Source organism: Mycetohabitans sp. B46 (genome assembly GCF_037389205.1).
Taxonomy (GTDB): domain Bacteria; phylum Pseudomonadota; class Gammaproteobacteria; order Burkholderiales; family Burkholderiaceae; genus Mycetohabitans.
The window spans coordinates 1-115,343 of the sequence record NZ_JADBGL010000005.1; the positions used below are offsets into that span (position 1 = coordinate 1).

A 115,343-nucleotide genomic window follows, 5' to 3' on the forward strand; every position below is an offset into this window, starting at 1 on the left:
CCAAGCAGTTGCTGTCCTACACGGGTATGGATGCGCCTTCGCTGCTTGGCCACGTGTGGCCGGATGCATTGGTTCATCCTGAGGATCTCGAGCGTACCGTACAGCGTTGGGCCGACGCTTTGCGCGATAGCAGCGATTACGATGTCGAACATCGGCTGCGGGCCGCCGACGGCGCATGGCGCTGGTTCAAGACCCGGGCCGCGCTGTACCGCTGCTGGAGGTGGCGGCCGGGGAGCAAGTGGTTTGGCACGTCAACCGACATCGACGATCAGAAGCTAGCTGCGCAGGAGCGTGAGCATTTGCTCGCAAACGAGCGGCAGGCTCGCTCGGAAGCGGAGCGGGCATCCAGGCTCAAGGACGAGTTCGTCGCCACGCTGTCGCACGAACTGCGCACGCCGCTGAATGCCATCGTCGGATGGGCCCAGTTGCTGCTGCGTGACGGCCGATCCCGCTCGCGTCGAGAAGGGCTTGCAGGTGATCCACCGCAATGCGCGGCTGCAATCGCAGATGATCGACGATCTGCTAGACATGTCGCGCATCATGGCCGGCAAGGTGCGGCTCAATGTGCAGCGCGTCGAACTGGTCGATGTGATCACCGACGTGATCGCGACCGTGCAGCTAGCAGCCGACGCGAAGGAGCTTCGCGTCATGCCGGTGCTCGGCGCGCCGGCAGTGGTCAATGGTGATCCCGCTCGGTTGCAGCAGATCATTTGGAATCTGCTGACCAATGCGATCAAGTTCACGCCCCGGCGTGGAAGGGTGGCGGTCACACTGACCAGCGGCGACGGCGAGGCGCGACTGGTCGTCAGCGATACCGGCTGCGGTATCCGCGAAGCATTCCTGCCGCACGTATTTGAGCGTTTCCGACAGGAGGACGCGAGTACCACACGCCAGTTTGGCGGCCTGGGGCTGGGCTTGTCGATCGTTAAGGAATTGGTCGAGATGCATGGGGGCCATATCACCGCGGCCAGTGACGGCGAGCAGCGCGGCGCGACATTTACGGTGACGCTACCCACGGTGACGACCGGCGCTGACACGCGCCGCGGCGCAGTGGCACCGATCAGCGCGCAGCCGGATACGGTGCTACCGCGCCTGGACGGTGTTCATGTGCTAGTGGTCGAAGATGAAGCCGATGCTCGCGAACTCGTGCACCGCGTGCTCGAGGAGCGCGGCGCGCAGGTGAGCGCGGTGGCGTCTGTGCGCGATGCGTGGCAGGTCTTCGACGACGGCACGCCCGATGTCGTCATCAGCGATTTGGGCATGCCGGAGGAAGACGGCTTCGCATTTATCGCCCAGTTGCGCGAGCGCGAGGCGGCACGAGGCGGGATGACGCCGGCCGCGGCATTGTCCGGCCGGGTCCGCGGCGATGATCGCCGGCGCGCACTGATGGCCGGCTTTCAGACGCACTTAGCCAAGCCCGTCGATCCGGCCGATCTGCTGTTGGCGATCGCATCGCTGGTTGGCCGCGCGCCGCCGGCGGGCCGCGCGTAGCCGACGCTGCCTGCGTATCAGCTATCAGGCTCGATGCGGGTGCCGAGCGCGGCCAGGCATGGCGGCAGAGCCATGCCGGCGCCCCGGAGCCATTAGCGGCACCGACGCCTATGTTGGAACAGCGCCGATGCCTATGTCGGCAACTTGATGACGCTCGCATCCTTGCGGATAAGGAACGATGCGCCCACCATCTGCTTGCATTGGTATGCCAATCCCCTAAGCTCATGCGCCACGTCGGACGATTCGTTGCGCGTGCGTTCCGCATCGACGACCATCTGGTCCAGTTCACGATTCAACTGTTTGACGATGCTTGTTTGCTCGGGAGGGGGTGCGACGCCCGCTTCGGCCTGTACCAGATTATCATGGACGATGCCTAGCGCCTTGCGCAGTGGCGCAAGCGCTTGCGCATCGACGACCGGTACGGGCTGGGTGCCCCATCCGGCGGCCCCCACGATTCCAGCCGTGCGGGCCGGCGACTGTGACAGCGTCATCATTAGCGGCGCAGACGCGGTGATCTGTGCCGTCAACGCGTGCACCCGCACCAGCAAATCGTTCAACTCAGCGACATAGCGTTGCGCGGACTTCGGTTCGAGCAACATGCGCTGCAATGCCTGCCCGACGTTGGCGAATGCAATATGCACATTCTTACGCGCGAGCCGGTAACGGATGTCGCTGTCGATCGCCGACGCGGCTGCGCTGGCCGCCGACGTCGATTGCACGGTTGCGCTGGAAACCAGTGCGCTGGTCTCCTTACTCTTGCCCTTCTTGTCCGCGGGCGCGGCCGGATCCGATGGGGGTGGCTTAACCTGGTCCGTTGCACTGCCGGCTGCGGTCCGCGATTTGCCCGCATACCAGCAGATTTCCAGGTATTGCCGGGTGGCGCTGAGCAAGCCGTTGACGAGTTTGCCCATCAGCCGGTATTCCCAGTAGGGAAACAGGTGGCTCGCGGCGATTGCAATCGCACAGCCTAGCACCGTATCGATCGCGCGTTCGCCGATGATGCGCAGGCTACCGGGTGCCAGCATGTGGAACATCAACAGGACATATGACGACGTGAATACGACGCTGGCCGTGTAGTTGAACAGCAGCAGGCTGTAGCTCATCACCATGCTGGCGAACATGACAGCCAGCAGCAGCGGCGGCTCCTTCACAGATAGAATCAGCGCAATGCTCGCCGCGCAGCCGATCGTGGTACCGATGATCCGCTGCGTATTGCGTTGCTTGGTGAGCGAGTAGCCAGGCTTCAGGATGATGATGGTCGTCATCACAATCCAGTACGCATTGGTGAGCGGCAGCAGGCGGCCGAGCCACAAGCCGATCGCCACCGCAACGGTGACGCGCAACGCGTGCCGGAAACTCGGCGAAGACATGGTCAGATTCGAGAAGATCTGCATCCACGGCACGCGTCGACTCGACAGGAAGCGCGACAGCGCTTGGTCGATTCGCATCTCCGTGTCTTGCGCGCTGATATCCACGCGCGTGTTGCGGTGCATGCGCTCGATCAGTCGCTGTGCGCTCCAGACGCGCCGGAATGCCGACACGATCGTCGAGTACGCCTCCGGATGGGTGGTCGGCAAGGCCTTCTTGCGCATCAACTCGATCTCGTACTCGATCGCGCGCAGCTCCGCTTTCGCGTTGATCCGCTGTGCCGACGGGCGATCCTGTAGCACGGCCAGCCCGACGTCCTCCAGGTCGGTCGCGGCCTTCTCGATCAGATCGCGAAAAAATATCATCAAGTCCGAGCCACCGAAGGTCGCGCGGATCATCGCGTGATCGACGTGTGCACCGACAAACAGTTCGTGCAGGTCGACCGTATTGATGAACAAATTGAACAACATCGTGCGGTGCGCGTCGAGCTGCCCGCTGCGCAGCTTCGGCAAGTTGCGCAGGACGATGTCGCGTGCCGCCTCTTGCCGATCCACGGCCAACACCTGCTTGTCCACCAGTTGCCTGTTGCACTCATCCAGATCATGCGCCGGATCGTAGAAACGGGCGCGCGCGCGTAAGTAGTCGGCGCACGCGAACACACTTTCGGCGATCGCCTGTTGCTCGATCCGGTGGATTTGCCAGCGTGACACGAACGTCGACCAGTACGTGTACCAGATTCCGCCGGCCAGGATCCAACCGGCATTGGCCAGTGCCTGGAGCGGCGTAAAGCGCTCCTCCAGCGTCACCACCATCATGAACAGCGTCGCGAAGCTGATCTGCGGCCACTTGTTCCCGTAGACGACGATCAAGGACAGCACGAAAGTCAACGGTACGACCGTCAGCCACAGCGATAGCGGGTGAGCGGTCGCGATGCCGGTGGCCAGCGCCGAGAAGAACCCGATTATGCTGCACGCGAGCATCTCGTTGTGCTTGTACTTCAGGGGCCCGGGCATATCGACCACGCATGCGCCCAGTGCGCCGGTCGAAATCGTGAAGCCAAGCTCCCGATTGTGAAAGACGACGAGCAACACCACTGCCGGCAGCGAGATGCCGGTCGCGATCCGAAGCCCACCGTAGAAATACTGACTGTATAGGAATTTCTTGATTTCGATCGAGTATCGCATCGACGCTTGGGTGGGCACACAATGCTGCGAGTCTAGCGCACTTCACCGATGTTTTTCGCACCCGCCGGAAGTCATGCGCGTGTGTACCATCACATTTTTCCGTGGGGCGCCGGCGGCCAGGCGTCCGGCCCGCAGCCCGATAACGTACCGGGACAGCGTAGCGCCGCGGGCCCGTCGCGCACAATAGGCCGAACGGCCGGGTTCGCGTGCGGCGGGCGCTTTGTTATGCTTGGGTCTTTCACTGACGACGGGGCGACCATGTGGCCGTCACGCGTCGCGATCTTCATCCGCCGCTTCATGCTTGAACTGTTTTACTCGAACCGCTATGAGACGCTTGCCGCGGCGCTGTTGGGCGACCTCGCGCGCATCGGTGGCGACCTGTGGCGGCCGCAGCCGATCATCGTGCCGAATACTGCGGTGCGCCGACGGCTCGAACTAGACTATGCCGATCGGTTTGGCCTGTGCGCGAATGTCGAATTTTGCTATCTTGCGCAGTGGCTATGGGCACAGATCGCGCGCGTCGACGCCATCGACGTGCCGCGCGAATCGCCGTTCGCGCCGGAGCGGCTCGCATGGCGGCTTTACCGGCGGCTTGCGCAGCGTGACACGGTGCGCGATGGCGACGGCCAGGTGTCCTCGACACGACTGGACGCGTACCTGTCGGCGGCGGATCCTGCGATGACGTTCGATCTGGCGCGTCGCATCGCCTGCGTTTTCGATCATTATCTGACGTATCGTCCGCATTGGCTTGCCCAGTGGCTGGCAGGCGAGTCGATTTTCGCGCCGCGCCACCAGCCGGGCGGCGCGCCACGGTTGGCCGGCGCGACGCCGATACAGCGCGCCGATGAGGCCTGGCAAGCACAATTGTGGCGCGACGTGCTGGACGAACTGGCCGGCGGGCACGATGCTGGCGCCGAGGCGCCCGAACGGATGTCGCCGCCCGCGTACCGGTTTCTATCAATCGCATCGCAATTGGATCTGGACGACATCGCGCGCGCGGACTGGCCGGCGCAGGTCAGCGTATTCGCGTTGCCGACGATGCCACCACTGCATGTGCAGTTGCTGCGCGAGTTGTCGCGCTGGATCGACGTGCGGATCTATGCACTCAATCCATGCCGCGAGTATTGGTTCGACATCGTTACGCAACGACATGCCGACGCGCTGGATGCGGCGGGGCAACTCGACTATCAGACGGTCGGGCACCCACTGCTGGCCGAGTGGGGACGGCAGACACAAGCGCAACTCGCGTTGCTTCATGAGCATACCGAGGGTGCGGTGGCGGGTGAGAGCAGCGAATTCGTCGAGGCCCCGGCGTGCAGCTGGCTCGCTGTCGTGCAAAATGCGATCCTGTCGCTCGAGCATCCGGTGTCGCCGTCGCCACCGCCTGCGCGCGACGGCATCGAGGTTCACGTCTGTCACAGCCTGGCGCGGCAGTTCGAAGTGCTCCATGACCGGCTGCTGGCCGAATTCGATGCGGATCCGAGTTTGACGCCAGCCGACGTACTGATCGCGGTGCCCGACCTGATTGCTGCCGCGCCGATCGTGGACGCGGTGTTCGGTGCGATGCCGCCGAGCGACCCGCGCCGCATTCCGTATCGCGTCACTGGCTTGCCGCCATCCCAAGCCAATCCGCTCGCGCGCACGCTGCTGGACTGGTTGGCCCTGGCGGAGCGTGACGTCAACGCTTCCGCGCTGGTCGAATGGCTACGCGTGGATGCGATTGCGGCACGCTATGACATCGATCCGGTAGCGCTGGACACCGTGCAAGGGTGGTTGGCGCACGCCGGTGCGCGCCGTTCGTTTGCGCCGCGTGAGCAGCGCGATCTTGACGCGCCCCGCGCTCGCCATACGTTTGCTGATGCTTTGACGCGGCTGTTTCTTGGCTACGCGATGCCGGACGATGCACTGCCTGTCGGCGACTGGTTGCCGGTGGCGGCATCCACCGGCGCCGACGCCATGCTGCTTGGGCGGCTTGCGCAATTCGTCGACGAGCTTGATGCATTCGCGCTTGCGTGCGCGACACCGCATACGGTTGCGCAGTGGCGTAATGTGCTACTCGCCGCGCTTGAGCAGTTCTTCGATGCCCGCGGCCCGGATGCTGATTCATTGAGCGAGCTGCGCGACGCACTCGATGCGCTCTTCGTACAAATCGAAGCCGGTGCGCCGCATACACCGTTGCATGCGGCGGTGTTGCGTACGGCGTTATTGTCCGTGCTCGACGATCCGGCGCGCGGTGGGGTTCCGTCTGGCGCGGTGACCATATCGCCGCTGTCCAGCCTGCGAGGCGTGCCGTTCCGTGTCGTTTGCATGGCGGGTATCGACGATGGCGTGTTGCCCACGCGCGCGCGTGCGGATGAGTTCGACTTGATGGCCGCGTTTGCGCAACCCGGCGACCGGCAACGTCGCGATGACGAGCGCAACTTGTTCCTGGACCTCATGTTGGCCGCACGCGATACTTTGCTACTCAGCTATACCGGCCGCAATATCCGCGACAATGCCGAGTTGCCGCCATCGGCGCTGGTGGCCGAGCTGCTTGATCACCTTGCGTCGTTGAAGGCGGGCGAAGATGCGAGCCTCGACGAAATTGCACTGGCGCGGCGCAGTTTTGTCACGGAGCATCCGTTGCAGCCGTTCGCGCTGCCGTATTTTTCGATGCAGGGCCCGTTGTTGACCTACGATGCGGATCGCGCGCAAGTGGCCGCGGCGCTTGCCGATCCAACACGGCGAATGGAGGCGGACGCCATGCCGCCGTTTTTTAGCGTCGCGCTGCCTCCCGATAGGCGTGAGACGATCGAGTTGGATGAATTGACGCGATTCTGGCGTCATCCGCAACGCGCGCTGCTGCGCGAACGACTGGGTATCGTGCTGCATCGTGCGCAGGCCCCATTGCCCGACACCGAGCCGTATGAGTTCGACTATGCGGGGCGCGATGCGCTCGCCGGGCGCTTGCTGCCGTTGCTGGTGGAGTCATCGGCATACGCCGAGCGGGCCCATGAAATCGCGCGTGCGATCCCCGAATTGCCAGGCGGCGCAACCGGACGTGCGATACACGAGCGTGAGGTAGTGGCGTTGAGCAAGCTGGCCGAGCACATCCGGGGGCAGGTTGGCACCGGACTCGAACCGGTCGAATTTTCGATCCACGTTACCCCGCGCTGGCCTGAGCGGCTGGAGTCCGTATCGACGTTACTGGACCGGGTGCCGGCGTGGCGCGGGACGGTGCTGTTGCCGACGGTGTTGACCGGCGTGCTGGACGGTGTGACACGTGATGAATTGGTACTCTACCGCTATGCCAGGCCGACCGCTCGTGATTACCTCGATGCGTGGCTGCGCCATTTGTGCTGGTGTGCCGCACGTCCGCACGCCTCTCGCCAGACGCTGTGGATCGGCGATGACGAGCGCTTCGTGCTCACGACGCCACGGGACCCGCACGCGTACCTGGGTGAGCTGCTTGCGCTGTATCGTGCCGGGTTACGCGCGCCGTTGCGTTTCTTTCCGAAAAGCGCTTGGTTACTCGTGTCGCAAAGCGAGTCCGCAGCCCGCAACGCGTGGTCGAACGAACGTACGGGCGGCGAGATCGATGATCCAGCGATCCAGCTCGCGTTGCGCGGCACGCCGATGACATTGGACGATACCTTTGTCGCCATTGCTAGGACGGTGTTCGAACCGCTGCTCGCGCACCTGCAGCCGGCGGAGGATGCCTGATGAACTCCGACGTGCTTGAGCTTGACGTCTTCGCGTGCGCGCTCGATGGCGTGACGCAGATCGAGGCCTCCGCCGGCACCGGCAAGACTTGGAATATCTGTGCGCTCTATCTACGCCTGTTGCTCGAAAAGGACTTGCAAGCGGATCAGATCCTAGTCGTGACCTTTACGAAAGCGGCCACTGCGGAGCTGCACGAGCGAATCCGGGCGCGTCTGATGCAACTCGAGCAGGCGCTCGCGCATGGCGCCGCGCTGGACGACCCGTTCGTGACTGGGTTAATCGGGCGGATCGTCAATGGCGACGTGCCGGAAACGGCCACGCAGCGTGCGCTGAAGCGAATCCGGCGCGCGTTGCATGGTTTCGATCAGGCTGCAATTCATACAATTCATGCGTTCTGCCAACGTGCGTTGCAAGAAGCGCCGTTTGCGGCTGCGATGCCGTTCGCGCTCGAGACCGAAGCCGACGACACCACGCTGCGCTTCGATGTCGCCGCGCAGTTCTGGCGCGAGCGCGTTGAACCGGAAGCGGCACGCACGCCGGGATTCGCACACTGGCTCGTTGCGCAAGGCGCTGGACCCACTGTGCTGCAGGCGCTGCTCGCGCAACGTCTGAAAAAGCCATTGGCCGAACTCGTATGGACCGACCCAACGTGTGATGCGACGGTCGATACGGCGATCGATCATTTTGGCCGCGCCGAGAACCTATGGCGCGCCGAGCGAGAGCAGATCGCGCAGCGGCTCGCCGACTGTGCCACCCAGTTGAACCGACGCACGCACAAGCCGGCTCAAGTGCAAGCCGCGCTGGCGGCGTGGGAGCGATTTTTTGTGCGCGGCGACCGCTATGCGCCGGTTCCGAAGGACGCGTTGAAGTTGACTTCGTCGTCGCTGACCGCTGCCACCAAGGTCCAATGCCAGCCGCCGGCACACCCGTTCTTCGACTGCGCGGACGCGTTGGTGGCCGCGCTCCGTGAAGAGCAAGCGATGCATTTGCGTCGTTGGTTTGCGCTGGTGCGCGAGTGGCTGCGTGTCGGGCCCTTGAGCGTTGCTGAACGCAAGCGCACCGCGCGGATCATGTCGTTTGATGACCTGCTGGCCAATTTGTATCATGCGCTGCATGCGCACCCTTGGCTCGCCGATGCGTTGCGTGAGCGCTATCCTGCAGTGCTGATCGATGAGTTCCAGGACACGGACCCGCTGCAGTTCGCAATCTTTAACCAAATTTTTGCGCCGAAGGGCCCCTTGTTCCTCGTTGGCGACCCGAAGCAGGCGATCTACAGTTTTCGCGCCGCCGATTTGCATACGTACCTGGACGCGCGTGCCCATGCCAGCGCCCGCTACACGTTGGCCGTCAATCAACGGTCCGATCCTGCACTGATCGCTGCGTGCAATCAGTTGTTCGGTGCCAACCCGCGTGCTTTTGTGCTCGATGGGCTCGACTACCACCCGGTGCGCGCCGCCATGAGGTCGCGACCGGCATTTGCCGACCGGCACGACCCGCTCGGCGCAAGCGATGGCAGGGGGGCGGCCCTGAGAGTATGGTGGCTGCCGGACCACGCGCCACTGAGCAAGCGGGATGCCGAGCGCGCAGCCGCTGAGGCGTGTGCGGCAGAGATCGCACGGCTCATGCGCGACGCGCGGGCGGGCGATGCGACGATTGGCACCGAGCCGCTCGCTCCGGCGAATATCGCCGTGCTCGTGCAAGCGCATCGGCAGGGTATGTTGATGAAACGGGTATTGCGCGGATGGGGCATTGGCAGCGTGGAGCTTGCCCAAGCCTCGGTGTTCGCATCAATCGACGCGGAGCAATTCGAACGCCTCCTGTTGGCGATCGACACGCCGGGGGACCTACGACGCTTGCGAGCGGCATTGGCCACGGACTGGATCGGTTTGGACGCGGCGGCATTATGGTCCATCGAGCAAGGTGAGCCAGCCGCTGCCGCGGCTGGCCGATGCGAGCCGGTGCCATCGGAGCTGGACTCGGCATCGTGGGTGGAGCGGTTTGCGGGCTATCGGTTGCTTTGGCACGAGCGCGGCTTTGCGCCGATGTGGCGCATCGTGATGCGCGAACTGCGCATTGCGCAGCGCCTGGCGAGTGCAGACGACGGTGAACGCCGGCTCACCGACGTGAATCACCTGGCCGAACTGATCCAGGCTCGCGACAGCGAACATCCCGGTATTGCGCCAACGCTATGCTGGCTGAGTGCGCAGCGTGCGAATCCCGGCGTCGGCGACGAGACGCAATTGCGGCTCGAATCAGACCGAAATCTGGTCCAGATTGTGACGATCCACAAGTCCAAGGGACTGGAGTACCCCGTGGTGTTCTGCCCGTTCCTGACCAACGGTGCATTGCGTGCCGGGCCCCCGTCCGCTGCGTTGCCGGCGGCGCGCGAGTACCATCGTGAGGATGGACTTGCCGTGCTGCACTTCGGCTGCGATGGCGACGAGGCGCAGCGCATCGATCGAGGCGTGATGCGTGAACAGGCGGCCGAGCGTGCTCGCCTGATCTATGTCGCGCTCACGCGTGCCGTGTATCGGTGCTATCTCGTGGCGGGGATCTACACGAGCGGCGCCTATGCATCGACGAAGGAGGCGCGTCAAAGTGTGCTGAACTGGCTCGTTGCCGGCGGATCGATACATTTCGACGCATGGTTGGATGCGCCACCTGAGACTGCCGCGTTGGCGGCATGCTGGCGCGCGTTGCCGGGCGACGACGAGGGCGTCGTCGTCGTGCCGCTACCGACCGTGGTCCGACGTGATCCGTTGCCTCCACCTGATGCGTCGCACACGTGGACGTGCACGCACGCGTGCCGGCGCGCCGTCTCTTCGACGCCTGGCGGATCGCGAGTTTCAGCTCGCTCGCCTCAACGCGACAACGGTCGTTACCGGATATCGACGATGTGTTGCACGCGCGACCTGATCACGACGACGATGTCGCTCAGGCCGATGCGCAGGCGATTGCAGCAGACTTAGAACCGATGCCAACTAGTGCGCCGCCCGAGCTGCGTGACGACGACATCCTGCATTTCCCCCGGGGGCCGGCCGCGGGCGACTGTTTGCATCGGCTGTTGGAGCTTGCGGATCTGCGCGATCCTTCGAGCTGGCCGACTGCCATCTTGCAGGCGCTGACCGAGCAGCCGGTGAGTTCGCGCGAGTTGAGCACGGAGCGGCTCAGTGCGATGATGACGCGCCTGTTGCGGGATCTTGCGCATACTCCGCTCGAAGCGGACTTCATGCTTGGCGAGTTGGATCCATCGCGTCGGTTGACCGAACTCGAATTTGTCTTTCCGGTTGCGTCACTCGATATGCGCCGGTTTGCGACAATGCTAGAGGCGCACGGCATCGCCGGCATGGTCCTCGACGATGGCGTATTGCACGGGTATCTAAAGGGGTTTATCGATGCCGTGGTCGAGTTCCGCGGCCGATTTTGGATTATCGACTGGAAATCGAACTATCTTGGCAACTCGTCGCACGCGTATCGCGCGCATGCGCTATCAGCCGCGATGGATGCCCATGCATACCGGTTGCAGGCGCTGATCTATACGATTGCGCTGCACCGATATCTGCAGGCGCGCCTGCCGAATTACGACTATGACACTCATTTCGGTGCAAGCCTGTATCTATTTTTGCGAGGCGTGCGGCCGGATTGGCCTGGTGCCGGCATCGAACGATTCAGGCCGACGCGCGCCGCCGTCGATGCGTTCGACGCACTGTTTTCAGCGGGGGGCGGCCATGCTTGATTTCAGTGGGCGCGGAGCATGCCTGGCTTGGGTGGAGGGCCGTGATGACTGACATCATATTGGCCCAGGGGTTCTCGCGCCGGATCGGTGCGCTTGCGCAAAGCTTGGGGGCAGCCGCCGGCGATGTACGCGTCGCTGCGGCCGCCGCCGCGATGGTTAGCGCGGCCATTGCAAACGGACATGTCTGCATCGAGCTGGCAGTGCTTGCGCGGCAACTCGGGCAGCCGTCCGACACAGTCCGCGCGTCACTGCTTGCAAGCGGCGTTGCCACGCGCATCGATGACGACGAGCCGGCGCCCCGTTTGCCGCTGGTGATCGACCTCGATGACCGACTGTATCTCGCACGCTATTACGAATTCGAGCGTGGGCTTGCCAATGCACTGAACGTGCACGCGCGGGCGGAATTGGATGATGCGTCGTTCGATGACGCGCAGCGGTGGCGTAACGTACTGACCCGCTATTTTGGCGAGGCGAGCGGCAGTGACCTCGACTGGCAGCGCGTCGCGGCGGCTGTTGCCTTGTCCGGGCAACTGACGATTGTTAGCGGTGGACCAGGCACGGGTAAGACGACCACGGTCGTCGGCGTGCTGGCCTGTTTGCTCGATGCCAAACCGGATCTGCGCATCGCGCTGGCGGCGCCCACTGGCAAGGCAGCACAGCGCATGCTGGAGGCATTGGCGTCGCGCGCCGATCGGTTGGCTCACGATATCGCCGCCAAGCTGCCGACCGCGTCGTATACGCTGCATCGATTGCTGGGTAGTACACCGGACAGGGGTTTTCGCCATCATCGGCGCAATCCTTTGCCGTATGATGTCATCGTCGTTGACGAAGCTTCGATGATCGACGTCGCGCTGGCAAGCCGGTTGGTGGACGCTGTCGCACCGCGTGCCCGATTGATCCTGCTGGGTGACAAGGATCAATTGGCTGCAGTCGACGCGGGGGCGGTGTTCGCCGAACTGAGTGCGCATCCCTGCTATGTTGGACAACGTGCCGAGCGTATCGCGCAGGCGCTTGGCTGCACGGTCGATACATTGCGCAACGCGCTCGCTGCGCATGTTCGCGGTGGCTTGCCCCAATGTGAGTACGCTGATCCGCTATCGGACGGGGCGGGTTATCGCGCGTTGTTCGATACCTCAGCGCCTGCACAGCGCGATCTGTTCGCCGACGACAATCTGCCAGATGGAGCGGCGGATATTGTCGAGCCAGCGTCGAACGACATGGCACGTGCGGCCGACGGTGCACAGCCCGCTGCGCTTGCCAATTGCGTCGTGTGGTTGCAGACCAACTATCGGTTCGGCCTTGATTCCCCGATTGGACAGCTCTCCAGTGCCATCCGCGACGGTTTGCCTGAGAACGCGCTCGGTGTGCTCGACGCGGCAGACGATCGCGCGCCCGCCTACTTCATCGATGACGGCGGGCCGGCACTTGGACACGCGGCACGCGAATACATCGCGCGGGGTTTCGCACGCTATGCCAATCTGCTGGCTGGGATGCTGCAGCGGCACGAGCCGCAGGCCGGCGCACTGTTCGATGCGCTCAATGCATTCCGTGTGCTGTGCGCGGTTCGCGCCGGCCCGCATGGCGTCGAGGCGTTGAACGAGTGGATCAGCGCTGAGCTGCGTCGGGTCGCCCGCTTGCCGCTCGCACCGGCCGCCCGGTGGTTCGCCGGCCGTCCGGTCATCGTCACGCGCAACGACTATGCACTCGGCCTATTCAATGGCGACATCGGCATCGCGCTGCCGGCCGGCGACGGCGCGCTGCGGGTGGTTTTCGAACAGCGTGCCGGGCAGCGCCGGAGCGTGTCACCCGCGATGCTGCCGTCGCACGATACGGCATTCGCGCTTACGGTCCACAAGTCACAGGGTTCGGAATTCGAACGGGCTGCGTTGGTGTTGCCGCCTACGTTCAGCCGGGCGTTGTCGCGAGAGTTGATTTACACGGCTGTGACCCGCGCGCGGGCCCAAATCACGATTATCGGCACGCGCGCGGTGCTGGCACAGGCCATTGGCACGCCGACCCGCCGCGATACTGGGCTGTCGGCGCGGTTACGATACGCTGCGGCGCGTGCACGGTGCGAAATCGCCTTGTCACGGTAAAGTTGCGAGCTTGTTGCGCCGTTGTGCTTAGTCGATCACCGGCCGTCTACCGGCCTTGACTTCGCCACGGCGTGTCTTCGCGTCGAGCCTGCGCCTCCGCGACGCCAGCGTTGGCTGGGTTGCCCGGCGGGGCCGACGGGGGGTATTGGCGCGTTCGATTAGCTCGTGCAGCCGTGCGAGTGCTTCGGCACGGTTCAACTCCTGTGTCCGATAGGATTGCGCCTTGATGACGATGATTCCGTCGCGCGTAATGCGGTTGTCATTCAGTGCGAGCAAGCGCATCTTGACCCTTTCGGGCAGCGATGAAGATCGAATCGAAAACCGTAAATGGATCGCACTGGATACCTTATTGACGTTTTGCCCGCCTGCGCCTTGTGCTCGCACTGCCGTCATGGTGATTTCGTGGTCGGGAATGACAAGTTTGTGCATGGTTCAGTGTCTGCCCGTACCAGCCCCAGCCAGTGCAGCCGGTATCGCATCATGGACGCCGGTTTGAATCGCCCGCGTTAGCCACTCATCGGGGGTAATTGCGTCGGCGCCGACGTTGCGGTGTACCAGGGCCTCATAGCCAATGATACGCGTAGGCGTCATCGACATGACCGGCTGGAATACCGAGCGTAGCGTCAGCTCGCCGTATTGGGCGATCCAGCTCGGCGCGCCGCCATGGATACTGCGCGGATCGGGTTGCAACAGTAAGTTGACGCCATGCGCGCGCAGCGGGTGAGTCGGCGCCGCACCGGCTCCGTCGGGCGCAATCGTCACTATCCCGGTGTGTGTCATGCCGCTACGTCGCATCATGTTCTTCGAAGCCTTGCCATGTTGAATAGTATCGCGCTAACAACCGCGACGCTCCGCCACTGCCGGTAGAAACCTTGTCGCGAGTTTGCATGGGGCGTGCGGCGTGGGATCTGTCGCCACGGCTCTTGTTCCAGCAGCCGGATGTCAGTCCGCTTTTCGCTTTGCTCGCGCATATCTCGCGCGTAATGCTGGCTGCCTGATGGACGACCCGCATTTTGCCTGATGGACGACCCGCATTTCTTTGGGTCGCAGCATCATGAATGCCTAGTTCGATCAGTAGGATTTTTGGATTCTCGAACTGCTGCAGCAGGACGCCCGTATTTTGCATGCTGAGGTCGGACGGCGCATTCATCTGAGCTAGCCGGCTGTATCCGAGCGAATTCGCTGGCTCGGGGCCAGTAGCGTGATTGCCGGATAACGCATGCAAGTCTCAAACGACGCGTCCCCAAACGCGTCCTTCGAAACGGTGCCCCATTTCAGCAGTGGGCCGCGCGCAGCCGCAATAGGGTCTTGCCGCGGATTGGCGAGCCTGCGCCAGGCGTTACGATGTCTGCGCGCGTAACCGCTTAATGAAGCCGGCGGCGAGCGCGGTGCCGATCAGCACGACCCCGCATCCCTCGAGCATCCGCATCGACACGGATTCCGCGAGGAACAGCGCGCCCCACAGAATACCGAACACCGGTACCACGAACGTCACCGTCATCGCGCGGGCCGGGCCGGCCGTGGCCAGCAAATGGAAGTAGAGGCTGTGCGCGATCCCCGTGCACGCGACGCCGAGCGCCAGCACCGCGAGCCACGCATGCGTCGAGATCGGGGCGGCAGGCCAGCACCACGCGGCCAGCGGCAGCAGGGCGATGGACGCGCCAACCATGCTGCCGCCCGCCACGGTTAACGAGTCCACGCCGGACAGGTACTGTTTGGTGTAGTTCGCCGCCACACCGTATAGTGCCGTGGCACCGAGCGCCGCGCCTGCGGCGAGTGTTGTGGTGGCCGCCGGTACCGGCGTGCCGTTCGCGCCTACCGGCGCCGTGATCTGATCCCAAACCAGTAGTACCACGCCCGCGAAGCCGAGCGCGAGCCCGGCGGTGCGCATGCCGCTGAGCCGGTCACCGAGCCAAACGAATGCGATCAGGGCGCCCCACAATGGCGTCGTCGCGTTAATCACCGAAGCTAATCCGGCCGACAGCGTGAGTGCGGCATAGGCAACCAGGCAAAATGGCGCGGCTGAATTCAATACGCCGACGACGAACAATGGCCACCATTTGCGGCGCGCGCCATGCCACGCGCCGGACAAACCCTTTTGTGCCACCAGCAGCGCGACCAGGAACACCGCGCCGATCGACACACGTAGTGCCATCAGCGGTGCGACGCCGAATTCGGTTACCCCGATCCGAATGAAGAGAAACGAGGCGCCCCACAGTGCGGCAAGCACAAGGAGATGAAAAAGGTTGCGGGCTGTCATAGGCAGAATCAAAAAAAACGCCTATTACTCTAAACCCTGGCGGCCGCGCTGGGAATAGTGTTCCAATCGTTATTGCAGCACTTCGCTTATGGTGGAGGGGTTTTGCCCTGGGGCAAGGCAATGGATTTGCGTGGACTGTAGCGTGGAGAAGGGCGCAGTCAGCCCGCGCGGCCGTGGCGCGGCCGAATGCTTGGCCCATAGAGTCGCGACGAGCAGAGCAAGCCATCCGGTGGTGAAGTGCGTAGCGGGACAACAAGGGGCGCCGCGCGCCCGGCGCGACGTCGGGCGGGCACGTCGAAGGCTTACTTGCCGACCTGGTTGCCGATGATGCCGCCGACGGCTGCGCCGCCCAGCGTCGACAGCGCGTTGCCGCCGACTGCCGCCCCAGCGACGCCACCTACGCCCGCGCCGATCGCGGTGTTGCGCTGGCGCGTGGTCATCCCGTCACACGCCGCCAGGCTCGCCAGCAGCGCGGTGGCGAGCGCCGCGGCGCCGATACGCTTGACCGAATTCATGATCGTGACTCCTCGTTGTGTTGATTGCCGACCCAATTCGATAGTACGCGATCGATACGTTTCAAGATGTTGCGGTTTTGTAGGCAATTCGTCGCTTTTGTAAGCCAATGTTACTTTACTGTTTCTGGTAGATCTCGGCGCCTGACTGCTTGAACTCGATCGCCTTGACTTCCATGCCCTTGCGCAGCGCCTCCACTTCGCCCACACCTTGCTTCTCGGCAAACTCGCGCACGTCCTGCGTGATCTTCATCGAACAGAAATGGGGGCCGCACATCGAGCAAAAGTGGGCAACTTTTGCGGAATCCTTCGGCAGGGTCTCGTCGTGGAATTCGCGCGCCTTATCAGGGTCGAGTCCGAGGTTGAACTGATCCTCCCAACGGAACTCGAAGCGGGCTTTCGACAACGCGTTGTCACGCATTTGCGCGCCGGGATGCCCCTTCGCAAGGTCGGCAGCGTGCGCGGCAAGCTTGTACGTGATGATGCCTTCCTTGACATCGTCTTTGTTCGGCAACCCCAGGTGTTCCTTCGGCGTCACGTAGCACAGCATCGCGGTGCCGAACCAGCCGATCATCGCCGCACCGATGCCCGAGGTGATATGGTCGTATCCCGGTGCGATGTCGGTGGTCAACGGCCCGAGCGTATAAAACGGCGCCTCGTTGCACCATTCCAATTGCAAGTCCATGTTTTCTTGGATCAACTGCATCGGCACGTGCCCCGGGCCTTCGATCATCGTCTGCACATCGTGCTTCCACGCAATCTGTGTCAACTCGCCCAGCGTTTTGAGTTCGGCGAGCTGCGCCTCGTCGTTGGCATCGTAGACCGAGCCCGGCCGCAACCCGTCGCCTAGTGAGAAGCTCACGTCGTACGCCTTCATGATCTCGCAAATGTCTTCAAAATGTTCGTACAGAAAGCTCTCGCGGTGATGGGCAAGACACCACTTGGCCATGATCGAGCCACCGCGCGAGACAATCCCCGTCATGCGGTTCGCCGTCATCGGTACATAGCGCAGCAGCACGCCGGCATGAATCGTGAAATAGTCGACGCCTTGCTCGGCCTGCTCGATCAGCGTGTCGCGGAAGATTTCCCAGGTCAGTTCCTCCGCCTTGCCGTGGACTTTTTCCAGTGCCTGGTAGATTGGCACAGTACCGATCGGCACCGGGCTGTTGCGAATGATCCACTCGCGCGTCTCGTGGATGTTCTTGCCGGTGGACAAGTCCATTACGGTATCGCCGCCCCAGCGGATCGCCCACGTCATCTTGTCGACTTCCTCGCCGATCGATGACGTAACAGCGGAATTGCCGATGTTTGCATTGATCTTCACCAGGAAGTTGCGGCCGATGATCATCGGCTCGGATTCGGGATGATTGATGTTGGCCGGAATGATCGCGCGACCGCGCGCGACTTCATCACGCACAAATTCAGGGGTGATTTCGCGGGCCTGGGCGCCACTGAATGCCGCCGCGCCGAATGCGTTGCCACGGTGCTGCCGGCCGATCAGTTCGGCCAGCTTGGCGCCCTGTGGTCCGCTGTTGCGCAGACTTTCCAGATATTCATGGCGACGCTGGTTTTCGCGAATCGCAATGAACTCCATTTCCGGCGTGATGATGCCGCGGCGAGCGTAGTGCATTTGGGTCACGTTGGCGCCGGCTTTGGCCCGCCGCGGCGCGCGATGCAGGCCAGGAAAGCGTAGGGGCGCGGTGCCCGGGTCGGCCGCGCGGGCCTGGCCGTACTGGCTCGAAAGCCCTTCCAGTCGCTCAGTATCGTCGCGCTCCTCGATCCAAGTCTCGCGCAGCGCGGGCAGGCCGGCACGGATGTCGATTTTGGCGTCGGGGTCGGTATAGGGACCGGACGTGTCATAGACCGTGATTGGCGGGTTTTTCTCACCACCGAAGCCGGTCGGCGTGTCCGCCTGGCTGATTTCGCGCATCGGAACCCGTAGGTCGGGCCGGGAGCCGGTCACATAAATTTTGCGGGAATTCGGCAGCGGTGCGACTGCGGCATCATCCACGCGTGCGGACTCGGACAGAAACTTGGGATTGGCAACCATCGAATGTCTCCTGTGGGCAAAGGCAACGGGACACGGGAGACCGGAGAAGCGGTGGAGCGGGGTGGATTGCGGCGACATCGTTGATCGACCCCGGACGCTTCCCTGCGCTGGCATTACCCAGATCAGGTTCAAAGGGTGTTTCTCACCCGCTTGGCGATGGTGCGCAAGCAGGACCCCCGCGTAGCAAGTTCAAGATACACTGGTTCAGGGGCGTTTGGCAACCGCTGTCCGGTGAGCCGGCGGTGAGCGCGCATGTCGAGCGCGCTATTCAGCGTACTGCCGATAAGCAACAGACATCCCGGTCGATTATCCCTGTCGATTTAACGAGATACCGCCTGGGACGATCGGGTCCACGCTGCCACGTGCGCGCTGGCGGAAGTCAGCCGCCTACTCGAGCGCGTGCCAACGCCCGCCTTCTAGCCTCGTGTGCACGCATCCCATGGTCCGCAGTTTTTCAAGGTCGCCGACCCATTCCAGCGATTTCAGTATCCAGCGGTTCCAGTCAATTGGGGTAAGGCTTACTCATTGCATGAAAGAAAGTGGCGGCTTCGCTGGTCTGAGCACCCTACATCGGTGCGTCGTACCACCGTTCGGTAAATGGTTCTAAGCCCTTGATTTTAGGAAGACGACGGATTATCGGACAGCGCGATGCCGGGGTCGGAGGTGACAAATCTGGCATGTCTTTTGCTATAATGGCACTCGTTGCCGAATCCCGGCGCTTGCTATGGAGGTCGCGATCATGTTGAAGTGGGCGTTATTCTTTGCGATTGTCGCCATCATCGCCGGATTGCTTGGATTCAGCGGTATTGCCACGGGCGCGGCCGCGATTGCGAAGTTTCTGTTCTTCATCTTCGTTGTCCTGTGCGTGGTGTGCCTGCTGATCGGTGTGTTTGTCGCGAGGAAGATGATCTAGCCGCTATACGCGAACGACGAGCGTATCATGCGCGTAGATAAAGGGCCGCGATGCTGCGCGACGCAGCCGTGTTTCTGCTTGCCGCGGCTGTGATGACCTGCGCATCGAGGTTGGCCGGCTTGGCCATGCGTGGCGCGCGGACCGAGCAAAATCTTGTTTTATGTTTTTGATGTCATGTCCGTCGTCAGTTTGTTGATCGACGGGATGAGGGCATGACGGTCACTTAGGGAGGTTGCAATGACAGACACCTTTAGACTCGACCTGGAGACAATCCGCGAGCGCGCTCGCCAGCACATGGACGAGGGCCCCGTGACGTCGACCTACAGCGCGGATCGCGACACGATCCTAAAGCTGCTTAATGACGCGTTGGCCACGGAGCTAGTCTGCACGCTGCGCTACAAGCGGCACTATTTCATGGCAAAAGGGATCAACTCGGAAGCGGTGGCCGACGAGTTCGCGCAGCATGCGGCCGAGGAGCAGCAGCATGCGGATCAGTTGGCGCAGCGCATCGTGCAGTTGGGCGGGTCGCCCGATTTTGCGCCGGCCGGGCTGGCCAGCCGCTCGCACTCCGAGTATGTGGAAGGCGAGACGCTGACCGAGATGATTCGAGAGAACCTGGTTGCGGAGCGCATCGCGATCGACACCTACCGCGAGATCGTCAAGTACATTGGCGACAAGGACCCGACCACGCGTCGTATTTTCGAGGAAATCCTGGCGGTCGAAGAGGAGCACGCGGACGATATGGCTGACTTGCTCGCGGAGCGCGACTAACGCACTGGCCGCTTCATGCGGCCGGCGCACGTCGCTGTCCGCCGCGCCAATGGACCATGGCGGCCAGCGCGGTGGACAGTCCGAAAACAAGTTCAACGCCGAGCTAACCCTGCTGGTGACACGCCGGCGAGCCCAGCGCCCAATCGCCTGCACCGCTAATGAAAGAGCTGACTTTATGGCGGTATTGGCGCGGTTGCGCGCGTTGGGCCACAGCGTGTCGATCCCCGATTGATTCGAGACCTGGACCGTTTACGCGCCGACGTCCAGCATGATCACATTCAGCACGAGCCCGATCAAGCTCGAAGGCGACAACCTGAAGATCACGAACGATGCCGCAACAAGCCCGATCGCCACGGTCAGGCTTGCTCGCAGGTAAGCGACGCGGCCGCCGCCCACGGTCCAGCCCGTGAGCACGTCGCCACCGCTAGCGTCGCCGAGCAGGATGGCGACCTGCGCCGTCATATCCACCCATAGCGTACGATCCGAATTCAGCACGTCGAATAACGCGTTGAAGCATACCGCGTTGTTAATCTTCTCTGGCGAGGGCCGGAGCGCGCACAGCTGCCTATAATAAAGCTTGTTAGGATGGCAAAATATAGTGAAAAACGCGAGTTGATCGGGCCGGATCCGGACCACATTGGCTTCGAGACCTGAGCTTTGACCGTCATCGTCGACAGAGGTCGGCCAGCTTCACCCATTCCGTCACGAACAGTTTGATGCGTTGGCCGCACAGGCGCGATCAATGTTTTTAGATGGCGACTGCACGAGCCGCATTGTCTTGCCAACCACTATCTATGTCTGTCGGTATTGCATTTGTAATGATGCGCAGCGGTGACGGTGTGCGCGGCTGTTGGCCAATTTAGGTGGATAACCCGGCTGCGTGCATCACAACGCGCAACACACCAGCGACAACGGCCAGCGTGGCGACGCTAGCCGTCCACAGCGCGATCAGCCAAGCTAGTCGCGTAGCCCAGGTCGGCACGCGGTTTCTAGGAGGAGATTTTTGCATTAATGGTAGTGCTCGCCGGGGTGTACCTTGCCTCGGAACACATAGTATGACCATGTTGTGTAGCCGAGGATGAACGGGATGATGAACAGCGTGCCGAGCAGGGTAAAGCCCTGACTCTGCAACGGGCCGGCCGCGTCCCAGATCGACAGCGACGGTGGCACGATATTCGGCCAGATGCTGATTGCCAGCCCGGTGTAGCCCAGGAACATTAGCGCCAGCGAGCACAGGAATGGACCGGCGTGTGGCGCGTGGTTCAGCGAGCGTTGGAGAGCATAAACGCAAAGCAGCACCAGCAACGGGACGGAGCAGAACCAAAGCAGGTTAGGCAGGGTAAACCAGCGCTGGGCGATGTGTGGATGGGCGATCGGCGTCCAGATGCTGACGATCGCGATCGCAGCGAGCACGAGCCATGCGAGTCGCCGCGCCACGCCGATCATCGTACGTTGCAACGCATGTTCGGTTTTCATAATCAGCCATGTCGCGCCCAGCAACGCATAGATCACGACCACGCCGAGCCCGCAAAAAAGCGCAAACGGCTTGACCCAATCGAGGGCGCCGCCAGCGAATGCATCGCCATCGACCTTCACGCCGTCGATATACGCACCCAGCGCTACGCCCTGGAAGAACGACGCGAGCAACGAGCCGGCCATGAATGCGATATCCCAGATGGGGCGCTCGCGATCGTTGGCCTTGAAACGGAACTCGAATGCCACGCCACGAAAGATCAGGCCGAGCAACATAAAAATCAGCGGCAGATACAACGCGCTCAGCAAAATCGCATAGGCTTGTGGAAATGCGGCCAGCAGCCCGGCGCCGCCGAGTACCAGCCAGGTCTCATTGCCGTCCCAAACCGGCGCGACGCTGTTCATCATCAAGTCACGCTCCGCGCGGTTGGAAACGAAGGGAAAGAGTAGGCCGATACCCAGATCGAATCCATCTGTCACGACATACATCATCACGCCGGCAAAGATGATCACGGCCCAGACCAGTGAAATGTCGAAACCCATCGTCGTTATCTCCCGGCGTCGCCCGTCTTGGCCGTTCGATGCTCATCCTCGTACGCGGCGGACAGTGGTCGCGCCGGGGTGTGCCGCTGTCCCGGGCCGCCCGTGGGTGGCCCGGCATCGGGTTGCGGCCGGGGGCCCTGACGGATTAGCCGCAGGATATAGGCCAGCCCCGCCCCGAACACGAAACAATATGACACCACGAACAGCACCACCGACAGCAGTATTTCCGGCGCTGGATGCGGCGTCACCGCGTCGGTGGTTCGCAGCAGGCCATACACGACCCAAGGCTGCCGACCAATTTCCGTGGTCAGCCAACCTGCGAGCACGGCGGCCAGCCCGGCCGGCCCCATCACCAACGTGCAGCGCAGGAATGCCCGACAGTGGTATAGGCGTGCGCGGCGGCGCAAGAACAGGCTCCATGCGCCCAGCGCAATCATCAACAGTCCGAGGACAACCATCGCGCGAAAGGTCCAGAACACCACGGTCGAATTCGGCCGCTCGTCTGGGGGAAACGCCTTCAAGCCTTGGAATTGCTTGTCCCAGCTATGCGTCAGAATCAGGCTCCCCAAGTGCGGGATCTCGAGCGCATAACGGGTCTGCTCACGTTGCATGTCGGGCCAGCCGAAGACGATCAGCGGCACGGCTTCGTTGCCACGGTTCTCCCAGTGACCCTCGATGGCAGCCAGCTTGGCGGGCTGATGCTCCAGCGTGTTGAGCCCGTGTGCGTCGCCCACCACGGCCTGGATTGGCGCGACGATCAATATCATGCCCATCGCCATTGATAGCATCTTGCGGATTGCCGCATTGTCGTGGCCGCGCAGTAAGTGCCAGGCGGCCGATGCGGCCACGAACAACGCAGTGGCCAGAAACGCGGCCAGACTCATGTGCACGAGGCGGTACGGGAACGACGGATTGGCGATGACTTGTAACCAGTGGACTGGCACGACGCGCCCGTCGATGATCTGATACCCCTGCGGGGTTTGCATCCAGCTGTTCGAGGCCAGGATCCATGTCGTTGAAATCAGTGTCCCGATGGCGACCATGATGGTTGACAGGAAATGCAATCCCGGTCCGACCTTATTCCAGCCGAACAGCATGACGCCGAGGAATCCCGCTTCGAGGAAGAACGCGGTGAGTACCTCGTAGGCGAGCAGCGGGCCGGTCACGCCGCCGGCAAAGCGCGAAAAACCCGCCCAGTTGGTGCCGAACTGATAAGCCATGACGATGCCCGACACCACGCCCATGCCGAAGTTGACGGCAAAGACCTTGACCCAGAATTGATACAGGTCGCGGTAGACGGTGTTGCGCGTGCGCAGCCAGCATCCTTCGAGCACGGCCAGATAGCTCGCCAGGCCAATCGTGATGGTGGGAAAGAGAATATGGAAAGCGATCGTAAAAGCAAACTGAAAGCGCGCCAAATCTAGCGCGGACAAGCCTGACATGCGGGTTCCTCCATCGCGGCAACGACGTCCGCGGTTGGACGCCGCGTCTTCGCTTAGCAGATCTCGTGCCCGCGTCCCGCGATCGACATCGCTAAGCAGCGCGAGTATCCGATCAGGCATCGCGTTCCGTCAATGCGATCAACGATGCCCTACGCCGAATGACCTCTGCAATGCGCCCGGCTATGGTTTGCGCGGTGTCTTCGACGCGGACTTTCCGGGTTCGCTGGCTTCATTATTCGGCGAACTGCTCCAACGCCAACTTCACGACACTGCATCGCAGCGCGATAGTCGGGGGATGCAGGCGCTGCATTGAATGGTCAAAGCGATCCAAGAATTTTCATGGATTAGGAATACGAAGGATAGTGGGATATCCCAGAAGGGGCCATCAATCGAGCACACTTTTGAGCCAACGGCACTAATTTATGTGATTGAGCGGCCACTTTTTAACCCTATCCGCCTGAATGCCTCCACAATTCTGGCATGCATTCTATGCTTATAAGCAGGCGGTCCAGCCGCGTACCACTTCTAGTGGACGCCGGGTCACCCGGGCCAGTTCCGGCGCCACGCAACGCAAGTCTGTCTCAATGGCGAGTCGCTGCATGGCCAATGCTATCCGGTCGATGCCAGTTTGAAAAAGCCGGCACGCGTCACATCAAAGGATAGGGCGATGGCCTTCGGTGGCAAGGAGACACGCGATGAGCAAACTAAACAAGATAAACAAGACGATTCGCGTGGCTACTGACGTCGGTGGCACTTTCACCGACCTGGTGTACTTTGAGGTTGATCCGGGTACGGGCCGGCAATCGGTACGGACTGCCAAGTCGGACACGACGCCGCCTGACTATGAGCAGGGCATCCTCGACGTATTAAAAAAGGCCGATGTGGATTTGAGCGCTGTCACCTTCCTCGCACACGGCACCACCGTAGTAATCAACGCGCTGACCGAGCGTCGTGGCGTCAAGACGGGGCTTATTACGACGCAGGGCTTTGGCGACACGCTGGAAATTGCGCGTGCCAACCGGCCTGATTTCTTCAATCTAAGTTGGGTTAAGCCCGCGCCGTTCGTACCGCGCTACCTGCGTCGTGAAATACCGGGGCGCCTGCGTGTCGATGGCAGCGAGCGTGAGCCGCTAAATTTATCTGGCCTGCCCATCATCGTCGACACATTTCGCGCCGAAGGGGTGGAAGCAGTTGCGATCTGCCTGCTGCATGCGTATGCTAATCCGACGCACGAGCAAGCGGTGCTGGCCGAAGTGCGTCGGCTCTGGCCGCAGGCGTCGGCGGTGGCATCGCACCAGATCACACGCGAGTGGCGAGAATACGAGCGCTCCAGTACCGTGGTACTGTCCGCCTATGTGCAGCCAATTGCCGCACGCTATCTGCAGCGACTCGAAGACGGATTGCGATCGAATGGCTATCAGGCACCGCTTTACGTGATGCAATCGAACTGCGGTGTCGACACCGTAGCTCACGCCCGCGAAATCCCGATTACGATGGTGGAGTCGGGGCCGGCCAGCGGCTTCTGGGGGGCGGCCGAACTGGGCCGTCTAATCGGCGAGCCCAATGTGCTTGCACTCGATATCGGCGGTACCACGGCCAAGTGCTCGCTGATTAAGGATGGGCAGATTTGCATTAAAACGGACTACTGGATCGAGCGCGACCAAACGCATGCCGGCTATCCAATTATGGTACCCGTGGTCGATTTGGTCGAGATCGGCAATGGTGGCGGCTCGATCGCGTGGATCGACGAATTTGACAAGTTGCATGTTGGCCCGCAATCGGCCGGTGCATTGCCTGGCCCCGCAGCCTACGGTCGCGGTGGCACCAACGTGACCACCACTGATGCGAATCTGATCCTGAACCGCATCAATAAGGATTATTTCTGCGGCGGTACGTTCGTTGCCGACATGAACGCCGTGGCTCGGGCCATGGCGCCACTGACCGAGCGGCTACGGCTGTCGCCGCAGGAGATCGCGCGCGGCATTATCCGGATCGCCAACGACAACATGGTGAATGCGCTGAAGTTGGTGTCGCTCAGCCGGGGCCATGATCCGCGTGACTTCACGCTGCTTGCCTTCGGTGGCGGCGGCGCAATGCATGCCGTTGCGCTCGCGCAGGAACTAGGTGTGAAAAAGGTGGTGATTCCGCGTGGCGCGTCTGTCTTTTCCGCGTGGGGCATGACGATGTCCGACCTGCGTCGCGACTGCTTCGTCAATCGCCTCTTTGAGATGGATCGTTCGGATGCGGCGCTCGGTGCGCAAGCGCTGCTCGAGCAGCTGTCGCATGATGCAACGGCACAGTACGCGACCGAGGGCATCGGTGCCGACGCGATCGAACTGGCCCTGTACTGCAAGATCCGCTACCAGAACCAGGAGCATGCGGTCGAGGTGCCGCTGCGGCAAGGTGAGCGCGTCGCCACGCACTGGGCCGATATCGCTGCCCGCTTTCACGCCAGTTACGAGCAGCAGTACACCTATCGGTTGGACGCCCCGCTGGAGATCGTCGGCTTTCATATCGTCGCCGTGGCAGAAATCGGCAAGCTCAACCTGGCCGAGCTGCCAGTCACCGGCGCCACTGTCCAGACTGCGGCAAAAGGCCGTCGTACCGTCGACTATGCGCTCGAAGGGCGGCACGAAGCGATCGTCTACGATGCGGAACGCCTCGAGCCCGGCATGCGCTTTGCCGGTCCGGCGATGATCGAGGACCCCGGCACGACCATCGTGGTCCACCCAAACAACGCCGTGAGCGTGGACCACTTTGGCAACCTTCACGTCACCGTTTCCGTGTGAGCCATCGTCATGAGCCACAGCGACAAGACCGATATCTTCACGCTCGACATTATCCAGAATGCACTGCAAGCCATCGCCGACGAGATGTTCACCGCGATGCGCAAGACCGCAATGAGCCCGATTATCTACGAGGTGCTCGACATGGGGACTGGCATCACCGATGCGCAAGGCAATATCGCCAGCTCCGGCGCCGGTATCCCCGCCTTTGTCGGCGTGCTGGACAAGGCGGTGCGCCGCGTTTTGGTCGAGCACGACCAGCCGGACGACATCAAGCCGGGTGACATCTTCATCACCAACGACCCGTACTCGGGCGGCGTGACGCATCTGAACGATGTCGTGCTGTCGATGCCGGTTTTCGTTGGCGACGACATCGTCGCGTGGACAGCCAATATTGCTCACTGGAACGATGTTGGCGGCATGGTCCCGGGATCGTTCTCCACCGATGCAACCGAGATCTTCCAGGAAGGGCTGCGCCTGGCCGCGGTAAAACTGGTCTCACGCGGCAAGCCGGTGCGTCCCGTGATGCAAATTCTGCGCTATAACACGCGCATGCCCGACTTCATGGAAGGTGATCTTTGGGCGGGCATCGCTGCCGTGCGCAGCGGTGCGACACGCTTGATCGAACTGACCCAGAAGTACGGTAAAGCAACGTTTCTGCAGGCAATGCAAGACTTCATGAACCACGGTGAAAAAGTCTCGTTGAGAGGACTGCGCCACACGCCGAAAGGGCGCTTCGAACTGGCCGAACCTCAGGACGACGGCAAGGTGTACAAAGTAGTCGTTGAAATCGGCGACAACGGAATGATCGTCGACTTGCGCGACAACCCGGAGCAGGTTCAGGGACCGGGCAACCTCAGCCACGACGGCACGGTGGTGGCCGCTCAGATGGCATTCAAGTCGATCACCGAGCCAAACGGCAGCGCCAACGGCGGCACCTTCCGGCCGCTGAAGGTCGTGACACGGCCTGGTTCGCTGTTTGATGCGCGCAGCCCCGCGGCGGAAGGGTTTTACTTTGAAAACCTGATCCGGGTGCATGATCTGATTCTACGCTGTCTTGCGCCGCATCTGCCCGACCGCATCCCCGCTGGCAGTTTCTCGTCGGTGTGCGCCACCGTGATTGGCGGCCCCCATCCGGAAACCGCGCGCATTTTCACGCTGGTCGAGCCCGAGATCGGCGGGTGGGGTGCAAAGCGGGATCGCGACGGCAACAGCGCGATGTTCTCCGCAATGCATGGCGAGACATACAATTGCCCGGCCGAGATCTGCGAGGCGCGCTATGGCGTCTATGTCGAGCGCATGGAACTGAACGACGAACCAGGGGGATACGGGCAATATCGCGGCGGCCGCGGCATCCGGCTCGATTATCGGATCCGCTCCGATGGCAGCGTCCTGACCTGCGGATATACGCGCGCCAAAGTGCCACCGTGGGGCCAGGCGAACGGGCGTGACGGTTCACTCAATTACGTCGAGGTGGTGCACGCCGACGGCCGCAGCGAGCGCTACGCCATGGCCAGCGGTGTCAAGCTCGATCGCGGCGATGTGGTCCGCGTGCGTACGGGCTCAGGCGGCGGATACGGTGATCCGTCGATGCGCGATCCCGATGCGGTTCACGACGACATCCGAAATGGCTATATTTCTGTCGAGTTGGCACGCGAAGTCTATCGTCGTTAACTGCCGCCAGTCTGCGCTTGCGGTTTGCGGGTGGATCCTAGAAAGTCCATGTGTGCGCTGCGGCATATCGAGCCCGACACTTCGCAAGTGGCTACGCCGCTGCTGAGATGCCGGAAAGGAAGGACTTTGCTCTCTTAAAGCCGTCGCCCTCTCAACGGCCCGAACTGGAAGGTCTCTGAGGCGGATCAAGCAAAAATTTCTGCCCAACCCGCGGAAAAGACGCCGAAGAATTGAACCGTGCGCTGCCGGTGGCGTGCAATTTGCTTCTCGATCGCGCCTTTGGTCGAGCTATGATGGGATTAGAATTCGTTCAAGTCAGTGAGTTACGAATGCTCAACCTTGCCATTGAGGTGTGGCGAGCGTGGTGGGATCGGTCGGAATTTGATGCAGTCGCTCGTTAGGCACCGCTGCACTGATTCGGCGAAGAGCCCGCTGCCCCGGCCTGTTTGGATACGCTAGATTGGAAACGGCATTTCCTCGATGACGAAATCAAGAAAAAGCAACGTTTTATGTGCATTTATGCATAAATAGACGGCTAGTACGCAGAAGTGAAAAAATCGAATCGGACATTCGTAGGTTTTCATAACGCCACATCCGTAGATGCTACTAACGCGAGGGCGACCTCAGCGCAGCGCTGACGTTCTTCAACCAGCTTCGGGAGCGCGCGCAACCTTACGCCGACGGCTTTCTGGCGCGCGCATTCTGCGGCTGAGTAGCGTCCGCAGGAAGCGACTATGCGGGGCGCTCGGCGATATGTTTTAAATTACCTGAACCTTGCATTCAGTTTTAAGCTATGTCAGGATGTTCATCATGCAATAACTCATTGCAGGTGTGAAATCGTAGTTTGGTAGTCTGCCGCATTGGCGAGTAAAAAACCTTGCTGATCTGCCTTGGAAACCTCGCGCCCGCGTAGGTCACAAATTGGGAGCAGTCCTTTGAGTACGCACCAAATTGCGGTTTTCCTGGGGCCCTCTTGCCCCCTTGACGAAGCCAGAACCCACCTGGCCGGCGCCGATTACTTTCCTCCTGCCGCGCGCGGCTCCTTTTACGACATTATCAATGACGGTTATCAAATCATTGTCCTAATTGATGGATTCTTTTACGGAAAACTATCAGTGTGGCATAAGGAGATGCTCTACGCCCTCGACTCCGGCATCGTCGTCATTGGGGCATCAAGCATGGGCGCGCTAAGAGCGGCCGAGCTTCAAGGCACCGGGATCATTGGAGCGGGCACGATCTTCGGCTGGTATCGCGACGGACTGATTGATGGCGACGACGAAGTCGCCCTGCTACACGAAAGCACTCAGGACAACTACACTGGGTTGACGATCCCGCTCGTTAATCTGCGCTGGCAACTCATGCGTGCCGTGGAGGATGGCCTGATTGACTCGCGCAGCGAAGCATTGATCATCGATCGTGCCAAGCAGATGTGCTTTACGGAAAGAACCCTCGAAGGAATACTCGAGCCGTTGCGGGACGTGATCGATATCGGGGCCGTCAAGACTACGCTTTCTAACGGAGCCGACCTCAAGAAAAGCGACGCCATTCTCGCGCTTAAGTTGGCCGCTGAGCACGGGTCATCAGCGGGCGCCCCGTCTCCGCTCAGGCTGCGTGAATATGAATATGTCCACATGAACCTCGGGATCGAGTATTACACGAGCGAGCGGCTGACATCGATTAAGGCAAAAGGCAGTGCCGGCGCGATACCCCTCGCCGAATATTTAGGCAGGATAGAGGTGGATCAGATCGGCTACCGTGACCTGGTCAGGGCACGCGTCTACCAGCGGCTGATCGTGGGATGGGCCAGGGAACTGCATCTCGACGTCGGGAACGAGGACGATATCGGCCTCGGCGCGTCGCCGTGGAACGTACAGGTGCTCGATCTTGAGCACCGGCGCGCGACCGGCCTGACACTGATCGATATTGCTCGGGAAAGCCGCGATGCCGAATTCAGTCGCCGCATCCAGCAGCGTTTTTGCCGTGCCGCCGGCGCCAGGCAGGTCATTGCTGACATCGACAAGCGGTTGGCGGCGCAGGCCCAGGATGCGCCTATCCCATGGCGCCGCATGGTGGATCTCACCGGGGAGCTTGTCTACACGATGTGTTGCCTGGGCCTCGAAAAGAGCATCGGCCCCGCGCCGCAGGAAGTGCAGCCGTGCGGCGCGCGATGGGAGGACGATGCCATCCTGACCGATGCCGAGCGCATCATGGCGTATGCCGAATGGATCTATCAGGTCGGTCCGCGCCTGTTTGGCTATGTCCTCGACCCCGCGCGCGAAGTACTGCTGGCCCATCAATATCTGAATTGCCTGGATCGGCTCGACAGGAGAGCATCATGACTTTTAGTCCCGCCACATCGCACGAATATGCGCAGGGAACGCAGCGCGTTTGCGCGCCCGAAGAAACGCTGCGCAGGATCCAGCCCGTTCTCGCCCGCTGCGGCATTACGCGCGTGCTGGACGTCACCCAACTCGACCGCATCGGCATCCCAACCTATAACGCAATCCGGCCCAACGGCATCATCCTGAGTATTTCTAACGGCAAGGGATGGTCCAGCGCCGCGGCGGCTGTCTCGGCAATCATGGAATCGATTGAGGTTGAGCATTCCGAGTACCCAGACACCTCGAGCTGGCGCCTGGCCACGAGCGCGACGGCCCTGCGCACGGAAGGTCTTGACCCGGTCGATCCGACCACGCTGATCCGTGACTGCTTGTGGCCCAAAGATGAATATGGCGGACTTTACTATACGCCAAAACTCATGCTGGACTGGGTCGAGGCGGACGAACTGATCAGCGGGAACAAGGTGATGATTCCAGCAAGCACAATCTACGCCGTCCCGCCGTTCCTACAATATTTCACTAGCAACGGCCTGGCCAGCGGCAATACCTATGCGGAGGCGGTCCTTCATGCCATTTGTGAGATCGTCGAACGTGACGCGATTGCCAAGCTCATGGGCAGAACCAAGGATTCCCCGCCGTCGCCCTTGCGCCCGATCCGCCTGGATAGCTTGCCGGGGCATCTCGTCAAGCTGGCCGAACTGATCACCTCGGGTGGAATCGAGCTGTTCCTGTTGAGCATGCCGAGCGCGATCGACATTTACACATTCTGGACGATCTTTTACTGTCCCGGCGAGCCGGCATTCATCCTGAGCACGTCCGGCGGCTATGGCACTCACCCCGATCCGGTGATCGCCGCATCCAGGGCGCTGACCGAGGCGGCTCAGGCACGCTTGGCCCATATCCATGGCGCGCGCGAGGACCTGGGAATCGATCACGTCAACCGACAACTGTCCGCGTCGGAGCTGGAGCAACGATCGGCCCTGCAGGTACGAAGCTTCGACAAGTTCCGAACCATGCCAGCCTGGAGCTGGGACGAGATGTTGCAGGTCTATCCCCACCGTTGCAAGGGCCGGGACATCCAGGGCAGTCTCGATCAGGTGTTGGAGATGCTGGCTGGGGCGGGCAGCGACAAGGTCTATGTTCATGACCTGACCAAGCCTGATCTCGACCTTGCCGTGACCCGCGTCTTCATTCCCGGCATGAAGATCTGCGCAAGCATGCTGTAAAGCCGGGTGCCGGCCCGACGAAGCTGTGTAAGCGGGCCGGCTTGGCAGCCCGTTCGATCACCGAGGAGAATGTGGATGTCGCCCGTCGCCGAGAGCCCCAGTGAAACACCGTTTGGAGAATTGTTGCGGTTAGCCGAACTGCATCCGGCCTGGAGCTTGCTGCAGGTGATTGAATTGCTCGATCGTGAGCGCTGGGATATCGAAACACTTACGCCCGCGCAGCGCGCACTCTACGAGCGGATCAATGCACGCGCCGCGCTGGCCCGGTTGCACGGGTCGGTCGACGACTTCCAGTCCGGCCACGCTCTCGACGCGCCGGCCCGATCGCCGCAGTGGCTGGCGACCGGCCGTCACCTGTGCGTCAGCGGCCTGCTCGATGCGCAGACGCGCGCGCGCCTGGTCGCGCAATGTGACGCGACACTAAGCGTGCCGGGGACGCCACCGATCAGGCTGTTCAGCCACCCGGATTGCATGAACCAGGCCGAGCTTCGGTCGATCGCGAGCGCGGTGCTGGCGGCGCTGCCTGATCCACTGCCGCCAGGGACCCGCCCGACCATTCTCAAACGGCGGACCATCCTTCGCCGCACGTTCCCGCCGAGCAGACTGCCATCGCAGCCTGGCAATGCCAACAACCAGTTCTGGCACCAGGACAGCAACGCCCAGTTCAATGACTCCCCCATGCTGACGCTGTGGATTCCGCTGCAGGACCACGCTGGCGTGACCAGGCCAGGCCTGCAGATCAGCGATGCTCCGGTCGCCAATTTTTCGATCTTCCACGGCGACTCATCGCGTGACATCGGTCCCATGCTGGCACAAATGTTTCCCGCATCGCGGATTGTCTCTCCGCAGGTGGCGGCCGGCGAGTGTCTTATCTTCAACGGCCTGACTTTCCACCGGACCCTCGCCACTCCGGCGATGGCGGAGCATCGCGATGCCCTGTTGATCCGCGTGCTCGACCAGCGAACCGCGCATCAGTTTCCGGTCGCCGATCATGACCAGGATCTGCTGTCCCTTGCATGAGCTTACCGTCCATGTGGTGGGCACCGGCGCGGTCGGCCTGGCCTATGGCTACCTGCTGACTGAGCGTGGGCATCGCGTCTTCCATTCCAGCCTGCGCGGCCGGGTAACTCCGGCATTGCCGCTCAGCCTGCAGACCGGCACGGGCACGACGCATGGATGCTACACGCCCCGGTATTGGCACAACACACCGCAGGCATCGATACCGCATGTGCAGATCTTCGCCGTGCACGGCGCCCAGCTCGCGCCAGCGTTGCAGCTTTGCGGTGGCGCGCTGGCGCCACAGGCATGTCACCTCGTGTTCTGCAGTAACCCGGACGCTGTCGAGGCCGCGTGGCGACGGGTGGCGGCCGACAGCTACACACTCGTTTATCCATTGCTGTCGGCGGAGCATTGCGGTGACCAGGGGCTGCGCATCATCACAAATGGCGAAGTAGAAATCACTCCGCCACAGGGCAAGTCCATTGGCGAGCGGTTAGCGCTGAAAGCGCTGCTGGAGCACATGGGATTGACGGTATCGGGCGACGTGCAGCTGTCCCGCTTCCGAGCCCGTTACCTACAGACCGCCGCAATTTATATTGTCCTGCTCGCCGTCAGCGTCGGAGCCATCGACCACGCCCAAGTCGATGGCGCGCTGCTGTCCACCATCCACGACGAGCTGGCGGCGATGGCCGAGCGGCGCGACGGGGCACGCGTTGCCGACGTTCCCGGCCAGGCCCGCCATTTCGCTTCACTGGCTGCACTGATTGCCGCAGGAGAGCGCGACGGTGCGATGCTGGGCGCCACCCTCGAATACCTGGTCCGTGACGGCCGCCGCAAGCTGACCGCGCATCTGGCTGCCATTACACCGGCATGGGATGACCATCTCGCGGCGCGGCCGGCGACGGCGAGCCAGCGCCTGATTTCCGCTGTCCTCGCCCTGTGCGACCATGAGAGCGAACGCGGACTATCAACCAATGGACGTGCCATCTAATTATCGGTCTGCCGATCGCCGCTTCCAGTGATCACTCTGATATGATTGTTGATGTTGCCGAACAGTCGTGATTACCCGGGACCGCCAACGTCATGCGTGGCGGGTTGCCATGTTGTCAAAACTGGAGGAGCCGAGATTGAATACCGTTACTGTCATTGTGCCTCCATCGATGCGCAAGTTCCTGGGCGGTCGCACACGTGTGCCTGTACAGGCCGAAACGGTACGAGGAGCGCTTGACGCGCTGGCTGGCGGGTCGGACACGCTGCGCGGTCATTTGTTCGATCAGACCAACGCCATCAATCGTTTCGTGCGGGTGTTTGTCAACGGCCGGCAGATCCATTCGAGCGCCGAGGAACCGGTGAGCGATGGAGCCGAGGTGACGATCCTGGTTGCGCTGGCGGGAGGCTGACATGGCGCTACAACAACAACGCCTGGCGCAACTGAAGGCCGAGATTACCGAGATCGATCCGCGTGAAGTGGCGCAACGCCTGGCTGCCGGTGCGATCCTGCTCGATATTCGTGATACTGACGAATGGGCGCAAGGCACGCCGGTCGCCGCCGTCCGTGTGGGCCGCTCCTTTCTCGAGCAGCAGATCGAGGGGGTGGTCGCCGATCCCGACACAGCGCTAATGATCCTATGCGGCAGTGGCGTGCGCTCGCTGTTCGTGGCCGATGCCCTGAAAAGGCTCGGCTACCGGTCGGTGGCCTCGGTCGCGGGCGGGTTCCAGGCATGGACTGAGTGTGACCTACCGGTCGAACGCCCAAAAATCCTCAGCGCCACCGAGCGGGAACGCTATGCACGTCACCTACGCATACCCGAAGTCGGGGAAGCCGGTCAGGCCAAGCTGCTGGCGCGGCGGGTAGCGCTGGTCGGCGCCGGGGGGCTGGGTTCACCGATTGCCTATTATCTTGCCGCAGCGGGCGTAGGCACGCTCGGACTGATCGATGACGACCGCATCGAACGCAGCAACCTGCAGCGGCAAATCCTCCATACCGATGCGCGCGTCGGCCAATCGAAGGCTCGCTCGGCAGCTGAAACGCTGACGAGCTTTAATCCAGATGTGGCGCTGGTCCTGCATGAGGTACGGCTGGACAGCGCGAACGCCGAGGCCATACTGGCCGATTATGATCTTGTCATCGATGGTAGCGACAACATCGCCACGCGCTATGTCGTCAACGATGCCTGCGTGAAGCACGGTATCCCCATGATTTACGGGGCGATCTTTCGTTTTGAAGGCCAGGTATCGGCATTCCATCCGGCCGGGCCAAACGGTGGGCCGTGCTATCGCTGCCTGTTCCCCGAGCCGCCGCCACCCGACTTGACTCCCTCGTGCGCCGAAGCCGGCGTGCTTGGCGTGTTACCGGGCGTGATCGGCACCCTCATGGCCACGGAGGCCCTGAAGATTCTGCTGGGCATCGGCGAGCCGCTCGTAGGACGCCTGCTCACCTACGATGCATTGAGTGAGCGCTTCGACGAACTGCGGATGGAAGCCAGCCCGGACTGCCGGTGGTGCGCGCCGCACCGCCGCGATCGCACGACACTGATCGTCCCGGCATTGACGGAGTGACGCATGCGGACCTCAATCCCCCCGTTGCCGGACGTGGGGCCTACGGCTGCGTCCTCGCCGCTCAGCGTGAAGCAAGCGTTCCGTTTCGCGCCAACCGATCAGGGTCACATCGACCAGCTGCTCGTCTGGGCTGAGTTGCCCATCGGGGCAAACGTGCTCGACCTGGGCGCCGGCAACGGCTGCGTCGCGGCACGGATGCGAGCGCGGCGGCCCGACTTGTCATTCTGTCTGGTCGATCAAGATCGCCGCGCGCTTGATGCCGCGGGGTCTACGTGGCGCACGCATTGCGCTGATATTTGCAACATACCCGAGCCCAACGGCAGCTTCGACGCCTTGCTCTGCTGCTATGCAATGGGCTATGTGCCGACAGCGGATTTTTTCCGCGAAGCGGCAAGGGTGGCGAGGCGCGGCGCGGTGGTGTTCATCGTCGACATGGTGCCGCTTGATGGCACGCTCGACTCACTGTCGCTGTTTGGCTATGCGATTCGTGGTCGGACCAACGTTGAGTCGCATGCGGCATCGGCGGGTCTGAAGCTGGATTTCTATTTGGAACCGACAGACGATCGTAGCTGGGGAGAAGCCCAGTTCCCTGGTTATTTTCATATCTTGTTCGGTGAGGTGCGGCCGGCCATCTGGCGCTTCACACTGCCCTAGCGCAATCGCCCCCGCTGGACAGGGGTTCAGGAGAACAACGATTCAAATTCCGGAATCACGCATTTGACGACCGCGAAGGGGCGGTGTGGCGGCGAAAGCGTCCATGACAGAACATGCGAGATGCCCGCCTCGCGCGCGCGAGAGAGGACCTGTTCCAACGCCACCGGGGCGGCAGCCAGCGTGCCCTCGTCGGCTTCGCCCAAGGACGCTGGCGCGCTGCGGCAGGCGCGCAGGTGCGCATGCAGGATCTGCTCGCCCACTGGCGAGCCCGACTTCAAGCCCATGAGTTGCTCGCTGGAGAGCAACATTCCCCCCTTCATCCGCGCTGGAGGGATGTTGCCCAGCTGGCAGGCAGCACGCGTAGCCCAGCCCTGCACGGCTTCGGCAAGTGCGCGCGCCACCGCAATCGACAGGCTGTGATGCGCACCCCAGCCGAAGTGCACGTCCAACCGTCCAGCCTTCGCAGCTGTCAGGGGCGACAATGCGCACTGGATGACCGTGACCCCCAGTGTCCATCCGAGCAGAAAGAATTCGCTGCGCCAGCCAGCCTGTTCAATCTCGTCCAAGGCTTCGCGCAACGTCAACGGAATATCCTCCAGGGCGATGGACAATACTTGCCCTAGCGCCCGCAGGCTTGATGCCGCCACATGACGTTCGAGCAGCTCGTAAATGGCGTGCAGACGCGCTTCGGCCAATGAATTGCCGCTTGCCAGACCGTCAGTCGACAGGTGGAGCCTTTCACCACTCCATTGCTGGGGCAAAAAATTTTCGTCGACATAGCCATACACTTGCATCGACGTCAACAAGTCCACGCCGCCAATTACAGGACGATGTTTTTCTTTGTCATCAAGCATGCCAGCGCGTTGAGCGGCTTTTCTCGCCGCAGTATAGACAAGAGATGCCGGGGCCAGATCGCCCGTGCCCAGAACCGGCACCTGCGGCGCCTGTTCAATAGTAGATACTTCGATCGCCTCCATATAGCCGGAAGCGAGCGCGGCGTCGAAGCCGAAACCCTTGCCCAGGTTGAGATAACCCGATCTCGGATTGCCCCTGAATACTTCAATGGAGCGAATGGACGCAATGCCGGCCGGTGTATGTTCGGCATAGCCATGGATATCGTACTCGGTGAGAATGGGACCAATTGACGACAGGGTGTCGGTTGCGGCAATCAGGCGCATCGACGTCACTAGATTGGTTGGCATGGCAGCGCCATCCTTATGCTTCAGCTAAACGGCGCCGCTCAGGCACATCGGTCCAATCCCAAGCCGCGCCGGCTGCTTACTTGATGAGGGCCGCGGCCATCGGGGTACCGACAGAGACGGATTCGAGTTCTTCATCCGTCAGGTCGGTATCGCTGTTGACCAGAGCCTTGGCCAAGTCCGCCTCCGACAAGCTAATGCCTTCGGCTTGGGCGACCGAGATGATTTCACTCGAATTGGCACAGTTCTTGATTTTCTTAACGAATTCCGGATCAGACTCCAACTTGGTGCGAAACTGCTGAATTGAACTCATAATAGTTTCCTTCCAATAACTCGTTGTAAATTGACCAATACTACGATGATATTTATAGTTGATATTGGCATAACAGGCAAGATAATGTTGTGGTCGCCTTCAATAATTTGAGCTCGCGAACAACATCGATGTCAGCGGCTCATAGCGCGCATAAAAATGCACCCAATCGCGCCGCCTGCCGCCCATGGAAAACGCAAACATGAGTTTCCGCCCACCACCCCTCCCACTGTCTCCACCATGGCAAACGGCGCTGGCTGGCGAGGCTCCGTTCCCCAATACCGACGACGATGCGTGCCGCGAGATGCTGACGCAACTCTGTGCGGCGATCAAGGCGTCAAGCTCCAGCGCCTGGCGCCTGGAAGACGTGGCACTGTCGGCTTCGGGCCAGCAGCTTCCCTTCGTCGACCTGTGGCGACCAGCCGTGGACGCAGCGCTGGCATGGTTGCACCTTCGCGTCGATGCATCACTCGGCGCGCCGCCTGCGGCCTCGGCGGATCGGGATTTGGCCGACACATTGCTGGCACGACTCTGCCTGCTGAGCCAGTACGCGGTTTGGGAACTGTTCAAGGCCGACTGCGGCATGGGTATGGCGGTTTGCGCTTGTTTTGGCGTTGATGATGATCGGTCCGGGCCGCCGTCGCGCGAACGCTACCGGAGCTTCATCCAGCAGCATCGCAGCGACGGCCTAGCGAGGCTGTTGGGCGATTTCCCCGTGCTTGGGCGCCTGCTGGCGCAGACCGTCATGTTTTGGCTGGACAGCAGCGCAGAAATCCTGCTGCGGGTGTACGACGACCGCCAGGTCTTGCTGGCCGAATTCGGCATACCCGTGCATGCCCGCCTGATCCGAATCGGCCAGGATAGCGGTGATCGCCACCGCCACGGGCGCACAGTGGCAATGCTCGGCTTTTCGGATGGCAGGCAAGAGTGGGAAGTCGTGTACAAGCCGCGAGACATGGCAATCGATTTTGCATTTCAGCGCCTGCTCGGCGACCGTGACGTTATCGCTCATTTGCCTGCGCTGGCATCGCTGAAAGTGCTGCCAAGGGCTGGCTACGGGTATATGGAGGTCGCTATGCACCGCCCGTGCGCCGATGAACAGGCGCTCTCGCTGTTCTACCTGCACGCCGGCCGATTGTGCGCCATCCTGTATGTGCTCGGTTGCACCGATGGCCATCATGAAAACCTGATCGCGAGCGCAACCAACCTGTTCCTGATCGACGCCGAAACACTGTTCGAGCCCGTGGTACGGGCGGACCTGCGGGCCGTATCACGACCGGACTCGGTGCTGCTCGGTTCCGCCTTGCAAGCACATTTCGAGAAATCGGTCGTGCGCACCGAACTGTTTCCCGTTTGGTTATGGGTGGGCACGCAACGACAAGCGATCGATACCAGTGCGTTTGGCGTTGCCACATCGGCGCGCGAGTGTCGTCCAGTCAGCGGTTGGCGGAACATCAACTGTGACGCCATGACGTTCGGCACGGTCGACGTCCCCGATCAGCAGCCTGCCAGTTTGCCGGTGGGGCGAGGACAAGCTAATCCCTTTGCATGCCACCTTGCAACTTTCAGCGAAGGCTTCCGGCTGCAAGGCAGCGTTATCATCAGGCAACGCGACGCCTGGCTGAAGACTGGCGGTATCCTGGACCGTTTCGCAGGCCTCACCGGGCGCGTCGTGTTACGGGCAACGCGTATCTATTCCGCGATCGGGCAGCAACAATTACAGGCCGGCGCCCTTCGCTCCGCGCATGCGCAGCGGCTCACGCTCGAGCCGCTGGCGCGACTGTTTTCGACCTCGGCTTCGCCCCTGGAGAACTGGTCGGCACTTGCAGCTGAGCGATCTCAGATGGCGCAGCTCGACATTCCATATTTCACCCATCGCCTCGACCAGAATTGCCTACTGTTGGGGGCCGGCGAACGCGCCATCGAGGGTTATTTCGAAGCGAACGGACTGGACGATTGTCGGCGCCGCCTGCAGTCATTGGACCTTGATGTTATTGAATTCCAACTGTTGGTGATCGATGGACTGGCTGCCGCAAAAACGCTCAGGGCCCATGCCGGCCCGGTCGGAGAAGGGGCGTCGCCAACGCCGCAAGCGCGGCCTTTGTCCCCGGATGAACGCCTGCACGTGGTCCGGTCCGTCGCCGCTGACCTGGTTGGCCGCATCTTCGACGATCGCCCCGAGTGGCTGGGTTTCGACATGGCGCGGGACTGCCGGCGGTTTCATTTCCGCCCGCTGGGGTTGTCGCTATATAGCGGTACGCTGGGCATTGCCGCTTTCTTTGCCTGCCTTGCCGGTTCACCGCTCGCGCAGTCGTCGCGATTCGGCCTCGATGTGTGGGTCAAGCGCATGATCCAACCGCTCGAGGTGCTGGCGGGGCAACCCGGCGCAGCATTGTCTCGATGGTGGCGTGACCAGCCGCTCGGTCTTGCAGGATGCGGCGGTCAGTTACTCGCGCTGATGGCCATATGCGCGACCAATATCGCGCCGTCGGCAGCGAGTGCGGGGCGGGAGCTGGCGTCCAGGCTGCTGGAGGGCTTGGATGAAAGATGGCTCGCCAACGCGGCGCTCGACTTGATTGAAGGCGCTACCGGCTTGGTCGGCCCACTGCTGATGCTTGATTCGGATAACGCGCTACGCATCGCAATGACCATCGGCGATCGCTTGATACATGACGCATGCGCCTGGTGCCCGATGACGGATGCGCAGCCGGGCCTCGCTCCACATCCGCCGGGATTTGTCGCAGGGGTGGCAGGCATGATGGCTGTGCTGACGCGGTTACATCATCGCACCGGCGTCAACCGGTATCGCGACTGCGCCCAACGGTTGTTGACGCATGACCGAAGCACACTGGGCATCGGCAACGACGGATGGGAGAGCAGATTCTCGCTTGCCCTGAGGGGTAACGACGCCTTGCATCACAGCTGGTGCCATGGACTTGCCGGCGTGGCTCTCGGACGACTCAGCATGTTCGGAACCGAGTTGTGGGGCGCAACGGCGGAGCGCGAGCTCGACGCAATCCTCGCTTCGCTGTGCGCTGCAGCGTCGCCAGCTGATCACGTGTGTTGCGGCCAGTTCGGCGCCATCGCCGTGCTACGGATTGCCCAAGATATGTTGAGAAAAAGGGCATGTGAATCTCACGCTGAGCAGCTAGAAGCCGCGGCGGTGATGGGCATGATCCGAGATCGAAACCATGTCGCTGTGCGTTCACACGGGCCAAAAAAGCATCATCTGGGACTCATGAACGGCCTCAGTGGCATTGGGCTAGTGTTAACCGACAACCGCGTTAGCCGGGCGATGTTAAAGACGCTGTTCGGAGGCGGTCTTTTAGGTTAGGGATTGTGCGTCAGAAATATTCACGTCATGCAAACAGATAGGTCAGCAACCGGACCGAGCGCAGTCGTCGCGCAGCCGGCTGTAGTAGGTATTGACGTTTTGTACGTGCGGAGCCAGACGGGGCAATAGGTGTTCGTGCAATTGCCGGGCTGTCACTGGACCTTTGCTGGGCACGAAGTCCAGCGTTTGTCTAGCACGGTCGCGTGCGACGATTCCGGCTCTGGAACCGAGACGCAAGGTGCAGCGCTCGTCAACATGGCGCGTCTGCTTGACCTGGAGGCGCGCGGCGCGTGTAAGATCGGACGTGCGCCGGTTGAAGCGGTTGAGGACGCGCTGGCCCGGCTTCAGACGATTATCGAGTAAGAAAAACGCGATGAACAACAAGACGCGGCCTACGCGCGAACGCAAGCTGCGCAACGCCTTCCTCATCCGCTTGTATTGCGTTGCATGTGCGTAACGGCCGATCTGCTTCGCCAGCCTCGGCGCTTCACGGTTGTAGTTCTGCCGTGCTTGACGCGCCGTGGTCCTTATCGGAAGGCATCGATACAGACGATCCAAATGACGTATTTGTCCTGGCAATGGCGCTGGCTCGCGAGACCGACTACCTTATGACCGGCGATCGCCGTGCCGGGGTGCTGCAACGGAACCGTATCGGCCGCATGCGCATCATCACGCCGGCGGCCTACTGGGTCTACTTTAGACGCAGACTTAGACGCAGACCAAGCTGGATCGCCTCGGTGGCCATGGATGGGTGCCGGTTGCTCAGGACGTCGGATCGCGGCATACTGATTATGCAGTTAACAGTCATTTGCCTATTAATACCCACTCCCTCCGTTTATCATGACCGAGACTGATCTGTTTGCTGCCCAACAGTGCACCGATTGGGACCGCGCGCCCATTCAATCATTTGAAGCCTGGCTGGCTCGCCAAGCCGGGCGTGGCGCCTCTCGCACCTTGCGGTCCTCGTCCGCTCAAGTTTATCTCGCTCAATGGCGTGCATTCGTACGCTATCTTCAGGTGCATCGCCTGCCTTTAAGCGCGGTGACGCCCGACACGATCAGCGCCTTTCTGGCCAGCTTGAGCCGCGAAAATCGAGACCAACGCGCGCGCTATCGCAAACTGATCGAGCGTGTGTTTATCGATATTGATGCATGTACGCAACAAGGCGGGAGCGTCAATCCCGCTGTGGGCGCGTTACGCGACAGCCGAGCCACCTGGAAGTGCGTCAAGGGTAACCAGGAAACCGATTTCCTATGGCCGCAGGAAAGGCAAAACATCATTGACATGTTGTTGTCCCCGGTGACGGTCACGCATTATGAGCGCTGGTGCAGCCTACGTGATCGTGCATTGGTGGCGACGTTTCTGGGGGCGGGGTTGAAGGTGTCGCAAGCGCTCAAATTGACCGTTAACTGCATTAATATTGGGCCAGATCGGCTTATGCACATCACCTCGCCAGGCTCGCGTTTCTCCCATCAGCCCCGCCCCGAACCCTTTGCCCTGTCGGCGTTAGCGCGCTGGCTAGACGAACGGCACACCAGCGGTGTGGACAGTCCATGGGTCTTTCTGGGCGGGCGGGACGGGCGCCCGATGCACGCGGTCACCGCGCTGCGCGCGACCGAGGCCATCGTGCGAGCCTGCGGCGTGGCCGGCAAGCGGCAGGCTCGCACCAGTCCCCAGACGCTGCGAAACAGTTACATTGCGGCGCTGTTTGAAGCCGGGCAAACTACACTGGCGGTCAGCGAGGTGCTCGGCGTGGAGCTGATTACTGCTGAGCGTCTCAAAAAGGCCTGGCAGAAGTGGGCGCAAGAAAAATCAGTTTGATCGTAAGCTGGATTGATGGTCGCTCTATTTTTGCAGGTTTTCCATCGCGCTGGCAGACAAGAGAATTGCAGCCCCACACTGCAGTAATCGAAGTGGGGTAAAACCATTTTCTTCGGCATTGGCACCCAGAACACCTCGATTGCTAGCGCGGCAATGGGGTTTCTTCGATCGGTGCGTGCTGCACGTGTGGTGCGCCTTTTTGGCGTGCCTGCCAAAGGTCGCAGGCAGCCTGCCCGGCCATCCAGACATCAGCCCGACCACCGCGCGCAATACCTAACCAGGCCTCGATGCGTAGCGCCATTTCAGGGGAAATGGCGGCGTGCTCATTGAGCACGCGCGAGAGTGCGGAACGCGTAACGCCGAGTTGCTGGGCGGCTTGCGTCACGGTCAGCCCGAGCGCAGGCAACACGTCCTCGCGCAGCGTTGCGCCAGGGTGCGGTGGATGAAATATGTGGCTCATAAAATTCTCCTAGTGATAGTCTTGATAGTTGACCAGCACAGCATCCGTGCTTTTGACAGGCTCGCGCATCGTCGAGATGCTGGACGCGTCATGATACGGTGTCGGCCGTCATTTGACCCTTTATCAGCGAATTCTCACCCGTTGGGCGACGCTTCGTTTTTGACGTCTGGACTTCGTTCTGCGCTATTATAGGCACAACAGCACGCCTATAACGTAACTGAAGCACGTCATTGCTTCGGTGGAGACAACATAGCAGCGAGATGACGTGCAGGTTTTCTATTACTCATTACAAATGGTTTTCTATTGAGTAATAAATTTTAAAAATTGCCACGGAATCAGCAGGAGATTTTAAATTGATGCTAACTATCAATGCTCATCATACTGAATTCGAAGCGCAGAACACGGACGCGCCGACTTCGCCGACTCGTGCACCGTCATCGCCTGAGCGCGCGTCTCCTAAGCCGACTAGCTCTTTGTCTAAGACCGGCGAGTTCGATGCGATACGAAATAAGCTTAAAAACAATACCAAAGTCGACAAGGCACTTTCCGATTTCGCCGCTCGGGCCCGAGGGTATTTGGTGCGGGAAAAGAGCGTCAAGGTGCAAAGCCACGGTGCGGGAATCGTCCAAGTTACAATCAAAGGCGGCCCTGGCGGGGTGCGACCGCCAGGGACACCCCTTGCGAAGATCCGAGATATGCTTACACCGCCTCCCAAAACGCAACCAGAAAAACACAGTGATAGCGAAGGCGGTGGTATTGCGACCTACAATATGCTGATCGTGAAAGGTGGGGCGAAGTCTGGCAAAGTAATTGGGACGAAGGAGGGGGAACCGCCGCAGTCGCCCCAGAAGCTTGCAGCGGCAGCGCCAAAGCAGTCTGCCATCATCAATGGCGGGTATTTTGTGCACAAGTCCGGCCTCAAAATTGTGCAAGATGGTAGTGAAGGAAAAGCAACCGAAGGTGACTATGGCAGGCCGGTGGGCCCGACCGCAACTCGACCCGATCATGTCGACGTTGCTCCACCTTGGCAAAATGACTATGGTCAATTGCTGCAGGATGGCGAAGTCGGCATTACGAGCGGTCCAGTGCTTGCATTGAATGGACGGAGGGCGAAGTTGGAAAGCAACGATGGCCGGCTCCAGTATCGCAACGCAGAAGGGAAGGATAACCCATTAAACAAATTTGCCGGCGCGCTAACGCATGCCAGTGAACGTAACGAGCGGGCCGCAGTGAGTGTGCGCCCCGAATTGTTCGTTAACCCAAACGATGGAACGCACCGATTGTCCGACAAGCCAGGTGACTTGATAATGCATACGGTGACAACAACAGACGGCATACGGGACCTGGGCCTGCCGATAGGAGGCAAGGGGGGATTGCAGGACCTCACGGAGATCGGTGCTGATCCAACGGGGATATATAAAGACGCCGATAAAGGGATTGGCGTTTCCTCGTTTAATGTGGATGGTGGTGGTTCCACGTTTCTAGGTGTTCGCGATGAAAATGGGGTGGTAAAACAACTTGCCGGCAGCGGACAACCCGGCGATACTCGACCTGTCGCCAATATCATCGCCGCCCAGCCCACCCTTGACTAAGTGCCCCCTTGATTTATCGATAAGCTTTATGAGGTGGTTACATGCCGATGATGGCGTGTTTTCTGGAAAAGGGCAGAGTAGGGCAGATGCGTTAGAGCGGGGGGGCAAGGACACTGCAGTGCACTACCGCGTCCCCCCTTGTGGGCAAGCTTCTCTCGGTACTGTATGACGTCAACGACGAACTCTGCTGCGTTACCCGCCCCCTGCGATGGCACGACGGTGTCTGCTCCGGCGTGGGGATAAATAAGCCCACTTAGTTCAACTGCGGTTAAAGTTCAACTGCGGTTAACGTGGCTCACTTCTAAGCCAATGTACACTGTTCTGGAATCGCGCCCGGGCCGGCTCAGAGAAGTGGCTGGCTTGCATAAAGCGTGTGATTTCGTCCATCGCCATTTCCCATCCGAAATTGCTTAACTCAGATAGCACCCAAGAGGCCCGAAGTTGGTTAAGCAAATCCCATAAGGCGGCCTCGCCCGCGCCATTTAGCAGACTCAAACTCTGTCGCCAGACTCGCTTTGCCAGTGCATCGTTCACAAAACTCAGGCATTTGAGCAGCCCAACCGCCGCCGGCACACGCTGTGACATAGGCACACGCGCTAAATGACTGTCAAATAACGTCAGCTCCTGCACTGTTTGCTCCGACGACAGCTCTTCGAGACTTTCAGGCAAATGGCGCAAAGCCGCCCCCCACTGCTCGTCAGACAGCGACAGTGCCCAATCGCGTAGTTGCGCGTACTGTGCGAATTGCTCCGTTCTCGGCAAAACCCGTACGGTATTCGCTAACATGCCCACTGATGCACCTTGCACAGAGGGCGGCAACTGCAAGGCGTGTCCGCGTAAAACCGCATAGATCCCAGGCACGCGTGGGTCTGCTTTAGGGAAATAACACAGTAACTCCGATAATGCCGGGATGAGTTCCGCTTGCTCGGATACCCTCAAAGACGCCAGTCGAGTCAACAGTGCCTGATGACGCTCGACAAAAGATGAGCCAAACGACAAAAAGTGCAAACTGTCAGCCAGTTCCACCCAGATATTGTCTTGCCCGGGCGCGCGCCGTTCCGCCATCGCGTAAGCGAAGTCGAATAACTCAACACGCTGGCTCCGAGGAAAATCAAGAAAGATGCGTAACAGCGCTTTTTGTATCCGCACGCCGTCCTGCGGGATACGCTCTGCAGCTGCAAACACCCGCTTGAACGCATCAACTCGCTCAGCTTCTGGTAACGCTTGCAGACGCTGGCTCAGCGCATCTATGGGTTCGACATGCTGCGCTGGATGGGTCAACGCGCCTCCCATTTCGTCCAGCAGCTGGTTGACTGACGCCAAGCTGACGGCCTGGTTTGCCCGCTGCCAATAGTGGTGGACGAGGCGTCTAGCCTGCATCGCATGATACGTGCGGCGATCGACCGTGGCGAACGGCATCACGTCTTGAATGGATACATAGTCACCGATTCGGGTAATCAATTCGGACGGCAGGTCATCATACGTGGTCGGTCGAGTGGACGAAGAGTGAGTCAACGCGTCGTCGGAAGGTGGTCGTGGCGGCGCTGACGCGGCAGGCTGTTGGCCAGTCTGCCCTGCACATACGTAGCTGGCAGGATAGTTTAAAGCGGTATTCAAATCGAAGTCCATTGGCAAAATCATCAGTGATCGGTAAAAAAGGCACCACGCGTAGCGAAGCTGTGCAGCAGGCTAACGAAAAGTAGGGGCAGATGTGCAGTGATACGTCGTAAGTGTGAGATCTTTGGCGGGTAGCATAAGCCGGTGGACAAGCTGCGCGATATCGCACGGGGCGACGCAAGCATGCCGACAAAGGCATATCAACCGACCAATGCCTCAGCGACCGTCTACGCGCCTGCAAGCCGTAGCAGAACAGTGTCGTGATGAAACGCTTGGTTCGAGCGATTAGACGATGGTCAACGCGCTCGTGGGATGGCTCGCATGATATAGGGTTTTTGTGAGGGGGCTTTGATAGATGCCCGTTGCTGAAGTAGGCAAGCAAATTGCGAGAGCATCTGCGCCGCGGTTCATGACGCACGTGTGTTATGAGTATGGCTAGTTGCCGGAGCAAGCCAGGCGCTCCGGATTACATCAACCCAGTGCTGATGGAGGGATAATATGTTAGACAATCTGATCCAAAGCGGTATCAAAAAAACCACGGACAAGGCTCAAGAAACCGTCGGTCGCGCATCGGGCGAAGACGAGTTAAAAAGGGTGACGGATAAGGCGCATGAGACCGTCGACCAGGCTGCCAACCAAGCTGATCAATTGGCTGACCAGTTACATCACGCCACAGTGTCGGTACAAATGGCTTATGAAGGCATGGTAAAAGGTCTGCGCGCCGTTGTCATGAACAAACCTTTCAAGGCGTTAGCAATTGTGGCGGGACTGGGCTTTGCCAGCGGTCTCTTGTGTACGCGTGGCAGACGTCGTTGACGGGTTTAGCATCGAGCGTAGCGTGAGAATGCGTGATGTCCAGAGGCAGCTGAATGGTGTCGCTGAGCAAAGTCGCGCGGCATTGGACGAGCTGATCAGCCGCACAAAGCGGATTCTCACGCACAGCCGCGTGAACGGACCTTATAAGGAACAAAAACGGTTCACTTTAAAAAGGTGTTTTTCAATATTTTACATAATTTGGATTATCGCATTTACAGCGTGTAGTAGCTTTATAGAAATGTCGTGTTTGGACCTCGATATGTTTGCTGGTTCCTGGTGGGATGACGGAGACGGAGCTGGCCATGCATCGACATCGAGCAGCACTGGTGACATTGAATATGCGAGAACTGGACCGTCTGAAGGTGGTACAGGCTGTTGTAGATAGGGGGCTCAAGCCCGGGCATGCCGCTGAGCGGCTAGGTCTGACGGTACGGCAGATCGAACGGCTAGTGATCCGGTACCGGGAATGCGGCGCGGCTGGACTAGCCTCGCGCAAGCGTGGCCGTCCCGGCAACCGGCGGCTAGACGCTGAACTGGCCCGGCGGGTGCTAACGCTCATCCGCGAGCGCTACGCCGATTTTGGGCCAACACTGGCCTGCGAGAAGTTGTGGGAATGCCACGGCATTCGACTGGCTAAGGAGACGGTTCACCGGCTGATGACAGAGGCTGGCTTGTGGGTACCGCGCCGGCAGCGTCCGCCGAAGGTTTACCAACCGCGGGCACGGCGCGCGTGCCTGGGCGAGCTAATCCAGATTGACGGCAGCGAGCACGCGTGGTTCGAAGACCGAGCGCCCTCATGCACGCTGCTGGTGTACGTGGACGATGCGACGAGCCGGCTGATGCACTTGCACTTCACGACGACGGAATCGACGTTCAGTTATTTCGAAGCGACGCGGGTGTATATCGAGCGCTACGGCAAGCCTGGCGCGTTCTACAGCGACAAGGCAAGCGTGTTCCGCAATGTCAGCCCGGGCAAGGCTGGAAACCGGGTAACGCATTTTGGCCGAGCAATGTACGAGTTGAACATCGATACGTTCTGCGCGAACAGCAGTTCGGCCAAGGGTCGCGTCGAGCGCGCACATTTGACTCTGCAGGACCGGTTGGTCAAGGAGCTGCGGCTGCGTGGCATCAGCACGGTGGCCCAGGCCAATGCGTATGCGCCCTGCTTCATCGCAGCTTACAACGCAGGCTTTGCGAAGCCAGCGAAGAGCGATTTTGATGCACGCCGGCCGCTGCGCTCTCAAGAAAATCCGGCTGATGTTGGCCAAGTTGCCCAGCTATGGCTACCGGCGCGTCTGGGGCATCCTGCGGCGTGAACGCAGTGGCGCCGGCCTGGCACCGGTCAACGCCAAGCGCGTGTACCGAGTCATGCGCACGCACGCGCATCTGACCGTGGATGCGCATAGCATGCCGGTCCGAATCATTGCGACAGAAGGTAGTCACGGCGTGGCATTGCCACCCGCTACGCCAAGCGCCTGGACTCATTTGTCGCTGCCGCACAGATTCGGTGCCCTACCCTATAGCTAAAAATCTCGTAACGACACTATCTAGATTAAATTTTAGTTCAATCGTTTTTCTTGCAAGGACGTGCCACTTTAGCGTTTTTGTTTTATTTTTGTCGTTTTAAGTAAAGAGAAACTGCTTGGACTGCTCGTAATTCATGTCTATAGTTACCCCATTGGCAAACTGTGCACGTGAGAGCAGGGCTTCATCCTCGTGCGCGGCGCAGGCCAGCGAAAAATGGCGTAATTCTTCGGCAGCAGCGATTACCATTCCATAAAGGCGATGTTTGGAGTGAACACCGTGACAAAATACCCTAATGTAGCTCGAACCACCTTGCCTCCTCATGCGGGGCGTCCGCTTTTTTCTATCCTTCTTGCCTTCGTTTTGTGGACTGTAACGCAAGGTTGCCTTAAGCGCGTTGCGCGCCCAGGCAATGATTTGCATGAGCGTGGACATTGGTAAATTGTCCGCACCTGAGTCGACTATTATCTTATCGAACCTTGTTAAGTTAAGGCGGCTTAACAAGGGAGTGAAAAACCTTTACGGTTTTAAATGGATCTGCGGACAACAAAACAGCAGATTTCAAAAGACCGCAATGAAAAAGCTGCAGCTTCATTCCAAAATGCCTTACTCGGATTCGCAAGTCGTTGCCACCTAGAATTTAACAATTACTGAACAAAATGCGAGAAATAAAACCGATATTCTGATGCAAGAATATATTTTTTACCACACCATTAATTGTTAGTGAAATTGTATGCGATCAACAGGAATCCAAGCCCTAGCTGTTCATTTGCCAGATGGAGTACGTACAAATGCCTGGTGGGACGGAGAAACCTCGTCACCGCAAAAGGCCAAATCATCAACAATGGCATTGACGTCAAGTGGTTCGTCCAAGCGTCGAAGAATCAACCCATACGATGCGGCCATGGAACATTATTTAGAGGATCCCTTTTTCGGCAGCGTCGAGCGTCGAGTCGTGACGAATGGTGAGGGAAGCGTAGAGCTCGGGGTTAAAGCGGCACAGCAAGTATTGGATGCGGCAGATGTGTCCTCTGATGAGGTGGATTGCTTGATCGCGGTGTCGATGTTCCCCGATCGGGTCGGATCCGGCGACGCAGGGTATCTGGCGCAGGCACTGAACACGGGTGGCGGAGCGTTCAACGTAGAAGCGACCTGTGGCGGATCCATGTCAGCATTGTTGACGGCATGCGCCTGGGTGCAGGCGGGGCTGAAAGAACGCATCCTAGTCGTCACGACGTCCAGGTTATCGCGTGCGATTGAAGCTGACGATGTCACGCTGAAGTTGTGCGGAGATGCCTCAGCGGCGTTCTTGGTCGGTCCAGTCAAAAGCGGGTTTGGTTTATTGGGGGCAGAATCTTTGCACACCGGCAAGACCTGTGGAACTTGGCTGCTTGATGCGATCGAGGATTCCTCATCCACCACATCCAGTGGGCAAAGGATTCGTTTGCGCGTGGACCCTTCGATTTCTCACGTGTTACGTGCCACGGCTGAGTCGTATCTCTTGTATACAACTGAAGGCGCGCTGGCAAAGGCCGGGCTGGAGATAAAGGATATTGATGTCGTCGTGCTGAACACGCCGACGGCTTGGCATGCAGAGTTTTCCGCCAATGCGTTGGGCATCGAACTCGACCGGGTCGTCAACACTTTCCCGCAGGTCGCCAATATCGGGCCGGTGCTAATGCCGTTCAATGCCTATACTGCGGCAGCTAATGGCCGTATCAAAGCCGGGGACAGGGTACTGCTGTATGGGTTCGGCGGCCAAGCCGAGGCTTCAGCAGCTGTATTCCGCTGGCCACACGTCATGCTAGCCGCTCCTCCAGAAGACGCCTCGGTTGTCAATCCGGCAAGCCCACAGTGAACGTTCATCATCCATTAAAGGAGAATCCCATGTCGGATGCCTTGGTCAAAATTCGTGCGTTTGTGATCGATACTATCCTGAAAGGAAACGACTCAGATATTTCCGACGATCTAAATCTAAAAGAGTCGGGGCTCCTTTCATCCTTGGCCACCATGCGCCTGGTTTCGTTTGTGGAGGACGAATTCGACATGATGGTTGGTGTCAGTGATCCGAGGACGCGTTTCACCACGATTCGCGAGATCGCGCGTTACGTGGATGAAAAGTCATCGGAAATTGAAAAATGACGACCGACACTGTGCTGCGGGGACAACAGTCCGAGCCGCCAGCGAACTTGGCAAAATATTTAGACGACACGACAGCGCGACAGCCGAGTGCTCGTGCGCTCGTCGATTCCGACGGATCCGCATTGAGCTATGAAGAACTTTCCGCGGCAGCCGATAGGATCGCCGGTTTTCTTCATCGCAAGGGGATTGTTGCAGGGGATCGGGTCGGGCTTTTCATGCGCAAAAGCTCACAGACGCTCGCGGCCATCTTCGGCATACTTCGTCTAGGCGCGGCCTATGTGCCCACAGACGCGGGCAGCTCAAGCATGCGCGCAGCCGCCCTATTCGACGATTGCGATGTCCGGGTCATCTTCACCGACTCTGAATCAGCGCGACATTTAACACAACACGCATCCCAGCTTAAACCACGCGTGGTAGTGATGCAGCCCCATCACGAGGAGACGAACGACCCACGTGAGGACTGGCAGACGCTGGACATGCTGCACGGCGAGAAGCATGACTACCCACGCAGCCCGCCGGATGCGAACCGGCTCGCCTACATCCTTTACACCTCCGGTTCCTCCGGGGCACCGAAAGGGGTCGCAATAAGCCAGCGCAACGCAGTAAGCTTCGTCGAATGGGCCTCTGCTGCCTTCAATGTGACAGCACAAGATCAGGTATCCAGTCACGCCCCATTTCACTTCGACCTGTCGATTTTCGACATCTATGTTTCCATTAAGAACGGCGCATGCATTCACTTGATCGACGCCGATCTTGCTGCAAGCCCACGTCATCTCGCCACATTCCTATCCGCCCGGGCGATCACGGTTTGGTATTCGGCACCGGCCATTCTAGGTATGCTGGCCGAACAGCACAAGGGGCGCGGCCCTGCGCCGAACCGGCTACGGCTCGTGCTCTTCGCCGGGGAAGTCTTTCCCATCGCGAAGTTGCGCATGTTGCTGCAGCTGTGGCCCAAACCAGCCTACTACAATCTATACGGCCCCACCGAGACCAACGTGTGCACCGCTTACCGTGTCCCCACGCCCATACCAGCAGAGCGCGTCGAACCGTTGCCGATCGGTCATCCCTGCGACCACTGCAACACGATCGTCGTGGATGAGCATCAACGACCGGTACCCGACGGTGAACCCGGCCTGTTGTGCGTCGCAGGGCCTTCCGTCGCGACTGGCTATTGGAATGCTCCCGAGAAAACGGCTCAGCGATTCTTTCAACTCGACGGCCAACGCTGGTACAACACCGGGGACATCGTTCGCGCCTCGCCCGAAGGCTATCTCTTCCTAGGGCGGCTTGATCGTATGATTAAGCGTCATGGATACCGGATTGAGTTGGATGAGATTGAATCATGCCTGGCCGCCCACCCTGAACTGACCGCCTGTGCGGTGGTCAGCTCCGGTTCCGACGGGAACACCACCATCACGGCATTTGTCGTGGCCCGCGAGGCCCCGGTCTGCCCAACAGATTTGAGTCGGTTCTGTTACAACCGACTCGCACGGTACATGGTGCCCGACCAATTCCACTACCTTCCTGACCTGCCCCGCACCTCGACGGGCAAAACTCACTATCCACTTTTGGAGCGTCAGTGCGATGCCAAACCCGCTTGATGAACGACGAGTCGCGCTGCGCGAGCATGCCGCCCGTTTTGCCCGCGACCAGCTCAGTACAGACATCGCAGCCTCCGACCGTGCCAGCATTTTCCATAGGGACGGCTGGCGCAAATGCGCAGAATTTGGCCTGTTCAGTATGGCCATACCCGAGGACCGTGGGGGCGCGGGCGCGCCCCTGTCCGACCTACTCGCGGTCATGGAGGGCCTGGGGTACGGCAGCGAAGACTTGGGACTGCTGTTCTCGCTCAACGCTCATCTGTGGACCGTTGCCCTGCCGCTGGCCATCCACGGCACACCGACCCAGCGTTCGCGCTTTCTGCCAGGCTTGATGAATGGCTCGTTGATTGGTGCCAATGCCTCGACGGAAGACGAAGCAGGCTCGGACGTGTTCTCCATGCGCACCCAAGCTGTACGAGACGGCGACGGCTATGTCCTCAACGGTTCGAAAACCTACATCACCAACGCCCCCATCGCGGATCTGTGCGTCGTCTACGCCACAATCGACCCCACGCTCGGGCCACTTGGCGTCACCGCGTTCCTGGTCGAGACGACAAACCCGGGCCTGGACCTGAGCCCGCCTTTGGAAAAGATGGGACTGCGCACCGCACAAATGGGCCGGATCACGCTCAAGGACTGCCGTGTCTCGGCCGATGCGATACTGGGACGGGAAGGGCGAGGCGTCAAGGTCTTTGAAAGTGCCATGGAATATGAACGTGGATGCATTCTTGCCACCACGTTGGGCACCATGCGCCGCCGCCTTGAAGCATGCATTACGCATGCACGTACCCGCCGCCAGTTCGGCCAACCCATTGGAAAGAATCAAGCCGTCTCCCATCGCATCGCCGACATGAAAGTCAACCTAGAGGCCGCGTGCGAACTCGTCTACCGGGTAGGACGGCTCAAGGACGCGGGCGAGGATGCCACCCTGGAAGCGGCCTGTGCAAAGCTGTTCGTCTCTGAGACGTACACTAAGTTTTCGATAGACGCACTGCGGATTTACGGTGCGCAAGGCTACCTAGCTGAAACCCCCACTGAAAGAGGACTGCGCGACGCCATCGCATCAATCATCTATTCAGGAACATCTGATATTCAACGCAACATCATCGCCACCGAATTAGGGTTATGAACCGACACAGCAAGCAGGGGCAGCTAGTCAAATTCGTTTCGGAGAGGAAGGCGAACATGAAGAAATGCTTGACCGAAGGTTGTCGCCAAGCAAAGCTCTGCGCCCCAAACCAAGCGAGAAATGGTGGTGGCGATTGAGGCTACCCCAAATCAGCGCTGTTCTAAAGTGGAAATTTCCGGCTCTTCGGGGCAGGCCGAATCGGCCCGGCGCCGTTAAGCTTGCCCGACGCTTCGGCCTTCACCCAGTTGCGAAGCGTCTACTTCGACATGCCCAGCTCGCGGGCCACCACGGCCACTGCCTGGCCATCCTTGACCCGATGGACGGCGGCCAGCTTGAATTCCGCCGTGTACACCTGTTTCGGTACCTTAAACATCCTGATTTCCTTCCTTTTTGTCGAGTTTATACGCGACCTCTTGGAAGGCGAAATTTCAGGAAAAACTCAGTAGCCGTGTTGCTAAATAAAAAAGAAAAACGCCCCCTCCAGTGAAGTGCAAGGTATGCGAGACTGTCTCATGGCCACGCACAATATCATGCCTTAAGACCTGCGAGAGATCATCGATCTGCACTCGCCGAATTTCGGCAAGGGTGGCACTGATATCACCTGATTCGGAGACAAGGTCTTTATCCCCTTCGGGTCCCTCGACGAGGTAACTGCCGTCCGGGAAATCGGTTCGTATGCTGTTGGGAAGGTTGACGAACGTCATGTGCGGTGCCGCAACGAATAGGAAATGCGTGGCTTAGGATAAGTTCCGATTATCGCGGGGCTGCTGTACTGGCAGCATGCCTTCGATTTGTCGGATGAGGAGGTGATCACCGATCCCTCCGAGACCCGTTTGCGCTGGGCGAGCAGCCACTCATGTTGACGAAAGTGCCTTGCATCGCAGACTAGCGCGCTTGCGGATTGTTCACGTCGCCGACCCACCGCTCGGCGTTGCCCAGCGCGTACATCACGTTCCAGAACTTGTTGCTCATCGCGTTTTCCTCATTCAATAATCGTCTGAAGCCGAGCCAGCACGTCCTCAACCACTTCAACCGGCGCACGTTCGACCTTGCGCGCGCCGCACGCCTCCAGGTCGAGCATACGCGCCATGTTGACAAGCGCTACGCCTTTCGTCTCGGTTCCAGAACCGGAAAGCGGTACGGCGAACCCAGCAAAGCGAGCAGAGGCATCGCCCTGGGTGATCGGGGCAACGAGCGCCACGCCCAAGGCGTTGAACGCCGCCGGAGATAGAACGAGCGCTGGGCGAAAATCGCCTTGCTGCTCTCGCCCGACAGTCGAGTTTAGGCTCACGCGCACGATATCGCCCCGCTCGAACTTGACCCGCCTCACCAAGCCTCACCCTCCGTCGGTTTGACCTTATTCCATGCCGCCATGTCGTCCGGAAAAAAAGCCTTCGTGTCGCATTGGGCAATAAGGTCGTTCAGCGAATATTTGCGGCGGGCCGGGGCCAGCATTACGCCATCCGGACGCACGTCGGCGTTTAGCGAACTGCCGACCGACGCGTTGATCTGCTTGAGCAGCACACTCGGCAGACGAATTGCTGCGCTATTACCCCATTTTTGAATCTTGAGTTCCATCTCAATCCCCTAATGTTTATCCATTGTAGAAACACGCAACACGATTGGCAAGCACTTTGTGCCTCTAGCTATGGCGGTTGACGCCATAAGCTGGCATATGGCAAAATATGCCATATGAAAAAGAAGGCGACGCTGTTATTTGAGGATCGAATGGTTTATCCGGACGGAGCCATTCTTGAAATGCGGATCTGGCGATTGCCCGAATGCGATGCGGAAAGACCCCATGGTTTGAAATACAGCCTGTTCTATGGTCAGGGCGGCGCAAGAATCATTGGCTACGATAATGACGCAGCAAGGGCGACCATCGCCACTATCGTGACCGTGAAGTGCCCTACGTTTTTTCGACGGCGGAACAGATGGTGAGGGACTTTTTGGGGGAGGTTGAACGCGAAAGGAGCGGAAAATGAGCAAACTGACAGTCCATGTGAGTGGCGCACGTGATATGGGGCAGCGGTTCGTGAATGCCTTTGAGCGCGCGGCCAAAGGCGAGCATTTCAAGGAAAGTCACGTCACCTTTCTCTCGTGGCAGGAAATGGTGGCGGCGCTGACGCCAAAACGGCTGGAGTTGCTACGCTATTTGCACCGAGAAGGCGCCGATAGCGTCAAGGCTTTGGCATGCGCTTTATCGCGTGACTACAAGCGCGTGCATGCTGATGTAGCAGCGCTAGAAGTTGCCGGTCTAGTCGTGCGGGAAGACGGCCGCTTGACGGCGCCGTGGGAAGCACTTGCCGCTGAGGTGACCTTGTAATAGTAAATGTAAAATAACGTGCTCAATGAGCACGTCACCATTTCCCCTAAAATGGCGCTACGCATCGAGGTCTGGTGATGCGTTGTTAATTTAGTCATTTGGCTCCTACACTACGGGATCCATCCCTCGCGCAGGCTCCGCCGAATGTCGGTGACGGCGTCACCTAGTCTTTTTGAGCGCACGCGCCGGCGGGCGTGGCCGCCTAATCGGGCCAGAGGTCCGGCCCAATGCAGACTGAGTGGGTAGGCGCTGCCGCGCGCGCCGCGATTTTTCAGCGTCGGCGTTCGCGCGCTGCAGCGCGGCTAAGTTGGCTTCCAGCATGCCAATGTGCTGGCGTGCGTCCCCCAATTGCGCCTGCAGCGCTTGCCGCTCAGCGCGGCGCTGCGCGTCACTTTCGTCGGCACGTCGCACCGCCGCATCCCGTTCCTTGATCAGGCGCGCGCTGGTGCGGCGCTCATGCTCGGTCTCCAAGAGCGCGCGTTTTTCCGCCGCTTGCAGCCGCGCTTCGGCGCGCGCGGTGTCGGCCCGCAGCTTATCGAGTTCGCGGGCAAAATCGGCGCGCGCCTGGGCGAGCGCCGCGTCCCGCTCCTGGGCGTCGCGTTGCAGGCGCTCGACTTCCGTGTGCAGCGTCTGGCGTGCTGCTTCAGCCGCCGCCAGCGCGGGCTCCAGTTCCTGTAGGCGCGCCTGCGCAGTGAGCAGCGCCGCGTGGTGCGTCTCGAGCGTGCGCTCGGCGTGCGCCGCGGCCTCGCGGGCGGCGGCTACTTCGGCGGCGGCCGCGTCGCGCTCGAGGCGCACCTCAGCGCGCACCTCTTCCAGCGCCGCGTGCGCCGCAGCCGCGGCTCGCTCCCACAGCGTCGCGATGAGCGTGCCGGCGGCGTCGCGCAGTTCGGTGGGTAAATCCGGGTGGTCGAGCTTGACACGACTTTTTTCACGCAGCTCGCGCCAGAACTCGGCGAGGACCTCGGTGGGCGTGCCCATGCTGCCTTTGCGCACCAGCTGGTACAGGCGGTTCGCGGTGGGCGTGATGCCAAAACGAAAGAACAACAGCGCGCACACTTCGCGATACAACTCGCGCGTATTCGGATGCGCGGCTTTCAAGCGCGCGATCTCGGCGCTCAGTGCCGCATCGGGGGACAGGAGGTCAGTCATCGTCGTTTTTGGGCAGAATGCATTTAATAATACTACGTATTACATTAGCTTTCTAATGATTTAGACAGCTAACACGACATTACGTCTATAATGTCGTGTAGTATGGCAAACGCTTCCTTTTTGATTGAACCCCACGCTTGGAGTGCCCGAATCGTGTCCATCACCCCGTTCACCGCCGTGCAACCGGTCGAGGCGCTCGCCTTGCCCGAGCACCTGGACGGGCGCGACGGCACCAATCGTGGCGCGCGCGAGCGCGCGCAACTCGCCGCGCGCAACGATCTAGACGCGGTGCGCGCCTGGCTAGCCAATTACGCCGACACCCAAACTACGTTTGAGGCCTACCGTAAGGAGGCCGAGCGACTCATGCTGTGGGCTGTCGTGCAACTCGGCAAGCCGCTGTCGTCACTCACGCACGAGGATCTACAACAATTCAACGCGTTCCTGGCCGACCCGCAGCCTGCAAACCGCTGGGTGTCGGCCACCGGCGGCAAGTACGCCCGCGGCGATGCCCGCTGGCGACCCTTTAATGGGCCGCTGTCCGCAGCTAGCCAGCGGCAAGCGCGGGTGATCCTAAACGGCCTGTTCACCTGGCTAGTGGACGCCGGCTACCTGCGCGGCAATCCGATGGCGCTGCTGCGTCAGCGCGCCAAACGCTCGGCGCCGCACATCACACGCTACTTATCCGTTTCGCTATGGAACGAGGTTAAACACTTTGTCGCGCAGCTGCCCCAGGAAACGGCCGCGCAGCAGGCCTACTACGCCCGCTGCCGCTGGCTGACCACGCTCTTTTATCTGCAAGGCCTGCGCCTTTCCGAGGTCGCCCACGGCACCATGGGCGACTTCTCGCGGCGCCTGGGCCCGGACGGACACGATCAGTGGTGGCTTGACATCGTGGGTAAGGGGCAACGCGCGCGGCGCGTGCCCGCGTCGCCGGAGTTGATCGTCGAGCTGGCCCGCTACCGGCAGGCGTGTGGCCTGCCCTCGCTGCCCCGCCGGGCGGAGGACACGCCGCTGGTCGTGCCCTTCCGGGGCCCGCGTCGTGGCCTGTCGCGCTCCGCCCTGCATGACGCGATCAAGCGGACCTTTCGCGATGCCGCGTCGTGGCTGCGCGCACGCGGCCCAGAATTTGCCGATCGGGCCGACGAACTGGTGCGCGCGTCGGCGCATTGGCTGCGGCATACGGCCGGCTCCCATCAGGCCGACGCGGGCCTCGATCTGCGCACGGTGCGTGACAACCTCGGGCACGTGTCGCTGACCACGACGAGCGTGTACTTGCATGAGGAAGAGGACACGCGGCACCGCCAGACAGTGCGCGGCCATCGAATGAACTGGGGCGACGAGCACCCGGTCGAGCCCCCTGCTCGGCAGCCGGAGCGCTGATTCGAAGTCCGAGCGCTCGGCGTAAAGCGCACAGCCCTCTTCGCCGACGATCGCGACGTTGACGAGCTGGCAGGGGTCGAAAAATGCGAATTCGGTGTCAAAGAAGTAGCGGGTCTTCCATGGACCATGCGGGGCGTTCATCGTTGTGGTTCCCGAGTGGTTCGTTCCTGGCTGCGCGATAGTAGCTCGGGCCTTGTGCGGTGGCGCGACGACACATACCTCGGGCCGTGCCATCAAGTGGCCTGACTCGACTCTTCTATCAGGCGCACAAGTTACCGCTGAAGGGCGAATCAACGCGCAAGTCCAACGGCGAACAGCCCTGTTCATCCTGACCGCAAAAGGGGTACTATCCAGCAACGCCACTTTTTCGCCTTGGTGTTCGAGTCGAACAGCCATGCTATGCGCCACTATGCCGCCGAGGCTCCATCCTAATAAGCAGTAAGGCACTTTAGGCTGAACGCGGCGCATTTGCTCAAGGTAGTTTGACACTATCGGCGGGCCAGCTTCTGCCTCACGGAAAGTCATGCTGACTTACATCCGTAAGCGGCCCGTATAGGCCGTTGTTGATTTGATTTCGCGCGTGCTGGCGAGGACGATGCGAGGCTATACGGGCGATGACCGACGGGATTTTGTTGAGGTGGAAGCCGGGGTGATGTGACGTCCGCCGTCTGCGTATTCGCTTTGAACGTCGCGCTGACATTCATGAAGCGTTTCTCAAACTCGGCTGCTGCTCGATCTACTGGAACACCATTCAGCGAGCGCAGTAGCCTTTATGAAACCGTCTCTAAACGAAACTGGAGGGTTGGATTCGTGGCAGGCCGCCCGATCTAATCCTAACCTTGCTTTGGTGCCCGATGCCGAGCTACTGGCGAAACCACGTCGATGGGCACGATCTTGCCGTGCTCATACCGATAGCTCACGGTCTGCTTTTGGCCGATGACATACACCGTCGTCGCGGCGAGTTGTCGGTCGTGTAGCAACAATTCCCCTGAAACGCCCTGCAGCGCGTGATGCTCGGTAACACGTACCACCATGCCGGTGTAGTCCTTGCCGTGCGCAGCCTCGGCGGCCCGAACAGGCCGGCCATCAGATAGCGTGGCCGAGAGCAGTTTGCGCGAAGCGAGCCGCCGCATATACGGATCGGTCAGCTTCCTAGCGACCCACGGCAGGATGGTATCCTCCACTGGAAACTCCACATCTTCGTCTGCCTTCGTGGCGACGATACGCAAGTTACCGGGCGCTTCCGAGTTATCGAGCACAGTCGCTTGGTCGGCGTGCTCGAATGCGGCCGGCAGCAAATCCATCGTCGCAGCGTAGCGACGGCGAATCGCGTCCGGCTCGACGGCGTGACCACCGTCCGCCACGCGGTTGGCAACGCGGAGTACGTTGATTTCAGGATCTTCCGTCGTGACGAAGAATAGAGAGACGCGGTAGCCAAGCGCCTTCGCCTGCGTCATGAACGCGACCTTCTCAGGTGTGGACATGACCGTTTCGAAGGCAAAGTCGCGCCCCTCGAGCAGCGCCTGGAGACGACGCTGCTCCGCAATCCGAGCAGCCCTAAGGTTACGCTCGCGGTAATCGGGGATCTGATCCTGAAGACTGCGGGCAATGTCGTCGGCGTTGATATACTCTCCCGAGAACTGCTCCGGGTCGCCGACGACTGCCTCTGTAATGGTGGATTTCCCCGAGCCGTTCGGCCCGGCGAAGATGATGACTGCTGGAATACCTTGTTCTTCTGTGGTCGTGATGGTCATGCGACTTTAAGGGTTTTGTGCTTCGCGCTGGACACTCCAACGCTCACCTTGACGACATTGCCAGACACCTCCGTAGCCGCCTCTTTTGGATCGCGCACGACGTAAACGGGCTGGATGCCCTTTTTTTCAAGGTTATGGGCGGCCTTCTTCACCGCTGCGTTGGCGCGTGCCAAAAACACATCGCTGGCCATATAACGGCCAAGTTTGTCAGTAGGCATGATCCACTCCATTGGACACCTTCCGGTCGACATTATACTCTGTCGTACCAGGGACGGTCCCGCATCGAGAAGGCAAGGAGCCGCAGCCAATGATGAACGGACAGAAGAAATCAGACTCCACCATATTGGTGTTCAGCAATGCTTGATCTGTGTCAAAACCTTTTTAAAATGTCCGAACTGCAGCCAAATAGATAGAATGGTCGGAGCATTACTGGGCTCGGCTCTGAGCATGGCTTGGCACACATGTGCGGCTCATCGTTGCCTAGTTTGTGCGCCTATTCGTGGAGTCGAATAAAAACGACGCAATTGATGCCGCAGCGATCTGGGAAGCGGTTCAGCGCCCAGGCATGCGGTTTGTGGCTGCAAAACGCAGGATCAGGAGGCGTTCGACGAAAAGGCGCCAAAGTACGGTTAGTGGGCGGCAGGCTGCCAGGATGGTAGGGTTAGTCTGACCGTCGTGCGGTTTTTCGTGGGCCGAATGCCTCGTTAATCTGCCGGGCACGACGAGCATCGTTGCCATGCAGGTAACATCGAAGTTGTGGTGAGCGAGGCGTGACGCAGGTTGTCGCGTGTGGATAGCGTCAAGCAGAATGGCCGGCGCATTGACTCAGGTTTTTTGCTACCGAGCGCAGCCTGTTGCCTCATGTAATGTGTTACCCGTCAGAATCCTGGCGGGAACGACTGATGACGAGGCGGCTCAGCATGAGAACACGACGGGAATTGGTTGAGGCAGTCGGTGAGCGGTACCACCGTTTTGGCCGCAACGAGAAGCGCGAGATGCTGGACGAGTGTTTGTTCAGGTGACTGGGTATTACCACAAACACGCTATCCGTATGCTGTGCCGCGAGCCTCTACCCTCAAGGACGAAGCCCGAAGCGCAGCGATGGTATGACGATCAGGTGCGGGCCGCACTGACCACACTGTGGGAGGCTGCCGATCGGATCTGCGGCAAACGGCTGAAGGCGCTCATTCCAACGCTGATCGACTCGATGACACGGCATGGTCACTTGAGGCTATCGAAACAGGTTTGCTAGCGGCTGAACAGATCTGCGTCGCCACCATTGACCGGCTGCTGCGTGAAGTGCGCGCACAGGCTCTCACGGGTCAACGCCAACGCGCTAGCGCAGTGGGCAATGCGATCCGCCGTGCCGTCCCGATTTAAACCTTTTTTGACTGAAATAATCCGCTACTCAACTACCTCGAGGTTAATTTCGTTGCGCATTGCGGTGGCACCAAGATCGACAGTGACTTCGTGCACAGCTTCGTGATAACCGATATCACGACTGGCTGAAACGAACGGCTGGCCATGCTACATCGAAGCGGTGCGTTCGTTTTCGAGCACATTGTTGAGTTTCCCGCGCACCGGCATGATCCGCGCCGCGTCAGCGTGCAAGCTCGCACTTGGTCGACGAACAACTCGACCTGCGCCACGCGCGCGATCACCTGGACCACGCGTCGCTGACCGCCGCGGACTGCGGCCTGCACAGCAACGACAGCTGGCGCCACTAAAGATCAAGCAAAGCACCAAATCGACGGCTCACATGGCGCATGAGTGCACACAACAGTGATTGCCAAATATGCAATCAATGATTAAAATGACATCAATGATGACGGAGGCTAAAAATGGCAAGCATGACTATTCGCAACCTCGATGAGGGGCTTAAGAGGCGTTTGCGGGTACAGGCGGCGCAGCACGGTCACTCAATGGAGGAAGAAGCCAGGGATATTCTACGCGCGGCGCTTTCCACTGAATCTGCCAGCACTCAGCAAAACTTGGCGCAAGCTATCCGGAGCCGTCTGCAATCAATTGGCGGCATTGAACTGGAGTTGCCCGCGCGTGAAGCGATTCGGGAACCGGTGGATTGGAATGCATGATTATTCTAGACACTAACATTTTATCCGAAACGCTGCGACCGGTGCCCAACGCAAAAGTGATGACTTGGCTAGCCGAGCAGCGTCGCGTCTCGCTTTTCACCACGACAGTCACAAAAGCGGAAATTTTTTACGGTGTGCGGCTGCTGGCGCACGGTGCTCGCAAAGAGGCATTGGCAGCAGCCATTAATGCGATTTTTGACGAAGATTTTGCGGGCAGGCTTTTAAGCTTCGACAGTCGTGCAGCAGACATGTACGCACACATCGCCGCGTCACGCAAAAGCTCAGGCATACCCATCAGCCAGTTTGATGCGATGATCGCGGCCATCACACGGTCACATGGGGCGACGCTGGCAACGCACAATACTAAGGATTTTGTTGATTGCGGTATCACCATTATTGACCCGTGGAAGGCATGAGGGTACTGGTGATACCGCAAATTCGGGTAGCTGTTCGATGTTGGCCAGCTTTACCACCAGATTGGTGATGCTTTGCGCGACCAGCCAACTGAACTTGTGCCTCGTGCGGACTGAGTCATCCCCTCGTTTTTATCTGCTGGTTGAGAGATGGGGGGACGGCAAACCAAAGCCGTGGCACGCGGCGCAACGACTCAAGTTGACGAGCCGAACGATCGTCGTCTGGTCTCACTTACATCGCCAACGCATGCTCCAGCGACGCGATATCCCGTTCGATTTAGGCGTCCCGCCAAAGGTTGTCATACCCTTCGCGCAAAAATACCGCACTCGCCTTACCTGACTCGGCATCTAGACTCTCGCTGCCTGAATTTTATCCTCGGCAAGAAATCCATTTCTCACTGTCAATTTCATAATCAGGAATTGAACAAACAATCATTAAACTCAATCTCGTGACAGCACTATTTACCGTGATGATACTATCTAATGGAGTTACCCAAGGCACTACACCTAATTTTCAAATAATTGCCATGGCGCTTGACAAAATCCCTCAATTCAAATAGTGTCTGCTTTTCGTAGGAAAAGCACGGCACGAAAGTTAAAAATTGGGTACAGCTTGAACCCACATCTAACCTGGCGAAGACAAACTTGATACAGCAAGCATGAAGGAAGGAGTGGCAGTAGTGGGGACAGAAGCCACCCTGCAACGTGGCTTGGAAAACCGGCATATCCAGTTGATTGCACTGGGTGGTACGATCGGTACAGGATTATTTCTGGGCGTTGCCCAGACCATCAAGATGGCAGGCCCTTCGGTTCTGCTTGGCTATGCACTGGCTGGCGGAATCGCATTTCTTATCTTACGCCAACTCGGTGAAATGGTGGTCGATGAGCCGGTTGCTGGTTCATTCAGCTATTTTGCGAACAAATATTGTGGCAGTTTTGCTGGTTTCTTATCGGGTTGGAATTACTGGGTATTGAATAGCCTAGTTTGTATGGCTGAATTGTCCGCGGTCGGCCTCTACATCCAGTACTGGTGGCCGCATATACCGACTTGGGCGTCTGCGTTGGCCTTTTTTGCGATCGTCAATGCGATTAACCTAAGCAGCGTGAAGTTTTATGGTGAAATAGAATTTTGGTTTTCGATCGTCAAGGTAATCGCGATCATTGGCATGATCGCGTTTGGTACTTATTTGTTAGTGTCCGGCACGGCTGGAGCACAGGCGAGTGTGACGAACCTGTGGCGACATGGCGGCTTCTTGCCTAACGGCATAGGGGGTCTTGTAATGTCGATGGCTATCATCATGTTTTCGTTCGGCGGGCTTGAATTCGTAGGTATGACTGCTGCGGAAGCGCAGGAGCCACACAAAAGCATTCCACGCGCAACCAACCAAGTTATTTACCGAATCTTGATTTTCTATATGGGTGCGCTTGGTGTATTGCTATCACTTTATCCGTGGCAAGAAGTTGTCACTGGAGGAAGTCCATTTGTGATGATTTTTCACGCATTAAACAGCAATTTCGTCGCAGCCGCACTGAACATCGTTGTACTGAGTGCGGCGCTGTCTGTATACAACAGCGGTGTCTATAGCAATAGCCGCATGTTGTACGCACTTGCTCAGCAAGGCAACGCGCCACGCGCAGTTTGCATGGTCAACCGACGTGGCGTACCGCTAGCCGCGCTTAGCGTGTCGGCAGCCGTTACCGGCATTTGTGTTGCGATTAACTACGTGATGCCAAACAAGGCGTTCGAGTTGCTGATGGGGCTGGTCGTGTCAGCATTGTTAATCAATTGGGCGATGATTAGCCTGATCCATTTGAAATTCCGACACGACAAGCGCAAGCTTGGGCAGGAAACGTCATTTGCGAGTATAGGGTATCCATTCGCGAATTATCTGTGTTTGTTATTTCTTGCCGCCATTGTCGTTATTATCTATCTGACGCCGGATTTGCGTATTTCAGTGTATCTAATTCCAATCTGGCTTGCGGTGCTGAGTATAGGTTATCGTTTCCGCCAAACTGGTGCGACTGCGACTGTATAGAACACCGTTTCAAATCAATGAGAATTTCCGTGAGTCGTCATTTGTTCGCAAAATAGCTGAATGAACCAGCAACCGGCTCATCGAGATGGCGGACGAAGAAAGACAACGGTGCGACAGGAACAAGCTGCGCCGGCAACGCGCCGTTACGCCTAGTAATGGTATTGGCAAGAGATAACGCTGATCTGTAAATCGTCTGCCTCATACACGAGGCGGTTCGTGTCGTCGATGCGGCGGGACCAGAAGCCGAAGAGATTTGCCTTCAGTGGCTCCGGCTTACCGATCCCCTCGAACGGTGCGCGCTGTGCTTCGCGAATGAGCTGGTTGATGCGTTTGAGGGTTTTGCGGTCCTGTCCTTGCCAGTAGACGTAATCTTCCCATGCGCCAGGCGTAAAAAGTACGCGGCGATCGCTCATTCAGCGTCCTCAGCTAGCTTGTGCTCCGTTGCCTTGCCCTTGCGCAACTGCGCGATCGAGCGCTCGAGGTGGGCGACATTGGCCGGCGAGCGCAGCAGATGTACTGTCTCCATCAGGCTGTCGTAATAGTCCTGCGACATGATGACGGCGTTAGGCGCATCGCGACGCGTGACGAGCGTTACGTCAGCATCGTCGACAACCTGGTCAATCACGGTTTTGAGGTTACTGCGCGCATCCGAAAAATGAATTGTACGCATCGAGTCACTTTTAACGTACGATAAGTTGTACAAGTATAGCCACTCGTACCGGACATGTACATGATCCAGTGGCGCACGGTGCCGCGTGCGTGTGGCGTGAGCACAGCCATTAGGCTGACCGGCTGTTTGGGGCCGACTTGCTGTGACGCTGCAGTTTCCGTTCGAGCAGGCGAAGGCGGATTATCCGGCCAGACCCAGCCAGTGGGCGCCGTGGCCGGAATCCGGTTCAAGCGGAACGAGGATTTCAGCGATGGCGTGATGGCCCTGAAGCCTGGGGCCCCGGTTCCATCTGACGCATCTGTTGCTTAAAACGGATGGCTGATTGGCGTGCCGGTTAATACCGCCGCCAGCACGCACGGCTTGCGGCTACGCCGCGCTCTCGGCCACCTTGGACAGCGCAATGTCCGGCTCGCTCGGCTGAGCATCGTGATCACGCATCCGGCGGTGGGCGACCCAGTCGCCGCATTGGATGGGCGTGCGCCCTACCGTCGAGGCTGCATCAACAGGATAGAACTGACACGGCAACAGCCTGCCGTTGAGTTGAACTTGAATCATGTTGCGCTGAAATTCGCGCGGATGGTGCGGAAAGACCTCCTCGATCTTATCCAACACCGGTAACAGCGCCTCGTCGATCTCGAACACATCGCCGTAGACTTCACCAGCCGCTGTATCAGGCACCAAGCCCGGGTACGTGCCGAGGTCGTACAGCGTGCCTTTCACGCTGCCTCGGCCGAGCCAGCGCGGCTGCGCGAGGCCGCTTCGTTGGGCGGCGCGGCCAATATCGTTGGCCTCGTTCTCGCGCAGTGTTCCGTAGACAAAGACGTTCAGCATAATAGTCTCTCTCGCTCAAGTTAGCTTCGTGGTGAAGACGAGGATGCCGTCCGCATCCCCATAAATCCACTCCCCCGGCCAGGTCGTGACGCCAGGGAGCACGACGACAACGTCCCGTTCGCCGACGCCCGTTTAGGCTGCGCTGTGGGTGCGCCGCGAGCGCGCGATTGCCGATTTTGCATGCGTCCAACTCTCGTGTGTCCCGCACCACGCCATAGGCAAGGATGCCAGCCCAGCCGTTTTCCTCGGCGAGCATGCCGGAGTGGCGCCCGTCGCCTTTTCCCTCCAGCGCCACGCGTACCAACGTGCTGTCCTTGAACACCTTGAGCGTTGACGCAAGCCCGGCGAATGCGCTCGCCCCGTAGCATAGTGCGCGTGTGCCAAAACAGTGAAGTCATTCAGGCGGATGGAGCTAAAAAACGGCCGTTCAACGCATGAATCAGCCGGCTAGTGCCGGTACGTGTCCGCGTACGCCATACGCGACATCCAGGGGCCCTCACGACATCGCTTATCAGCGGACCAAATTGCTGCGAAATTGCGCCATTATTTCATTTTTGTTTGTGCCGTTGTTAGCACCATGCTTTCTGCCGACAGCCCGGTCCTGAGGACCGACATTGCGTCGCATCACGCGCCGACACGCGATCATCCAATCCGGGTCCGATCCCGGCCCATGCCAGCCGGCCATGGTTTGGCGGACCATACGCATCCGTGGGCGCAGCTGACCTACTCGTCGCGCGGCGTATTGCGCATGACCAGTATGAGCACCACCTGGATTGTGCCGCCGTCGCGTGCCGTGTATGTGCCGCCGCACATGCCGCACCAGGTCGATGTCTTTGAGGACGCGTTCCTGCGCACGATTTACATTGACGAATCCGCGTGTCCGGTGGGGCATCAGCGGATGCCGGGTTGTCGAAGTTTCGCCTTTGATGCGCGAGGTGATTGCGGCGCTCGATGCACGCGAGCTGCCCGGGCGGCGTGAAGCGCTGCTGTGCGAGTGGCTGTTGGATGAAATAATGCGCTCCCGGCCTTTGCCGCTTGGCGTGCCGCTGCCGAACGAGAAGCGCCTGCGCAGGCTGTGCGAGGCCGTGCTGGGCGATCCCGCCCAGGCGCAAACGCTCGTCCACTCGCGCGCGTGGCCCGTGAGTTCGGCTACCAGAGCCAGAGTGCTTTCTCGGCGATGTTTCGTCGCGCGTTCGGCGAGAGCCCTCGTGCGTTCTTCACTCGGCAGGACGGTGCGCCCGGTGCGTGCGAGTCCCAGGTCTTCGAGCCTGACGAGGTAGCCGGGCCGATCGGCTCAACCTGGCCGCCAGTACCGTAGCCGACGATTTTAAAGGATATCTAATCAATCGGCGGCGCGCGGAATCCATCCGGCGGTGAGGCCGGACCACCGCAGTCAGGCAAGACGTTCCATCTGCTTGATTATTCCGAAGTCGACAAGCTGTCCCCCGACGTTTTGATAGCCGAGCCGTGCATACAGTCTTGTGGCAGGGTTGTCGGTGAACACGCGCAGGCGCAGTATCCGCAGGCGACGCCGGCGAGCCCACGCATGCACGGTTTCCAGCAGGAACGTGCCACCGCCCGCGCCGCGGGCTTCAGGGACCAGTTGCAAGTCGCGGATATGCAGGGCATCCGCGTCGTTGCTGATGCGCAGCACGCCGATGCGGTAGCAGTCCCGTTCGACAATGTAGTTTTCCGACAGCTGCCAACTGGCCAGAAATAGGTCGGCGCGCCACGTCAGGCCATGGCGGTGATAGTAGACATCCATGTTCGTGCGCGTGAGTGCCTCGGCGAAGTCGAAGTCTTCCAGCGTTGCCGCACGCAATGTACAGTGGAATGAAACAGAGAGTGGTACGGGCATGACGGTCAACCAAGCGGTACGGGCCTCACAGTACGACATCTGCGCACCGTCGTGCAATCGGGGCGGGCAGTACCTTGGGCGTTAACCAAGTAATGTGCCGTGCACTATGGCGCCACTCGACCATTGGTAGACTGCCCCACGATGTCCCGTGCCTACCGGTCGTGGCCCAACACTGCCTTGACGGCGCGCAGGAAAGCCAACCGCGTTCGCGGGAAGAAAACCGTCGGCCGGTTGCGCCCGGCGCTTACTGGCCGAAGTAGACCGAGTTTGACCTCGTTTGCCGGTTCACGTGGCGACACGGCGGCATTGCCTGCGCCGCTGCGCGAGTTCCCGGTCGCGACGCCCCCGACTGGCGACGTTTGCTGCGCGGCCAGGCGCGCTTCTGCCGCCTGGATATCGGTTGGGTAATACAAACTTGCGAGACCTGGCTGATAGCCGGCCTTTTCGAGCTGGGCCAACTCAGCCTGCACTTGAGTACGGGTCAACGGCGCGTTCGCCTGAGCGAAGGAAGCAATCGGCATAGCGAGAACCGAAGCAGCCACGACCGCATAGAATAGGCCTAGACTGCGCGCGGCGGTCGAGATCGAACCGAGCATGGGCACGGCTTCGAGCAAGGCGATCTTACCGGGACTAAGGGCGACCGTATCCCCGGTGCGGATACGCCTCCACTTGCCGCGGGCGTGGCGTGGCTGCTGGCGAAGGCTTGGCCATAGATTTTGCGATGTATCCCTCATATGAGGTGCCCTCCTTGCGACGTGGCCCTCGTCCGACGTGCCGGGGGCTTGGCCGCGGGCGGGTTCGCTGACCGGCCGTCGCTTCACGATCGGATCTGCGCGCCGCGTGCCTTCAGCAGCTCGCGCAGGATGCTGCGGTGGCAGCGGTTTTCGTCCTCGCAATAGCAGCCGATCGAGAAATGGGTCGACTTGGAAAGCGCGGCCAACACGTCCAGCACCTTGCTGGCGTCACCACGGTTCATGGCAACACGAAAACTACGGGCGAACGCGTTCCATTCGGCTTGACCACGCGCCGATTTCGCCTGCGCCACGCCATCTGCGTCTGGCGACAGGATCGGCAACCACACGTCGTAGTAGTTACGTCGGGCAAATTCAGCCTTGGGCACGCCGCGTGGCGGCCTACGCACCGTGCCGATGCGCAGACCCTCATCATCGGCGCGCGGCGTGCCGAGTTGCACGATCCGTATGCTCATCGCTTACTCCTGTTGCGTCGGTGCGTGATCCAGTGTGCCACAAATGTGTCAATGGGCCGTGGGGCCCGCCCAATGGGTCATGATCCGGCACTGCCAGCGAGCGCATGGCTTGCACCGCGGCATCCGGCAACGGTCCTCGGCAGATGTCCCACTGCTGCCCAGCCGGATAAGCGCCGACCACCACCAGATCCTCGCTGGCCGACAGGCAGCAGTGGCCTGTGCCCGCTGGCAGCACGAGCACGTCGCCACGCTCCAGTTGCACCTCGCGTGCGCCGGGACCGCCCAATTCGACGTTGGCCATGCCCTGCGCGATGCCCAGCGCCTCGTGTGCGGTCGAGTGAAAGTGCGGGAAATCGTAGATGCCGTCCCGCCACTGCGGTAGCCAGCCATAGCGGACAAAAGTAGCCTCGAAACGCGCCGCCAGGTCGTACTCATATGGACTGAGTCCTGCGCGATACAGCAGCACCGGCAGGCGGTCGTTGTTCGGTATCCAGTCGTTCGGTGGCAACATAAATGCTTCAGGCATGGGCACGGGGGCGTACGACACACTGGGCGGACGTGCCGAGGTTGCGCCGCCACGGCGGATATGGGCGTTGCCCTCGGCGCCTGAGCCACGCGGCGCGCGGCGCAAGTAGAAAGGACGTGGCATAACGGGGCTCCTTCAAGTCTTCGTCCGATCCGGTTTTTCTATTGACCGCGCATCGCCAGCGCAGATGCATGGTTTGTACTACTAGGTCGCGGCTCTAGCCGGCGCGGCCTGCATGAATGGCCTTGCACGCCGGACTGCCACTCTTGCGTCCACTGGCGCACTTGCTTGATGGACCGATCCGCATCGGCCTCGCACGGTGCCCATTGCGCCGCGGCGAGCACGATGCCGCTTACCATGTAACGCCTATAATGCGCTTTTCTGCATTCCATCGCTTGTGGATTATCACCGCGGCACGCCGCAGCGCGACGTCTTAGAACACCGTCGGTTCGCCGCCACGGCCGGCGGCTCGCATTGGCGCTGCTCGGGCGAGCCATGCCAACAGCACGATGGAGCGCGCAAGATGAGTGCCGCACAACCGCATGCGCGCGGGTTGCCGTATATTGTTGCGGCGACTTTTTTTATGAAGTAACGGGATACGGCGTCACCGCTTTGGACAGCGGCCAACGCGCTAACGGGAATCGGCCCGTTAGCGTGGCGGCGTGCCGAACAACGCCGCGATGCGCTGCTTGAGCATTGGCAGCACCTGATCGGCAAACCACGGGTGGCGTTTGAACCATAATTGGTTGCGCGGCGACGGGTGCGGCAGCGGCACATACGTGGGGGCGTACTCGGCCCACGCGCGGACCGTCTCGGTCAGCGACGACTTGCGCCGTGCGCCGAGGAAATGACGCTGCGCATATTGCCCAACTAACAGGGTCAACTCGATCCGTGGCAAATGGGACAGCAGCGGTTCAAGCCACAATTGCGCGCATTCCGGTCGCGGGGGATTATCCCCGCTTGCACCCCGACCCGGGTAGCAGAAGCCCATCGGAATGATCGCGACGCGAGACGTATCGTAAAATTCGGCCTCGTTCATGTCGAGCCAGTCCCGCAACCGCTTGCCGCTGGCATCACTCCATGGCACCCCGGACGCATGCACTTTTGCTCCCGGCGCCTGGCCGACAATCAGCAGACGCGCATCGCGGCTGGCCCTGACCACCGGCCGCGCGCCAGCCGGCAACTGCTTATCGCAGACACGGCATGCGCGCACGTCGCGCAGCAACGTGTCCAGAGAGGCATATCGGGAATGGGGCTGCACGAGCTTCATACCGCTTCAAGGCACATCAAATCAAACCAGCGGGCAGCATACACCCGCGGCGGGCCTGGCGCCATCGCCGCATGCCAGCGATGCGTCATCGTGCCAACATGCCGGCCAGTGTACGTAGATAAGGGCCTCGAACCGATCGTCGGCTATTATTTATATTCCACAAGAATCTCGCGGTACGGCGTTGTGCCAGCGTTGCGCACCTTATGGGTTGCGGGTACTTGAATGCCCTTTCCGATCTCCGAAAGGACCTCCAGGTAGCCGTTATCAAGCTTTAAGGAGTAAATTGCGCCCGTCGGTACGTCGAGCGTTCCAAGATCCTTTCCATCTTCATCAAATATCTGGAGAAGAGCGCCCTCGAGCGTGTACCACATGTAGTCGTGCTCGTGCGTGTGGACCGGGGAGAAAGCACCGGGCTCAAGAGTAAAGTTCCAAACAATAACTTTGTTATTCTCAAAAACTTTTTCGCTACCAACGCCTGCCATGGCTGCCTCCTTGAAAGCATCGGACTTTAAACGACTTTATTCTGGCATACCCGCTGCCACGCGTAATGCCGCGTGTGCCGTATTAAATATACTATAGTAGACTCGATTATGTGCCTTTCCAAGCTCGCCCACATTCAGCAACAGTACACGCGTCTCTTCTAGTGCGTGTCCCGCCTTGGTGATGTAGTCTCGGCCGTCATGCTCATAGCGGAGTGCCCTCGTGACGAATGTTCTTGATACCCGCGCGCACTACCGTTATGACCTCCATCGCGGAAACTATGACGCGAGAATGAGTTACATCGATGAATGCGTTGTTGTTCCCGCACCGCGTGCAAACCGTAAACCTATGTCCGGCACGCGAATGCGAGCGCTGCGGCAATGACCATCGCGGCACGGACGCGGGCACGAAGGCGGCGATAGAGGACCCCGGGCTACATCGCAAGCATGGCCCCATACCATCCGACGGCCAGCGCATGGTTACGGCGGATTTAAGAGGGTGGCCAATGAGTGAGCGCCCGGGTACGTACGTTGCAGGGTTCTTTACGACCTTCGTCAGAGGAGAACCTGCGATGAAACGACACGTTGTCTACCTGCTATTCACCACGTTAATGGTCGCGCTGGCCGCTGGCATCGAGGGATGCAAGCGCGCCGACAATTCCAGGGTCGCGCCTAGCGGCTCGAGCAACACGGTCGCGCCGGCGTCCGGGGCGAGCCAATAGTTCACGGTGGCCGCGGTTGGGGTCATGCACGTCGGGCCACCGCGGCCGGCTTGCCATTAATAGGGTCAAGAATGTCGTGGTGGCCGGCGGGTTGTCATATGCCGGTTCACCCTTGCACGCGCGCGTCCCGTACCCACGAAGCCGCGGACAGATGGGCTGCGATGTCCATGAGGACAGCATCCGGTATGTCGTGAAGCTCCAATTCCAGTACGTCCACGGCAAGTTTGCGGTTGCAGCGAATCCGGCTCTGCGTGACGTGACCCGCATAGGCACCTAATGCCGCCCACACGGCAATGATTCGCAATTCGCCTGTCGATGCATGTACTGTGAGCCGGACCGTGACGGGCTGAGCTGCGCGCGCGTGACTACTACCCTGCCAGGTCGCTTCGCGCAGCGTGGCGGCAACCGACGTGCGGACATGCTCGACGCCGGTATCTCCTGAATTCAAACCGTTGTTCATCTCCCTACCTTAGTAGACCCGGACTGCGAAAAAACTACATCGTCCGGGAAATGAAATAGCACGGATGGAGACTCGGTCCCCGCGATCCACACGGTGCCCGCCACCCTTCTGCTTTAAAACGCCAATCCGGGCGCCACGGTTCGACGCGACGCGTCAAGCACGGAGGGCAGACGCAATATCCATACCGGCTTGCCGCTCGCAACGCGCGGCCCGCGACGGGCACTCCGCGGCCGCCCTTTTGCGAGCCCTATCCCACCTCGCGACTACGGCTGCTACCCTGCGACGTGTGACTTATGGCATGCAGGGGGCCCCCATAGGCTATGGCGGCTACGCCGCTCGGACCTATGTTGTACTAGTCCGCGATGCTCAGCTTCATCGTGCTGCCGGCCCACTCTGTGAACGCGCCAACGGTGACGGCGCCCCACCGACCGAAGCGGCGATGCACGAAGCGGGGCCATAGCCGGCTGACGCGCTTAGCACTAGTACCCGCGTCAGTCCCCGTTACTGTTCAGTCTGCGGCGGATCACGTACTCGATCTGCTCACGCACGTTGGCTGCTCAGCCTGCCGGAGGCGGGGTGACGTCAATGCAGCCCGCACGCGCGGTTAAATGATCATGGCCTTCTTGACGATGCGCCGGACCGGCTTTGACCCGCTAGTGCCCGAATGCCTGCATCGTATCGGAGCAGACAACCGTTATCGTCGTGGCGCGGGCCCGGCGGCCCGGAGCGCTACTGCGGCGCGGCAGGCCGCCGCGGTGCAGGTATGCTCCGCTCATCCGCGGCCGTGCCGGCGTGCGCAGGCGGTGTCCCCAGTCTGGTGCCCATAAATTCGTTGTATGTCTTAGAGCGATCGGTACCGACAAACAACAGCGACAGCACGCTGCGGTTGCGCCGTGCGCGTCGCCATTCGATATCCAGTATCTCGCTGAGCGTGCGGCGATTGCTCAAGCCGGTCAGGCCGTCGGTACGGACAAGCCGCTCCAACTCTGCACGTAGGCGGCGACACAATTGCACGCCCAGCATCGTCGACAAAGCGATCAGTCCGGCTCCGAGCACCACGAGCGCCGAGCCGATTGTCGGCTCACGCGCTCACCACACAGATATCGCTTTCCGCCTCCGCGATCATCACGCTGCCCTCGTCCGCGCCCCCAAACTGTCCGAACGGACCGCTCACACGGATATTGTGGGCCAGCGTCTTTTCATCATAGGGTTATCGCATGATCACCGTGCTGTCGTGCATTGGGAGGTCCCTTCCAGTCAACGCGGGATGCATTCCAGACAGAAAACGCGGCTGCCTGCACGCTGGCCCTATCGCCTCATTGTAGCTGCGCAGCATCCAAGGCGCGGCCCGCCACATGCGATCGTTGCGGCTTTCGTTCGTGCGGTGCAACATCAATAGCATACTTCTCGCTCCGATCCAACATTGAATTTGCGTCGTTTATCACCTACAACTGTCCAATTGAACAGGGTTGCGTTTCAACAGTATCGAGGCCGGTCCGGCCGCATAAACGATGCACTGTGATCAGACGTCATGGCTGCAATCACGACACGAATGCACGTTTTAAATGTAGTCACGTGCATAGAGGACGGGGATGAACACCATAACGGACGGTGTGCTCAGTACCGCGCTCAGGGTGAATGGCAAGCGCTTGTGGGACAGCTTGATAGAGATGGCCAGGGTCGGCGCGACGCCACGTGGTGGCGTCTGCAGGCTTGCCCTCACCGACCTGGACAAGCAAGCACGTGATTTGATCGTGGACTGGGCGAAGGCGGCCGGCTGCACGGTCAGTGTCGACTGGATGGGCAACGTCTTCATGCGCCGCGCTGGCTGCGACGACACTTTGCCGCCCGTGATGACCGGCTCGCACGCCGATTCGCAGCCGACTGGCGGGCGCTTTGATGGCATCTACGGTGTCCTCGGCGGCCTCGAGGTGATCCGCACACTGAACGATCATGGGATCGTCACTGAACGACCAATCGAGACAGTAATTTGGACCAACGAGGAAGGTTCTCGCTTCGCGCCGGCGATGGTGGCCTCCGGCGTGTTCGCCGGCGTGTTTTCACTCGAGTACGGACTGTCGCGCAAAGATGTGGACGGTAAGACGATCGGCGATGAGCTATCGCGCATCGGCTATGCGGGCGAGCAGCCATGCGGCGGGCGGCCGATTTACGCGGCGTTTGAACTGCACATCGAGCAGGGGCCGATCCTGGAGAGCGAGAACAAAACGATCGGTGTGGTCACCGACGCACAAGGCCAGCGCTGGTACGAAATCGTGCTAGCCGGGCAGGAAGCGCATGCCGGCCCAACCCCGATGCCGCGTCGCCGCGATGCGTTGCTCGGCGCCTCGCGCGTGGTGCAACTGGTCAACGAGATCGGGCTGCGGCACGCGCCACTCGCGTGCGCGACGGTCGGCATGATGCAGGTTCATCCGAATTCGCGCAACGTGATCCCGGGACGTGTGCTCTTCACGGTCGACTTCCGGCACCCGAGCGACGACGTACTGGCCCGGATGGACGCCGAATTGCGCGAGGGTATCGCAAAAATCGTCGAGGCAGGCCGCCTGGACGCACAGGTCGAGCCAATTTTCTACTACGCGCCGGTTCCATTCGACGCCACATGCGTGCGTTCAGTGCGCGCGGCGGCCGAGCGCTTTGGCTACTCGCATCGTGACATCGTATCGGGCGCTGGCCACGACGCGTGCTACCTCGCCCAGGTCACGCCCACGTCGATGGTCTTTGTCCCGTGTATCGACGGCATCAGTCATAACGAGGTCGAGGACGCGAAGCCCGAATGGATCGAGGCCGGTGCCAACGTGTTGCTGCACGCGATGCTCGAACACGCGCGCGAGCCGAATAGCTGTTTCCCGTCATGGGGTGATCGGTTCGGTTCCTGCTAGCCGTACATCGCGGCCGGCAGGATTGTATTTTCTGCTCAAAGGAATCCTTGATGTTCTCGTCCCAAACCGGTGATATCGCAGCAGGCCGATTGTCTGCGGACCAGCTCGCGGCAAACTTCGCCGATGTCGCTCCACCGCTGGGCACCCACGCGGCTGTCGTCGAGGCGAACCGTTGTCATTATTGCTACGACGCGCCATGCGTGAACGCGTGCCCGACGGGCATCGACATCCCGGGGTTCATTCGCAAAATCGGCAACGGCAACCTGAAGGGCGCCGCGCGTGACATCCTGTTGGTCAATCCGCTCGGCGGCATGTGCGCGCGCGTTTGCCCGACCGAAATCCTCTGTGAAGGCGCTTGTGTGCGCAACAAGCAGGATGGCAAGCCGGTTGCAATCGGCGCGCTGCAACGGCATGCAACCGACCATCAGATGGCGCGCGAGGCGGCATCAGGCAAACCGCTGTTCACGCGGGCCGCCGACACCGGAAGGCATGTCGCGGTGGTCGGCTCGGGCCCGGCCGGGTTAGCCTGCGCGCATACGTTGGCCCAGGCCGGACACCGGGTGACGATCTTCGACGTGCATGATAAGCCGGGCGGCTTGAACGAATACGGCATTGCCGCATACAAGACAGTCGACGATTTTGCGCAACGTGAAGTGCGATGGCTGCTGTCGATTGGGGGTATCGAAGTGCGCGCCGGGCAGCGGCTCGGCCGCGACATTACCGTCGCGCGGTTGTGCGCGCAATTCGATGCGGTATTCATTGGCATCGGGCTGGGTGGCGTCAATGCGCTACACATTGACGGTGAGACAATCGACGGCGTGCTCGACGCGGTGGACTTTATCGCTCGGCTGCGCCAGAGCGTCACGCTCGACGCCATACCCGTCGGCCGGCGCGTGGTGGTAATCGGCGGCGGCAATACCGCGATCGACGCCGCCGTGCAGAGCCTCAAGCTCGGCGCGCAGCAGATCACGATGGTCTACCGGCGCAGCGTCGAGCAGATGAGCGCAACCTGGGCCGAGCGAGAATTCGCGCGCAAACAAGGCGTGGTGCTGCGCGAATGGGCGAGGCCGCTGTGCATCGTCGGCGCACCGCATCCACAACCAGGGCGCCACCCACAGGTCAGCGCGGTGCGATTCGAGGCCACGACCTTGGACGCCAACGGCAAGCTCGTCGGCACCGGCGAGACTTTCAACATCGATGCGGATGTCGTACTGAAAGCGATCGGCCAGACGCTCATACTGGACGGATTGGAGGCCCGGTTACTGACTGTCGATGGCGGCCGGATCGCCGTTGACGCCGACGGTGCGACGTCGATGCCCGGTGTCTGGGCCGGCGGTGACTGCACCAACCACCTGGGACTGGACCTGACTGTACAGGCGGTCCAGGATGGTAAGCTTGCTGCACATGCGATCCACCGCCACTTCACACGCACGGCAGTCAAGGCGGCATAACCCCACAGCACGGCCTGCCGACCGTATGACATGACAATCCCGCATCGATATCAGAAACCGGAGCGCCGATCATGGCTGACCTTCGCTGCACGATAGCCGGCATCACATCGCCGAACCCATTCTGGCTAGCATCCGCGCCGCCCACCGACAAGGCCTACAATGTCAACCGTGCATTCGAGGCCGGCTGGGGCGGCGCAGTCTGGAAAACACTGGGTCTGGACCCGCACGTGGTCAATGTCAGCTCGCGCTACGGGGCCACGACATACAACGGTCAGCGCATCGCCGGGTTAAACAATATCGAGTTGATCACCGACCGCCCTCTAGACGTGAACCTGCGCGAGATCGCCCAAATCAAGCACGACTGGCCGGACCGAGCGCTGATCGTATCGATGATGGTGCCGTGCAATGAGCATGCGTGGAAATCGATTCTGCCGCAGGTCGAGGACACAGGTGCCGACGCCGTCGAGTTGAACTTCGGCTGTCCACATGGGATGAGCGAACGCGGCATGGGCGCCGCGGTCGGCCAGGTACCCGAGTACGTCGAGATGGTCACCCACTGGGTCAAGCAGGCGAGCCGGCTCCCCTGCCTGGTCAAGCTCACGCCGAACATCACCGACATCCGGCTGGGTTCCCGGGCTGCCTACGCGGGTGGCGCCGACGGCGTATCGCTAATCAACACGATCAATTCGATCGTCGCGGTCGACCTAGAGCAGATGGCGCCGATGCCCACCGTCGACGGCAAGGGCACGCACGGCGGCTACTGCGGACCAGCGGTCAAGCCAATTGCATTGAACATGGTGGCCGAGATCGCGCGCGATCCTAATACGCCGGGGCTGCCGATTTCAGGCATGGGTGGCATCTCGAACTGGCGTGATGCGGCCGAGTTCATCGTGCTGGGCGCCGGCAGCGTGCAGATCTGCACGGCAGCGATGCACTACGGATTCCGTATCGTCACCGACATGATCGACGGTTTGTCGAACTGGATGGATGACAAATGTTTCGCGACACTGGACGAGGTGCGCGGGCGCGCCGTGCCAAATGTGACCGACTGGAAGTACCTGAACCTGCAATACGACATCAAGGCACGCATCGACCAATCTAAGTGCATCCAATGCGGGCTGTGCCATATCGCGTGCGAAGACACGGCACATCAGGCGATCACGGCGCACCGCGACGGCCGGCGCCATTTCGAGGTGATCGATGCAAACTGTGTGGGGTGCAATTTATGCATGCATGTGTGTCCGGTCGATCAATGCATCACGATGGAGCGCGTCGACGCCGGCCGTTATGCGAACTGGACTACGCATCCAAGCAATCCGGCGCGCGTGGTCAAGTCGCCGGCCGCATGAACAGCGCTGTCGCGCCGATTGGCCACGCACGCACCAAGTACGGCATTCCGTACGCAGTGCGGGTACGGTACGAGATTGCCCGCACTGCTGCGCGCGGTCGTCGCGTGGGGTTGGTATGGCATTCAGATGTAGCTCGGCATCTCGCTAGGCCGGCCGAATGCTTTCTTGTGTTCTGATTGCTGCAGCCGTACTTCGTCGTCAATAACACAGACTCGATTCGCTGGCTCGAAAGCTGGTCCGCGCCAATCAAGGTAGTCATATGTGCATTGCTTGTGTACTGAGCATGCTCGAAAGTCGGCGGTGTGGGCTCGATGCTCTCGCAACCGTCTTCGCCGCGGATGCTATGTCGCGATAATGCAGTTCGGCAAAAGTATGCGCTCCGGCGTAGCAAGTGCTTAGCCGCAGCGGCATTTTTACTGAAGGAGACAAGCGATGGCGATTCTAATTCAAGGCGGCACGCTGATCGATGCGAACCAGGCCTGGCGGGCTGACGTGCTGTGCACGGGCAGCAACGAGGGCGGCACGATCGTGCAGATTGGAGCCGAGTTGCACGCGCCTGCCGGCGCGACAGTCATCGACGCGGTCAGCCAATACGTGATGCCTGGCGGCATCGATCCACACACGCACATGGAACTGCCGTTCATGGGCACCGTGGCGAGTGATGACTTCTACACGGGGACGGCAGCCGGGTTTGCGGGCGGAACGACGTCGGTCATCGACTTCGTGATTCCCGGTCCGCGTCAATCGCTGATGGACGCGTTCCACCAATGGCGCAGTTGGGCCGAAAAAGCGGCTGCCGACTATGGTTTCCACGTTGCGGTCACGTGGTGGGACGAATCCGTGCATCGCGACATGGGCGTACTCGTGCACGAGCACGGCATATCCAGTTTCAAGCATTTCATGGCATACAAGAACGCAATTATGGCCGACGACGAGACCCTCGTGAACAGCTTCGCACGGTCACTGGAACTCGGCGCATTGCCGACCGTGCATGCGGAAAACGGCGAGTTGGTGTTCCAGTTGCAGCGCCAACTGCTGGCGCGTGGCCTCACCGGCCCCGAAGTCCATCCGCTGTCACGGCCGCCGGAGGTCGAGGGCGAGGCGGCCAACCGTGCGATACGTATCGCGCAGGTGCTCGGCGTGCCCGTCTACATCGTGCACGTGTCGACAAAGGACGCGCTGGACTCAATCGCACGTGCACGCAGCGAAGGTCAGCGCGTGTTCGGCGAAGTACTCGCTGGTCACCTGGTGATCGACGAGTCGGTCTACCGTGACCCAAACTTTACGCGTGCCGCCGCGCACGTGATGAGCCCGCCATTTCGCTCGGCAGAGCATCGGGAAGCCTTGTGGCGCGGACTGCAGGGCGGATACCTGCATACGACCGCGACCGATCACTGTGTATTCTGTGCATCCCAAAAGGCGATAGGCCGCGACGACTTCACGAAGATCCCGAACGGCTGCGGCGGCGTTGAAGACCGGATGGCGATTTTGTGGGATCGTGGCGTGAACACCGGACGGCTGACACCGAATGAATTCGTGCGCGTGACGTCGACCAACGCTGCACAGATCTTTAACTTGTATCCGCGCAAGGGGGCGATCGCGGTGGGCGCCGATGCGGATCTCGTGGTCTGGGACCCGCTGGCGACGCGGACAATCTCATCCAGCACGCATCACCAGAACGTGGACTTTAACGTGTTCGAAGGCATCACGGTGCGCGGCGTCGCAACGCATACGATTGCACGCGGCGAACTGGTGTGGGCCGATGGCGAGCTGCGCGCATGTCGCGGTGCCGGACGGTATCTAAAAAGGCCGTCGAACCCCAGCTACTTTGAAGCCGCGCGGCTCGCCAATCGAAGACGCGAGGTGCAGCCGGTGCAACGAGATCAATAGCGCGGGCAGCTGCGTGACCAGAGCCTCGGCACCGCTAGCCGGTGCCTGATAACTCGGCCTCGACCGGCTCAAGCACACTATTCCGTGATCAGGAGACTATCGATGTCCGCCCGACTCCTGACGCTGCGAGGACCCCGGACAACGAATTTGAGCGCTTCTTATGGAAAATGCAATGTCTCCAACTCACAGACTTGGCAGCAATAACCGCCAGGCAGCAGTCCTACCAATTTACGAAAGGCTCTTCACATCGTGTATCAGGCTGGGGGCTGCACGATAACACGGCTGCCGCATCTAAAAAGTCGAAGCGCCGCCATGGATCTGGACGGCACGATCCGCCACGCGGCCGCACATTTCCAAAGCAAAGAGCTTGCAGCACGATGCCTCCATCGATACGTCTTCGTTATTGTCCCGGCGGCACGCGGCATCGAGTACCATTGAGCGTGCTGCATCGCGCAGCGTAGCGCGTCGTCGAGCATTCGCTGCCCCGCCCCGACACAAATGGCGGCGATATGCAGCCGTCCCTTGTCCAGCACTCTCATCGCGGTCTTGAATCCACGGCCTTCGACGCCACCGATGACGTTCTGCGCGGGTACGCGGCAGCTTTCGGAAATCACGTCGCATGTATGCGCACCGCGCTGGCCCATCTTCTTGTCCGGTTTGCCGAGCTCCAAGCGATGGGCGGCTTGACGAGCATTACCGGGGAGCGCGATGTGTTGCCTGGCGGTGGGCCGCAAAAGGTCGGTGTCGCGTTCGCCGATCTGATGACCGGCATGTATGCGGCTGTCGCGATACTCGCGGCGCTGTCCCATCGCCAACGCAGTGGCGAAGGCCAGTACATCGACATGGCACTGCTTGACGTGCAGGTCGCGACAATGGCCAATATGAATCTTAACTACCTCGTGTCCGGCAAGACACCGAAGCGGCAAGGCAACGCGCATGCGAATATCGCGTCCTACCAGGTATTCGCCGCGAAGGACGGGCAGATGGTGCTGGGGATAGACAACGGCGGCCAGCTCCGCAAATTCTGCGAAGTAGCCCATTGCGCGTCGTGGGCAACAGATCCGCGTTTTGCCACCAATGCTGCACGGGTTACCCATCACGACACGCTCATCCCGCTGATCCAACAGGTACTGAACAAGCGCACAATCAAGCAATGGATTGGGCCACTATCCCGCGCCGGTGTGCCCTGCGGGCCGATCAATCATCAGGTGGTGCACCGTGGCATGCGTGCCGACCTTGCGCATCCATTGGCCGGTACCGTGCCCACGGTGGCCAATCTGATCAAGATGTCCGGTTCCCCGATCCACTACCATGGTGCACCACCGACACTTAGTCAGCGTAATAAATCAGTTTTGTCGTCAGTCTGCGGGCTAGATCAGGAAGAAATTGCCCGGTTGAGGAATGCGCGCGTCATTTGATTGTCATGAGTTTGCGTCAACGCGCCAATTCTCGAACCTCCTTTCGACAGCCGCGGCGCAGTAATGCGTCGCCGCTGCCCCACCCGTCTACGCTTATTGACAATTATGAAGCTTACCAGCATGACTAATGCTGACGAAACGGACAAGAAACAGCCCACCAGCCAGGCCCAGACCGACTATAAGGCCAATCCACATTCCCACCATGCCCCAGTGACGTGTGATCGATAGCCACCAACCAACCGGCATACCCACTATCCAATAAGCAAAAACCGTGATAAATATCGGCACGCGTGTGTCCCCCAAACCTCTTAAAATACCGCAAAACACCGTCTGGAGACCATCTAGCAACTGAAGTAGACATGCAAATTGCATCAGCATCGCCGCATTGGCAACTATGAATGAATCACTTGTATAAAGTGAAACAATCGAATTAGAGCCTAATAATATCAGAAAACCGCAAAAAGACTGCGTAAAAAAAGTCAAGCCAATTCCAATAATGCTGGATTTCCATATATCATCAGGATTGCCACACCCTTTGGCTTGTGCGACGCGTACCGCAATCGCTACTGATAGAACAAATGACACTGTGCAAGCGATAGCTACAGTATTAATTGCAATTTGGTGATTCGCCACCGCCTCCGCACCGACTCTTCCAATGACAAGTGCCGATGCGATAAAAAATCCCCCTTCTATCAAGCGCGTCATGCCTACCGATAAGCCGAATCTAAGCAAATCATATATAATTTTAAAATTAGGCATTAGACTGACTACTTGTCGCCTTAACTCAAAATAGAAGCCTTTACGATAAATATAAGCAAGAAAAGCGAGCGTTTGCACCCAAGCAATGATGCCACCTGCTATGCCGTTGCCGACTGCACCAAGCGCTGGCGAACCTAATACTCCATACATTAGCATATATCCAATAGGGCCCGTAAGCACAAATCCAATCAGATTAAACTTGAAAGTCTGCCGCGCCATTGACAGCCCTTCAAATAGCCCTCGACAAGCGTAGAAAATCCCAAGGGCAGGTCCAGCGATGCATATAGCATATAAAAAATTACGTGTATCGCGGATCAGTTCGGGTGTCGTCGCAATAAATTCAATTAAAAACGGACCCAAAAAACATGCAAGCGCCGTCAAGAACAGACTAAGCATAATGCTGCCCCACAGTGCTTGCAGAAAAAGTGGCCCCACTTCAGCATGCCGGCCCGCGCCTTTGAGTTGTGCCACCAAAGCCTGTAATGCCATCATCAGCCCGCTTAGAACAAGGACGGCTAGCATCCAGATGCTTGAGCCAAGCGTCACTGTGGCGAGCACATGGGCGCTTAGCTGACCTGCGAGCATGACATTGATTAAACCTGTACCGATAAAAGACAGGTGGCCTCCAAACAACGGAACGGCAAGCGCCAAGATTGCACGGACCTCGTCCTGAATTTGAGGCCAAGTGAACGAGACACTGATGTCACAGCCAGATTTTTTATAGAAGCGCATTCTATATGACTTTCCATAAAGGGTAACCTTTTATATTCCATACAGCACAAAACATCTTGTTAATTTGCCTCCACATCAAATTAACCTTATTCTTCCTAGCGTTGCTTTACAATAACATCCTACTTGTACCATCTAAATTTTTACATAAGGGCGGCTCTCTAAAGGAGCCGCCCCAATATCCCCAAAATTCCACGCCTATTAAATTTAATTATTTTTATTTTTCCAGAATTACCATCAACAAACTTTACTTTATATTGGTGAGCACTTTACGGACCGTTTCAAAAACCTGCCCGATCTGTGCTTCATCTATAATTAAAGAAGGGGCGAACGCAAGAATATTTCCCCCTTGACGAATTAACACGCCAGCTTCGAAACACTTATCGAACGCTTCTTTGGCCCTATTGCCGTCCCCGTTTGGCCTAGGCTCCAGTTCAATAGCAGCGCATAAACCGATATTGCGAATATCTTTTACATAAGGCACATCGCGCAATGCATGTACAGCATCTTCAAAAATAGGCGCAAGTAAAGCAGCGCGTTCAAAAAGCTTCTCATTCTGATATAGGTTTAGCGCTGCAATGGCTGCAGCGGAAGCCGTCGGATGTGCCGAGTATGTATAGCCGTGGAATAATTCGACTTCTTCAGGCTTAGTTCCTTCGACAATGGTGTCATATATTCGTTGATGTGCGGCTACCCCGCCCATCGGGATAGCACCGTTATTAATCGCCTTAGCCATTGTTAGCAAATCCGGCGTAACGCCGAAGAACTCCGAAGCAGTTGCTTTACCAAGACGACCAAAACCGGTAATCACCTCATCGAATATCAACAAAATACCGTGCTTAGCCGTAATTTCCCGCAATCTTTGCAAGTAACCCTGTGGCGGTACCAAAACTGTGCCAGCCGTTGGATCCACGATAACCGCCGCAATAGTCGAGGGGTCGTTCACTGCAATTAGCCTTTCTAGCTCGTCCGCTAAGTGTGCGCCCCATACCGGTTGTCCACGTGAGAAAGCGTTATGCTCGAGATTATGGATAGACGGCATATGATTGATTCGCGGTAGCAATGAACCCGAGAACGCTTTTCGGTTAGCCCCGATTCCACCAACCGACATACCACCGAACCCCGCACCATGATAGCTACCGTCTCGACCAATAAAACAAGTACGTTGGCCTTCGCCGCATGCCCGATGATAAGCAAGCGCAATTTTAAGTGCGGTATCGACTGCCTCAGAACCGGAATTGGTGAAAAAAATCCGGTTAAGGCCTTCCGGCATCAGTTTGGCCACTTTCGACGCTGCCTCGAATGCAAGCGAGTGGCCAAACTGGACAGTTGGCGCATAATCTAGCTTAGCCATCGCTGTACTGACCGCTGAGATAATCTCTTCACGGCAGTGTCCAGCATTAACGCACCACAAGCCAGAGCAGGCATCAAGTATCTGCTGGCCATCGCTCGTCCAATAATACATGCCCTTTGCTGATTCAAACAAGCGCGGCGCCACTTTGAATTGACGGTTAGCTGTAAAAGGCATCCAAAAATGAGACATGTCATCAAGGGCAGCATGAGCGGTCATGAACTATCTCCATCAAAAAATAAATATCGGCAGCTTGGCGTTAAGCACAATCCAATATTAATTATGCTTGCCATTCAACGGTTTGCTTACAGCTTAAAGCGTATGCATCACAACATTTCATTTGTAGCGCATACAACATAAATAGCGCATATAACATAAATATTGCCCCTACTGTTTGCCAGCATATTAATATCATACGCATGCGGAGCTGTATTTGATAACTTCCGCCCCCCTGGTTTCGTTGGCCTCCTCAGCTTTATACAAGCCAGATGAATCCCTTCCGTAAGTCATATTCAAAGGATTGCACATTAACACCTTAATAACCCGGGAACCCAATCCTGGCATGCCAGCATGAGCAAGCTTTAAGTTATCTATAATAATAAAATCACCACGCCTCCAAGGAAAGGAAGAATGATATTTCCGCATAAGCTTCGCAATTAACTGTATGTCTTCTTTTTCAAATACATTGCCGACGCGAAGATTGTCTGTCTCGCGGCTTGGTATGACATTGCTGGAGGAATCGAACACTCGACCCATAAGGCGCCCCCCACAAGTAAGGACAATTATTGGGTGCCTTAAAGCAAAGAGATTTTTTCTAATATAGGGAAAGCTCCAGACCAACCTATGAATGCACCATTTTAAAGAGGCATAGTCGGAAGAAAACTGCTTAATCAACTCCTTAGACAATCCATGCCCATTTAATTCACCGGCAAAGTGGATAATGATAGACTTTTCTTTTGTTGTAGGATGCTCGGCAACGCTTGGTTTATACATGAAAGCGTACTGATCTCCATGGTAGTCAACCATAGCCATATCCATCTTCTTGCAGAAATTTTCTGCAACTTCATATGACAAATCGTATCTTTTGGCAATTTGCCATATACTAAATATGCCGGCCAAGTACCGCTGTTGCTCCAATTTTTCTTTTAGACGTTCCGGAAGTTCATTGTATATTTTACAAATATCAAATAAACCCGTCTCACCACCTAGAAGGGGCGGTTTTTCGCAAAAAAACGAAATAAATCTTGGTACATCTGGCACGTAATAGCTTTCACTGTGAATGCCTCCTACTGGATCCAACGTTCCTCCAGTTTTAAAATTTACATTTGGATGTATCACATGACGTGTGCCCGACACCGTTATTCTTCCAGGCTCGGACATCATGAACTCACTCATGCCTCTCATCCCTTGAATAGAAAGAACTTGCTCTTCAAAGTCAGCAGCTGAGTGTATATCGAACCCACGAAATAAAACCGCACCATGCTTTTCAATATCAGAAACAATCTGACATGAATTTTCCTTCATGAACTTTTTAAGAAAGCTCCGATTGTTTGAGTGCAAAGGCTCTATTACCAAAGGCGTTTGCGGCTCGCTGCTGCAAATGGCCCTTTCGTCATTTCTCAGTGCTCGGGTTGTAACGCCCTTATATTGATTTTCCATTTTCAATAAATTTCCAAGTTGAAAGGTTGGCACTTATTGGCTAGCCGCTACTTTCTCACCACCACATCGCTTTCTAACGTTATTTTAGCTTCTTGTTTCATAAGAAAATCGACGATGGATTCTATATAAGCGTCCTTTAGAAAAGGATATTCAAAATCCAGTTCGCGCAACCTGTTGATCGTATTTTCCACACTTATGGATATAGTGCTTTCACCATTTTCCAGTGGATCTCGCTTTTTATCTGCTATTGCATTGCTATCCATAATAGACAATAGCGACATCAGATTTTCATCTAACGTCTCCTCCGCTTTTTCCCTCAATCTCGCCAGCCATTCACTGAAGTCGACGTTTCTTATTGAACAATTTGCTTTTTTGTTAATTTTACATATAAATTCATTCAACTTTAAAAACTGGTCGCTCATGACGTGTGCAACTTGATAAGCTTTATCTTGGCATGTCGCCAGTTTAACAATAGCCTGCGCAGCGCAGTCCACGGGGGTTTGGAAAAACAGCTTATTAGTATTGAAAGACAGTCCAAGCGTTTTGATTGCGCAAAGGATACGGTAGACGCTATCTTTCGTATTGCAATATCCCGTCTGAGAATCTGCTGTAATCCTTCCAAGTCTGTAAATGCCAGACGAAACGCCTCGCATAGCTGCCGCGCTGGTTAAATGCTCTCCCACCCATTTACTTTGTACGTAGCCGTTAGCAGCGGGCATAGTAGACGTATCGCTTATCTCCGTAAATATTCCTGATTTCGCCCGAGGCATAACGGAGACGGTTGATATGTAATGGAAGCTTTTGCTACGACCTGTCGCTGCAAGGCGGATAAGTGCTTCAGTGGCGAGCACGTTCGCTTGGCGCAACTCATGGTAGGAAAAGAAATGATTGACCGCCGCGCCATTATGCAAAATAGCGTCGACTTTGTCGGAAAGATAGTCTATTTCTTGGTTAGAAAGACCAAAATCATTTTTTGATAAATCACCGCATATAGTGGAAATTCGACTTATATCTAAATCCTGCCTTTTAGTTTCCTTCAATGCGGACACCACTCTTTCCATTGCCTCTTTTTTATCTTTCTCGTTCACCAAGCAAATAATGTTGGCGTTGGTTTGCTTCAATAGTTCTAGTAAAATATACCGCCCAACGAAACCTGTAGCGCCGGTGAGTAACACATTCTCCCAAGCTCCGTGAGTATCATTAGATACAGTCTTTTTGCTAATGTCTTCTGCCAGGAGAGCGTCTGCCCTCATTAACTGCTCTGTTCCGTCAGAATCCGCCGATTGGGAAGTCGCCAATGCATCTGACTCGATACGTTCAGCGAGCTTCGCAACGGTATCGGCTTCGAACAACATCCGAACAGGCACGTTGACATTAAATACTTTTTGTATTTTTAAGGTTAGCTGTACCGCAGATAAAGAATGGCCGCCAAGATCAAAAAAACTGTCATCGATTCCCACATGCGGTAGGTTAAGCACCTTAGCGAATAGGGTAGCTAAGGCTTGTTCATGCAGTGTATCCGGAGCGCGGTAACGTTCAGACGTGAAGCTGGGCATGGGCAACGCTTTACGATCGAGCTTTCCGTTTGGCGTAAGGGGCAGCGCATCTAGTAAAACAATGGCGGCAGGCACCATGTAATCAGGCAGTTGCTGTGCTATTTGTCGGCGCAACATGACAGGATCGATAGCGGTGCCTTCTTCTTTTGGCACAACGTAACTCACCAGTTGCTGGCTACCGGAATGATCGTCGCGTGTAATGACTGCAACTTGTCCCACAGCTGGATTGCGACGCAGCACTGCCTCGATTTCGCGCAGCTCGATGCGAAAACCTCGTATTTTGACCTGGTCATCTACACGTCCGAGAAAGTCTAAGGAGCCATCGGAGCGCCATCTCATGAGATCACCACTGCGATACATTCGGCTGCCAGGAGGGCCGAATGGATCGGCAACGAAACGTTCAGAGGTTAAGCCAGGGCGATCGAGATAGCCTCGTGCCAAGCTTGAGCCTGCAATGTACAACTCCCCCGCTACACCGACAGGCACAGGCTGTAATCCGTTATCCAGCACATACGCTTGTGTATTCGTAATCGGGCGCCCTAATGGGAGGAAAGGCGTTGATTCCAATGAAATTTCACGGGGTAGTTCCCCGACTAACATACCGATAGTTGCTTCTGTGGGGCCATAGTGATTGATGATTCTACTATTTGACCACTTCAGTCTAATACCAGCAGCTAGCCTCCCATCAATACGCTCTCCGCCAAGAAAAAATGTTTTACTTGAGTCGTCGCCTTTGCTAGGCATCGACTTAATAAGTGACGCTAGGTGACTTGGTGTAATTTTAAATACAGCATCATCTTCTAAAGGACTTTCCAAAATAAATTTGGGATCCAGTATGTCTTCGTCGTTTACGATAGTTAGTTTTTTGCCTGTGAAAATGGCACCATAAAGCGAAGTATTACCTAGATCGGCCGAGACATTGGAAATCCATACCATATTGGCATTTTTACTGACCCACGATTTAATGGAGTGGATGTAGTTGACCAAAGAATGATGAGTGACGACGACACCTTTAGGGGTTCCGGTAGAGCCCGATGTGTAGATTACGTAGGCGGGATGGCGGGGATGAAGCGAACATACGCGATCTTGGTCGATGGGTGCAACATTGGAGCAGGTTTCAAGCGCCGCTTGCAACTCGGGATCGTCCAGCTGCAACACTAAAAGATTACTCGCTACAGGTTGATTAGCTTGACCAAGCCGAAGCAATGCCACAGGCTGCGCATCGCTTAATGTGATAAAAAACCGCTCGGCAGAATGATGTGGGTCAAGCGGAAGATATGCCGCACCGGTTTTGAGGACGGCAAGCAGCGCAATTACCATGGAGGGCGAGCGCGGCATCGCGATCGCCACTACATCTTCTGGTCCCACTCCTTTTGCTATCAAAAAATGAGCAAGCCGGTTTGCTTGAATGTCAAGCTCAGCGTAGCTGACAGACCGACCATTAAAAACTAGTGCGATAGCGTCGGGAGCCTTAGCAACCTGTTCTTCAAATAATGCGGGCAGCGTCGTTTCGCGAACTGGACGGATAGTGTCGTTCCATTCGATAAGCAGCTGCCGCTGTTCCGCGTCGTCAAGCAATCGAATGTTACCAATGGACTGGTCAGGATCTTGGACAACAGCTTCAAGTATCCGGACAAATCGCTGTGTCAATTGCTCAACGGTCTTGCGATCAAATAAGTCTGTCGCGTATTGAACGATTGCATTGATCCCATTTTCATTTGACGTTTCGTCAAAGTGGAAAGATATGTCAAGCTTAGTAACCTGTAATTCAACCTTTTCTTCCTGAATATGCAATCCTGCTAAGTTGAACTGCGGCAGCGCGTTGTTAAACATCGTCAAAGAGACTTGAAACAATGGATGATGCGCAGACGAGCGCGCTGGGTTCAGGACTTCCACCAGCCTCTCAAATTGGAGATCTTGACGAGAATAAGCAGCTAGACAGGTCTCCCTGACCTGTTGCAACAAGGCGCGGAAACGGGGATTCCCTGAAGTGTTTGTACGCAACACCAGCGTGTTGACAAAAAAGCCAACCAAATTATTCAGCGCTTCATCGGTTCGCCCGGCAATAGGGCTGCCCACCGCGATATCGTTACCCGATCCCATACGGGTGAGTAAGGTAGCCAGCGCAGCGTGTAGCACCATAAATAGGCTTGCTTGCTGCTCACGGGCCCGTGCCAATAATTGGCGATGTAGATTGGCGTCGATATTAAAAGATAGGCAAGCGCCTTTGTGGCTAGCTACAGGCGGGTGCGGTCTATCGGTTGGCAACATCAAACGATCGGGCAATCCTGCCAACGCCTGCCGCCAATAATCGAGCTGCTGTGCGATGAGGCTATCGGCTTTATCTTCGCAGCTAAATAGGTTCCGCTGCCATAGCGTATAATCCGCGTACTGCACGGGCAGCGGTTCCCAGTTGGCGGCTTCGCCAACAAGACGAGACGCATAAGCCTTGCTGAGATCACAAGCGAATGGCGTCCATGACCAGCCGTCGCCAGCGATGTGGTGCAAGGTTACAAGCAGCACGTGTTCTTGATCATCAAGCCAGAACAGCTCGGCGCGTAGCGGAATCCCTTCGTGCAAATCGAAAGGGCGAGCGGCAGCCTGTTTCAACGCGTCCGGTAAAGTTTGTTCGGTAACCTTGACTCTTTCCAAGACGAAATGGATGTCCTCTTCGGCAAAAATATGCTGAGCAGGTACGCCATCCACCTCGGTGAAACCGGTTCTTAAACTTTCGTGGCGCACAAGCAGATCGCGAAAAGCAGCCTGCAATGCGCCCACGTTTAACTCGCCCGATAAGCGCAAAGCAACGGGAATATTGTAAGCCGCACTAGGCCCATCGAGTTGCTGGATAAACCATAGCCTGCTCTGCGCAAAAGATAGCGGCAATGGCTTAGGCCGTTGTTGCGGGCGCAAAGGTGGACGAACGGCCGTGCTTTGTGTAAGGCGTTGCGCCAAACTTGCAACTGTGAGGTTTTCAAACAACATCCGGATAGTGAACTCAGCATCCAGCGCCGTGCGAATGCGGCCCACCAGACGCATGGCTAGCAAGGAGGTACCACCTAGGTCGAAGAAGTTGTCATCAATGCCCACCTGTTGGACGTCGAGTACTTCAGCGAATAGCTCAGCTAGTTTTTGCTCTTGGGGGGAGCGCGGTGCACGAGAATAGCCCGAGACAACCTCCGGCTCAGGAAGTGCGCGCCGATCAATTTTCCCGCTGGGAGTGAGCGGCAGCGCATCGAGCAATATTACTGCTGCAGGTACCATATACTCCGGCAAGTGATGCGCCACATGCTGACGTAACCCGGCGACATCCGGTTTGTTTTTAGCTTGCGGGTCGGCCACCACATAGCCAATTAATTGCTGCTGGTCTTGTCGCTCGTCACGGGTGACAACAATGGCCTGAGCTATATCGGGATGGCGTTGCAATACGGCTTCGATTTCGCTTAGCTCGACGCGATAGCCGCGGACCTTGACTTGATGGTCACTGCGCCCCATAAATTCTAGATTGCCGTCAGGCAGATAGCGCGCAAAGTCCCCCGTCTTGTACATTCGTGCATTGGGCGTAGCCGAGAACGGATCATTTACGAAGCACTCGGCGGTGAGTTCCGGGCGGTTCAGATAGCCGCGCGCGACGCCTACTCCACCAATGTACAGCTCACCCATCGCGCCTGGTGGCACTAAATGGCCATGTCGGTCAAGCAGGTAAATGCACGTGTTCGCGATCGGTTTGCCAATCGGCACGGTTTCTTCCGCATAATCCGCTGGACAGCACCAGGCTGTTACATCAATCGCGGCTTCAGTCGGACCATAAAGGTTATATAATTGAGTATCAGGCAGCAGCCTCCGACAAAGCTGCACACTCGCACGTGGCAGCGCTTCACCACTGCAGATTAGCCGCTTTACTGACGTACAATAATGAACACCGTCGCTGTGCAAGAAGGAACTCAGCATGGACGGCACGAAATGAACAGTGGTGATACGCTGCCGAATAATGAGATCGGTCAAGGCGGCAGTATCCCGGTGAACATCGGGCGCTGCCATCACTAAAGTTGCACCACTCATTAACGTCCAGAAGAACTCCCAGACAGACACATCAAAATCAAAAGGTGTTTTTTGTAGCACCCGATCAGCGGGCGTCAAATGATAGGCTTGTTGCATCCATACTAAGCGGTTAACCAACGCTTGATGCTCGTTTTGCACACCTTTGGGCGTGCCGCTCGAGCCGGACGTATAGATGACATACATGAGATGGCGTGCCGTGAGCCCCACAACCGACGGATTGGTATCAGCACGCTGCGCTGGCACATTCGGATCAAGCACCGCGCAAGACGCGAGCACGGCCTCACCAAGCGCCGCACGGCCAGCCGTGTCAGCCAGTACGATGACTGGCTCAGTATCAGCCAAAATGTGTGCGAGACGCTCGCTTGGATAGGCCGGATTGAGCGGCACATAGGCGCCACCGGCCTTCAGAATCGCCAGCAGTCCGACGACCATCGCAGGCGAACGCTCAACACAAATCGCAACGCGCACGTCGGGTTTCACGCCCAATTCAATCAACTGATGCGCGAGACGATTAGCCTGTGCGTTCAGCTGCGCATAGCTAAGCGTTTGTGCGTTGTACACCAGCGCGGTCGCATCTGGTGTGCGTGCGACTTGCGCCTCAACCATCTGATGCACGCACACATCGGCGGGATAATCACATTGCGTTGCGTTCCTCTCGACCAGCAGCCAATGTCGCTCGGCGGCATCAAGCAGTTCAATGTCTTTAATCGGCCGGGCAGGATCAGCCGCAAGCATTTCTAAAAATTGAATAAACCGACGTTGATGAGCAGCAAGCTCATCTTTTGTATAGCATAGGGGATTCGCGTTGAAGTCAATCCGTAACTGATGGCTGCCCGGAAGCGTGTATACTGCGACCATCAAATCTTCGACTGGACCATTGAGTAGGTTATGGTTAGTCGATTTGCACCCACCAAAATTCAGGTCATAGTCAAACGGCATCACGTTGACCATGGTACCCAGCAGCCGCTGGTCGGGCGTCAATCCCAGTTTACGTCGCAACGCTTCATTAGGGTAACGCTGATATCGGAACCCGCGCTGGATCTCTTGCGCTGCGTGCTGCATCAACGATGACAAATTCATGTCGGGCTGCATGGCTATCCGAACGGGCAGCACATTGGACATCATGCCCGGAGTATTCCGGTCAGCACCAAAGCGCGCCGTAACCGGAAAGCCCAACACCACGTCCTCCACGCCAGTTAGCCGGTAGCAATACGCGGCCATCGCCGCTGTGATCAGCTGTGCCAACCGATTGGCATCATCCGCATAGCGCTCTATCGAGTGGGTAGAAAAGTAAGTTGTTTGGCGCAGTCGATGCTGCAAAGGAGGAGCAGACCGACTCGCTAGTGTCGCCGGCACCGACCAATCCGCGCAACGCTTAAGCCAATACGCTTCGTCGCGTTTCCATTGTGCGGAGGCACTATATTGAACATCGCTTTCGAACAACTGGTGTACCGACCCAAAAGAACATGGCTCCGACTTAGTACCTTCGTACATCGCGCTATACAGATGGGCGACGCGTTGCGCGATAAGAAAAAAACCAAACCCATCCATCACAATATGATGACAGCGCTGATACCAAAGCACCCGGTCTGGTGCAACTTTTAATAATGCGTAGTTAAACAACGGCCCCTTGAGTATGTCCACCGGCCGCTCATAATCGGCACGCATCCATGCATCGGCGGCCGCTTGAGGATCCGACTCCGCACTCAAATCGACCAATGGAAAGGACCATTCCGGTGAGCCGACATACTGTCGAACACCCTCGCTGCTTTCGACAAATTGCAAACGCAAGCTGTCCGCTTCGTTGACTACCTGCCGCATTGCCGCTTCAAAAACAGCCGGATCGATGGCACCTTCAATAGATGTGTACTGACCAATATTATAGACAGGGCTGTCTGGACGGAGCTGCTGCGCGAGCCAAATCGCTGTTTGCCCTGTGGTTAACGGATGCATAAACGATGTGATGCTATCAGACATAGTTGAGATCCAATCCAGGAAAAAAGATTGCCCGGTTTAAATACGGACATTAACTAAATATTATTAGCATCATTGGCCAAATTTGAGTCTCGAAAACCAAAGACACAGACGTAGCCTATTCGTGCGATGGAACCTATAGAGACATAGCTTCTATAAACAGTGTTGCATTGGCCATCTATCGCCCCAATAAATTTAATGATGCAACGAGAATAAGCCTGCTGATAAGCGACGGGTCATCATCCGGAAAATTCTCTTCGAAAAAGCTTGCATAGCTAGTCACCTGGTACCAATGGAACCACTCAAAATCACCAACGCAAATTACCCATACGTTTCGGCAATGCCAATACTGACGGAATTTGGCTATCCAAATAGCAATCGGCCACTATGAAAAAAATCGTGCCGGCCTTGGCGACATCTAGCATGCATTGATAGGTTGGCAATTAAACCGGGAAGCCGTCAATAAGCGCTAGCTTACATTAAAGCTGCACTCCGGTTCTTGATAGCTTACCGCCGCCCTCTTCAAACGTCTCGTTTATAATATTTTCCTCAAGACGATGTACCAATTTCAATAATCCAAACGGCGCAATCTTATCCTTGGATAGGATTTTTTGCGACGCCCGCATTAATGCGTCCCTAGCGGAGACAGGAGACAACTGAATTGATTCTGGAACCCACCAAAAATTAATGTTACTGTTAAATTCATCAAGATGCTTAAATGTATGGTACCAATAAGCAGGAACAAATAGCAAATCTCCTTTCTTAATTTCTCCTTCATGGCATTCCACGCCATCAAAAAGAGGAAAATTTTTCTTGCTAAAATTTTCCACGTCGATTTTTGAGAAATTATATCTTCCTATATTTGAAAAGTACGTAAAATAATATGGATACAAAGAACTCATTTGAAAGGGGGAATACATTTGAACGTATTTCCTTCCTGTGATTTGTGCATTCAAATTATGAGACCCACCACCATCAAAGTGAAGATGAGAGCGCACACCTTTTGCGCTAAACCACAATCCTGCCGAGTTCATGCTTTGCTCATCAAAATATTTTGGCAAGATAAAATCATCTCGCAAAACCTCAAGCTCCGGCGACCACTCTCCGTTAAAAATCAATAGTTCGTCGCCAGTTAGGTAATAACGAGCCCCTTCGACCGGATCGCTAATCAAATCCAAGTATTCTCCAAAGCTCATGCTTTTTAGAGACATTGATTTTTTTGAAGATTTGGGGCGAATGCGGTTTAAAAAATGCCTCCATCTTGATATTGGCCTTTGTTTTTTATAATAGGAACCAATATTAGGATGAATATGAGTGGCGGAATGTTTGCATTTTACTTGCAAACCTCCCAAAGCGTGGCGAAGATAAGCAGGCGTCCACTTAGTCAATGCCCCCCAATCTTCAATCGCATTTTCCAATATAAATGGCCGGTAAAGCTTGACAAGCTCATCGAAATCATCGATCGATATGTTTCTCACCCTATTGATTTGCATTTGATTATTCATATTCAATGTAGGTTGTGCATTTACCTTGATTTTTATGACCAATTCCTTGATCTAAGGATTGCATTGGTCACAACTTATAAAAAAGCAAAGCCCATTCTCAGATCATCAGTCTAAGACCAGGCCTTATTTTGGTACACCAACTTCTGTATCTTCTTGCATCAACCTATCGATGCGTCGGCTTGCCGTACCGATTGAGAGATTGGCCCATGCCCATCACCCTGTTAACCGTCCAGGGCAAAAACGTCCAGCCGACAACAAGAGATTGCATACAGTTGAATACCATCGGTATTCATTTGAGAAGCGAGAGCCGCGTTACACAAGCGCGACACTTTTTTGTTGATGCTGAGGGACTTCGTCATTACTTGTTAACTCCAGACATTGTTTTATAAACAGGAGCCAGCCAGCTACGATCCAGCCACTTCTATGACAAATCACCTTACCGCTCAAGCCACATTTTCTTATGCTGCCCGGTTGACGCTAGCAAGCTTGCCACAAGTTGAGTATCACTTTAAGACAGTAAGCGGATCACATCAAACATTTAACCTTTGCTTAATCAGACAAATTCTGCATCGGAGGTAGACGACCCGCCCAATTCAAGGCATGGAATTTGCGCTCTATCTCAAGGCATGGAATTTGCGCTATCTATGCTTCATACCTTCATACCTATTGCCTACAAGACTATTCACTATCGATTTTCAATGTCAAGACGCTTACATTGCTTGCGAGGTTGGTCTTCGCTGGCTATGATCTACCGGCAAGGGCCGCTTGTCTCTCATGCCAAAAGCAGATGCAATGCTAGCGGCGCATGGACAGTGCCCGAGCCACATCTGGATGAAAAAACTGACATTTTATTTGCAATTTTTTCAAAAACAGAAACCCTTTTGGGTTAGACAACTATGCGAAAACTCTTTTGCTTTCCATTTGCTGGTGCAGGGGCGTCCGTTTTCCGGCCATGGATTGAGCCGCTTTCGGACAGCATTGAAGTCGTATCGGTCCAATTGCCAGGCCGAGAGCAATTGCTTGCGGCACCGCCGTTTACCAATGTCCATCAAGCCATTTCTAAGATAAGCACCCAGTTGGCGCCCGCCGTTGCCGAAGCGCAGGAAATCGTCATTTTTGGGCACAGCCTTGGAGCGATTCTCGCCTACGAATTTGCGAGAACGATACACGCGGACAAATCCTGCCTGCTAGTGGTCAGCGGCTCTCCTGCCCCGAGCCGCCAGCGCGAGCAACGTGCGACGGGTTTGGATGATGAACAATTCATCGAGCGCGTGCGGGAGCTTGCAGGCTATAGTCACCCAGCGCTTGAAGACCCAGACATGCGTGAACTGCTTCTGCCGACACTGCGTGCAGATGTGGAAATGCATGAAGGATATAAGCCGATTAACGCCACAGCGCTCGAGATGCCGATCGTGGGTGTACGCGGCAATCGCGACGAGCTTGTGAGTCGCGAGGACGTTGTGGCGTGGGGCGACGCGACGCAATCCGTTTTCGAGTATGTCGAAGTAGATGGTGGCCACATGTATCTAACAGAGACGCCTGAGAGGCTATTCGATCTGTTTAGACAGGCCGGTAACCGAATGCCTTTGGGAAACCGCTATGCAGCTTAACGGGAAGGTTGCTGTCATTACGGGTGCGGCGCGTGGCATCGGGCGAGCCTGCGCGCAGCAGTTCGCGCGCGAAGGTGCCCAGCTCATTTTGCTGGACATCGCTAACGACATCGATGGCGTGCCCTATCCGCTAGGCTCACAGAGCCAGCTCGCTTGCACCGAAGCGTTGTGCCGTGCAGAAGGCGCACCCGCATGGGCTTTATCGGTTGACGTACGCGACTCACATGCTATCCAGGAAGCCATCGAGTTTGCCATCAAACGTTGCGGCCCCATCGACGTTCTCTTGAACAACGCGGGTATCGCCGCCCCTTCCGGTAAGGCTGTGCATGAAATCGACGAAAGCGAATGGCAGCTGATGATCGATATCGACCTTTCAGGCGCATGGCGAATGATTCGCGCGGTTGGCCAGTCGATGTTGGAACGCCGCTCAGGGAGCATCATCAACGTATCGTCGACGGCCGGGCTTGTCGGCTATCGCCACTTTGCGGGTTATGTGGCGGCTAAGCACGGCGTAATCGGCTTGACGCGTGCGGCCGCGCTCGATTTCGCGCCATTCAAAGTGCGGGTCAACGCAATCTGTCCAGGCTCGGTTCGTGACGACGCAGACGTCGAAGGGCGAATGCTCTCCGAGATTGCGCGATCGCTGTCGGTGTCGGTAGACGAGCACGAAGCGACTTTTGTCCAAGCCCAGCCTATGAACGCGTTGATCGAACCCGAAGATATCGCATCCGCAGCGGTTTGGCTTGCGTCGGACGGAGCGCGTCAGGTTACGGGTTCAATCGTCACCGTCGATGGTGGTTTCTCGGCTCGTTGATCATCTAACCTTCTAATGCTATGTTACTTCACGTCACGCCCAACGTCTCGCTTCAAGCCGAGCCACATTGCGACGAAGCGACTGACAATCACGACTACCTGCCCCTTCTTATCACGGGCCGGCCGGCTAGTGCGCTCTGTCATGGAATACACATTCGAGTCGGCAACCGCAGCGATGCGGGCCAGCTAATCGCACGGTTTGACGAATGTATCGCCTGTGCGGGGCTCGCCTCCGATCAGGCCGCGCTATGGCACGAGGCGCTGCCGATCTCGTCACGCTCTGCGGCAGCAGCCCGCAGAATCGCGTTCGAATTGATCCGGCCGATTGATGCAAGCAGCGGCGCGCTGCGCGCAGTAGTACTCGCATTTGCAGACAATGTTGCTGAATTGATTCTGATTGGCAGTCGTCGCTTTATTGATAGCCCCGCACTGTGCACAATCGCAAAATGGCTGACGGGAGCAAACTTGCCGGATACGCCTGCGCCGTTTGTCCGGAGCTATCCTGCCGCCGACGAGGTGTCTGATAATCATCGCTCGGCAAGCCTCCCCGAATGGGGACTGGGTGGTCAGTCGGCTCGGCCAGGCTACGGCTCGACCATAGGACAAGCGTGGGACTTAGCTGTGAGCCCGCGGTGCTTGATCGAAGCAATCAGCGTCGTGCTGACGCGATTCGATGGCCAAACCCAAGCTGAGTTTGGCATGATCGGTCACCCGGACAGGAGGGGCAAGTATGGGTTGCCCGCGGCATGCGTCGTGCGCGTCAGTGTCAAGGATACGACAAGCGTTGCGGAGCTGGCCGCCGAAGTCAATCGCTGTCTGTCGTTTGGTCCCGAAGCGAAAATCTCACGCGATGCAAACGTCGCCCCAGTCGGAATCGTCTGGAACGACAAACGCGAAGCCTATGACGAGGCAATCCAAGTACGATCCTACTTGACGCCACCGTTTGATCTGACTCTCGAACCATGTGTGCAAGATGGGCACATTGTCAGGATCGCGTACGGCTTCAATCAAAGCTGTTTCTCACTAGAGATGGTCCATGCATTCGATCGGGCGGTCGCCATCGTTTGCGCCGAGCTTACCCGAGAACAAGGCGGCGGGAGAAGCAAGGCTCTCTCAACCATTGGTCTACTCGGTGCAGCCAGCGCATCGCAGATTGCAGCGATCGGCACCTGCGGCGCGCTGCCGGCCGACTTCACGCCATTTCGAATCGAGCAGCGGATCGCGTCCTTTGCTGTCAGCCAGCCCAATGCAAAAGCGCTATCCTTTGAGGATCGAAGCCTAACTTACCTCGAGCTTGAAGAGCTGGCAAATCGAATAGCAGGCGTCTTGAGGATGCTGGGTGTTCGTGAAGGCGATCGTGTTGGTGTTTGCCTTGCCCGTTCGCTGGAACTCGTACCGGTGATGCTTGCGGTTCTTAAAGCGGGCGCCGCTTATGTGCCGATCGACCCGGATTATCCGGCGGATCGGATCGCCTATACGCTCGAGGACGCATGTCCGTCACTCGTCGTTTCAGCCAAGGCCGCGGCAGTGGCACAGCACATTCGGACAATCGACGTCGCCTCTTTGCTTGAGCGCGCAGCGGCGTTCGACGGCGCTGTGCTACCACCGGCGGCAGAGCCGAGTGTTGCCGCCTACGTCATCTATACGTCGGGCTCGACCGGGCGCCCGAAAGGCGTGGTCGTCCCACACCGAAACGTCGCCTCACTGGTCGCCGCAACAGCGCACGACTTCGAACTGTCGAGCCAAGACACCTGGACAATGTTTCATTCGAGCGCATTCGATTTTTCCGTCTGGGAAGTCTGGGGTTGTCTTACAACAGGCGGCCATCTAGTAGTCGTGCCCTATTGGGTCACCCGTTCGCCTGACGAATTCGTGCAGTTGCTCGCGCGTGAACACGTGACGGTGTTGAACCAAACACCCTCGGCGTTTTCTCAACTGATTGCGTCCGGAAGCTGCGCCTGCGAGAAGCTCGCAGTCAGATTGGTGGTATTCGGCGGTGAACCGCTGGATACGCGCATGCTGCTACGTTGGTTCGATCGCTATCCCGAGACGGCCTGTCGTCTCGTCAACATGTTCGGCATCACGGAAACCACTGTCCACGTCACTGCCGAAACCTTAACGCGCGCCCATGCGCTGACAAATTCGCGCACAGTCGGCCGCGCACTTCCGGGTTGGAATGTCTACGTGATGGATGCTTACGGACACATGCTGCCGCCGGGCGTGCCGGGAGAAATCTATGTCGGCGGTGCCGGCGTCGCGGATCAATATCTGAACCGCGAAGACCTGAACGCACAGCGTTTTCTGAAAGATCCGTTTGTCGGTGGCCGCATGTATCGTAGCGGCGATCGCGGACGTTTGGGAATCGACGGCCGCCTCGAACACCTAGGCCGTCTTGACAATCAGGTGAAGATTCGTGGGTTTCGTATTGAGCTTGACGAAATCCGCGCCGTCCTGCTCGAATACCCGTACGTCAGCGCTGCGGCTGTTGTTGTGAATCGCGCAAGCGGGGACGACGCCGCATCCGCCCGGCTCGATGCGTATGTTGTAATCGATCAGGACAGGATGGCTGACGTGCGTTGCCATGCGATGCGTTTGCTTCCGGCGCATATGGTACCGTCGACTTTTACGGCGCTTGAAGCTTTGCCATTAACGGCCAATGGAAAGCTTGATGTGTCCAGGTTGCCCGCGCCAACACTCAGTTCTTCGACGGACAAGGCCTCTCGCCAGCCGGCCCTCGAAGTCTCGCAGGATCCTGCCAGCGACACGCTATTGGAGAAATTGCGGTGTATTTGGAGCGATGCGTTTGGCGTGGAGGTGGGCCATGACGACAACTTCTTTGAGTTGGGTGGCAATTCGCTTTTCGCGGTGCGTATTGCAAGAGTGATGCGCGAGCAAGGCCTGCCGCCATTGCCACCGCGTGAACTCTATCTGCGCCAAACGCTACGCAGTGTTGTCGATTACTTGAATGATGTTTACGAACCTGCGTGAAGGAAGGCCTGTCCTACCGCTATATAGCATGGCATGCATAGCGGTACAGGCGCCGCCGCATGACGGCCACGCCCCTTCAAGGCGGCATTGCGATCAACCGCCAGGTCATCCAGCGCCTAATGGCTGAACTGAGACTTAAAGGGCTGCGTTCAAACGAAGAAAACCCGAGCGTACAAAGGTTCCAGTACGCTCAACTTTGTTGAACGGCAGTTCAACGTGCGACATCTCGGCCTTTCTATAAAACTTCGCAGCCCCCTTTATTTAACATGGTAGGGCGGGGGCAAGGATAGGTTGTTCGGAAGCACACGGCCAAAATTGCACTCGGACTGGACTGACAGTCTCTCGGCTAGGCCAGTTTCTTGCGCTCAGGTTGTCAACTCGATCGATTCGCGTCCCTGCAAGAGAAGGGGCAATACAACACCCTGCTCAAGGAGCCAAGCCATGGCTATGCCGCCTAGTGCTGTTCGCTCGACTCGACAGTTCCTTCGCCAAGCATTGCTTTTCCGTTTTCGCCGGTTCGATGTCTCTGCGTGTTGGCAACGGCTAATGAAGCAGCATATTGGCATTATCCCCGTGCCAGCGTATGGGCTCACCCTCGCATGCTTAAGCGCACTTATTGCGCTTGAGAAGCTACCGAGTGAATTGCCCGTGCTCATCGCCACGCTTGCCGTTGTCGGGTTCACCTGCTTTGAAATCGGCGCCCGAATGCCCGTGCTGCGTCACATGGGTGGTCCGGTGATCGTGACACTATTATTACCCTCTTGTTTGACCCATCATCAATGGCTGCCAACAAACTTGATCGTTTCAATCCGCGAGCTGTGGGCGGCAACGAATATCCTCTATCTATTCTGCATCCTCGTGATCGCGGGCTGCCTACTGGGCATGGATCGACAAGTATTGATCAAAGGCATTGTGCGATTTTGCGTCCCCGTTGTGGCCGGTTCAGTGACTGCTGCATTGGCTGGCACCGCAACGGGCGTTGCATTCGGTTTGAGCGCGCACGATACATTCTTTTTCATTGTTGTACCTATTATGGCCGGCGGAATCGGCGAAGGTGCGATTCCTCTTACCATCGGCTATGCCGCCTTATTACAGCAGCCACAAAGCCAATTGTTTGCGCAAGTGGTGCCGGCGATTGTACTAGGTAATTTAGGTGCCATCGCTAGTGCTGCGATACTGCATCGAGTCAGCCGAAATTGGCCCCAAGACACTCAGGCTTGGCTAGCGACGGCGAACAACACTACACTGTTATACCATAAGTCTGTTCCCGTTGAGCACATTGCAGCAGCCGCAACGATTGCCATTAGCTTGTATTTTGCTGGCCTGGTTATCCAACATTTTACAAGTTTGCCCGCACCGATCGGCATGCTAGGGTTCGCCGTTTTGATTAAGCTAATCGGTGCAGTGCCATCTCACCTTGAACATGGCGCGCACTGGAATTACCGTTTCTTCGCCTGCGCGGTATCCTATCCATTGCTATGTGGCGTGGGCATCACATTGATGCCATGGGATGCAGTCATCGCCGCTCTGAGTCCAGTGCACCTTGTCACAGCCCTTGTCACGGTGCTTGTCCTGATGACAACCGGCTTCCTCATCGGACGTTGGACGGGGCTGCCGGCAATTGAAAGCGCGTTGATCAACGCATGTCATAGTGGCATGGGTAGTGTCGGGGACCTGGCGATTCTCACCGCAGCCAACCGTCTACCATTGATGCCGTTTGCACAACTTGCCACTCGGATCGGTGGAGCGCTTACGGTGATGGTCGCGCTGTTATTGTTGGGCCAATGTGTTTAATGCAAAAATGAACCTGTTCTGCTGGCGCCAGCGGCATTAAATAAGTGACCACAAAAAATATTATACACTTTATAAAAGATCAATTATAATCAATAATAAATTGATCTATATTTAATAAGCGTGACGTCTTCTTCACTTGTTGCTGAGCTTGCCAATGGACTGCGATCTGAATGCCGCTTTGAACAACTATCAGGCCTATATCTGCCCGTTAGAGGATCGCCCGACACTCGCTGCGTCGGCGTCCCCACCGCTGCAGCCACCCAGCGCCGCGTGGGCCAACCCATCGGCCAAGCGGCCCACCACCTACCAGGACCTGCCGAGCGAAGTCATCGCGCGCATTGGTGACTACGTGCCCGTCCAAGACGTGATGTCGTTTGCCACCGTCGATCGGCGCACCTATTCTGCGATGCAGACCAGGCGCCTCGTTCACAGCTATTGGCAACGAGCACAACAAACGGTGCACTTTGGGTCGATCCACCGCCTGCTCGATGAGATGGACGACACGCTCACCGATCCAGCGCAGTACGCTGAACCCCTGAATGCGCTGTGCCAACGTTTGAAAACGCTGAGGGCCGGGCGCGTCAACGTGTTCAAGCGTTTATTCGCAGCCGCGCAGCGTATCCCGCAAGACGGCGTGCAGATACAAAAAGCGCTGTTGCTCATGCACCGAGCTTTCACCTATGAGCGTGAATGGATGGAACTGTTTAACTTTGCCTACGCGCTGGCCGAACAGCGCGAGCCCGGGCAAGACAATGTGTGGCCGGAACTGGCGCTTGGGCTGTCGAATTTCTCACCCGATACTCCTGAAACCCCTCACTTTGTTCAGTGGTATGACGCGATTCTGGCACGGCTGCCGTCGTTGAGCGTAGCCGAGCAAGCGCAAATCATTCCCACATTGACCCGTTTACTCCATAAATTCCGCCAGGACGACCCGCGCATCCCTGAGCTCTATACGCTCTTACACGACTACGCGTCACGCCTGCCCCCCTCTCATCAAGGCGCATCGGTCGGCGCGTTGTCAAACAGCCTTTGGGTATTGTCGGAAGCGGAACAACCCGCGCGGTATGTGCAGATGCGTGATTGGGCGCTGTCGCTGTCCGACGACCAGTGGGGAATCTCACTGCAGTATTTGCCTGCAGGGCTTTTGGGGTTATCGCCTAAGCAGCAGACGCAGGAACTTGCGTTACTCGAGCGCTATTTGGCGCGCGTGCCTGCAGCGCAGCGCACGCAGGCGGCAATCGGGATAATCTCCTGTCTTCAATTTATGAGCGACTCGCTGTCAAAGCGGGTGTGGCAACAGGGACTGCGTCTACTGAACGGTGTGGATGAAATTACTTTATGGAAAGTACTAAGCGAACTTCGGAAAGAATATGTGCTATATAGCCTGAACAATCGCCAATGGAAAGTGGCAAAGAGCGAAATCATGCGCTTTATGAAAGCCAACCAGTTTTCCAAACCCGCCCAGGCGCGCATCCAAGACAATGAGCCCTGGCTGAGAAGTTGGCCAGATTAACAGCCATGACCTGTCTGCCGATTTTCGGTTGTGCTCCTCAGTCACCGGATCATTCGCAAGCTCGGACCGCACGAACCGAATAAACCCGATGGAAAATCTGAACCGGCAGACTGCCGGCTAGGCCGCTTTCTATCAAGACACTGGCTTTGCGGCCACCATGTTCAAAAATGTTGCAAAGCAGCGTACCGCAGCAACAGGACATCGACATGTTGCTGCATCGGCCTGCAATGGCGTCGAGGTTGAATTCCTCTGCGCCAACGCTGTCGTAGTCGATCTGTGCTTTTTCGAATCACTGTCATGCCCGCTTCTTTCCACCCGCCACTTTGCCAGTCCGCCCGTCAGCTTGCCTGGCTTGCAGCCGTATTCACAGTGATGGTGGTCGCTTTGTCTGTCGCAGTGCGAGTCAGCGCGGCGCCCACTCCTAGCGCCGCTGCGTCACCGTCATCTGGCAAGCCGGCCACGCCAGCGAGCAGCGCCGTGGTCGCGCTCACGCCAGAGCAGGCGCGTGCCGCTCTACAAGTGTTGAACGATCCTCAGCACCGCGCGCAGTTTGAGGACACGCTGCGGGCGATCGCCGCGGCGGGTACGCTGGCAAGCCCAGCCGCGCCTCCCTCTGCCGTCGCTGCGAGTATGCCGTCGGCCGCCAGCGTTCCGGCTGGGTCGTTGGCCAAGGCGCTCGACGCGGATGGACTGGTAACACAGTTATCGCGGCACATTGCGCAATCCGCTTCCACTTTCGGGCAGCGCGTGCGCCTGTCAAGTTCGGCATTGCTCGACTTTCCGTCGGTACGTCAATGGTGGGCGTGGCATTTATCCAGCTCACAAGGCAGGCATGCGTTGCTAGGACTGTTGGAACTGCTACTTGCCGCGCTGGTGCCGTCACTCATGCTCGAATGGCTGGTGCGACGGGCAGTACGGCACTCACACAGCGCGCTGGCGCCCCATCACGCCACACCGCATGAGCCGCCTGCCCCATCGCCCCAAATTGACACCCAGCCCGGCGACGCAGGCGCGCCGCGAGCGTCCGCGTCGCACGCGGCACATCATTGGAATCGCCTGCAAGTGCTACCCTGCGCGCTGGTCCACTTATCGCTTGGGGCGGTGCCGTTGGCTGCGTTTGCGCTGTGTGCGTCTATGCTGCTGTCCGTGTGGGGCGGTTCCAACGCGCAGGCGGCAAGCTCGGTGGGCGTGGTCGTTGACGCGTACGTGATTGGCCGGGCGGTGTTGCTCGCCTGTGCATTCTTCTTTGCGCCCAACGCGCCCCACCTGCGGCTACTTCCTTTGCGGGATCGCTGGGCGTCGTTTGCGCAAGGCTGGATGACTCGGATGGTAGTCGTCGCAGGAGCCGGCGGAGCATTGGCGGGCGCTGCTGGCCGGCTCGGCATGACGCAGGAAGCGCATTTGGCACTGATCAAGCTAGTCGCGCTGGCGGTACACATCATGGCGGCGATTGCGATCCTGCAATGCCGGGTGCCAGTGGCGCGAACGATCCGTGGCTATTTCACGAAACGGCCAGCGCTCGCGTACCTGGGCCACTGGCTGGCGGACATCTGGGCAAGCTCAACGGTATTCGTGATCCTCGCGCTGTGGCTGGTCTGGGCGCTCGACGTGCACAACGGCTACGAGATGGTATTGCACCTGGGCGGGCTGTCATTCGCGGTGCTGCTCGCCGCACGCGTCGTTGCCATTGTTGTATTCGGCGCGCTCGGACGCGTGTTTGGACAAGACGTAGACGACAGCACTTCCAGCGTCGGACGTCGGCGTGTGTACCGCTATTATCCGCTGTTGCGCAAAGTCTTGTCCGTAGTGATCGGCGTGGCAACTGTGTTGGTGCTGCTGTCGATATGGGGGCTGCACGTCGGCACGTTTCTTGTCTACAATCCGATCGGCAACCGACTTGGCTCGGCGCTGGTGACGATCTCGATCGCGGCGCTAATCGCAGTGTTAGTCTGGGAGATCGCGAACGTGGGAGTCGAGCGTCGGCTCGAGCGGTGGACGGCGGCCGGCGACGTGATCCGGGCGGCGCGGCTGCGCACGCTGCTGCCGATGCTGCGTACCACGCTGTTCATCGCGATCCTGATGATCGTTGGGCTCACTGCGCTGAGCCAAATTGGCGTCAACACGGGCCCCCTGCTGGCCGGCGCGAGCATCTTTGGCGTCGCGCTTGGATTCGGCTCGCAAAAGCTGGTGCAAGACTTCATCACCGGCATTTTTCTATTGATGGAAAACGCGATGCAGGTCGGCGACTGGGTGACAGTCGCGGGCGTATCGGGCTCTGTCGAATATTTGTCGATTCGCACTGTCCGTTTGCGCGGCGGCGATGGCTCGCTGTACACGGTGCCATTCAGCTCTGTCACGACGGTCAACAACACCAATCGCGGCATCGGCAACGCCGCAGTGAAGGTGGTGATCGCAGCAGGGGCAGACGTCCAGTATGCGATCCAGACGCTGGTCGAGATCGGCGCCGAGTTGCGCAGCGATGACCAGTTCAAGGATGGCATCTTGTCCGACTTCAGCTTCTGGGGCATCGACCAAATCGATGGCGCGAGCATTACGCTGGTCGGTCAGATCGCGTGCCGCGATACCCGTCGCTGGCCGGTTCAGCGTGAATTCAACCGGCGCATTTTGGATCGCTTCACGCAACGGGGCATCGAGTTGGCCAATCCACAGCGCAACTTTGTGATCGATGCGCGCTCAACGGCCAAGCAGCCGAGCGGGCCGGACGCAAGCACATCCCCGAACCGGTAGCATTCCGCTCGAAAGGGAGGACTAAACCCTAGAAGCGAGTCCTGGCGCGCCGATCAATTGCCCAGCCTCGCCCGCTGCGCGCTGGACACGGGTCATGGTCAGTCAAGGCCGGCTGCACCGCTGGCGGACACGAGAATGACCTTCGCGTCCCGCCGTATAGAAGCGCTCTCCCAAACCGTCCGTGTCACGCGTGCAAAATGCACGCACGCCGTGCACGCGCGCGGTGAAGTGGCGTGTCACTCGTACTGTACTAGGTGCGCGCACCGAACACTCGCCGCGCGCGATAGGGTCAGTACAACTTTCGGGGTGGCAAAGAGCGGCGAATCTGCTTGCGCAATCTCGCTACGGCGGCCGCCTTCTTCCGCTTGCGCTCCGTGGTGGGCTTTTCATATGCCGTGCGGGCACGCAACTCTTTGATCAAGCCAGTGCTTTCGATCGAACGACGGAAACGCCGGAGTGCAACCTCGACGGGCTCATTGGGCTTCGGGATAACAGTGGTCAAATCATTCCTTTGAGTTCAATGGGAGAAAAAGGCACCGCACGCCTGTGCGAAACCAAAGGTGCCGCATGCTCGTGCAAAACATCAGCCAAAGCCACTAACGGCTGGCCCCTCACATGTCGATCACCGACGCGCCGTCCACCTTGCCGTCGATGATGTCTTGTCCTTGCTGGCAAGCGGCGCGTCGGGCCACGCCGAAATCGGCAAACACATGTTCCTGGTCTACCTTGAACACGCGGCCCGTGCCCGCGACGCCGTCTGTTCCCAGACGACAGATGCGCACGGCAACGTCATAACCTTCGGCATAGCGCGAGTGACCGTCGAAACGGTTGAATTGGCGCGCGAAAACAAGCGGACGAAGCTCGAACCCCTTGTATAGAAGTCGCAGCGGTGTCGACATAGTCGCTCCTCGACAAGGGACATCGGTCACTATACACGCAAATCACGGAGGGAGTCCCGATATTCTGGTGCGCCGAGAATATCGGTGAGGCTACCCTCAAATCAGGGCCGTTCTAAATCTGCTTTGGCTGCCTAAGGCGCGCCGCCTTGTTTCGCCGCGGCCGTTTATGCTGCAATGACCGCGCCGGCTCGCGATAGCGCTAATTACTCATCAGCCGCATCAAACGCATGCTCGTCACCACCGTCAGAGCCGGAGGCTGCCGCCGCGCAAGCGGCACCTTGAAGCGATCGCCGCGCTGCCTCCAGCATGCGCCATAACGTCGGGGAAGCGAGCTGTCGTCGATCGACGGCGGACACGACAAGGCCGGTGCCTTGACACCAGAACGCAATGCCAGCTGACGGGAAAGTGTCCGCCGGCACATGCGTCGATCCGGCATCGGCATCTGCCGAGCCGGGTTCATCGCCTTTCATATCGCAATCGCGTAATCGAACTTCAGGTCCGTGGCGGCATGACCGCCATGTAACCCCCAGTTATCGAGCGGCTCTTCACGCAACAGGACTAGGATGCGGGATGGATCAACCTGGCGGGCCTTCGCAACCTCTGCGACAACGCGCTCGTAAAGTCGACGCTTGACATCGAGTGAGCGGCCGGCGAACAGTGTGATCTCGATCCCCAAATACTCGCCGGTGCCCGCCGGCGGATAAAAATCCTCCGGTTCGAACGTCTGGTATCTCGCTTGCAATTCGTTCGAGCTGACACCCAGTGTGTGTCGCAGTACGCTGAACAGCAAGTCGACGAGTCGAGCCTTCTCGTCCGCTGTGCGCGGCCGCTGCTCTTCAATTTTAATGAGTGGCATGACCAGTTATCCTAAGAAATGGCTAGTGGATTTTTGGTAAAACAAGCGTAGGCACGAGACTGCATCTCGGCAAGGCGACTGACTGTCCTCGATAGATCATGCGCACCTTCGAGACCATCAAGCGCATCACTGATTGCAATGTCCGACGCGAGACAGACACCACACTTGCGGTCGTACAGGATGTCGATCAACCACACCAGACGCTGCAATGTATCGGGATTATCCAGTGCCGTCGCGCGGACGTTGTCGATGATGACCCATCGCCAGCGATCAGCCAGCGCCAGGTAATCGATATGTGAACGCTGCGCCATGCAAAGCACGTCGAAATCCGCCCACACCGTTGACTCCCCCGCGGCGCTCACCGGCAACGGCCGACCCGCCAACTCCACAACGCCAGGTTGCAGCGCAGCTTCGCCTTCCCGAGCGACGAAAATGCCGCGCAACGGCTCGCGAGCCAGCGCAAGCGGTGAAAAAAACCGGGGCTGCGCGATATCTGCATCACTGAACCGGTAATCGCGCGGTCCATCGAAATGCACGATCGTGAAATGACGCTTGATCATGTCGATCGTCGGTGCGAAACGCGTGTGGTATTCCCGGTTCGGCAGCAGATCGTCCGGCGCATAGTTCGATGTGAGCACAATACGCACGCCCTCGGCGATAGCAGTCGTCAGAAAGCGCCCAATGAGAAACGCATCAGCGATGTCATGCACGTGAAATTCATCAAAGCACAGCAGATCGACGCCATGCAGCCAAGCCTTCGCGACGTCCGCGAGCCGATCGCTGCTGCGCGGTGCCTTCACCAGCCTGCAATGGATGTCCCGCAAAAACTCATGAAAATGAATCCGCCGCTTGGATCCTCGCGCGAGCTGAAAAACCGCATCGACGACCATGCTCTTGCCGCGTCCGGGTAGACCATAGCAATACACGCCATGCAACCGGTGCCGCGCACCTAACCAGCGCCGGCCCGGTGTCACAAGCAGCATGCATAACGCTTCGATCGCCCGTCGCTGGCTTGCGTCTGGCTCAATTCCGCTGCTGCGAAGCGAGGCTACGACTTGCGCGTCATCGAGCATGCGCGGCCTCCTCCCGTGGCGGCAGAAATGTCTCCAACAGCGGCCGCAGACTACGCGCACGCGTGGACAGCAGGCAGTCGAGCGCCGCATACTGGTCCTCTAAGGCCTTGTCCTGCGAAAGCTTGATGCGCGCCTCCTCATGCTCGACGTGCACGCGCAACGCGAGCACGCCCGGCGCGAACCGCGCCACCCGTTCATCATTCGCATCAAACTGCCATTGCGCATCGCCGCGCTGCAAGCGGGCCGCTGTCTCGCGCAACACCTCAATCTTCTGCGCCAGGTCGGTCACGACATGCACGGAGCCCACCAGATGGACGGCCACGTAGTTCCACGTCGGAAGTTGCCGTGTCACGTACGCTTCGGGCGGGATATAACTGTCAGGTCCGGTGAATACGATGCGCGCACGCGTCGTGTTGACACCACAGAACTGAGGGTTGGCCGCATCGACATGGCCGAATAGATTGCGCGACTGGCGCTCGCGAAAAAGCGGGACATGGCTCGCGTGAAGTAGTCCCGCGTCCGTACTGACGATCAACGCAAGCGGAAAGCTATCGATGATCGCGTCGATCCGCTCCGGATCAGTAAAGCGGAACGCATCATAATGAAACGAAACGGGTTGATTCGCTAGAAGTTCCATTTTTGTCCGTATCATGGATGGCCGCAATGGCCGTGGCAGAAGACGCGACTGCATGCGAGCCGGCGTATGCCACGGGGCGTGACAGCTGCGCGTAGAGCGAGCGCGCAATGGCCTCGGAGCGCAACGCCAGCAGACTGAACGAGCCGGAGTCTCCCATGCCGTGGGATGACTCGCATAACCCGTTTAGATACAACGATGCATCCGGCGCCACGGCACACGAGAAATGCACGCGGTAGTCGAACGACACGTCCAGGTGCCCGCGGCTCAAGTCGAGCAGCGGCGCCAGCTGCCGCAGCAGCGGTGGATAGGGCTCATAGCGTGGACCGTCGCCAATGTCAAGAAAGCCCGTTGCCAGAACAACCAGGTCGAAGCAATCGAGCGCATGTTCACCACTCACTGAGTTGACGAGCGCCAGGCGAATCCCGTCTTCTGTGGCCGTCACAGCGTCGACGTACGTATTGGTCCGTATCACTAGACCCTCGCGTCCCAATATCCGGTTCACGTAGCGCTTGACGTACAGCGAATCGAGTACGTCCTTGTCCGCCGAAGCATAATTGGTCGGCATCAGTTCCGCGCGCAACCGATTGCGCGTTGCCTGGTCCGCAAAAAAGAATGTTTTGACAAATTCAGGAAAATAAACCTCGTCAGAAAACGGGCTCGTGTCCTTCTGCCGGAACGCAAAGTTACGCGTGATGCCGACAACCGAAGTGCACGAGCCGGTACCGTACGCGTGCAGCAAAATCTCCACTGCGCTCTGGCTACCACCAATGACCGCGATTCGCGGCTTGCGTCCGCCGTCACACGCCCGTCGCAGCGCAAAGAGATAATCATTTAAGTGGACAATGCGCGGATCGTCAAAGCCGGCGAACTGCACCGGCACGTTCGGTGTACGCCCCGGCGCGACGACGACCGAGCGGGCCCGCCATGTGCGGCCGGTGCAATCGCGCACTGCATAGCCCTCCAGTAGTCCAGAACGCGCGTCGATGACCGGCTCGATGCACGTCACGTCTACGCCATAGCGAACTTGATGCGCGAAGAAGCTGGCCACCCACTGCACGTACTGCGCATACTCGATCCGCAATGGAAACGACAGCCCGAGGTTCAAGTGCTCGAATAATCGCCCGTTTTCGAACAGGAAATTGGTGAACGAATAGCGACTGCGTGGATTGCGCGGCGTGACCAGATCGCGCAGCGGATGGTTCTGAATGTCCGACTCCTCCAACAGCATGCCCTGCTGCCAGTACGCCGCATCGTGCTTTTCGAGAAATAAAACGTCGAGGCCGTCGGTCAGCTCTTCGATCGCTACGGCAAGCGCAATGTTGGCGGGGCCAAAACCGATTCCAATCACATCGTGAACGCAAGGTTCAAGCGCCGTGGCGGCGTCGTGTCCTGCTTTCATAAGGTCTCCGATACAGGAATGTGAGCGTTGCGGCTAACGCCGGCGGGGGTAAGCAACGACGCATCCACCGCGCTGGTCACCGTCGACAACGCTCGTCCAAGACGAGCGAGTATTTCGTCCGTTTCAGCCTCTGTAATGATCAGCGGCGGCAGCAGCCGCAGCACCGCACCGTGACGTCCTCCCGTCTCAATGATCAAGCCTGCGTCCAGGCAAGCATGCTTGATGCGCCGCGCCAGCTCCCCTGCTGCTGGCGGCAATCCGCGCGCATCCAGCGGACCGTGCGGATCAACGATCTCAACACCGAGCATCAGGCCGCGGCCACGCACGTCGCCGATACACGTGTAGCGCTGTTGCAACGATTCGAGGCCGGCGCGCAGCCTGGCCCCGCGCTCAGCTGCCTGCTGCGCGATGCCGTGCGAGCGTAGAAATTCGAGCGTGGCGGCACCCGCAACCAGTGCGATCTGGTTGCCGCGAAACGTCCCCGCATGGGCACCAGGTCGCCAGCCGTCGTAGCAGCGCCGATAGGCAAGCACGGACAGTGGAAAACCACCGCCTACTGCCTTAGACATGACGATCGCGTCCGGTATGATGCCCGCCACCTCATGCGCGAACATGGTGCCGGTACGACCGAAGCCGGTCTGCACCTCATCAATAACAAGCGGAATTTGATGACGCAGCGCCAGCTCAGACAATCCGGCCAACCAGTCGGCACTGGCCGGAATGCAGCCACCCTCGCCCTGCACCGCTTCCAACAGAATCAGTGCGGGCTTCGTGATGCCGCTCTCCGGATCCTCAAGAAGATGGCGGATATACGTCAACGACAACGCATCGCTTTGTGCACCGCCCACGCCGAACGGGCATCGATAAGCATTCGGATAAGGCAAAAAATGCACTTCCGCCATCGCCCCGGCCACGCTTTCTTTCGGCCCCCGGTTGCCCATCAGACTCAACGCGCCCATCGTCATGCCGTGATACGCGCCATGAAATGCCAGTACCGACCGCCGGCCTGTGACCGTCTTGAATAGTTTGATCGCCGCCTCGACCGCGTCGGAGCCGGTCGGCCCACAAAACTGAAGCTTGGCATCGTTGGCAAACTGCGGCGGCAATACGCGATATAACGCCTCGACAAACTCAATCTTCGCCGGCGTCGCGATGTCCAATGCCTGCAGGATGTGGCCCGATGCGAGAAACTGGCTGACCCGCTCCATGACGTACGGGTGATTGTGTCCCAACGGCAACGCACCGGCGCACGCGAGGCAGTCCAAATACTGACGGCCTTCACTATCGTAGACTGTCGCAAGCTCTGCTCGCGTGAGGACGCGAGTGATCGAGCGCGCATACGTACGGGCATTAGACTCACAATGCTCGAGCATGGACAATGCGTCTAGCGTCTGCTTATGCATGATACGACTCCTTTGAATGCTCACTGCTGGCATGCTGCTGCATGCCAGCAGACTGGCGCACACCGCAATGCGCTGTTGCAGCCTCACCTAGCGCACGCAACCAGCGTCGATACTCCACCGCGAGGCGGTCGCTGCGCACATGCATCTCTTCGCGCAGATCCAGTGGCAGCCGATAGGGACGCTGCGATTCGACGATGTGGCGATCCTGTTCAAACACCCGGTCCTGGCGCTGGAGAATTTGTGCGTCGCTCAAGTTTTCACCGAAGTTAATCGCCACAATAAGCTGTATCACGCACTCGTCCTCATCAACGGGCGTCGCATTCAGAAACGTGCAAAAGCGTTCAGTCACGCCGGTCTTCTTCGAGAAATAAGCGGTCGTGGGCCGAAAAGCGTGATAGGTATAACGAGCGTTAACCGGGATCCCACGGTGATCGCCATACGGCTGAAATACCTCGATTTCCGATGTTTCAAGTCCGTTTTGCGTCATTTTCACTTCGTAGTCCTCAATTTTATCGGGACAATTTGGATCGCCGTTCAGGTTTGCATGCACGAAAGGAAAATGCGAAGCATCGAGGAAGTTCTCCACTGAGCGCAAGGCGTTCGCCCGATAGTGGTAAGGTCCCGCATACACCTTGCGGAAACTCGCGTCATCCCATTCGGGGAACGGCGGCACATCAAGCGCCGGTTGTCCGACACAGACCCAGACTAGTCCGTAGCGCTCAGTGACACGGTACACGCGGACAAGCCGCTGCGCAGGAGGCGTTTGGTCCGGATGCGCAGGTACTTTCGTACATTGTCCCGACGACGCATAACGCCATCCATGATAAGGGCACTCAATTTCTCCGTCGCGCACGCAGCCCAGCGAAAGTCGCGCGCCACGGTGGCCGCAATAATCGAGCCACGCGTTGATGCCGGTATGGTCCCGCCACAGCACCAAGTCCTCGCCCAGCAAGCGCACAGCAAACGGCATATCGCGCGCCACATCGTTCGAGCGGGCGACCACGTGCCATTGGTCGCGCAGCGCCCGGTAGTCGAGGGCGTCCCGGTCCCACTTTCCAGAATAGATCATTATTCGCCTCATCACGCAAATAGGTCGGGTTCACGTTGGCCGTCATACTGCCATGACGGATCGCGCCAGCCATTGACGTCGTAATCGGCAAGACACTGCTCGACGAGCGACTTGCATTGGTCGATCGCGCCACATGCGGTGGAATGGTTCAGCATGTCCAGCCGTACCTGCTCATGGTTACCTGCATAGTTGTACTCATAAAGCTCGTGCCGGCCGCCAAACTCGCTGCCGATCGCGTCCCACAGCAACTTCACAAGCTGGAGCCGCTCCTGTGCGCTCGAATCGGTGCCTTGAAAGTATGTATCGATGAGCCCACGCAATGCGGGATTGCGCATGTCCGCGGAACTGGCCACCTGCATGATCAGCGAGCCACCGAGGATCGTGTCGAAAATCGGCTTGATGTGGGTCATCACCTGCGCGCCGAAGTACCGCACGGTCGCCGCCGCTTCGAGTCGCGGTACGACAGAGCCGTCGCTGCGCTTTTGCGGCGCAATGCACATCGCTTCGGTCATCGCCCACATCGCGTTGCGCCAGCCAACCACATCGGCCACCTTCGTGCGCACGCCCCTGAATTCGTAGCTGCCGTTCGATTCGAGCAGCTTAACCAACGCGCCGCATAGGAAATCCAATTTGACCGCGAGCCGCGTGCCGGATTGCAACGGATAACGGTTCAGGAATCCCGAGGCCGAATAGAAACTGCGCGCCTTCGGTATGTCCCGGTAGATCAACACGTTTTCCCATGGCACGAATACGCCATCAAAAATCAGCACCGAATCATTCTCGTCAAAACGGCTGGACAACGGATTGTCAAATGGACTCAACGACGACGCTTCGTATGAGCGCCGACAAACAATCTTCAAGTTTGGCGTGCCCATCGGCAAAATAAAGCACAGCGCAAAATCCTCCTCCCGCCCCTGCTGGTACTGCGTTGCACTGTTCTGTGCGACGAACGTGGCATTCGAGATCGCCGCACTGGTCGCTACCATCTTGGCGCCACGCACGACGATACCGTCGTCACGCTCTTTCTCCACATGCAGATAGACGTCACGCATGCTGTCAATCGCCTTGGCCCGGCCCACCGGTGGATTCACCAGGACATGGTTCATAAACAGCACCTTGCGCGCCGTCTCGTGATACCAGCGGACCGCATTATCGCGGAACGGGTCGTAGAAGTCAGGATCGGACAGCAACGTTGCGGTAAAACCCGCCTTATAGTCGGGCGTGCGCCCCATGAAGCCATATGACAGCCGCGACCAGTGTGCGATTGCGGCGCGGGCCTGCAGCAAGTCGTCGGCCGAACGCGCTGGGGTGAAATAGCGATGCGTGCGATACCCGGACGGATCCAATGTCGTCATGGTGTCTCGGGACGCCGGTGCGTGCAGTGCATCGTACAACCGAGCGATTGACCTCGCACTGTTGCGAAACGCCACGTGCTGCGTGACGG

Annotated in this window: 87 protein-coding genes, 16 pseudogenes and 1 riboswitch (1 of these 104 running past the window's edge); of the genes and pseudogenes, 50 read left to right on the forward strand and 53 right to left on the reverse strand. The window is 58.4% G+C overall.

From position 1 onward, the window contains the following. Positions 1-26: 26 nt before the first annotated feature. Together IHE30_RS06745 and IHE30_RS06750 are read left to right on the forward strand one after the other, a co-directional pair. A pseudogene (locus IHE30_RS06745) lies at positions 27-413 on the forward strand (PAS domain-containing protein); the annotation flags it as partial. A 22-nt stretch (positions 414-435) separates the two neighbouring features. Next, positions 436-1,491, forward strand: a complete 1,056-nt coding sequence (locus IHE30_RS06750) for an ATP-binding response regulator (RefSeq protein ID WP_337689627.1) — start codon at positions 436-438, stop codon at positions 1,489-1,491. A 131-nt stretch (positions 1,492-1,622) separates the two neighbouring features. On the opposite strand, the gene IHE30_RS06755 is transcribed toward IHE30_RS06750, so the two are convergent. Next, positions 1,623-4,043, reverse strand: coding sequence for an FUSC family protein (locus IHE30_RS06755; RefSeq protein WP_337689628.1), 2,421 nt, complete (start codon positions 4,041-4,043; stop codon positions 1,623-1,625). Positions 4,044-4,340: 297 nt separating this feature from the next. On the opposite strand from IHE30_RS06755, the gene recC reads away from it, so the two are divergent. The 3 genes and pseudogenes from recC to IHE30_RS06770 all read left to right on the forward strand — a co-directional run bounded on the left by recC (position 4,341) and on the right by IHE30_RS06770 (position 13,577). Next, on the forward strand, positions 4,341-7,745 hold the full coding sequence (gene recC / locus IHE30_RS06760) for an exodeoxyribonuclease V subunit gamma (RefSeq protein WP_337689809.1): 3,405 nt from the start codon (positions 4,341-4,343) through the stop codon (positions 7,743-7,745). Beyond that, a pseudogene (gene recB, locus IHE30_RS06765) lies at positions 7,745-11,481 on the forward strand (exodeoxyribonuclease V subunit beta). The gene recC and the pseudogene recB overlap by 1 nt, the downstream one beginning before the upstream one ends. 44 nt (positions 11,482-11,525) lie before the next feature. Continuing rightward, positions 11,526-13,577, forward strand: a complete 2,052-nt coding sequence (locus tag IHE30_RS06770; protein ID WP_337689629.1) for an AAA family ATPase — start codon at positions 11,526-11,528, stop codon at positions 13,575-13,577. Positions 13,578-13,604: 27 nt separating this feature from the next. Here the strand turns inward: IHE30_RS06770 and arfB are convergent, their stop codons facing one another. The 5 genes from arfB to thiC all read right to left on the reverse strand — a co-directional run bounded on the left by arfB (position 13,605) and on the right by thiC (position 18,399). Continuing rightward, complete coding sequence (gene arfB, locus IHE30_RS06775) at positions 13,605-14,006, reverse strand: alternative ribosome rescue aminoacyl-tRNA hydrolase ArfB (protein ID WP_337689630.1); 402 nt, start codon at positions 14,004-14,006, stop codon at positions 13,605-13,607. 3 nt (positions 14,007-14,009) lie between these two features. Then, on the reverse strand, positions 14,010-14,375 hold the full coding sequence (locus tag IHE30_RS06780; RefSeq protein ID WP_337689631.1) for a hypothetical protein: 366 nt from the start codon (positions 14,373-14,375) through the stop codon (positions 14,010-14,012). A gap of 541 nt (positions 14,376-14,916) precedes the next feature. Continuing rightward, a complete protein-coding gene (locus IHE30_RS06790) occupies positions 14,917-15,837 on the reverse strand; it encodes a DMT family transporter (protein WP_337689633.1) in 921 nt (306 codons plus the stop codon). Positions 15,838-16,139: 302 nt separating this feature from the next. After that, the gene (locus tag IHE30_RS06795) at positions 16,140-16,352 is read right to left on the reverse strand and encodes a glycine zipper 2TM domain-containing protein (protein ID WP_337689634.1); all 213 of its coding nucleotides are present in this window, start codon (positions 16,350-16,352) and stop codon (positions 16,140-16,142) included. Positions 16,353-16,467: 115 nt separating this feature from the next. Beyond that, positions 16,468-18,399: a phosphomethylpyrimidine synthase ThiC gene (gene thiC, locus IHE30_RS06800; RefSeq protein WP_337689635.1), complete on the reverse strand. Its 1,932-nt coding sequence runs from the start codon at positions 18,397-18,399 to the stop codon at positions 16,468-16,470. A gap of 81 nt (positions 18,400-18,480) precedes the next feature. After that, positions 18,481-18,587, reverse strand: a riboswitch (TPP riboswitch). A gap of 551 nt (positions 18,588-19,138) precedes the next feature. Here thiC and IHE30_RS06805 point away from each other — a divergent pair. Both IHE30_RS06805 and IHE30_RS06810 read left to right on the forward strand, forming a co-directional pair. Further along, positions 19,139-19,312, forward strand: a complete 174-nt coding sequence (locus IHE30_RS06805; RefSeq protein WP_337689636.1) for a DUF1328 domain-containing protein — start codon at positions 19,139-19,141, stop codon at positions 19,310-19,312. 237 nt (positions 19,313-19,549) lie between these two features. Beyond that, on the forward strand, positions 19,550-20,083 hold the full coding sequence (locus IHE30_RS06810; RefSeq protein ID WP_337689637.1) for a ferritin-like domain-containing protein: 534 nt from the start codon (positions 19,550-19,552) through the stop codon (positions 20,081-20,083). Positions 20,084-20,332: 249 nt separating this feature from the next. Here IHE30_RS06810 and IHE30_RS06815 read toward each other — a convergent pair whose 3' ends face one another. From IHE30_RS06815 to IHE30_RS06830, 4 genes are all read right to left on the reverse strand, one after another. After that, positions 20,333-20,578, reverse strand: a complete 246-nt coding sequence (locus IHE30_RS06815; protein WP_337689638.1) for a hypothetical protein — start codon at positions 20,576-20,578, stop codon at positions 20,333-20,335. Between the two features lie 364 nt (positions 20,579-20,942). Continuing rightward, a complete protein-coding gene (locus IHE30_RS06820; protein ID WP_337689639.1) occupies positions 20,943-21,146 on the reverse strand; it encodes a DUF2474 domain-containing protein in 204 nt (67 codons plus the stop codon). Next, positions 21,092-22,099 (reverse strand): cytochrome d ubiquinol oxidase subunit II, encoded by a 1,008-nt coding sequence (cydB, locus tag IHE30_RS06825; RefSeq protein WP_337689640.1) that lies wholly within the window; start codon positions 22,097-22,099, stop codon positions 21,092-21,094. Before cydB ends, IHE30_RS06820 begins: the two co-directional genes overlap by 55 nt. Positions 22,100-22,104: 5 nt before the next feature. Further along, positions 22,105-23,541 (reverse strand): cytochrome ubiquinol oxidase subunit I, encoded by a 1,437-nt coding sequence (locus tag IHE30_RS06830; protein ID WP_337689641.1) that lies wholly within the window; start codon positions 23,539-23,541, stop codon positions 22,105-22,107. A gap of 695 nt (positions 23,542-24,236) precedes the next feature. Here IHE30_RS06830 and IHE30_RS06835 point away from each other — a divergent pair. From IHE30_RS06835 to IHE30_RS15110, 3 genes and pseudogenes are all read left to right on the forward strand, one after another. Then, positions 24,237-26,330 carry a hydantoinase/oxoprolinase family protein gene (locus IHE30_RS06835; RefSeq protein ID WP_337689642.1) on the forward strand — a complete coding sequence of 698 codons (2,094 nt, stop codon included), beginning with the start codon at positions 24,237-24,239 and terminating at the stop codon, positions 26,328-26,330. Between the two features lie 9 nt (positions 26,331-26,339). Next, positions 26,340-28,001: a hydantoinase B/oxoprolinase family protein gene (locus IHE30_RS06840; protein ID WP_337689643.1), complete on the forward strand. Its 1,662-nt coding sequence runs from the start codon at positions 26,340-26,342 to the stop codon at positions 27,999-28,001. Positions 28,002-28,035: 34 nt separating this feature from the next. Further along, positions 28,036-28,220 (forward strand): annotated as a pseudogene (locus tag IHE30_RS15110) (IS481 family transposase); the annotation flags it as partial. Between the two features lie 83 nt (positions 28,221-28,303). On the opposite strand, the pseudogene IHE30_RS06845 reads toward IHE30_RS15110, so the two are convergent. Next, positions 28,304-28,549 (reverse strand): annotated as a pseudogene (locus IHE30_RS06845) (IS481 family transposase); the annotation flags it as partial. 387 nt (positions 28,550-28,936) lie between these two features. Here IHE30_RS06845 and IHE30_RS06850 point away from each other — a divergent pair. The 7 genes from IHE30_RS06850 (at position 28,937) to IHE30_RS06880 (ending at position 35,778) form a co-directional block, all read left to right on the forward strand. Beyond that, a complete protein-coding gene (locus IHE30_RS06850; protein ID WP_337689644.1) occupies positions 28,937-30,340 on the forward strand; it encodes a TfuA-like protein in 1,404 nt (467 codons plus the stop codon). Continuing rightward, on the forward strand, positions 30,337-31,566 hold the full coding sequence (locus tag IHE30_RS06855; protein WP_337689645.1) for a YcaO-like family protein: 1,230 nt from the start codon (positions 30,337-30,339) through the stop codon (positions 31,564-31,566). Before IHE30_RS06850 ends, IHE30_RS06855 begins: the two co-directional genes overlap by 4 nt. Before the next feature lie 75 nt (positions 31,567-31,641). Further along, positions 31,642-32,586 (forward strand): hypothetical protein, encoded by a 945-nt coding sequence (locus IHE30_RS06860; protein WP_337689646.1) that lies wholly within the window; start codon positions 31,642-31,644, stop codon positions 32,584-32,586. Continuing rightward, entirely contained in the window at positions 32,558-33,556 is a 999-nt protein-coding gene (locus IHE30_RS06865) for a hypothetical protein (protein ID WP_337689647.1), read from the forward strand. The genes IHE30_RS06860 and IHE30_RS06865 overlap by 29 nt, the downstream gene beginning before the upstream one ends. Before the next feature lie 136 nt (positions 33,557-33,692). Further along, entirely contained in the window at positions 33,693-33,965 is a 273-nt protein-coding gene (locus IHE30_RS06870) for a MoaD/ThiS family protein (RefSeq protein WP_157864550.1), read from the forward strand. 1 nt (position 33,966) lies between these two features. Beyond that, entirely contained in the window at positions 33,967-35,124 is a 1,158-nt protein-coding gene (moeB, locus tag IHE30_RS06875) for a molybdopterin-synthase adenylyltransferase MoeB (RefSeq protein ID WP_337689648.1), read from the forward strand. 3 nt (positions 35,125-35,127) lie between these two features. After that, entirely contained in the window at positions 35,128-35,778 is a 651-nt protein-coding gene (locus tag IHE30_RS06880) for a class I SAM-dependent methyltransferase (RefSeq protein ID WP_337689649.1), read from the forward strand. Positions 35,779-35,804: 26 nt separating this feature from the next. On the opposite strand, the gene IHE30_RS06885 is transcribed toward IHE30_RS06880, so the two are convergent. Together IHE30_RS06885 and IHE30_RS06890 are read right to left on the reverse strand one after the other, a co-directional pair. Further along, positions 35,805-36,956: a YcaO-like family protein gene (locus tag IHE30_RS06885; protein ID WP_337689650.1), complete on the reverse strand. Its 1,152-nt coding sequence runs from the start codon at positions 36,954-36,956 to the stop codon at positions 35,805-35,807. A gap of 100 nt (positions 36,957-37,056) precedes the next feature. Continuing rightward, entirely contained in the window at positions 37,057-37,290 is a 234-nt protein-coding gene (locus IHE30_RS06890; protein ID WP_013428758.1) for a Nif11-like leader peptide family RiPP precursor, read from the reverse strand. 199 nt (positions 37,291-37,489) lie between these two features. Between IHE30_RS06890 and IHE30_RS06895 the strand changes: the two genes are divergently transcribed. After that, positions 37,490-40,621, forward strand: a complete 3,132-nt coding sequence (locus tag IHE30_RS06895; RefSeq protein WP_337689651.1) for a type 2 lanthipeptide synthetase LanM family protein — start codon at positions 37,490-37,492, stop codon at positions 40,619-40,621. 42 nt (positions 40,622-40,663) lie between these two features. Here the strand turns inward: IHE30_RS06895 and IHE30_RS15115 are convergent. Then, positions 40,664-40,834, reverse strand: a pseudogene (locus IHE30_RS15115) (gamma-mobile-trio protein GmtX); the annotation flags it as partial. Between IHE30_RS15115 and IHE30_RS06900 the strand changes: the two are divergent. Continuing rightward, positions 40,835-40,984 (forward strand): annotated as a pseudogene (locus IHE30_RS06900) (type II toxin-antitoxin system ChpB family toxin); the annotation flags it as partial. Between the two features lie 477 nt (positions 40,985-41,461). Beyond that, positions 41,462-42,442 carry a site-specific integrase gene (locus IHE30_RS06910; protein WP_337689652.1) on the forward strand — a complete coding sequence of 327 codons (981 nt, stop codon included), beginning with the start codon at positions 41,462-41,464 and terminating at the stop codon, positions 42,440-42,442. 142 nt (positions 42,443-42,584) lie between these two features. Here IHE30_RS06910 and IHE30_RS06915 read toward each other — a convergent pair whose 3' ends face one another. Then, positions 42,585-42,902: a HigA family addiction module antitoxin gene (locus tag IHE30_RS06915; RefSeq protein WP_337689653.1), complete on the reverse strand. Its 318-nt coding sequence runs from the start codon at positions 42,900-42,902 to the stop codon at positions 42,585-42,587. Between the two features lie 353 nt (positions 42,903-43,255). On the opposite strand from IHE30_RS06915, the gene IHE30_RS06920 reads away from it, so the two are divergent. Beyond that, complete coding sequence (locus tag IHE30_RS06920) at positions 43,256-44,494, forward strand: hypothetical protein (RefSeq protein WP_337689654.1); 1,239 nt, start codon at positions 43,256-43,258, stop codon at positions 44,492-44,494. Between the two features lie 285 nt (positions 44,495-44,779). On the opposite strand, the gene IHE30_RS06925 is transcribed toward IHE30_RS06920, so the two are convergent. Beyond that, positions 44,780-46,009: a hypothetical protein gene (locus IHE30_RS06925; RefSeq protein ID WP_337689655.1), complete on the reverse strand. Its 1,230-nt coding sequence runs from the start codon at positions 46,007-46,009 to the stop codon at positions 44,780-44,782. A 600-nt stretch (positions 46,010-46,609) separates the two neighbouring features. On the opposite strand from IHE30_RS06925, the gene IHE30_RS06930 reads away from it, so the two are divergent. The 3 genes and pseudogenes from IHE30_RS06930 to IHE30_RS06940 form a co-directional block, all read left to right on the forward strand. Beyond that, positions 46,610-46,927: a hypothetical protein gene (locus IHE30_RS06930; RefSeq protein ID WP_337689656.1), complete on the forward strand. Its 318-nt coding sequence runs from the start codon at positions 46,610-46,612 to the stop codon at positions 46,925-46,927. Between the two features lie 302 nt (positions 46,928-47,229). Next, a pseudogene (locus tag IHE30_RS06935) lies at positions 47,230-48,177 on the forward strand (ISNCY family transposase); the annotation flags it as partial. 16 nt (positions 48,178-48,193) lie between these two features. Next, positions 48,194-48,316: pseudogene (locus IHE30_RS06940) on the forward strand (IS3 family transposase); the annotation flags it as partial. Positions 48,317-48,550: 234 nt separating this feature from the next. Here the strand turns inward: IHE30_RS06940 and IHE30_RS06945 are convergent. Next, entirely contained in the window at positions 48,551-48,874 is a 324-nt protein-coding gene (locus IHE30_RS06945) for a hypothetical protein (protein WP_337689657.1), read from the reverse strand. A 481-nt stretch (positions 48,875-49,355) separates the two neighbouring features. On the opposite strand from IHE30_RS06945, the gene IHE30_RS06950 reads away from it, so the two are divergent. From IHE30_RS06950 to IHE30_RS06965, 4 genes are read left to right on the forward strand one after another with little or no spacing between them, the layout of a single operon-like run. Further along, positions 49,356-50,309 (forward strand): 3-oxoacyl-ACP synthase III family protein, encoded by a 954-nt coding sequence (locus tag IHE30_RS06950; protein WP_337689658.1) that lies wholly within the window; start codon positions 49,356-49,358, stop codon positions 50,307-50,309. Positions 50,310-50,338: 29 nt separating this feature from the next. Beyond that, positions 50,339-50,593, forward strand: a complete 255-nt coding sequence (locus IHE30_RS06955; RefSeq protein WP_337689659.1) for an acyl carrier protein — start codon at positions 50,339-50,341, stop codon at positions 50,591-50,593. Further along, the gene (locus IHE30_RS06960) at positions 50,590-52,194 is read left to right on the forward strand and encodes an amino acid adenylation domain-containing protein (protein ID WP_337689660.1); all 1,605 of its coding nucleotides are present in this window, start codon (positions 50,590-50,592) and stop codon (positions 52,192-52,194) included. Before IHE30_RS06955 ends, IHE30_RS06960 begins: the two co-directional genes overlap by 4 nt. Further along, complete coding sequence (locus IHE30_RS06965; protein ID WP_337689661.1) at positions 52,178-53,323, forward strand: acyl-CoA dehydrogenase family protein; 1,146 nt, start codon at positions 52,178-52,180, stop codon at positions 53,321-53,323. Before IHE30_RS06960 ends, IHE30_RS06965 begins: the two co-directional genes overlap by 17 nt. 190 nt (positions 53,324-53,513) lie before the next feature. Here the strand turns inward: IHE30_RS06965 and IHE30_RS15120 are convergent. The 4 genes and pseudogenes from IHE30_RS15120 to IHE30_RS06985 all read right to left on the reverse strand — a co-directional run. Beyond that, a pseudogene (locus IHE30_RS15120) lies at positions 53,514-53,696 on the reverse strand (transposase); the annotation flags it as partial. A gap of 55 nt (positions 53,697-53,751) precedes the next feature. Next, the gene (locus IHE30_RS06975; RefSeq protein ID WP_337689662.1) at positions 53,752-54,027 is read right to left on the reverse strand and encodes a hypothetical protein; all 276 of its coding nucleotides are present in this window, start codon (positions 54,025-54,027) and stop codon (positions 53,752-53,754) included. A gap of 278 nt (positions 54,028-54,305) precedes the next feature. After that, the gene (locus IHE30_RS06980; RefSeq protein WP_337689663.1) at positions 54,306-54,656 is read right to left on the reverse strand and encodes a type II toxin-antitoxin system ChpB family toxin; all 351 of its coding nucleotides are present in this window, start codon (positions 54,654-54,656) and stop codon (positions 54,306-54,308) included. Further along, positions 54,650-54,901, reverse strand: a complete 252-nt coding sequence (locus IHE30_RS06985; protein WP_337689664.1) for an AbrB/MazE/SpoVT family DNA-binding domain-containing protein — start codon at positions 54,899-54,901, stop codon at positions 54,650-54,652. The genes IHE30_RS06980 and IHE30_RS06985 overlap by 7 nt, the downstream gene beginning before the upstream one ends. Positions 54,902-55,015: 114 nt before the next feature. Here IHE30_RS06985 and IHE30_RS06990 point away from each other — a divergent pair, with 114 nt between their 5' ends. Together IHE30_RS06990 and IHE30_RS06995 are read left to right on the forward strand one after the other, a co-directional pair. Continuing rightward, positions 55,016-55,264, forward strand: a complete 249-nt coding sequence (locus tag IHE30_RS06990) for a toxin-antitoxin system TumE family protein (protein WP_337689665.1) — start codon at positions 55,016-55,018, stop codon at positions 55,262-55,264. A gap of 40 nt (positions 55,265-55,304) precedes the next feature. Then, positions 55,305-55,649: an HVO_A0114 family putative DNA-binding protein gene (locus IHE30_RS06995; RefSeq protein WP_337689666.1), complete on the forward strand. Its 345-nt coding sequence runs from the start codon at positions 55,305-55,307 to the stop codon at positions 55,647-55,649. Positions 55,650-55,808: 159 nt separating this feature from the next. On the opposite strand, the gene IHE30_RS07000 is transcribed toward IHE30_RS06995, so the two are convergent. Beyond that, complete coding sequence (locus IHE30_RS07000; RefSeq protein ID WP_337689667.1) at positions 55,809-56,798, reverse strand: DNA-binding protein; 990 nt, start codon at positions 56,796-56,798, stop codon at positions 55,809-55,811. 153 nt (positions 56,799-56,951) lie between these two features. On the opposite strand from IHE30_RS07000, the gene IHE30_RS07005 reads away from it, so the two are divergent. Beyond that, entirely contained in the window at positions 56,952-58,178 is a 1,227-nt protein-coding gene (locus tag IHE30_RS07005; protein WP_337689668.1) for a tyrosine-type recombinase/integrase, read from the forward strand. Positions 58,179-58,541: 363 nt separating this feature from the next. Here the strand turns inward: IHE30_RS07005 and IHE30_RS15125 are convergent. Then, a pseudogene (locus IHE30_RS15125) lies at positions 58,542-58,703 on the reverse strand (thioesterase domain-containing protein); the annotation flags it as partial. A 137-nt stretch (positions 58,704-58,840) separates the two neighbouring features. On the opposite strand from IHE30_RS15125, the pseudogene IHE30_RS07010 reads away from it, so the two are divergent. Continuing rightward, positions 58,841-58,945, forward strand: a pseudogene (locus IHE30_RS07010) (IS5/IS1182 family transposase); the annotation flags it as partial. A 66-nt stretch (positions 58,946-59,011) separates the two neighbouring features. On the opposite strand, the gene IHE30_RS07015 reads toward IHE30_RS07010, so the two are convergent. Next, positions 59,012-59,932 carry a zeta toxin family protein gene (locus IHE30_RS07015; RefSeq protein ID WP_337689669.1) on the reverse strand — a complete coding sequence of 307 codons (921 nt, stop codon included), beginning with the start codon at positions 59,930-59,932 and terminating at the stop codon, positions 59,012-59,014. Beyond that, entirely contained in the window at positions 59,929-60,162 is a 234-nt protein-coding gene (locus IHE30_RS07020; RefSeq protein WP_337689670.1) for a hypothetical protein, read from the reverse strand. The genes IHE30_RS07015 and IHE30_RS07020 overlap by 4 nt, the downstream gene beginning before the upstream one ends. Positions 60,163-60,350: 188 nt before the next feature. Here IHE30_RS07020 and IHE30_RS07025 point away from each other — a divergent pair. From IHE30_RS07025 to IHE30_RS07040, 4 genes and pseudogenes are all read left to right on the forward strand, one after another. Beyond that, a pseudogene (locus IHE30_RS07025) lies at positions 60,351-60,518 on the forward strand (IS110 family transposase); the annotation flags it as partial. A 1,255-nt stretch (positions 60,519-61,773) separates the two neighbouring features. Then, positions 61,774-62,025, forward strand: a complete 252-nt coding sequence (locus tag IHE30_RS07030) for a FitA-like ribbon-helix-helix domain-containing protein (RefSeq protein ID WP_337689671.1) — start codon at positions 61,774-61,776, stop codon at positions 62,023-62,025. Then, entirely contained in the window at positions 62,022-62,441 is a 420-nt protein-coding gene (locus IHE30_RS07035) for a type II toxin-antitoxin system VapC family toxin (protein ID WP_337689672.1), read from the forward strand. The genes IHE30_RS07030 and IHE30_RS07035 overlap by 4 nt, the downstream gene beginning before the upstream one ends. A 656-nt stretch (positions 62,442-63,097) precedes the next feature. Next, positions 63,098-64,474, forward strand: a complete 1,377-nt coding sequence (locus IHE30_RS07040) for an amino acid permease (RefSeq protein ID WP_337689673.1) — start codon at positions 63,098-63,100, stop codon at positions 64,472-64,474. Positions 64,475-64,623: 149 nt separating this feature from the next. On the opposite strand, the gene IHE30_RS07045 is transcribed toward IHE30_RS07040, so the two are convergent. From IHE30_RS07045 to IHE30_RS07060, 4 genes and pseudogenes are all read right to left on the reverse strand, one after another. Beyond that, positions 64,624-64,887: a Txe/YoeB family addiction module toxin gene (locus tag IHE30_RS07045; RefSeq protein ID WP_337689674.1), complete on the reverse strand. Its 264-nt coding sequence runs from the start codon at positions 64,885-64,887 to the stop codon at positions 64,624-64,626. Next, positions 64,884-65,144: a type II toxin-antitoxin system Phd/YefM family antitoxin gene (locus IHE30_RS07050; protein ID WP_337689675.1), complete on the reverse strand. Its 261-nt coding sequence runs from the start codon at positions 65,142-65,144 to the stop codon at positions 64,884-64,886. The genes IHE30_RS07045 and IHE30_RS07050 overlap by 4 nt, the downstream gene beginning before the upstream one ends. Before the next feature lie 366 nt (positions 65,145-65,510). Continuing rightward, the gene (locus IHE30_RS07055; protein ID WP_337689676.1) at positions 65,511-65,975 is read right to left on the reverse strand and encodes a gamma-glutamylcyclotransferase family protein; all 465 of its coding nucleotides are present in this window, start codon (positions 65,973-65,975) and stop codon (positions 65,511-65,513) included. A 15-nt stretch (positions 65,976-65,990) separates the two neighbouring features. Next, positions 65,991-66,327 (reverse strand): annotated as a pseudogene (locus IHE30_RS07060) (ribonuclease E activity regulator RraA); the annotation flags it as partial. A 225-nt stretch (positions 66,328-66,552) separates the two neighbouring features. Between IHE30_RS07060 and IHE30_RS07065 the strand changes: the two are divergent. Next, positions 66,553-67,293 (forward strand): annotated as a pseudogene (locus IHE30_RS07065) (AraC family transcriptional regulator). A 75-nt stretch (positions 67,294-67,368) separates the two neighbouring features. Here the strand turns inward: IHE30_RS07065 and IHE30_RS07070 are convergent. The 6 genes from IHE30_RS07070 to IHE30_RS07095 form a co-directional block, all read right to left on the reverse strand. Continuing rightward, positions 67,369-67,833, reverse strand: coding sequence for a GNAT family N-acetyltransferase (locus IHE30_RS07070; protein ID WP_337689677.1), 465 nt, complete (start codon positions 67,831-67,833; stop codon positions 67,369-67,371). Positions 67,834-67,985: 152 nt separating this feature from the next. Beyond that, entirely contained in the window at positions 67,986-68,447 is a 462-nt protein-coding gene (locus IHE30_RS15130) for a DUF4148 domain-containing protein (RefSeq protein WP_443193617.1), read from the reverse strand. Between the two features lie 203 nt (positions 68,448-68,650). Next, the gene (locus IHE30_RS07080) at positions 68,651-69,040 is read right to left on the reverse strand and encodes a DUF488 domain-containing protein (protein ID WP_337689678.1); all 390 of its coding nucleotides are present in this window, start codon (positions 69,038-69,040) and stop codon (positions 68,651-68,653) included. Beyond that, entirely contained in the window at positions 68,997-69,689 is a 693-nt protein-coding gene (locus IHE30_RS07085) for a cupin domain-containing protein (protein ID WP_337689679.1), read from the reverse strand. The genes IHE30_RS07080 and IHE30_RS07085 overlap by 44 nt, the downstream gene beginning before the upstream one ends. A 526-nt stretch (positions 69,690-70,215) precedes the next feature. Then, on the reverse strand, positions 70,216-70,836 hold the full coding sequence (locus IHE30_RS07090) for a uracil-DNA glycosylase family protein (protein ID WP_337689680.1): 621 nt from the start codon (positions 70,834-70,836) through the stop codon (positions 70,216-70,218). Positions 70,837-70,982: 146 nt separating this feature from the next. Further along, positions 70,983-71,318: a hypothetical protein gene (locus IHE30_RS07095; RefSeq protein ID WP_337689681.1), complete on the reverse strand. Its 336-nt coding sequence runs from the start codon at positions 71,316-71,318 to the stop codon at positions 70,983-70,985. 569 nt (positions 71,319-71,887) lie between these two features. On the opposite strand from IHE30_RS07095, the gene IHE30_RS07100 reads away from it, so the two are divergent. Then, entirely contained in the window at positions 71,888-72,037 is a 150-nt protein-coding gene (locus IHE30_RS07100) for a hypothetical protein (RefSeq protein ID WP_337689682.1), read from the forward strand. Between the two features lie 106 nt (positions 72,038-72,143). Here IHE30_RS07100 and IHE30_RS07105 read toward each other — a convergent pair whose 3' ends face one another. Continuing rightward, a complete protein-coding gene (locus IHE30_RS07105; protein WP_337689683.1) occupies positions 72,144-72,497 on the reverse strand; it encodes a hypothetical protein in 354 nt (117 codons plus the stop codon). Between the two features lie 729 nt (positions 72,498-73,226). Then, complete coding sequence (locus IHE30_RS07110; protein ID WP_443193626.1) at positions 73,227-73,520, reverse strand: GGDEF domain-containing protein; 294 nt, start codon at positions 73,518-73,520, stop codon at positions 73,227-73,229. A gap of 569 nt (positions 73,521-74,089) precedes the next feature. Here IHE30_RS07110 and IHE30_RS07115 point away from each other — a divergent pair. The 5 genes and pseudogenes from IHE30_RS07115 (at position 74,090) to hydA (ending at position 80,084) form a co-directional block, all read left to right on the forward strand. Next, positions 74,090-75,394, forward strand: a complete 1,305-nt coding sequence (locus tag IHE30_RS07115; RefSeq protein ID WP_337689684.1) for a Zn-dependent hydrolase — start codon at positions 74,090-74,092, stop codon at positions 75,392-75,394. Between the two features lie 50 nt (positions 75,395-75,444). Continuing rightward, positions 75,445-76,845: an NAD(P)-dependent oxidoreductase gene (locus IHE30_RS07120; RefSeq protein ID WP_337689685.1), complete on the forward strand. Its 1,401-nt coding sequence runs from the start codon at positions 75,445-75,447 to the stop codon at positions 76,843-76,845. Positions 76,846-76,916: 71 nt separating this feature from the next. Next, positions 76,917-78,194: an NAD-dependent dihydropyrimidine dehydrogenase subunit PreA gene (gene preA / locus IHE30_RS07125; protein WP_337689686.1), complete on the forward strand. Its 1,278-nt coding sequence runs from the start codon at positions 76,917-76,919 to the stop codon at positions 78,192-78,194. 17 nt (positions 78,195-78,211) lie between these two features. After that, positions 78,212-78,472: pseudogene (locus IHE30_RS07130) on the forward strand (nitrate reductase); the annotation flags it as partial. A 154-nt stretch (positions 78,473-78,626) separates the two neighbouring features. Continuing rightward, positions 78,627-80,084 (forward strand): dihydropyrimidinase, encoded by a 1,458-nt coding sequence (gene hydA, locus IHE30_RS07135; RefSeq protein ID WP_337689687.1) that lies wholly within the window; start codon positions 78,627-78,629, stop codon positions 80,082-80,084. Between the two features lie 303 nt (positions 80,085-80,387). Here hydA and IHE30_RS07140 read toward each other — a convergent pair. Then, positions 80,388-80,755 (reverse strand): annotated as a pseudogene (locus tag IHE30_RS07140) (acyl-CoA dehydrogenase family protein); the annotation flags it as partial. A 12-nt stretch (positions 80,756-80,767) separates the two neighbouring features. Between IHE30_RS07140 and IHE30_RS07145 the strand changes: the two are divergent. Next, positions 80,768-81,502 carry a CaiB/BaiF CoA transferase family protein gene (locus IHE30_RS07145; protein ID WP_337689688.1) on the forward strand — a complete coding sequence of 245 codons (735 nt, stop codon included), beginning with the start codon at positions 80,768-80,770 and terminating at the stop codon, positions 81,500-81,502. Between the two features lie 93 nt (positions 81,503-81,595). Here IHE30_RS07145 and IHE30_RS07150 read toward each other — a convergent pair whose 3' ends face one another. The 5 genes from IHE30_RS07150 to IHE30_RS07170 all read right to left on the reverse strand — a co-directional run bounded on the left by IHE30_RS07150 (position 81,596) and on the right by IHE30_RS07170 (position 95,097). Beyond that, positions 81,596-82,993 carry an MATE family efflux transporter gene (locus tag IHE30_RS07150; RefSeq protein ID WP_337689689.1) on the reverse strand — a complete coding sequence of 466 codons (1,398 nt, stop codon included), beginning with the start codon at positions 82,991-82,993 and terminating at the stop codon, positions 81,596-81,598. 244 nt (positions 82,994-83,237) lie between these two features. Next, positions 83,238-84,560 carry an aspartate aminotransferase family protein gene (locus IHE30_RS07155; protein ID WP_337689690.1) on the reverse strand — a complete coding sequence of 441 codons (1,323 nt, stop codon included), beginning with the start codon at positions 84,558-84,560 and terminating at the stop codon, positions 83,238-83,240. A gap of 192 nt (positions 84,561-84,752) precedes the next feature. Continuing rightward, the gene (locus tag IHE30_RS07160; protein WP_337689691.1) at positions 84,753-86,000 is read right to left on the reverse strand and encodes a TauD/TfdA family dioxygenase; all 1,248 of its coding nucleotides are present in this window, start codon (positions 85,998-86,000) and stop codon (positions 84,753-84,755) included. Positions 86,001-86,047: 47 nt separating this feature from the next. Then, on the reverse strand, positions 86,048-93,595 hold the full coding sequence (locus IHE30_RS07165; RefSeq protein WP_337689692.1) for a non-ribosomal peptide synthetase: 7,548 nt from the start codon (positions 93,593-93,595) through the stop codon (positions 86,048-86,050). A gap of 476 nt (positions 93,596-94,071) precedes the next feature. Continuing rightward, positions 94,072-95,097 carry a cupin-like domain-containing protein gene (locus tag IHE30_RS07170; protein ID WP_337689693.1) on the reverse strand — a complete coding sequence of 342 codons (1,026 nt, stop codon included), beginning with the start codon at positions 95,095-95,097 and terminating at the stop codon, positions 94,072-94,074. Positions 95,098-95,993: 896 nt separating this feature from the next. Here IHE30_RS07170 and IHE30_RS07175 point away from each other — a divergent pair. From IHE30_RS07175 to IHE30_RS07200, 6 genes are all read left to right on the forward strand, one after another. Next, positions 95,994-96,707: a thioesterase II family protein gene (locus IHE30_RS07175; protein ID WP_337689694.1), complete on the forward strand. Its 714-nt coding sequence runs from the start codon at positions 95,994-95,996 to the stop codon at positions 96,705-96,707. After that, positions 96,697-97,521: an SDR family oxidoreductase gene (locus tag IHE30_RS07180; protein ID WP_337689695.1), complete on the forward strand. Its 825-nt coding sequence runs from the start codon at positions 96,697-96,699 to the stop codon at positions 97,519-97,521. Before IHE30_RS07175 ends, IHE30_RS07180 begins: the two co-directional genes overlap by 11 nt. A gap of 929 nt (positions 97,522-98,450) precedes the next feature. Beyond that, positions 98,451-100,508: an amino acid adenylation domain-containing protein gene (locus tag IHE30_RS07185; protein ID WP_337689696.1), complete on the forward strand. Its 2,058-nt coding sequence runs from the start codon at positions 98,451-98,453 to the stop codon at positions 100,506-100,508. Positions 100,509-101,054: 546 nt separating this feature from the next. Continuing rightward, a complete protein-coding gene (locus IHE30_RS07190) occupies positions 101,055-102,302 on the forward strand; it encodes a 2-hydroxycarboxylate transporter family protein (protein ID WP_337689697.1) in 1,248 nt (415 codons plus the stop codon). A 139-nt stretch (positions 102,303-102,441) separates the two neighbouring features. Beyond that, positions 102,442-103,815, forward strand: coding sequence for a hypothetical protein (locus tag IHE30_RS07195; protein WP_337689810.1), 1,374 nt, complete (start codon positions 102,442-102,444; stop codon positions 103,813-103,815). Positions 103,816-104,112: 297 nt separating this feature from the next. Then, positions 104,113-106,563 (forward strand): mechanosensitive ion channel family protein, encoded by a 2,451-nt coding sequence (locus IHE30_RS07200; RefSeq protein ID WP_337689698.1) that lies wholly within the window; start codon positions 104,113-104,115, stop codon positions 106,561-106,563. 289 nt (positions 106,564-106,852) lie between these two features. Here IHE30_RS07200 and rpsU read toward each other — a convergent pair whose 3' ends face one another. The 10 genes from rpsU to IHE30_RS07250 form a co-directional block, all read right to left on the reverse strand. Beyond that, entirely contained in the window at positions 106,853-107,065 is a 213-nt protein-coding gene (gene rpsU / locus IHE30_RS07205) for a 30S ribosomal protein S21 (RefSeq protein WP_076788066.1), read from the reverse strand. Between the two features lie 109 nt (positions 107,066-107,174). Next, positions 107,175-107,462, reverse strand: coding sequence for a hypothetical protein (locus tag IHE30_RS07210; RefSeq protein WP_337689699.1), 288 nt, complete (start codon positions 107,460-107,462; stop codon positions 107,175-107,177). Between the two features lie 203 nt (positions 107,463-107,665). Beyond that, positions 107,666-107,932 carry a hypothetical protein gene (locus tag IHE30_RS07215; protein ID WP_337689700.1) on the reverse strand — a complete coding sequence of 89 codons (267 nt, stop codon included), beginning with the start codon at positions 107,930-107,932 and terminating at the stop codon, positions 107,666-107,668. Further along, positions 107,929-108,318 (reverse strand): tautomerase family protein, encoded by a 390-nt coding sequence (locus IHE30_RS07220; RefSeq protein ID WP_337689701.1) that lies wholly within the window; start codon positions 108,316-108,318, stop codon positions 107,929-107,931. Before IHE30_RS07220 ends, IHE30_RS07215 begins: the two co-directional genes overlap by 4 nt. A gap of 11 nt (positions 108,319-108,329) precedes the next feature. Continuing rightward, on the reverse strand, positions 108,330-109,391 hold the full coding sequence (gene zapE / locus IHE30_RS07225) for a cell division protein ZapE (RefSeq protein ID WP_337689702.1): 1,062 nt from the start codon (positions 109,389-109,391) through the stop codon (positions 108,330-108,332). Next, on the reverse strand, positions 109,381-110,028 hold the full coding sequence (locus IHE30_RS07230; protein ID WP_337689703.1) for an FMN-binding negative transcriptional regulator: 648 nt from the start codon (positions 110,026-110,028) through the stop codon (positions 109,381-109,383). Before IHE30_RS07230 ends, zapE begins: the two co-directional genes overlap by 11 nt. Then, entirely contained in the window at positions 109,988-111,427 is a 1,440-nt protein-coding gene (locus tag IHE30_RS07235; RefSeq protein ID WP_337689704.1) for a SidA/IucD/PvdA family monooxygenase, read from the reverse strand. The genes IHE30_RS07230 and IHE30_RS07235 overlap by 41 nt, the downstream gene beginning before the upstream one ends. Then, positions 111,424-112,830 (reverse strand): diaminobutyrate--2-oxoglutarate transaminase family protein, encoded by a 1,407-nt coding sequence (locus tag IHE30_RS07240; RefSeq protein ID WP_337689705.1) that lies wholly within the window; start codon positions 112,828-112,830, stop codon positions 111,424-111,426. Before IHE30_RS07240 ends, IHE30_RS07235 begins: the two co-directional genes overlap by 4 nt. After that, a complete protein-coding gene (locus IHE30_RS07245; RefSeq protein ID WP_337689706.1) occupies positions 112,823-113,899 on the reverse strand; it encodes an aromatic ring-hydroxylating dioxygenase subunit alpha in 1,077 nt (358 codons plus the stop codon). Before IHE30_RS07245 ends, IHE30_RS07240 begins: the two co-directional genes overlap by 8 nt. Before the next feature lie 11 nt (positions 113,900-113,910). Beyond that, positions 113,911-115,343: the 3' portion of a 4-hydroxyphenylacetate 3-hydroxylase family protein gene (locus tag IHE30_RS07250; protein WP_337689707.1), read on the reverse strand. 130 nt of this gene lie beyond the right edge of the window; the window shows 1,433 of its 1,563 coding nt (coding positions 131-1,563); its start codon lies beyond the right edge, outside the window — the gene reads right to left on this strand; the stop codon is at positions 113,911-113,913.

Coding starts and splice junctions, on each gene's coding strand:
- thiC (WP_337689635.1), bottom strand. CDS start 18,399: ATGGTTGCCAATCCCAAGTTTCTGTCCGAGTCCGCACGCGTGGATGAT.
- IHE30_RS06840 (WP_337689643.1), top strand. CDS start 26,340: ATGAGCCACAGCGACAAGACCGATATCTTCACGCTCGACATTATCCAG.
- preA (WP_337689686.1), top strand. CDS start 76,917: ATGGCTGACCTTCGCTGCACGATAGCCGGCATCACATCGCCGAACCCA.
- IHE30_RS07165 (WP_337689692.1), bottom strand. CDS start 93,595: ATGTCTGATAGCATCACATCGTTTATGCATCCGTTAACCACAGGGCAA.
- IHE30_RS07160 (WP_337689691.1), bottom strand. CDS start 86,000: ATGGAAAATCAATATAAGGGCGTTACAACCCGAGCACTGAGAAATGAC.
- IHE30_RS06805 (WP_337689636.1), top strand. CDS start 19,139: ATGTTGAAGTGGGCGTTATTCTTTGCGATTGTCGCCATCATCGCCGGA.
- IHE30_RS07235 (WP_337689704.1), bottom strand. CDS start 111,427: ATGAAAGCAGGACACGACGCCGCCACGGCGCTTGAACCTTGCGTTCAC.
- IHE30_RS06780 (WP_337689631.1), bottom strand. CDS start 14,375: ATGATGCGACGTAGCGGCATGACACACACCGGGATAGTGACGATTGCG.
- IHE30_RS06990 (WP_337689665.1), top strand. CDS start 55,016: ATGAAAAAGAAGGCGACGCTGTTATTTGAGGATCGAATGGTTTATCCG.
- IHE30_RS06955 (WP_337689659.1), top strand. CDS start 50,339: ATGTCGGATGCCTTGGTCAAAATTCGTGCGTTTGTGATCGATACTATC.
- arfB (WP_337689630.1), bottom strand. CDS start 14,006: ATGCACAAACTTGTCATTCCCGACCACGAAATCACCATGACGGCAGTG.
- IHE30_RS07045 (WP_337689674.1), bottom strand. CDS start 64,887: ATGAGCGATCGCCGCGTACTTTTTACGCCTGGCGCATGGGAAGATTAC.
- IHE30_RS06860 (WP_337689646.1), top strand. CDS start 31,642: ATGTCGCCCGTCGCCGAGAGCCCCAGTGAAACACCGTTTGGAGAATTG.
- moeB (WP_337689648.1), top strand. CDS start 33,967: ATGGCGCTACAACAACAACGCCTGGCGCAACTGAAGGCCGAGATTACC.
- IHE30_RS06945 (WP_337689657.1), bottom strand. CDS start 48,874: ATGCAAATCATTGCCTGGGCGCGCAACGCGCTTAAGGCAACCTTGCGT.
- IHE30_RS06915 (WP_337689653.1), bottom strand. CDS start 42,902: ATGAGCCACATATTTCATCCACCGCACCCTGGCGCAACGCTGCGCGAG.
- IHE30_RS06865 (WP_337689647.1), top strand. CDS start 32,558: ATGACCAGGATCTGCTGTCCCTTGCATGAGCTTACCGTCCATGTGGTG.
- IHE30_RS07190 (WP_337689697.1), top strand. CDS start 101,055: ATGAAGCAGCATATTGGCATTATCCCCGTGCCAGCGTATGGGCTCACC.
- IHE30_RS06810 (WP_337689637.1), top strand. CDS start 19,550: ATGACAGACACCTTTAGACTCGACCTGGAGACAATCCGCGAGCGCGCT.
- IHE30_RS07210 (WP_337689699.1), bottom strand. CDS start 107,462: ATGTCGACACCGCTGCGACTTCTATACAAGGGGTTCGAGCTTCGTCCG.
- IHE30_RS07240 (WP_337689705.1), bottom strand. CDS start 112,830: ATGCATAAGCAGACGCTAGACGCATTGTCCATGCTCGAGCATTGTGAG.
- IHE30_RS07090 (WP_337689680.1), bottom strand. CDS start 70,836: ATGAAGCTCGTGCAGCCCCATTCCCGATATGCCTCTCTGGACACGTTG.
- IHE30_RS07020 (WP_337689670.1), bottom strand. CDS start 60,162: ATGGAGTGGATCATGCCTACTGACAAACTTGGCCGTTATATGGCCAGC.
- IHE30_RS06795 (WP_337689634.1), bottom strand. CDS start 16,352: ATGAATTCGGTCAAGCGTATCGGCGCCGCGGCGCTCGCCACCGCGCTG.
- IHE30_RS07055 (WP_337689676.1), bottom strand. CDS start 65,975: ATGCTGAACGTCTTTGTCTACGGAACACTGCGCGAGAACGAGGCCAAC.
- IHE30_RS07050 (WP_337689675.1), bottom strand. CDS start 65,144: ATGCGTACAATTCATTTTTCGGATGCGCGCAGTAACCTCAAAACCGTG.
- hydA (WP_337689687.1), top strand. CDS start 78,627: ATGGCGATTCTAATTCAAGGCGGCACGCTGATCGATGCGAACCAGGCC.
- IHE30_RS07105 (WP_337689683.1), bottom strand. CDS start 72,497: ATGAACAACGGTTTGAATTCAGGAGATACCGGCGTCGAGCATGTCCGC.
- IHE30_RS06910 (WP_337689652.1), top strand. CDS start 41,462: ATGACCGAGACTGATCTGTTTGCTGCCCAACAGTGCACCGATTGGGAC.
- IHE30_RS07035 (WP_337689672.1), top strand. CDS start 62,022: ATGATTATTCTAGACACTAACATTTTATCCGAAACGCTGCGACCGGTG.
- IHE30_RS07070 (WP_337689677.1), bottom strand. CDS start 67,833: ATGCCCGTACCACTCTCTGTTTCATTCCACTGTACATTGCGTGCGGCA.
- IHE30_RS07000 (WP_337689667.1), bottom strand. CDS start 56,798: ATGACTGACCTCCTGTCCCCCGATGCGGCACTGAGCGCCGAGATCGCG.
- IHE30_RS06985 (WP_337689664.1), bottom strand. CDS start 54,901: ATGGAACTCAAGATTCAAAAATGGGGTAATAGCGCAGCAATTCGTCTG.
- IHE30_RS06820 (WP_337689639.1), bottom strand. CDS start 21,146: ATGGTCATACTATGTGTTCCGAGGCAAGGTACACCCCGGCGAGCACTA.
- IHE30_RS07150 (WP_337689689.1), bottom strand. CDS start 82,993: ATGCGCTTCTATAAAAAATCTGGCTGTGACATCAGTGTCTCGTTCACT.
- IHE30_RS07100 (WP_337689682.1), top strand. CDS start 71,888: ATGAAACGACACGTTGTCTACCTGCTATTCACCACGTTAATGGTCGCG.
- IHE30_RS07015 (WP_337689669.1), bottom strand. CDS start 59,932: ATGACCATCACGACCACAGAAGAACAAGGTATTCCAGCAGTCATCATC.
- IHE30_RS06960 (WP_337689660.1), top strand. CDS start 50,590: ATGACGACCGACACTGTGCTGCGGGGACAACAGTCCGAGCCGCCAGCG.
- IHE30_RS07200 (WP_337689698.1), top strand. CDS start 104,113: ATGCCCGCTTCTTTCCACCCGCCACTTTGCCAGTCCGCCCGTCAGCTT.
- IHE30_RS07170 (WP_337689693.1), bottom strand. CDS start 95,097: ATGAATAATCAAATGCAAATCAATAGGGTGAGAAACATATCGATCGAT.
- IHE30_RS06965 (WP_337689661.1), top strand. CDS start 52,178: ATGCCAAACCCGCTTGATGAACGACGAGTCGCGCTGCGCGAGCATGCC.
- IHE30_RS07230 (WP_337689703.1), bottom strand. CDS start 110,028: ATGGAACTTCTAGCGAATCAACCCGTTTCGTTTCATTATGATGCGTTC.
- IHE30_RS07040 (WP_337689673.1), top strand. CDS start 63,098: ATGAAGGAAGGAGTGGCAGTAGTGGGGACAGAAGCCACCCTGCAACGT.
- zapE (WP_337689702.1), bottom strand. CDS start 109,391: ATGCTCGATGACGCGCAAGTCGTAGCCTCGCTTCGCAGCAGCGGAATT.
- IHE30_RS06835 (WP_337689642.1), top strand. CDS start 24,237: ATGAGCAAACTAAACAAGATAAACAAGACGATTCGCGTGGCTACTGAC.
- IHE30_RS06790 (WP_337689633.1), bottom strand. CDS start 15,837: ATGACAGCCCGCAACCTTTTTCATCTCCTTGTGCTTGCCGCACTGTGG.
- IHE30_RS07120 (WP_337689685.1), top strand. CDS start 75,445: ATGTTCTCGTCCCAAACCGGTGATATCGCAGCAGGCCGATTGTCTGCG.
- recC (WP_337689809.1), top strand. CDS start 4,341: ATGCTTGAACTGTTTTACTCGAACCGCTATGAGACGCTTGCCGCGGCG.
- IHE30_RS06975 (WP_337689662.1), bottom strand. CDS start 54,027: ATGACGTTCGTCAACCTTCCCAACAGCATACGAACCGATTTCCCGGAC.
- IHE30_RS07110 (WP_443193626.1), bottom strand. CDS start 73,520: ATGCTGGGCGTGCAATTGTGTCGCCGCCTACGTGCAGAGTTGGAGCGG.
- IHE30_RS07215 (WP_337689700.1), bottom strand. CDS start 107,932: ATGAAAGGCGATGAACCCGGCTCGGCAGATGCCGATGCCGGATCGACG.
- IHE30_RS06855 (WP_337689645.1), top strand. CDS start 30,337: ATGACTTTTAGTCCCGCCACATCGCACGAATATGCGCAGGGAACGCAG.
- IHE30_RS06885 (WP_337689650.1), bottom strand. CDS start 36,956: ATGCGCCTGATTGCCGCAACCGACACCCTGTCGTCAATTGGTCCCATT.
- IHE30_RS07095 (WP_337689681.1), bottom strand. CDS start 71,318: ATGGCAGGCGTTGGTAGCGAAAAAGTTTTTGAGAATAACAAAGTTATT.
- IHE30_RS06830 (WP_337689641.1), bottom strand. CDS start 23,541: ATGTCAGGCTTGTCCGCGCTAGATTTGGCGCGCTTTCAGTTTGCTTTT.
- IHE30_RS06950 (WP_337689658.1), top strand. CDS start 49,356: ATGGAACATTATTTAGAGGATCCCTTTTTCGGCAGCGTCGAGCGTCGA.
- IHE30_RS06895 (WP_337689651.1), top strand. CDS start 37,490: ATGAGTTTCCGCCCACCACCCCTCCCACTGTCTCCACCATGGCAAACG.
- IHE30_RS07155 (WP_337689690.1), bottom strand. CDS start 84,560: ATGACCGCTCATGCTGCCCTTGATGACATGTCTCATTTTTGGATGCCT.
- IHE30_RS06770 (WP_337689629.1), top strand. CDS start 11,526: ATGACTGACATCATATTGGCCCAGGGGTTCTCGCGCCGGATCGGTGCG.
- IHE30_RS06755 (WP_337689628.1), bottom strand. CDS start 4,043: ATGCGATACTCGATCGAAATCAAGAAATTCCTATACAGTCAGTATTTC.
- IHE30_RS07085 (WP_337689679.1), bottom strand. CDS start 69,689: ATGCCACGTCCTTTCTACTTGCGCCGCGCGCCGCGTGGCTCAGGCGCC.
- IHE30_RS06890 (WP_013428758.1), bottom strand. CDS start 37,290: ATGAGTTCAATTCAGCAGTTTCGCACCAAGTTGGAGTCTGATCCGGAA.
- IHE30_RS07175 (WP_337689694.1), top strand. CDS start 95,994: ATGCGAAAACTCTTTTGCTTTCCATTTGCTGGTGCAGGGGCGTCCGTT.
- IHE30_RS07245 (WP_337689706.1), bottom strand. CDS start 113,899: ATGATCTATTCTGGAAAGTGGGACCGGGACGCCCTCGACTACCGGGCG.
- IHE30_RS07080 (WP_337689678.1), bottom strand. CDS start 69,040: ATGAGCATACGGATCGTGCAACTCGGCACGCCGCGCGCCGATGATGAG.
- IHE30_RS06995 (WP_337689666.1), top strand. CDS start 55,305: ATGAGCAAACTGACAGTCCATGTGAGTGGCGCACGTGATATGGGGCAG.
- cydB (WP_337689640.1), bottom strand. CDS start 22,099: ATGGGTTTCGACATTTCACTGGTCTGGGCCGTGATCATCTTTGCCGGC.
- IHE30_RS07030 (WP_337689671.1), top strand. CDS start 61,774: ATGGCAAGCATGACTATTCGCAACCTCGATGAGGGGCTTAAGAGGCGT.
- IHE30_RS06930 (WP_337689656.1), top strand. CDS start 46,610: ATGTTAGACAATCTGATCCAAAGCGGTATCAAAAAAACCACGGACAAG.
- IHE30_RS07115 (WP_337689684.1), top strand. CDS start 74,090: ATGAACACCATAACGGACGGTGTGCTCAGTACCGCGCTCAGGGTGAAT.
- IHE30_RS06880 (WP_337689649.1), top strand. CDS start 35,128: ATGCGGACCTCAATCCCCCCGTTGCCGGACGTGGGGCCTACGGCTGCG.
- IHE30_RS07220 (WP_337689701.1), bottom strand. CDS start 108,318: ATGCCACTCATTAAAATTGAAGAGCAGCGGCCGCGCACAGCGGACGAG.
- IHE30_RS07180 (WP_337689695.1), top strand. CDS start 96,697: ATGCAGCTTAACGGGAAGGTTGCTGTCATTACGGGTGCGGCGCGTGGC.